General features: G+C 61.5%; 110 protein-coding genes, 1 tRNA gene and 1 pseudogene (2 of these 112 running past the window's edge). 43 read left to right on the top strand and 69 right to left on the bottom strand.

The features are described 5' to 3' along the window. Nucleotides 1-4 carry the beginning of a M24 family metallopeptidase gene (locus SR908_RS05395; protein ID WP_246919374.1) on the bottom strand. It extends 1274 nt beyond the left edge of the window, so 4 of the gene's 1278 nt are visible here — the first part of the coding sequence; it begins with the start codon at nucleotides 2-4; its stop codon lies beyond the left edge, outside the window. Between the two features lie 42 nt (nucleotides 5-46). After that, nucleotides 47-979: a HalD/BesD family halogenase gene (locus SR908_RS05390; RefSeq protein ID WP_246919377.1), complete on the bottom strand. Its 933-nt coding sequence runs from the start codon at nucleotides 977-979 to the stop codon at nucleotides 47-49. 121 nt (nucleotides 980-1100) lie between these two features. Between SR908_RS05390 and SR908_RS05385 the strand changes: the two genes are divergently transcribed. Further along, nucleotides 1101-1997 (top strand): LysR family transcriptional regulator, encoded by an 897-nt coding sequence (locus SR908_RS05385; RefSeq protein WP_246919380.1) that lies wholly within the window; start codon nucleotides 1101-1103, stop codon nucleotides 1995-1997. 62 nt (nucleotides 1998-2059) lie between these two features. On the opposite strand, the gene SR908_RS05380 is transcribed toward SR908_RS05385, so the two are convergent. The 12 genes from SR908_RS05380 to def form a co-directional block, all read right to left on the bottom strand. Further along, on the bottom strand, nucleotides 2060-2227 hold the full coding sequence (locus SR908_RS05380) for a hypothetical protein (RefSeq protein WP_246919383.1): 168 nt from the start codon (nucleotides 2225-2227) through the stop codon (nucleotides 2060-2062). A gap of 134 nt (nucleotides 2228-2361) precedes the next feature. Beyond that, entirely contained in the window at nucleotides 2362-2970 is a 609-nt protein-coding gene (locus tag SR908_RS05375) for a SagB/ThcOx family dehydrogenase (RefSeq protein ID WP_246919386.1), read from the bottom strand. 128 nt (nucleotides 2971-3098) lie between these two features. After that, a complete protein-coding gene (locus tag SR908_RS05370; RefSeq protein ID WP_246919388.1) occupies nucleotides 3099-4256 on the bottom strand; it encodes a GGDEF domain-containing protein in 1158 nt (385 codons plus the stop codon). A gap of 311 nt (nucleotides 4257-4567) precedes the next feature. Beyond that, a complete protein-coding gene (locus tag SR908_RS05365; protein WP_097022109.1) occupies nucleotides 4568-5782 on the bottom strand; it encodes a TraB/GumN family protein in 1215 nt (404 codons plus the stop codon). Between the two features lie 109 nt (nucleotides 5783-5891). Next, complete coding sequence (sstT, locus tag SR908_RS05360; protein WP_246919391.1) at nucleotides 5892-7103, bottom strand: serine/threonine transporter SstT; 1212 nt, start codon at nucleotides 7101-7103, stop codon at nucleotides 5892-5894. 204 nt (nucleotides 7104-7307) lie between these two features. Next, complete coding sequence (locus tag SR908_RS05355; RefSeq protein ID WP_246919395.1) at nucleotides 7308-8756, bottom strand: TrkH family potassium uptake protein; 1449 nt, start codon at nucleotides 8754-8756, stop codon at nucleotides 7308-7310. 46 nt (nucleotides 8757-8802) lie between these two features. Then, complete coding sequence (gene trkA / locus SR908_RS05350; RefSeq protein WP_246919398.1) at nucleotides 8803-10176, bottom strand: Trk system potassium transporter TrkA; 1374 nt, start codon at nucleotides 10174-10176, stop codon at nucleotides 8803-8805. Between the two features lie 100 nt (nucleotides 10177-10276). Further along, a complete protein-coding gene (locus SR908_RS05345) occupies nucleotides 10277-10483 on the bottom strand; it encodes a dodecin (RefSeq protein WP_097022105.1) in 207 nt (68 codons plus the stop codon). 35 nt (nucleotides 10484-10518) lie between these two features. Next, the gene (locus SR908_RS05340) at nucleotides 10519-11166 is read right to left on the bottom strand and encodes a nicotinamidase (protein WP_246919401.1); all 648 of its coding nucleotides are present in this window, start codon (nucleotides 11164-11166) and stop codon (nucleotides 10519-10521) included. An 83-nt stretch (nucleotides 11167-11249) separates the two neighbouring features. Beyond that, nucleotides 11250-12566, bottom strand: a complete 1317-nt coding sequence (gene rsmB / locus SR908_RS05335; RefSeq protein WP_246919404.1) for a 16S rRNA (cytosine(967)-C(5))-methyltransferase RsmB — start codon at nucleotides 12564-12566, stop codon at nucleotides 11250-11252. Beyond that, on the bottom strand, nucleotides 12563-13537 hold the full coding sequence (gene fmt / locus SR908_RS05330) for a methionyl-tRNA formyltransferase (RefSeq protein ID WP_246919406.1): 975 nt from the start codon (nucleotides 13535-13537) through the stop codon (nucleotides 12563-12565). The genes rsmB and fmt overlap by 4 nt, the downstream gene beginning before the upstream one ends. Before the next feature lie 100 nt (nucleotides 13538-13637). Next, a complete protein-coding gene (gene def / locus SR908_RS05325; RefSeq protein ID WP_246919409.1) occupies nucleotides 13638-14150 on the bottom strand; it encodes a peptide deformylase in 513 nt (170 codons plus the stop codon). A gap of 249 nt (nucleotides 14151-14399) precedes the next feature. Between def and SR908_RS05320 the strand changes: the two genes are divergently transcribed. The 5 genes from SR908_RS05320 (at nucleotide 14400) to aroE (ending at nucleotide 18961) form a co-directional block, all read left to right on the top strand. Beyond that, nucleotides 14400-15311: a peptidoglycan-binding protein gene (locus SR908_RS05320; RefSeq protein WP_246919412.1), complete on the top strand. Its 912-nt coding sequence runs from the start codon at nucleotides 14400-14402 to the stop codon at nucleotides 15309-15311. An 11-nt stretch (nucleotides 15312-15322) separates the two neighbouring features. Continuing rightward, nucleotides 15323-16462, top strand: a complete 1140-nt coding sequence (gene dprA, locus SR908_RS05315) for a DNA-processing protein DprA (protein ID WP_246919415.1) — start codon at nucleotides 15323-15325, stop codon at nucleotides 16460-16462. Between the two features lie 111 nt (nucleotides 16463-16573). After that, nucleotides 16574-17131 (top strand): Sua5/YciO/YrdC/YwlC family protein, encoded by a 558-nt coding sequence (locus SR908_RS05310; protein ID WP_246919418.1) that lies wholly within the window; start codon nucleotides 16574-16576, stop codon nucleotides 17129-17131. A gap of 82 nt (nucleotides 17132-17213) precedes the next feature. After that, nucleotides 17214-18134, top strand: coding sequence for an oxygen-dependent coproporphyrinogen oxidase (gene hemF / locus SR908_RS05305; protein ID WP_246919421.1), 921 nt, complete (start codon nucleotides 17214-17216; stop codon nucleotides 18132-18134). After that, on the top strand, nucleotides 18131-18961 hold the full coding sequence (gene aroE / locus SR908_RS05300) for a shikimate dehydrogenase (protein WP_246919424.1): 831 nt from the start codon (nucleotides 18131-18133) through the stop codon (nucleotides 18959-18961). The genes hemF and aroE overlap by 4 nt, the downstream gene beginning before the upstream one ends. 111 nt (nucleotides 18962-19072) lie before the next feature. Here aroE and SR908_RS05295 read toward each other — a convergent pair whose 3' ends face one another. After that, nucleotides 19073-19888, bottom strand: a complete 816-nt coding sequence (locus SR908_RS05295) for a M48 family metallopeptidase (protein ID WP_246919427.1) — start codon at nucleotides 19886-19888, stop codon at nucleotides 19073-19075. A gap of 123 nt (nucleotides 19889-20011) precedes the next feature. Between SR908_RS05295 and SR908_RS05290 the strand changes: the two genes are divergently transcribed. Continuing rightward, a complete protein-coding gene (locus tag SR908_RS05290; protein ID WP_246919430.1) occupies nucleotides 20012-20875 on the top strand; it encodes an ATP-binding protein in 864 nt (287 codons plus the stop codon). Nucleotides 20876-20925: 50 nt separating this feature from the next. Then, nucleotides 20926-22542, top strand: coding sequence for a diguanylate cyclase (locus SR908_RS05285; RefSeq protein ID WP_246919433.1), 1617 nt, complete (start codon nucleotides 20926-20928; stop codon nucleotides 22540-22542). Nucleotides 22543-22548: 6 nt separating this feature from the next. Here the strand turns inward: SR908_RS05285 and der are convergent, their stop codons facing one another. The 13 genes from der to SR908_RS05220 form a co-directional block, all read right to left on the bottom strand. Then, a complete protein-coding gene (der, locus tag SR908_RS05280; protein WP_097022094.1) occupies nucleotides 22549-23952 on the bottom strand; it encodes a ribosome biogenesis GTPase Der in 1404 nt (467 codons plus the stop codon). Nucleotides 23953-24142: 190 nt separating this feature from the next. Beyond that, nucleotides 24143-25306, bottom strand: a complete 1164-nt coding sequence (gene bamB / locus SR908_RS05275) for an outer membrane protein assembly factor BamB (protein ID WP_246919435.1) — start codon at nucleotides 25304-25306, stop codon at nucleotides 24143-24145. Continuing rightward, the gene (locus SR908_RS05270; protein ID WP_246919438.1) at nucleotides 25306-25965 is read right to left on the bottom strand and encodes a YfgM family protein; all 660 of its coding nucleotides are present in this window, start codon (nucleotides 25963-25965) and stop codon (nucleotides 25306-25308) included. Before SR908_RS05270 ends, bamB begins: the two co-directional genes overlap by 1 nt. A gap of 60 nt (nucleotides 25966-26025) precedes the next feature. After that, nucleotides 26026-27312: a histidine--tRNA ligase gene (gene hisS / locus SR908_RS05265; protein ID WP_246919441.1), complete on the bottom strand. Its 1287-nt coding sequence runs from the start codon at nucleotides 27310-27312 to the stop codon at nucleotides 26026-26028. Between the two features lie 40 nt (nucleotides 27313-27352). Beyond that, nucleotides 27353-28468 (bottom strand): flavodoxin-dependent (E)-4-hydroxy-3-methylbut-2-enyl-diphosphate synthase, encoded by a 1116-nt coding sequence (gene ispG / locus SR908_RS05260; RefSeq protein WP_246919444.1) that lies wholly within the window; start codon nucleotides 28466-28468, stop codon nucleotides 27353-27355. Between the two features lie 7 nt (nucleotides 28469-28475). Beyond that, nucleotides 28476-29558 carry a RodZ domain-containing protein gene (locus SR908_RS05255; protein WP_246919447.1) on the bottom strand — a complete coding sequence of 361 codons (1083 nt, stop codon included), beginning with the start codon at nucleotides 29556-29558 and terminating at the stop codon, nucleotides 28476-28478. A 41-nt stretch (nucleotides 29559-29599) separates the two neighbouring features. Next, a complete protein-coding gene (gene pilW, locus SR908_RS05250) occupies nucleotides 29600-30340 on the bottom strand; it encodes a type IV pilus biogenesis/stability protein PilW (RefSeq protein ID WP_246919450.1) in 741 nt (246 codons plus the stop codon). 104 nt (nucleotides 30341-30444) lie between these two features. Further along, nucleotides 30445-31572, bottom strand: coding sequence for a 23S rRNA (adenine(2503)-C(2))-methyltransferase RlmN (gene rlmN / locus SR908_RS05245; RefSeq protein WP_246919453.1), 1128 nt, complete (start codon nucleotides 31570-31572; stop codon nucleotides 30445-30447). Between the two features lie 60 nt (nucleotides 31573-31632). Beyond that, entirely contained in the window at nucleotides 31633-32058 is a 426-nt protein-coding gene (gene ndk / locus SR908_RS05240; protein WP_246919456.1) for a nucleoside-diphosphate kinase, read from the bottom strand. A 155-nt stretch (nucleotides 32059-32213) separates the two neighbouring features. Next, on the bottom strand, nucleotides 32214-32540 hold the full coding sequence (locus tag SR908_RS05235) for a HesB/IscA family protein (protein WP_075368321.1): 327 nt from the start codon (nucleotides 32538-32540) through the stop codon (nucleotides 32214-32216). 47 nt (nucleotides 32541-32587) lie between these two features. Continuing rightward, nucleotides 32588-33736, bottom strand: coding sequence for an aminotransferase class V-fold PLP-dependent enzyme (locus SR908_RS05230; protein WP_246919459.1), 1149 nt, complete (start codon nucleotides 33734-33736; stop codon nucleotides 32588-32590). 46 nt (nucleotides 33737-33782) lie between these two features. After that, complete coding sequence (iscR, locus tag SR908_RS05225; RefSeq protein WP_097022249.1) at nucleotides 33783-34265, bottom strand: Fe-S cluster assembly transcriptional regulator IscR; 483 nt, start codon at nucleotides 34263-34265, stop codon at nucleotides 33783-33785. Nucleotides 34266-34378: 113 nt separating this feature from the next. Beyond that, nucleotides 34379-35155 carry an RNA methyltransferase gene (locus SR908_RS05220; protein ID WP_246919462.1) on the bottom strand — a complete coding sequence of 259 codons (777 nt, stop codon included), beginning with the start codon at nucleotides 35153-35155 and terminating at the stop codon, nucleotides 34379-34381. A 133-nt stretch (nucleotides 35156-35288) separates the two neighbouring features. Between SR908_RS05220 and SR908_RS05215 the strand changes: the two genes are divergently transcribed. After that, a complete protein-coding gene (locus SR908_RS05215) occupies nucleotides 35289-36083 on the top strand; it encodes an inositol monophosphatase family protein (RefSeq protein ID WP_246919465.1) in 795 nt (264 codons plus the stop codon). Nucleotides 36084-36162: 79 nt separating this feature from the next. On the opposite strand, the gene SR908_RS05210 is transcribed toward SR908_RS05215, so the two are convergent. The 7 genes from SR908_RS05210 to speB all read right to left on the bottom strand — a co-directional run bounded on the left by SR908_RS05210 (nucleotide 36163) and on the right by speB (nucleotide 44605). After that, the gene (locus tag SR908_RS05210; protein ID WP_246919468.1) at nucleotides 36163-37611 is read right to left on the bottom strand and encodes an aldehyde dehydrogenase family protein; all 1449 of its coding nucleotides are present in this window, start codon (nucleotides 37609-37611) and stop codon (nucleotides 36163-36165) included. 10 nt (nucleotides 37612-37621) lie between these two features. Next, on the bottom strand, nucleotides 37622-38365 hold the full coding sequence (locus tag SR908_RS05205) for an MBL fold metallo-hydrolase (RefSeq protein ID WP_246919473.1): 744 nt from the start codon (nucleotides 38363-38365) through the stop codon (nucleotides 37622-37624). Continuing rightward, nucleotides 38362-39144, bottom strand: a complete 783-nt coding sequence (locus tag SR908_RS05200; protein WP_246920511.1) for a carbon-nitrogen hydrolase family protein — start codon at nucleotides 39142-39144, stop codon at nucleotides 38362-38364. The genes SR908_RS05205 and SR908_RS05200 overlap by 4 nt, the downstream gene beginning before the upstream one ends. Before the next feature lie 5 nt (nucleotides 39145-39149). Then, complete coding sequence (locus SR908_RS05195) at nucleotides 39150-40484, bottom strand: purine-cytosine permease family protein (RefSeq protein WP_246919476.1); 1335 nt, start codon at nucleotides 40482-40484, stop codon at nucleotides 39150-39152. Nucleotides 40485-40552: 68 nt separating this feature from the next. Further along, the gene (locus SR908_RS05190; protein WP_246919479.1) at nucleotides 40553-42190 is read right to left on the bottom strand and encodes a 5-guanidino-2-oxopentanoate decarboxylase; all 1638 of its coding nucleotides are present in this window, start codon (nucleotides 42188-42190) and stop codon (nucleotides 40553-40555) included. A 10-nt stretch (nucleotides 42191-42200) separates the two neighbouring features. Continuing rightward, nucleotides 42201-43592 (bottom strand): YjiH family protein, encoded by a 1392-nt coding sequence (locus SR908_RS05185; protein ID WP_246919482.1) that lies wholly within the window; start codon nucleotides 43590-43592, stop codon nucleotides 42201-42203. 50 nt (nucleotides 43593-43642) lie between these two features. Continuing rightward, a complete protein-coding gene (gene speB, locus SR908_RS05180) occupies nucleotides 43643-44605 on the bottom strand; it encodes an agmatinase (RefSeq protein WP_246919485.1) in 963 nt (320 codons plus the stop codon). A gap of 189 nt (nucleotides 44606-44794) precedes the next feature. On the opposite strand from speB, the gene SR908_RS05175 reads away from it, so the two are divergent. After that, nucleotides 44795-46213, top strand: a complete 1419-nt coding sequence (locus SR908_RS05175; RefSeq protein ID WP_246919488.1) for a sigma-54 interaction domain-containing protein — start codon at nucleotides 44795-44797, stop codon at nucleotides 46211-46213. Between the two features lie 88 nt (nucleotides 46214-46301). Here the strand turns inward: SR908_RS05175 and secF are convergent, their stop codons facing one another. From secF to queA, 5 genes are all read right to left on the bottom strand, one after another. Then, entirely contained in the window at nucleotides 46302-47213 is a 912-nt protein-coding gene (gene secF / locus SR908_RS05170) for a protein translocase subunit SecF (RefSeq protein WP_246919491.1), read from the bottom strand. Nucleotides 47214-47225: 12 nt separating this feature from the next. Then, the gene (secD, locus tag SR908_RS05165; RefSeq protein ID WP_246919494.1) at nucleotides 47226-49076 is read right to left on the bottom strand and encodes a protein translocase subunit SecD; all 1851 of its coding nucleotides are present in this window, start codon (nucleotides 49074-49076) and stop codon (nucleotides 47226-47228) included. Between the two features lie 100 nt (nucleotides 49077-49176). Further along, complete coding sequence (gene yajC, locus SR908_RS05160) at nucleotides 49177-49506, bottom strand: preprotein translocase subunit YajC (protein ID WP_246919496.1); 330 nt, start codon at nucleotides 49504-49506, stop codon at nucleotides 49177-49179. A 69-nt stretch (nucleotides 49507-49575) separates the two neighbouring features. Continuing rightward, a complete protein-coding gene (tgt, locus tag SR908_RS05155) occupies nucleotides 49576-50694 on the bottom strand; it encodes a tRNA guanosine(34) transglycosylase Tgt (protein WP_246920514.1) in 1119 nt (372 codons plus the stop codon). 10 nt (nucleotides 50695-50704) lie between these two features. After that, nucleotides 50705-51775 carry a tRNA preQ1(34) S-adenosylmethionine ribosyltransferase-isomerase QueA gene (queA, locus tag SR908_RS05150; RefSeq protein ID WP_246919499.1) on the bottom strand — a complete coding sequence of 357 codons (1071 nt, stop codon included), beginning with the start codon at nucleotides 51773-51775 and terminating at the stop codon, nucleotides 50705-50707. A 160-nt stretch (nucleotides 51776-51935) separates the two neighbouring features. On the opposite strand from queA, the gene SR908_RS05145 reads away from it, so the two are divergent. After that, nucleotides 51936-52022 (top strand) — tRNA-Leu (locus SR908_RS05145). A 201-nt stretch (nucleotides 52023-52223) separates the two neighbouring features. Here SR908_RS05145 and SR908_RS05140 read toward each other — a convergent pair. Beyond that, nucleotides 52224-52565, bottom strand: coding sequence for a hypothetical protein (locus tag SR908_RS05140; protein WP_246919501.1), 342 nt, complete (start codon nucleotides 52563-52565; stop codon nucleotides 52224-52226). A gap of 762 nt (nucleotides 52566-53327) precedes the next feature. Here SR908_RS05140 and SR908_RS05135 point away from each other — a divergent pair. The 6 genes from SR908_RS05135 (at nucleotide 53328) to SR908_RS05110 (ending at nucleotide 64377) form a co-directional block, all read left to right on the top strand. Beyond that, nucleotides 53328-53477 (top strand): hypothetical protein, encoded by a 150-nt coding sequence (locus tag SR908_RS05135; protein ID WP_246919504.1) that lies wholly within the window; start codon nucleotides 53328-53330, stop codon nucleotides 53475-53477. Nucleotides 53478-53683: 206 nt separating this feature from the next. Beyond that, nucleotides 53684-54679 carry a hypothetical protein gene (locus SR908_RS05130; RefSeq protein ID WP_246919507.1) on the top strand — a complete coding sequence of 332 codons (996 nt, stop codon included), beginning with the start codon at nucleotides 53684-53686 and terminating at the stop codon, nucleotides 54677-54679. Nucleotides 54680-55413: 734 nt separating this feature from the next. Beyond that, nucleotides 55414-58131, top strand: coding sequence for a DNA methyltransferase (locus SR908_RS05125; protein WP_246919509.1), 2718 nt, complete (start codon nucleotides 55414-55416; stop codon nucleotides 58129-58131). A 3-nt stretch (nucleotides 58132-58134) separates the two neighbouring features. Next, nucleotides 58135-60213: a DEAD/DEAH box helicase gene (locus SR908_RS05120; RefSeq protein WP_246919512.1), complete on the top strand. Its 2079-nt coding sequence runs from the start codon at nucleotides 58135-58137 to the stop codon at nucleotides 60211-60213. Further along, a complete protein-coding gene (locus tag SR908_RS05115) occupies nucleotides 60210-61541 on the top strand; it encodes a GIY-YIG nuclease family protein (RefSeq protein WP_246919514.1) in 1332 nt (443 codons plus the stop codon). Before SR908_RS05120 ends, SR908_RS05115 begins: the two co-directional genes overlap by 4 nt. 388 nt (nucleotides 61542-61929) lie before the next feature. Continuing rightward, on the top strand, nucleotides 61930-64377 hold the full coding sequence (locus SR908_RS05110) for a membrane-bound PQQ-dependent dehydrogenase, glucose/quinate/shikimate family (protein ID WP_246919517.1): 2448 nt from the start codon (nucleotides 61930-61932) through the stop codon (nucleotides 64375-64377). Nucleotides 64378-64432: 55 nt separating this feature from the next. Here SR908_RS05110 and SR908_RS05105 read toward each other — a convergent pair whose 3' ends face one another. Beyond that, nucleotides 64433-65194, bottom strand: coding sequence for an EAL domain-containing protein (locus SR908_RS05105; RefSeq protein WP_246919519.1), 762 nt, complete (start codon nucleotides 65192-65194; stop codon nucleotides 64433-64435). 199 nt (nucleotides 65195-65393) lie between these two features. Between SR908_RS05105 and SR908_RS05100 the strand changes: the two genes are divergently transcribed. Beyond that, a complete protein-coding gene (locus SR908_RS05100) occupies nucleotides 65394-65768 on the top strand; it encodes an MliC family protein (RefSeq protein ID WP_246919521.1) in 375 nt (124 codons plus the stop codon). Between the two features lie 51 nt (nucleotides 65769-65819). After that, nucleotides 65820-66428: a LysE family translocator gene (locus SR908_RS05095; RefSeq protein WP_246919524.1), complete on the top strand. Its 609-nt coding sequence runs from the start codon at nucleotides 65820-65822 to the stop codon at nucleotides 66426-66428. A gap of 20 nt (nucleotides 66429-66448) precedes the next feature. Here SR908_RS05095 and SR908_RS05090 read toward each other — a convergent pair whose 3' ends face one another. Both SR908_RS05090 and SR908_RS05085 read right to left on the bottom strand, forming a co-directional pair. Next, nucleotides 66449-68101 (bottom strand): acyl-CoA dehydrogenase family protein, encoded by a 1653-nt coding sequence (locus SR908_RS05090; protein WP_246919527.1) that lies wholly within the window; start codon nucleotides 68099-68101, stop codon nucleotides 66449-66451. An 88-nt stretch (nucleotides 68102-68189) separates the two neighbouring features. Next, entirely contained in the window at nucleotides 68190-68759 is a 570-nt protein-coding gene (locus tag SR908_RS05085; protein WP_246919530.1) for a TetR/AcrR family transcriptional regulator, read from the bottom strand. An 87-nt stretch (nucleotides 68760-68846) separates the two neighbouring features. Here SR908_RS05085 and SR908_RS05080 point away from each other — a divergent pair, with 87 nt between their 5' ends. The 3 genes from SR908_RS05080 (at nucleotide 68847) to SR908_RS05070 (ending at nucleotide 71318) form a co-directional block, all read left to right on the top strand. Beyond that, nucleotides 68847-70079, top strand: a complete 1233-nt coding sequence (locus SR908_RS05080) for an MFS transporter (RefSeq protein ID WP_246919533.1) — start codon at nucleotides 68847-68849, stop codon at nucleotides 70077-70079. Between the two features lie 121 nt (nucleotides 70080-70200). After that, nucleotides 70201-70758, top strand: a complete 558-nt coding sequence (locus SR908_RS05075; protein ID WP_246919536.1) for an NUDIX hydrolase — start codon at nucleotides 70201-70203, stop codon at nucleotides 70756-70758. 65 nt (nucleotides 70759-70823) lie between these two features. Then, the gene (locus SR908_RS05070) at nucleotides 70824-71318 is read left to right on the top strand and encodes a glutathione peroxidase (RefSeq protein ID WP_246919538.1); all 495 of its coding nucleotides are present in this window, start codon (nucleotides 70824-70826) and stop codon (nucleotides 71316-71318) included. A gap of 12 nt (nucleotides 71319-71330) precedes the next feature. Here the strand turns inward: SR908_RS05070 and SR908_RS05065 are convergent, their stop codons facing one another. After that, nucleotides 71331-71720 carry a DUF7079 family protein gene (locus SR908_RS05065; RefSeq protein WP_246919541.1) on the bottom strand — a complete coding sequence of 130 codons (390 nt, stop codon included), beginning with the start codon at nucleotides 71718-71720 and terminating at the stop codon, nucleotides 71331-71333. 184 nt (nucleotides 71721-71904) lie between these two features. Between SR908_RS05065 and fabV the strand changes: the two genes are divergently transcribed. The 3 genes from fabV to SR908_RS05050 are packed head-to-tail and all read left to right on the top strand — an operon-like array spanning nucleotide 71905 to nucleotide 74748. Continuing rightward, nucleotides 71905-73110 (top strand): enoyl-ACP reductase FabV, encoded by a 1206-nt coding sequence (gene fabV / locus SR908_RS05060; RefSeq protein WP_246919544.1) that lies wholly within the window; start codon nucleotides 71905-71907, stop codon nucleotides 73108-73110. Between the two features lie 5 nt (nucleotides 73111-73115). Continuing rightward, on the top strand, nucleotides 73116-73787 hold the full coding sequence (locus tag SR908_RS05055; RefSeq protein WP_246919547.1) for a DUF2959 family protein: 672 nt from the start codon (nucleotides 73116-73118) through the stop codon (nucleotides 73785-73787). After that, nucleotides 73774-74748 carry a GlxA family transcriptional regulator gene (locus SR908_RS05050; RefSeq protein WP_246919550.1) on the top strand — a complete coding sequence of 325 codons (975 nt, stop codon included), beginning with the start codon at nucleotides 73774-73776 and terminating at the stop codon, nucleotides 74746-74748. Before SR908_RS05055 ends, SR908_RS05050 begins: the two co-directional genes overlap by 14 nt. A gap of 159 nt (nucleotides 74749-74907) precedes the next feature. Here the strand turns inward: SR908_RS05050 and SR908_RS05045 are convergent, their stop codons facing one another. Then, nucleotides 74908-76353, bottom strand: coding sequence for a M48 family metalloprotease (locus SR908_RS05045; RefSeq protein WP_246919553.1), 1446 nt, complete (start codon nucleotides 76351-76353; stop codon nucleotides 74908-74910). A 143-nt stretch (nucleotides 76354-76496) separates the two neighbouring features. Between SR908_RS05045 and SR908_RS05040 the strand changes: the two genes are divergently transcribed. Next, nucleotides 76497-76748, top strand: coding sequence for a sulfurtransferase TusA family protein (locus tag SR908_RS05040; RefSeq protein WP_246919556.1), 252 nt, complete (start codon nucleotides 76497-76499; stop codon nucleotides 76746-76748). Continuing rightward, entirely contained in the window at nucleotides 76745-77836 is a 1092-nt protein-coding gene (locus tag SR908_RS05035) for an AI-2E family transporter (RefSeq protein WP_246919558.1), read from the top strand. Before SR908_RS05040 ends, SR908_RS05035 begins: the two co-directional genes overlap by 4 nt. Here the strand turns inward: SR908_RS05035 and SR908_RS05030 are convergent, their stop codons facing one another. After that, nucleotides 77837-78313, bottom strand: a complete 477-nt coding sequence (locus SR908_RS05030) for a peroxiredoxin (RefSeq protein WP_246919561.1) — start codon at nucleotides 78311-78313, stop codon at nucleotides 77837-77839. Nucleotides 78314-78572: 259 nt separating this feature from the next. On the opposite strand from SR908_RS05030, the gene dapA reads away from it, so the two are divergent. From dapA to purC, 4 genes are all read left to right on the top strand, one after another. Further along, complete coding sequence (gene dapA / locus SR908_RS05025; protein ID WP_246919564.1) at nucleotides 78573-79457, top strand: 4-hydroxy-tetrahydrodipicolinate synthase; 885 nt, start codon at nucleotides 78573-78575, stop codon at nucleotides 79455-79457. Between the two features lie 89 nt (nucleotides 79458-79546). Further along, nucleotides 79547-80497 carry an outer membrane protein assembly factor BamC gene (locus SR908_RS05020; RefSeq protein ID WP_246919567.1) on the top strand — a complete coding sequence of 317 codons (951 nt, stop codon included), beginning with the start codon at nucleotides 79547-79549 and terminating at the stop codon, nucleotides 80495-80497. Between the two features lie 13 nt (nucleotides 80498-80510). Beyond that, the gene (locus tag SR908_RS05015) at nucleotides 80511-81302 is read left to right on the top strand and encodes an MBL fold metallo-hydrolase (RefSeq protein WP_246919570.1); all 792 of its coding nucleotides are present in this window, start codon (nucleotides 80511-80513) and stop codon (nucleotides 81300-81302) included. A 124-nt stretch (nucleotides 81303-81426) separates the two neighbouring features. Next, on the top strand, nucleotides 81427-82137 hold the full coding sequence (gene purC / locus SR908_RS05010) for a phosphoribosylaminoimidazolesuccinocarboxamide synthase (protein ID WP_246919573.1): 711 nt from the start codon (nucleotides 81427-81429) through the stop codon (nucleotides 82135-82137). 56 nt (nucleotides 82138-82193) lie between these two features. On the opposite strand, the gene tsaA is transcribed toward purC, so the two are convergent. After that, the gene (gene tsaA / locus SR908_RS05005) at nucleotides 82194-82952 is read right to left on the bottom strand and encodes a tRNA (N6-threonylcarbamoyladenosine(37)-N6)-methyltransferase TrmO (RefSeq protein WP_246919577.1); all 759 of its coding nucleotides are present in this window, start codon (nucleotides 82950-82952) and stop codon (nucleotides 82194-82196) included. Nucleotides 82953-83098: 146 nt separating this feature from the next. Here tsaA and SR908_RS05000 point away from each other — a divergent pair, with 146 nt between their 5' ends. Beyond that, the gene (locus tag SR908_RS05000) at nucleotides 83099-83578 is read left to right on the top strand and encodes a GNAT family N-acetyltransferase (RefSeq protein ID WP_246919580.1); all 480 of its coding nucleotides are present in this window, start codon (nucleotides 83099-83101) and stop codon (nucleotides 83576-83578) included. A 6-nt stretch (nucleotides 83579-83584) separates the two neighbouring features. On the opposite strand, the gene SR908_RS04995 is transcribed toward SR908_RS05000, so the two are convergent. Further along, a complete protein-coding gene (locus SR908_RS04995; protein ID WP_246919582.1) occupies nucleotides 83585-84202 on the bottom strand; it encodes a class I SAM-dependent methyltransferase in 618 nt (205 codons plus the stop codon). 129 nt (nucleotides 84203-84331) lie between these two features. After that, nucleotides 84332-85126 (bottom strand): SDR family NAD(P)-dependent oxidoreductase, encoded by a 795-nt coding sequence (locus SR908_RS04990; RefSeq protein WP_246919586.1) that lies wholly within the window; start codon nucleotides 85124-85126, stop codon nucleotides 84332-84334. Nucleotides 85127-85345: 219 nt separating this feature from the next. Between SR908_RS04990 and SR908_RS04985 the strand changes: the two genes are divergently transcribed. The 5 genes from SR908_RS04985 to astB all read left to right on the top strand — a co-directional run bounded on the left by SR908_RS04985 (nucleotide 85346) and on the right by astB (nucleotide 91653). Further along, the gene (locus SR908_RS04985; protein ID WP_246919589.1) at nucleotides 85346-86560 is read left to right on the top strand and encodes an aspartate aminotransferase family protein; all 1215 of its coding nucleotides are present in this window, start codon (nucleotides 85346-85348) and stop codon (nucleotides 86558-86560) included. Between the two features lie 23 nt (nucleotides 86561-86583). Then, entirely contained in the window at nucleotides 86584-87648 is a 1065-nt protein-coding gene (locus SR908_RS04980) for an arginine N-succinyltransferase (RefSeq protein WP_246919592.1), read from the top strand. Further along, entirely contained in the window at nucleotides 87648-88664 is a 1017-nt protein-coding gene (astA, locus tag SR908_RS04975) for an arginine N-succinyltransferase (RefSeq protein ID WP_246919595.1), read from the top strand. Before SR908_RS04980 ends, astA begins: the two co-directional genes overlap by 1 nt. Before the next feature lie 158 nt (nucleotides 88665-88822). Next, nucleotides 88823-90292 (top strand): succinylglutamate-semialdehyde dehydrogenase, encoded by a 1470-nt coding sequence (gene astD, locus SR908_RS04970; protein ID WP_246919599.1) that lies wholly within the window; start codon nucleotides 88823-88825, stop codon nucleotides 90290-90292. Continuing rightward, nucleotides 90289-91653: an N-succinylarginine dihydrolase gene (gene astB / locus SR908_RS04965; protein WP_246919602.1), complete on the top strand. Its 1365-nt coding sequence runs from the start codon at nucleotides 90289-90291 to the stop codon at nucleotides 91651-91653. Before astD ends, astB begins: the two co-directional genes overlap by 4 nt. A 202-nt stretch (nucleotides 91654-91855) precedes the next feature. Here astB and SR908_RS04960 read toward each other — a convergent pair whose 3' ends face one another. From SR908_RS04960 to SR908_RS04925, 8 genes are all read right to left on the bottom strand, one after another. Beyond that, nucleotides 91856-92905 (bottom strand): SPFH domain-containing protein, encoded by a 1050-nt coding sequence (locus tag SR908_RS04960; RefSeq protein WP_246919605.1) that lies wholly within the window; start codon nucleotides 92903-92905, stop codon nucleotides 91856-91858. A 2-nt stretch (nucleotides 92906-92907) separates the two neighbouring features. Beyond that, a complete protein-coding gene (locus SR908_RS04955; RefSeq protein WP_246919608.1) occupies nucleotides 92908-93366 on the bottom strand; it encodes a nodulation efficiency, NfeD-like protein in 459 nt (152 codons plus the stop codon). A 111-nt stretch (nucleotides 93367-93477) separates the two neighbouring features. Further along, entirely contained in the window at nucleotides 93478-93819 is a 342-nt protein-coding gene (locus SR908_RS04950) for a HepT-like ribonuclease domain-containing protein (protein WP_075368261.1), read from the bottom strand. Next, nucleotides 93816-94106, bottom strand: coding sequence for a nucleotidyltransferase family protein (locus SR908_RS04945; protein WP_075368260.1), 291 nt, complete (start codon nucleotides 94104-94106; stop codon nucleotides 93816-93818). The genes SR908_RS04950 and SR908_RS04945 overlap by 4 nt, the downstream gene beginning before the upstream one ends. Before the next feature lie 106 nt (nucleotides 94107-94212). Beyond that, on the bottom strand, nucleotides 94213-95412 hold the full coding sequence (locus SR908_RS04940; protein ID WP_246919611.1) for a CynX/NimT family MFS transporter: 1200 nt from the start codon (nucleotides 95410-95412) through the stop codon (nucleotides 94213-94215). A 164-nt stretch (nucleotides 95413-95576) separates the two neighbouring features. Further along, nucleotides 95577-96161, bottom strand: coding sequence for an NAD(P)H-dependent oxidoreductase (locus tag SR908_RS04935; protein ID WP_246919614.1), 585 nt, complete (start codon nucleotides 96159-96161; stop codon nucleotides 95577-95579). A 144-nt stretch (nucleotides 96162-96305) separates the two neighbouring features. Next, complete coding sequence (locus SR908_RS04930) at nucleotides 96306-97181, bottom strand: LysR substrate-binding domain-containing protein (RefSeq protein WP_246919617.1); 876 nt, start codon at nucleotides 97179-97181, stop codon at nucleotides 96306-96308. A 57-nt stretch (nucleotides 97182-97238) separates the two neighbouring features. Beyond that, nucleotides 97239-97586 (bottom strand): putative quinol monooxygenase, encoded by a 348-nt coding sequence (locus tag SR908_RS04925; RefSeq protein WP_040242874.1) that lies wholly within the window; start codon nucleotides 97584-97586, stop codon nucleotides 97239-97241. Between the two features lie 499 nt (nucleotides 97587-98085). Between SR908_RS04925 and SR908_RS04920 the strand changes: the two genes are divergently transcribed. After that, nucleotides 98086-98937 (top strand): hypothetical protein, encoded by an 852-nt coding sequence (locus SR908_RS04920; RefSeq protein ID WP_246919620.1) that lies wholly within the window; start codon nucleotides 98086-98088, stop codon nucleotides 98935-98937. A 23-nt stretch (nucleotides 98938-98960) separates the two neighbouring features. On the opposite strand, the gene SR908_RS04915 is transcribed toward SR908_RS04920, so the two are convergent. Genes SR908_RS04915 through SR908_RS04905 form a run of 3 tightly spaced genes read right to left on the bottom strand, consistent with a single transcriptional unit; the run spans nucleotide 98961 to nucleotide 101407 of the window. Continuing rightward, on the bottom strand, nucleotides 98961-99515 hold the full coding sequence (locus SR908_RS04915) for a DUF924 family protein (protein ID WP_246919623.1): 555 nt from the start codon (nucleotides 99513-99515) through the stop codon (nucleotides 98961-98963). Between the two features lie 25 nt (nucleotides 99516-99540). After that, complete coding sequence (locus SR908_RS04910; protein ID WP_281504713.1) at nucleotides 99541-100041, bottom strand: methylated-DNA--[protein]-cysteine S-methyltransferase; 501 nt, start codon at nucleotides 100039-100041, stop codon at nucleotides 99541-99543. A 1-nt stretch (nucleotide 100042) separates the two neighbouring features. Further along, on the bottom strand, nucleotides 100043-101407 hold the full coding sequence (locus SR908_RS04905; RefSeq protein ID WP_322527387.1) for a DNA-3-methyladenine glycosylase 2 family protein: 1365 nt from the start codon (nucleotides 101405-101407) through the stop codon (nucleotides 100043-100045). Between the two features lie 145 nt (nucleotides 101408-101552). Here SR908_RS04905 and SR908_RS04900 point away from each other — a divergent pair, with 145 nt between their 5' ends. Continuing rightward, nucleotides 101553-102656 (top strand): AbrB family transcriptional regulator, encoded by a 1104-nt coding sequence (locus tag SR908_RS04900; protein ID WP_246919626.1) that lies wholly within the window; start codon nucleotides 101553-101555, stop codon nucleotides 102654-102656. Between the two features lie 73 nt (nucleotides 102657-102729). Here the strand turns inward: SR908_RS04900 and SR908_RS04895 are convergent, their stop codons facing one another. Next, on the bottom strand, nucleotides 102730-103497 hold the full coding sequence (locus SR908_RS04895; RefSeq protein ID WP_246919629.1) for an ABC transporter substrate-binding protein: 768 nt from the start codon (nucleotides 103495-103497) through the stop codon (nucleotides 102730-102732). Between the two features lie 207 nt (nucleotides 103498-103704). Between SR908_RS04895 and SR908_RS04890 the strand changes: the two genes are divergently transcribed. Both SR908_RS04890 and SR908_RS04885 read left to right on the top strand, forming a co-directional pair. Then, entirely contained in the window at nucleotides 103705-104016 is a 312-nt protein-coding gene (locus SR908_RS04890) for a BrnT family toxin (RefSeq protein ID WP_246919632.1), read from the top strand. After that, the gene (locus SR908_RS04885; RefSeq protein WP_075368248.1) at nucleotides 103991-104257 is read left to right on the top strand and encodes a BrnA antitoxin family protein; all 267 of its coding nucleotides are present in this window, start codon (nucleotides 103991-103993) and stop codon (nucleotides 104255-104257) included. The genes SR908_RS04890 and SR908_RS04885 overlap by 26 nt, the downstream gene beginning before the upstream one ends. 85 nt (nucleotides 104258-104342) lie before the next feature. Here the strand turns inward: SR908_RS04885 and SR908_RS04880 are convergent, their stop codons facing one another. After that, the gene (locus SR908_RS04880; protein WP_246919635.1) at nucleotides 104343-104654 is read right to left on the bottom strand and encodes a cupin domain-containing protein; all 312 of its coding nucleotides are present in this window, start codon (nucleotides 104652-104654) and stop codon (nucleotides 104343-104345) included. Between the two features lie 347 nt (nucleotides 104655-105001). On the opposite strand from SR908_RS04880, the pseudogene SR908_RS04875 reads away from it, so the two are divergent. Then, nucleotides 105002-105803: pseudogene (locus SR908_RS04875) on the top strand (IS5 family transposase). Nucleotides 105804-105850: 47 nt separating this feature from the next. Here SR908_RS04875 and SR908_RS04870 read toward each other — a convergent pair. The 4 genes from SR908_RS04870 to SR908_RS04855 all read right to left on the bottom strand — a co-directional run bounded on the left by SR908_RS04870 (nucleotide 105851) and on the right by SR908_RS04855 (nucleotide 109654). Next, a complete protein-coding gene (locus tag SR908_RS04870; RefSeq protein WP_246919637.1) occupies nucleotides 105851-106843 on the bottom strand; it encodes a DUF3644 domain-containing protein in 993 nt (330 codons plus the stop codon). 92 nt (nucleotides 106844-106935) lie between these two features. After that, entirely contained in the window at nucleotides 106936-107520 is a 585-nt protein-coding gene (locus tag SR908_RS04865; RefSeq protein WP_246919640.1) for a HEPN domain-containing protein, read from the bottom strand. Then, the gene (locus SR908_RS04860) at nucleotides 107517-108563 is read right to left on the bottom strand and encodes a DUF262 domain-containing protein (RefSeq protein WP_246919643.1); all 1047 of its coding nucleotides are present in this window, start codon (nucleotides 108561-108563) and stop codon (nucleotides 107517-107519) included. The genes SR908_RS04865 and SR908_RS04860 overlap by 4 nt, the downstream gene beginning before the upstream one ends. A 515-nt stretch (nucleotides 108564-109078) precedes the next feature. Continuing rightward, a complete protein-coding gene (locus tag SR908_RS04855; RefSeq protein WP_246919646.1) occupies nucleotides 109079-109654 on the bottom strand; it encodes a bactofilin family protein in 576 nt (191 codons plus the stop codon). 196 nt (nucleotides 109655-109850) lie between these two features. Between SR908_RS04855 and SR908_RS04850 the strand changes: the two genes are divergently transcribed. Further along, nucleotides 109851-110372 (top strand): bactofilin family protein, encoded by a 522-nt coding sequence (locus tag SR908_RS04850; protein ID WP_246919648.1) that lies wholly within the window; start codon nucleotides 109851-109853, stop codon nucleotides 110370-110372. A gap of 83 nt (nucleotides 110373-110455) precedes the next feature. On the opposite strand, the gene SR908_RS04845 is transcribed toward SR908_RS04850, so the two are convergent. Both SR908_RS04845 and SR908_RS04840 read right to left on the bottom strand, forming a co-directional pair. Further along, on the bottom strand, nucleotides 110456-111574 hold the full coding sequence (locus tag SR908_RS04845) for a succinylglutamate desuccinylase/aspartoacylase family protein (protein ID WP_246919651.1): 1119 nt from the start codon (nucleotides 111572-111574) through the stop codon (nucleotides 110456-110458). A 46-nt stretch (nucleotides 111575-111620) separates the two neighbouring features. Beyond that, on the bottom strand, nucleotides 111621-111969 hold the 3' end of the coding sequence (locus SR908_RS04840; RefSeq protein ID WP_246919654.1) for a transporter substrate-binding domain-containing protein. The gene runs 446 nt beyond the window's last position; only the last 349 of its 795 coding nucleotides appear in the window; its start codon lies beyond the right edge, outside the window — the gene reads right to left on this strand; it ends in the stop codon at nucleotides 111621-111623.

Below are 111969 nucleotides of genomic sequence, written 5' to 3'. Positions count from 1 at the left end.
TCATGGTCGTCGGTCCAGTCATTTAAGTTGAGCTAGGGCGTTTCGATCAGTCAAGCAGGCCGTCGGCGCGCTCCTCGCGGCGCTTTTCCGCTTCGATGTGCGCTTCCGAGACGCGTCCGTAGAGCTGGCGCGTGCGCTCCAGCCGACCCACCACGCCCGGCTGTTGCGAATAGGCGAAGATTGCCGTGTGGCGCTCTCGTTCACCGCTGACGCGTGTCACCCGATGCAGCGAGTAACGTCCCTTGAAGAGTTGCAGGTCGCCGGGACGAAGCAGCAACGTACGCGGCGTGGTCGTATCCTCGCCGCGAATCACCGCGCCGACGCCATCGTAGTTCTCGCCCGCCGGCGTACGGATGTTAGGGCAGTACTGGAACTCGCCGCCGCTGTCCGGTATGTCGGTCATCATCGTGACGATGTATTCGTTGGTGTCGTAGTGCCAGGGCTGCTCGGTGCCGGGCGGAAGAACGTTCTGCACCAGTCCGGCGAACGGGTCGGCATATTCATAGACCTCGTCCTCCTGCAGGCACTCGGCCACCAGGCGTTTCATCGCCGGCGAGACGTAGAGCTGTTGAATCACCGCGTCGGCGGGAATCATGTCACGTGTCACGAAGCCGCTGGTGCGCTCCATGAAATGCCGCCGGGGGTCATGCTCCGGAAGGCTTTCGTCGTCGCTGGTGAACCAAGCGTTGACGCGGCGGCTGGCATAATAGCTCTTGGCCGATAATTCACGCCCTTCCTGGCGAGCCTGCTCCAATGCCTCGGAGCGCAGGAAGCCACGCAGCACGGCGCAGCCCTCACGGTCCAGATCCTCGCGTACCCGGGCGATCTCGGCCTGAAGGCGCGGGTCGTCGACGTCATGCAGTGGGTAGCGGTCGGTGTCGACCAATTCGCTCAGGTCAGTGCGCTCGGCATCGGCGAGCCGGCGCTGGGTCGGCTTGGACTCGACGGCGGGGTCGATCGCGGCAGCGGTCGTCGGCATGGGAGGCCTCTCGATCAGCAAGGTGTCAGGTGACAGGACGTTGCCGCCGTGAAGGTTGGGCGGCCCGTCGATGTCCTCTATGCTGGACAGAACCCTCCCATCAGTAAAACGAGTCATTTCAATGGCAGCCATCGGGAATACCGATACCGCGCAATTGGCGGCGCTGGACAGCGACCTGCTGCTGGCCTTCGTCACCGTGGCCGATAGCGGTGGCTTCACCGCTGCGGCGCGCTATCTGCATAAGACCCAATCGACCATCAGCCTGCGTATCAGCACCCTCGAGTCGCGCCTCGATACGTTGCTGATCGAGCGTGGTAGCCGTCGGCTCACGTTGACCGGCGATGGCGAGACCTTTCTCGTCTACGCGCGGCGCCTGCTGCAGCTGCAACGCGAAGCGATCGCGGCGCTGGGGCGTTCGCAGCCGGTGACGCTGCGCTTCGGGCTCCCCGAGGACTACGCCGATACCTGGTTGCCGGCACTGCTCGAACGCTTCGGCGCTCGGCATCCCGAGGTCCACGTGCATATTCACTGCCGCATGTCGACGGAGCTGCTGGAGCAACTGGAGAAAGGATCGCTGGATGTCGTGCTGGCGGTGCAGCACGCCGCCGACAGTGGAGGGCGGCCCGTGGCCACGGGGGAGGTGGTTTGGGCGGCGCATCGGCGTTTCACGCTAGACGCCGGGCGGCCGATCCCGCTGGCGCTGTTTCCGGAGCAGTGCATTTACCGGCGCCGGGCGCTGGCCGCACTGGCCAATATCGGTCGTGACTGGCAGCTCGACTCCACCAGTCAGAGCCCGAGTGGTTTGCGCGTCATCGTCAATCAGGGCCAGACACTGACCGTGACCGACCGTCGCTCGCTACCCGAGAACTGGCGAGCGCTGGGGGAAAGCGATGGCCTGCCGCCGCTGCCCCCCGCTGTGATCGAAGTGCACCGTTCCCCGAGTCTGATGCATCCCGCCTTCGACGATTTCGTCGCGTTGATCAACGAAGTGCTGGAGGAGGGAGACGCGGCAGGGTGAAACGCTGCCGCTCTCGAACCTGAAGCAAATTCGCCACTGATCATTGATGCGAATACTGTACTTCAAGCGGGACGTTTCTCCAGCATCAACCAGCCTGCCAAGCCCACCATCGCCGAACCACTGACACCATCCAGCCAACGCTGCCTGCGCAGGCTGACGCTACCTTGGCCCAGCAGATGCCCGGCGCCAGCGTACACTAACGCACATCCGAACTCGATCAGGATATACACCAGCCCCGCCAGCATGATCGCGGGGTGATACCGACGCGGAAGCCATTGGAGAGCGCCAGCAGGCCACTACAGAATAATGGAACGCGGATATAGTCACTCCTTGGCAGAAAGCCGCCAGTGGCTCTTGGTGGCATTTATTCCGTCGATGCCCGATTTTGCGCCATGGCCGGCCAACCGAAGCACAGGTGGATTAGCGGCATTATAGGCGTTTCGAGGGCCAGTGCTGCTGCCGTAGCCTCGTCGCAGAAGCCGGCGACGAGCACGCTACCCAGCCCCTCGGCAGTTGCTTGCAACTGAATGTTCTGAGCTGCGGCGCCCGCTTCGATCCAGGCGTAGCGTTGGCCACGTGATCCGTAGGGCGGTTGATCGGCAAATGTTTGAGTCGCGGCCCCCATGTCGGCACAGATCGTGATAATGCCGGCAGCCTGACCGATCCAAGGTTGATCCTCGAGTGCAGCTTGCTGGAGTGCCTCTCGTACGTCGTGGTCGAGGTGCGTTTTCAGCATGCAGCTTTCGGGATCGAAGGTGTAGGTCGCCGCGTCCAGGTCGCGAATGCGCCCTGCTATTGCCAGCAGCTGAAGCGGATATAAAGCCCCCGCCGAAGGTACGCTACGTCTACTACTGGCATGAGTGATGCCTTGGGCAATCCCAAGCAGCCTGTCGAGGATTGCGCTAGGAACCGTCTGTGGGCTGAAATCACGACAGCTATAACGCGACCGGGCGAGTTGCTCGAGCGATGCCACATTTCTCTCCTTGGTTTGCATGGATTAGGCGATGTGCAGCTCTGCCCGAGGGTGATGCCGACAGTTCGGATCGTCCAAGACTAATAACCGAATATGTCGGATCGCTAGGTCAGGTCACATTTGCCGGCTCAGGCCTGCTCGGTCAGTTCCTGAAAGCATCCCTTGCCTTGCCGCTTGGCTTGGTAGAGGGATTGATCCGCCTGGGCGACCAGGCGCTCCAGACGGTCGCGATCCATGCCTCGCCAATCCTGACAATGCACGATCCCGATGCTCAGCCCTATTCCCGGATAAGTGCGCCCGATGTCGGCCGTGATATCGATGAGTCGTTGTGCAACGGTGCGACTTGCCTCTGGGCTGGTACCCGGTAGCAAGATCACGAATTCATCGCCACCCCAGCGTGCGAGGATGTCGTCACTTCTCAATGCCTCGCTCATTGCATTGGCAATGTCGCGAAGAAGCTCATCACCGGTCATGTGGCCGTAGGTGTCGTTAATGTGCTTGAAACCGTCGAGGTCCGAAAAGAGCAGGCTGACGGGAAGTGGCGCGCGCCCCGGCCCACGAATCGACAGGGCCTCGTGATACCACCCCTCTCGGTTGAACAGTTCGGTCAGCGGGTCGAGGTTTGCCCGTCGCTGGCTGTAATACTCGCCGAGCAGGGCTTGAATCGACAGGTCGTCGAGAGCACGAATTATTCTATACAGCCCCATCCAGAAGAAGGGGCCTTGCAGCACGAGTATCCAGAACCAGGGTTCGGGCTGGAAGGGGACCGCGAGCTTGAGGGGCAGATCCAGCAGTAGGACCTGCAGCATGGCATAGCGAGGTGTGCCATGAGAATAGCACGCGGCGAGGGAGGCGAAGGCGACCATTGCGGAAATGACCAAGACTTGCAGGACGGTATCGCCGCTGAGCATACAAAGCGCGGTGCCGAGCCCGGTCGTGGCACACCAGAGCAGGTTGACCAGGTAAATCTGATCGGTGGGGTTGGCGATGCCTTGGCGCCATTGTTGCCGGATCTGATAATGCAGTCCAACACGGTAAATCGTGAGCGTGAGGGTGGTTAGAAACCAGAGCCAGAATAACGGTGTTGGGTGACGATAGAGCCCGATGAGCGTGAGCAGGAGTGTCGAGAGCGTCCCGGACCACATGGTGGCTGTCTGAACATTGGGGCCCGAAATCAAGCGTCTTTGAATATTGAGGGGCAGGCGTTCGTTGCAGAGCAGCCAGCGAAAGAAGCGCCAGCTCGGAATGGAATACGCGTTGTGGTGCATGTAACGCTTGTCTGGCATACGGGCGGCCCTCATCGGTAAAACGTCCTTGCGTGGCGACGGGGCTATCGCATACTGCAAAACGTCGCCGATTTCGTTCTTAGGGCTGAGCGTGCCTGTGTTGCGTACGAGACTCCAATGATTTTATCGGCAAGGAATGCGGTTTTCGTAGGCCATGTCCGGATGGTGCCTACGTGTTCGTCTGAACCCATTCATGCGCTTGCCGGCGTGTCAGACGGAGCGGGGTGATTCATGGTGGATGACCGGCCGGCCATCGGCCGGTCGAAGTGCCCCGTGAACAGTGCTTGTTGGCAATGGGACGGAGTTGTCGCCTACCCGAACAATTGCCCGGCGATACGCAGCCCGGCGATCCAGGTGCCGGCGGCGGACCCCAGCGTGGCGAGCAGGAAGACCAGCAGCGTGCGGGCGACGCGGTTTTTCCACCAGCCGCGCGGTGCACTGACGTCGCGACGCAGGCGCGAGAAGTCACCCACGGTGGGACGACGTAGAGCCAGTTCGACGCCGGCGGCGACGAAGCCGGCGCCGATGGTGGGGTTGAGCGACGTCAGCGGCGCGGCGATGAAGGTCGCGATGATGGTCAGTGGATGGGCCAGCGCAATGGCGGTGCCCAGCGCCGAGAGTGCGCCGTTGATCAGGAACCATTCGCCGACCAATGACCAGCCGAGGCCGGTATCGCGGGAAAAGCCGATGGCGAAGCCGGTCAATACCAGCGCGACGATGACCCACGGCAGGGCTTTCCAAATCTTGGAGCGGGCCGGGGTGACTTCCAGTGAGCGTCGCTCCTCGTCGATGGCCTCGTCACTGGGCGGTTGCTGCCCCAGCGCTTGCAGGTGCTCGCCCAGGCCCTTCATGTGGCCGGCGCCGACGACCACCAGGATATGCCGTGGCGCTTTCCCGGCGACCTCCTCGCGTAGGCGAAGCGCCATGTAACGGTCGCGCTCGCGGATCAGCGGCGTGTACAGCGACTCCGACTGTTCGGCGAACTCGGCGAAGGTCGATTCGAGCACATCGCCTTCCTTGAGGCGCTCGATCTCCTCGCTGGAGACTTTCTTGCGCGAGACCACGCTGCCCAGCAGCCCTGAAATCAGGCTCATGCGCTGCCACCAGGGCACATTGTGATAGATGCGCTTGAGGGTCACGCCGATTTCACGATCGACGAGATACAACGGCAAGTCCGCGCGCTGGGTTTCCTTGATCGCCATCTGCATCTCGGCACCCGGCGTGACGCCGGACTGTTCGGCGACGCGTTGCTGAAAGGCGCCCAGCGCGAGGCTAGCGGCGACCATGCCAGCCTTGCCCTGACGCAGGACCTGGAAAAGGTCCATCTTGGCCATGGCGTTGGGCTGGGTGGCGCTCTGGTAGCGCGTGGGGCACAACTCGATGGCGACGGCGTCGAAGTCGCCGGAGCGGATCAACTCGCGGACCTCGTCGGCGCTGGCACGCGAGACGTGGGCGGTACCCAGGAGGGTGTAACGGGTCTCACCCTGATCGATGACCTGGCGAGGGCCGGCGGGAGTATCGGGCATGCGGCGTTTCGCTTCGGTGGCGGAAAAGCTCGATTATCCACGATGGCAGGGGGCGGGCCAAACTCGGCCCCGCTCGATGATGCTGCGAGCGGGGAGTCGAGCTTAGGAATCAGTGTTTGGCGCGGCACGCCGCGGCGGTAAACAACACGTCGGTTGACGAGTTCAGCGCGGTCTCCGTGGCGTCCTGCACGACGCTGATGACGAAGCCAATGGCGACGACCTGCATAGCCACGTCATTGGAAATGCCGAAGAGGCTGGCGGCCATCGGGATGAGCAGCAGGGACCCGCCGGCTACGCCGGAGACACCGCAGGCGGCGAGCGAGGCGACGATACACAGCAACAGTGCCGAGGCGAAGTCTACGCTGATCCCCAGGGTATGGGCGGCGGCCAGGGTGATGACCGAGATGGTGATGGCGGCGCCGGCCATGTTGATGGTTGCGCCTAGCGGGATCGAGATCGAATAGGTGTCGGCGTCCAGGTCGAGGCGCTCGCAAAGCTCCATGTTGACGGGAATGTTGGCGGCGCTGCTGCGTGTGAAGAACGCGGTGATGGCACTGCCACGTAGGCAGGCGAACACCAGTGGGTACGGGTTGCGCTGGGTGGTCAGGAACACGATCAAGGGGTTGGTGACCAGTGCCACGAACAGCATGCAGCCGACGATGACGGCGAGCAGATGGGCGTAGTCGAGCAGGGCATTCATACCCGTATCCGCGAGCGTGCCTGCGACCAGGCCGAAGATACCCAGCGGCGCGAAGCGGATAACCAAACGCACGATGTTGGAGACGGCATCGGAGAAGGCGTTGAGTACCCCGAGGGTCGTCTCCGAGGAGCCACGCAGCATCATGCCAAGCCCGATCGCCCACGCCAGAATACCCACGAAGTTGGCGTTCATCAGCGCGTGGATGGGGTTGTCCACGACATTGAGCAACAGATTGCGCAGGATCTCGGCGATGCCACCCGGCGGCTGGCCACTCGCCTGGGGAGCGTCGATGACCAGCGTGGTGGGAAGCGCGAAGCTGGCGACGACGGCCACCAAGGCAGCGCACAGGGTGCCGATCACGTACAGCAGCAGCACGCCGCGAATATGCGTGGGCTGGCCGCGCCGGTGATTGGCGATGGCCGCCATGACCAGCAGGAAGACCAGTACCGGCGCCACCGCTTTCAGGGCGGAGATGAACACCTCACCCAGAAGCGATATCGAGGCGGCGGCATCGGGCCAGACGGTGGCCACGACGATGCCGAGCACGATACCGATGACGATTTGCGGAATGAGCCCTAGGCGGGCCACCGCGCGAAAAGGGCTGGCAAGGCTGGCGGACATGACTCTCTCTCGAGGCTGAAAAATGGATGACGGCCCGTCGCGGCGGGTCGGGAAGCGCGCATGGTAGCATCGCCGCCGCCGCGACACTCGGGGAATCGGCCTCGAAAGCTTTGATCTTTAGTGGAAGAGGGAAGAGGCGATTGTTTTAAACAGCACGAAAATGCCGAAATAATGCCATTTAATGGTGAATCGTGTCGCGCTGGCTCAGCGTCGCCAGAACGCAGGCGTGAACAACACCAGGATGGTGAAGATCTCCAGGCGCCCGAACATCATGGCCATCACCAGGGTCCACTTGGCGAGATCAGGCATGTCGCCGTAATGCTCGGCCACACCACCCAGTCCCGGACCCAGGTTGTTGAGCGCCGAGCCCACCGCCGACCAGGCCGTCACCTGATCCAGCCCGGTGGCGAGTAAGATCATCAACATCAGCACGAAAAGCAGCATATAAGCGGAGAAGAAGCCCCACACGGCTTCGGCCACGCCGCTGGAAATACGCATCTTGCCGACTTTGACTGAAAACACCGCATTGGGGTGAATCAGGCGGTGAATCTCGCGCAGGCCCTGCTTGAGGATCAACAGGATGCGAATCACCTTCATGCCCCCGCCAGCGGAGCCCGAGCAGGCGCCGACGAAAGCGGCGATGAACAGCATGAATGGCAACACGCCCGGCCAGACGGTGAAGTCGGCGACACCGAAACCGGTAGTGGTGGCCACCGACACTACCTCGAACAAGCCGTGGCGCAGTCCCAGGGTGTCGTCGTAGGTGCCGCTCAACATGAGCGTGGCGATGGTGATGGTGATCAGCAGCGCCAGGAAGATCACGAAAAAACGGAATTCGGGGTCGAGCAAATAATGGCTCAGGCGCTTCTCGCGCCACACTGCGAAGTGCAGCCCGAAGCTCAGCGACGAGACGATCATGAAGAACACGCAAATCAGCTCGATGGTGGCGCTGTCGAAATAGCCGATGCTGGCGTCGTGGGTCGAAAAGCCACCGATGGCGACGGTCGAGAAGCTATGCCCGATGGCGTCGAACCAGCTCATGCCCGCCAGCCAATATGCCAGGAAACACGTCAGGGTCAGGGCGGCATAGATGTACCACAGGGCCTTGGCGGTTTCGGTGATACGTGGCGTCAGCTTGGAGTCCTTGAGCGGTCCCGGAATCTCGGTGCGGTAGAGCTGCATGCCACCGATGCCGAGTGTCGGCAGGATCGCCACTGCCAGCACCACGATCCCCATGCCGCCTAGCCACTGTAGTTGCTGGCGATAGAAGCGGATCGATTCGGGCAGCAGGTCGATGCCGGTGAGAATGGTGGCACCGGTGGTGGTGAGGCCGGAAAACGATTCGAACACGGCGTCGGTGAACGACAGCGAGGGATCCGCGGCGAGCATCAGCGGCAGCGAACCGAACAGCCCCAGTACGCTCCAGAACATCACGGTGATCAGAAAGCCATCGCGGGTACGCAGTTCGCGACGCGCATTGCGCGCAGGCCAGTACAGCAGCGCCCCGGTGATGAAAGTGATGCCCAGCCCGATGACGAAGGCGTCCCAGGTGGCGTCGTCGAAAATCAACGAAATCACCACCGGTGGTACCATGGTCAGGCTGAACAGCATGAGCAATAGCCCGACGATCCTCAGGATCACCAGAAAGCTCATGGCAGTCGCCTTGCCGAAACGGGGGGCGTGCGTGAGCGAATACTCATCAGAAGAACGTCAGCCCCACCTGGAAGAGGCGCTCGACATCGCGAATACGGCGCTTGTCGATGACGAAGAGAATCACGTGGTCACCGCTTTCCACCACGACATCGTCGTGGGCGATGATGACCTCTTTGCCGCGTACGATGGCGCCGATGGTAGTGCCGCTGGGCAAGTCGATCTCGTCGATGGTGCGTCCCACCACTTTGGAGGAACGCGAGTCGCCGTGGGCGATGGCCTCGATGGCCTCGGCGGCGCCGCGGCGCAGTGAGTGCACGTTAACGATGTCGCCGCGCCGCACATGGGTGAGCAAGCCGCCGATGGTGGCTTGTTGCGGCGAGATGGCGATATCGATCTCGCCGCCCTGAACGAGGTCTACATAGGCCGCGTTGTTGATCAGCGTCAAGACCTTCTTGGCACCCAGACGCTTGGCCAGCATCGACGACATGATGTTGACCTCGTCGTCGTTGGTGAGCGCGCAGAAGATGTCGCAATCCTCGATGTTCTCTTCCAGCAGCAGGCGCTTGCTGGTCGCGCTGCCGTGCAGCACCACGGTGCGGTCGAGACGCTCCGAGAGCACCGTGCAGCGCTCCAGCTCATGCTCGATGATTTTCACCTGGTGGTTGTGTTCGAGCGTCTCGGCGAGGCGTTCGCCGATGTTGCCGCCGCCCGCGATGATTACCCGACGGAAGTCACGATCGACCTTGCGCATCTCGCTCATCACTGCGCGGATGTCCTTGCGCGCAGCGATGAAGAACACCTCGTCGTCGGCCTCGATGACCGTGTCGCCACGCGGGATGAGTGCGCGATTGCGGCGATAGATCGCCGCCACGCGGGTGTCGACGTTGGGCATGTGGCGGCGCAAGAAGCCAAGCTCTTGGCCCACCAGTGGCCCGCCGTAGTAAGCCTTGACCGCCACCAGCTGGGCCAGGCTGCCGGCGAAGTCGAGTACCTGCAGGGCGCCAGGGTATTCGATCAGGCGGCGGATATGGTCGGTGACCACCTGCTCGGGACTGATCAATACATCGACGGGGATCGCGTCGTGGGAAAACAAGCCCTTGCGTGTCAGATAGGCGGTGGCGCGGACGCGGGCGATCTTGGTCGGAGTACGAAACAGCGTATGCGCGACCTGACAGGCGACCATGTTGACTTCGTCGGAGTTGGTCACCGCGATCAGCATGTCGGCATCCTCGCCGCCCGCCTGACGCAGCACCATGGGATAGGATGCCGTACCCACCACGGTACGGATGTCCAGACGGTTGTGCAGTTCGCGCAGGCGTTTGGTGTCGACATCGACGACGGTGATGTCGTTTTCTTCGCTGGCCAGGTGTTCGGCCAGTGTGCCGCCGACTTGGCCGGCGCCGAGGATGATGATCTTCATGCGAGAGAATCCGCGCTCAGTGACTGGCGCGTAGCATAAACCAGGCGGCGCCCCCAATGACAGGGGCGCCACGGCGGCGTGTCATGACGCCCGGTGGCATTCAATCGAGCGCTAGGCCGACCTTGAGCGTGACCTGCCAGTGGCCCACGCGTCCGTCCTCGAGGTGGCCGCGAGTGTCGGTGATCTCGAACCAGCGCATGCCGTGCAATGTCTCGCGGGCCTTTTCCAGGGCATTGTTCACGGCTTGCTCGATACCGTCCGGGGAGGAGCCGGTCAGCTCGATGTGTTTATAGACGTGATCGCTCATGGCGTTCTCCTTGCGCTTCAAGTGCGATGGGTGGCTCAAGCGCCGATGATCTCGACACCGAGCCGAGTGAGACGCTGCCGCGTGGCGGCGTCCGTGTCATGGGTAACTGGGCGCGTCAGCGGCCACAGAAAGCGTGTCTTGAAGCCCGCGGCGACGGCGTCCTCGGCGCTCCACAATACGCATACGTCACGCGCCAGACCGCAGAGATAGACGCTGTCGACGCCGCGTTCGCGTAGCCAGCCGGTCAACCCCGTGGTGGGGCGTGTGCCATCGGGCCCCAGGTTGTTGCGAAAGGCGCTGTAGGAATCGACGCGTGGGTCGCATCCCTTGCGCACGATCAGATCCACCGGTGCCCAGTCGAGCCCGGGATGCAGACGGGCGCCGGGCGTGTTCTGCACGCAGTGATCGGGCCACAGGGTCTGCGGCTCGCCGTATAGGTCGAGGGTATCGAAGGGCTGATAGCCCGCATGCTCGCTGGCGAAGGAGACGTGTCGTGCGGGATGCCAGTCTTGGGTCGCCACGACGTGCGCGAAACGTCGCTCGCCGAGCAACTGGCTCAGCCCCGGCAGGATGGCATCGCCATCGGCGCAGGCCAGCGCCCCGCCAGGCATGAAGTCGCCTTGCACGTCGACGACGAGCAGGGCGCAACGCGTATCGATGATCTCGAGGGCATCCTGCAACACGAGGGCTCCACACATGGGTGAGATACCCTCAGTATCGAAGCCGCGTACGCTGCTGGCAAGTCGGCAGCGGTGTACGCCGGCGGTTACGCCGTGGTCTTGCGCAAACGCGCGTAGAAGAAGCCATCGTGACCTTCGATGCGCGGCAGGAGCTGGCGCCCGGCGCCCGCGGGGCGGCCCCAGTCGACGTTGAGTTCGTCGGCGCTGGCATCCGGGGTGCGGGCAAGGAAGGCGGCGATCTGATCTACGTTCTCTTCGGGCATCACCGAGCAGGTGGCGTATAGCAGCGTGCCGCCGGGGGCTAGGGTCATCCAGAGCGTATCGAGCAGGCGGGCCTGTAGCGCAGCGAGCTCGCGGATATCGCTGGGACGACGCAGGCGCTTGATGTCCGGGTGGCGGCGAATGACACCGGTGCCTGAGCAGGGCGCGTCGAGCAGCACGGCGTCGAAAGGTTGTTCATCCCACCACTCGAGACGGCTGGCGTCGGCGGCCAATGTGGTAGCTTCGAGCCCGAGGCGCGTCAGGGTAGCGTCGACGCGGCCGAGCCGCTCGGCGTCGCTGTCCAGGGCGGTGAGTTCGAGATCGAAGGCTTCGAGCAGATGTGCGGTCTTGCCGCCGGGGGCGCTGCATGCATCCAGCACGCGAGCGCCGGGCGTCGTGGCCAGGGTTGGTTCGAGTAGTGGTGCGGTCAGCTGGGCGGCCTCGTCCTGCACGCTCACCGCGCCTTCACTGAAGCCGGGTAGGGCGCGCACGTCGCAGGCTTCCTGCAAGGTCACGCCATCCGGCGCGTACGGCGTAGGGTCGGCGGCCAGGCCGGCGTCCCGCAAGCGGGCCAAGTACGTTTCGCGATCTACGTGGCGACGATTGACGCGCAGGGTCATGGGGCCGGGCTGATTGTTGGCCTCGGCCAGTTCGCGCCAGTCGTCGGGCCAGGCCTCGCGCCAACGTGTGAGCATCCACTCGGGATGCAGCAGCGCGATGCTCGGGTCGCGGTCGACCTGCGCTTGAAGCGCCTGAGTATCGCGCTGAAAGCGGCGCAGGCAGCCATTGAGTACGCGCGTGGCCCAGCCCTTGCCCAGCGCACGAGCGGCCCCGGCGGTTTCGCCCACGGCGGCATGAGGGGGGACACGCATGTACAGGAGCTGATAGAGGCCGAGCAGCAACAGCGCCTGGATGTCCTGGTCGCGGCGCTTGAATGACTGGCGCAGCAGGATCTTGGACAGCGCCTCGAGGCGAGGCAGCGTACGGCAGACACCGAAGCACAGCGCCTTGGCCAGGCCGCGATCACGTCCTTCAACGCCAGCGGATTCCAAGGCGCTATCGAGGGCGTTCAATGACCCCTTGCCGTCGAGCACGGGGGCCAGGGCGGAGGCGCAGACGGCGCGAATATCCGGTGTACTCATGAGGTGGTCTCCTGACCCAGTAGCTGTCCCGGAGCAAAGCGCTCGCCACGGGCATTGAGCAGATCGCGCACCGCGAGCGGCTTGCCGCCGGGCAGTTGGGCGCGGGTGATGTGCAGCACCTGAGTGCCGTCGGGGCCGCAGGCGATGCGCAGGGCGTCCGGGGTGCTCTCCAGTAGCGTGCCGGGGGCCGCGGCGGTGCCGTTGTCGGGGGCTGGCTCGGCCAACCACAGGCGTAGTGGCTCGTCGGCGAGGCGTGTCCAGGCCACCGGCCAGGGGTTGAAGGCACGCACGCGGTCGGCGAGTTCGGCGGCAGGGCGTGTGAAATCGAGCTCGGCCTCGGCCTTGCTGAGCTTGGTGGCGTAGGTGACGCCCTCCGCCGGCTGTGGCGTCGCGGCCAGGCCCGTGTCCGACAGGGCGTCGAGCGCTTCGACGATGGCCTTTCCGCCCAACGTGGCAAGACGGTCGTGCAGCTCGCCGCTGGTGGTCGTCGCGGTGATCGGCGTGTCGCGCACCAGCAGCATGTCGCCGGTATCGAGGCCGGCGTCCATCTGCATGATGGTCACTCCGCTACGCGTGTCGCCGGCTTCGATGGCGCGCTGAATGGGCGCCGCGCCGCGCCAACGAGGCAACAGCGAGGCATGCACGTTGAGGCAGCCCAGGCGCGGGATATCGAGCACCGCTTGCGGCAGGATCAACCCATAGGCGACCACGACCAGCACGTCGGCGTTGCAGTCGGCGAGCGCCTGCCGAGCAGCGGCGTCCTTGAGCGTGGTCGGTTGATGGATGGGCAGGTCGTGGTCGAGCGCCAGTGCCTTGACCGGGCTGGGCTTGAGCTTGCGCCCGCGTCCCGCGCCACGGTCGGGCTGGGTATGCACCGAGACCACCTCGTGGCGGCTTTCGAGCAGTGCCGCGAGGCTGGCGGCGGCGAAATCGGGCGTGCCGGCGAATGCGACGCGCAGAGACTGGGACATCGGGCGGACTTCCGTAACGGCTTGCGGGACCTGGATGAATGCCACGGGCCGGCAAATGCCGGCCCGTTTGGCGAGTGCGAGGCGTGAGGGTGGCGTGGCCTCAGGCGTCCTGCATGGCCTTGTGGCGTTTCTGCATCTTTTTCATGATTCGGTCGCGCTTGAGCGGCGAGAGATAGTCGACGAACAGCGTGCCTTCGAGGTGATCGCACTCATGTTGGATGCAGTGGGCGAGCAGACCATCGGCCTCCAGCTCGTAAGGCGTGCCATCGCGATCCAGTGCCTTGAGCGATACCCGCAACGCACGCGGTACCTCGGCATAATGGTCGGGAATCGACAGGCAGCCCTCCTGCATGGGCTCGCGTTCCTCACCCAGCGGAGTGTATTCGGGATTGATCAGTACGCGGGGCTGTGAGCGATCGTCGCTGACATCCATGACGATGACACGGCGGTGCACATCGACCTGGGTCGCGGCCAGGCCGATGCCCTGGGCGTCGTACATGGTGTCGAGCATGTCGTCGACCAGCGTACGGATCTCGTCGTCGACGGTCTCGACAGGCGCTGCCTTGTTGCGCAGGCGTCCGTCGGGAAATTCGAGAATGGTCAGCTTGGCCATGGCGTTAAGAAAACCGTTATGCTGTCACGTGAAATTTGTCCGCTAGTGTAATGCGCCACCGGCAGGAACGGAACCGAAAGGGCGCCGATGCCGCCGATAGCGAACGGCTAGGCGGTGCGTCGCCAGCAGCGGTGAAGCAGGGCGACGGAACATGTGAAAAGTATAGCAGTGCGTCCTGACGCATGCCGAGGGTCGAGAGCCTCGGGCAGTGGCAGGTTGACGTGCCAGCACTCAGAAGAAGAGACGATCATGTGGGCAGGATATGGCGGGAGCGCTGCCGGGTGGTGGCGCAGCGGTATGCGAGTGGGACTCGGGTTGGCACTGGTCGCTATTGTCGGCTCGGTCTATGCCGCCGAGGAACGCGATGAAGCGCGTGAGGTCGTGCATCTGTCCCCACGTGTGCGTGAAGTGCCGCCGAGCGAGACGGCCCCCACCATCGAGCGCCAGACGGTGGCGCCCTTCCTGAACGAATATCGCCTCATCGACTCGCGGGCCACGCTGGATGATACGCCCTATGTCGTCGCGGGCGAGGAGGGACATCAACTGATCGGCAGTGGCGACCGGTTTTATGTCCGCGCAGGCGAGGAGGCCGCGCGCTCGCGTGCCGTGCGACGTGCCATCTATCGGCCTGGCTCGGTCTACCATGACCCGGAAAGCGACGAACTGCTGGGTATCGAGTTGCGCGCGGTGGGCGAGGCCCGCTGGGTGAGACGCGAAGGCGACCTGGATGTCTTCGAGGTGCGCAAGGCGCGTCAGGAAATACGCCCCGGCGATCGTCTGCTGCCGTATCGCGAAGAGCCCCTTTCTCTGACGTTTTCCCCTCATGTTCCAGACCGTGCCGTCGATGGCGAGATTCTGGGCGTGCCCGAAGGCGTGAACTATGTCGGCCGGCACACCATTGTGACGCTCGATCTGGGGCGCAGGAATGGCATTATGCCGGGGGCTGTGCTGGCCTTGGATGCCTCGCCGGCGCAGGTGAGCGATCCACTCGAAGGTGACACCTTGCATTTGGCGGGCGAGCCCGGCGGCATGGCGATGGTGTTCGAGAGCTTCGAGCGGGTCAGCTATGCGCTGGTCATGGAGGCCTCGCGGCCACTGGAAGTCGGCGATGGCGTGAGCACCCCCGAGCGGAGTGTGTTGACGTCATTGGAAGCACGGTGAGGAAGGTGCGCATGATGACAGCGAGAGAGTGGTGTGCCCTGGCGCATCTCCCCAAACTCGGCGCACGGCGTCTGGCGGTCATCCGCCGTGAACTGGCCGCGCAAGGCGTGGCTGATAACTGGCCCGACGCTTGGCTCACGGCGATGCCTGCCGGACCGCGCGACACGCTGAGGTACTGGCTCGAGCACCCCGCGAAGAGTCCTCTGGAGGCACCGGTCACGGTGGCCCTGGAATGGGAGGCGAGCCAGCCATCGCATCATCTCTTGTATCCCGGTCATCCGGCCTGGCCCGCCTTGCTCGATGAAATCGTCGATCCACCGGCGCTGCTATGGGCCAAGGGCGACCTGGGCGCCCTCGATCTGCCGGGCCTGGCCATGGTCGGCACGCGGCGTCCGACCCGTGAAGGCAGCGACAATGCGGCCTTCTTCGCCCGCGAACTCGTGGGTGCCGGATTCGGCATCGTCAGCGGCATGGCGCTGGGTGTCGATGGTGCGGCCCAGCGGGCGACGTTGGATGCGGGCGGACGTAGCATTGCGGTACTCGGCTGCGGCGTGGATGTGATTTATCCACCTCGCCATGCAGGCCTGTATCGTCGTCTGCTCGACGAAGGCGGCCTGCTGCTCTCCGAACATCCTGCCGAGACGCGCGCCCATGCGCGCTATTTCCCGCGCCGCAATCGCATCATCACCGGGCTATCGTTGGGCGTTTTGGTCGTCGAGGCGGCCGAGAAGAGCGGTTCGCTGGTCAGCGCGCGGCTGGCGATGGAGCAGAACCGCGAGGTCTTCGCGATTCCCGGCTCGCTGCACAACGTGCAGGCGCGTGGCAACCTGGGACTTATCCGCGACGGTGCTTCTCTGGTGTGCGGGCGCGACGATATTCTCGAGCAACTCGGCCATTGGCAGGCGCTGAACGCGGCGCCGCCCGAGTCCGACATTGCGATGCCAGCGGCGCGTGCAGAAGCACCGGCGCTCTCCGATGTGCCTCAGGATCCGTTACTGGCGCTGTTGGACAAGGCTCCCACGCCGCTGGATGTGCTCGTCGAGCGCAGCGAGCTGGATGTCGGCGGATGCCAGATGCGCCTGCTGGAGCTGGAGCTCGACGGCCAGGCGGCGCAGGTCAGTGGGGGGTGGGTTCGACGGACTACATGCTAGGCACGTTTTGGTGGTTGTCAGGTCGCCTGCGACAGCGTGGCGCGGCGTTTTCCTCCAGGTGCGTGATAAGATGGCTCTACCTTGTATCGCCGTGAAGCGACATCCTTCGCCATGTCAGAAACCTCCGACACTTTCAGTCACGCCGTGGCGGCCTTGCGCCGTGGCGCCATCGTGGCCTATCCCACCGAAGCGGTGTGGGGGCTGGGCTGTGATCCCGATGACGATGCCGCGCTGGCGCGGCTGATCGAACTCAAGCAACGCGATCCTGCCAAGGGGCTGATCCTGATCGCCGGGGCCGTGTCTCAACTGGCTCCCTGGCTGGAAGGGCTCGACGAGACGCAGCGTACGCGCCTGGCGGCCAGCCAAATGGTGCCCACAACCTGGCTGATACCTGACAACGGGCGGGCACGCCCGTTGTTGCGCGGTGAGCACGCCACCCTGGCGGTACGTGTCAGCGATCATCCCCTGGTACAAGCATTGTGCAACGCCTTCGGCGGTCCGCTGGTCTCGACCTCGGCCAATCGCGCCGGAGAGCCGCCTGCGATGAGCGCCGACGATATACGTGCGGCCTTCGGCGAGGCGGTGACGCTCGTCGATGGGGCGCTTGGCGGGTACGCGCGGCCGAGCACGATCCGTGATCTGGCAAGCGGCGAGGTACTGCGCGATTGAGGCGTGCCGGAGTGTGGCGCGCTCTTGCGCCATGGCCGAGCGCTACATGAGTCAAACCAACCGATAACCCGAGGAGCGTGACGTGGCACATCCCCATCTCGACAAGGTGAAGGAGTATCTACTCGACTTGCAGGAACGTCTCTGTGAAGGCTTGGCTGCCGAGGATGGCGCGGCCTTTCGAGAAGACAGCTGGACACGCGAGTCGGGCGGTGGCGGTCGCTCGCGGGTGATCGAGAACGGTCACGTGTTCGAGAAGGGTGGGGTCAATTTCTCGCATGTCTTCGGTGAACGCCTGCCGGCTTCGGCCTCGGCCGCGCGGCCCGAATTGGCCGGTCGTAGCTTCCATGCCGTGGGCGTGTCCTGGGTGCTGCATCCGCATAATCCGCATGTGCCCACCGCGCATGGTAACGTGCGCTTCTTCATCGCCGAAAAGGACGATGCCGATCCCGTCTGGTGGTTCGGCGGCGGTTTCGACCTGACGCCGTTCTACCCGGTGTTCGAGGATGTGGTTCACTGGCACCGCGTCGCCCGCGATACCTGCGCGCCGTTCGGCGATGATGTCTATCCGCGCTTCAAGCAGTGGTGCGACGACTATTTCACCCTTCATCATCGCGGCGAAACGCGCGGCGTCGGTGGGCTATTCTTCGACGATCTCAACGAGTGGGATTTCGAGCACTGCTTCGCGTTCCAGCAGGCGGTCGGCGATGCCTTCCTCGACGCCTATCTACCCATCGTGCGGCGGCGGCGCGAGACGCCCTACGGCGAGCGCGAACGCGATTTCCAGGCGTTCCGGCGCGGGCGTTACGTCGAGTTCAATCTGGTCTGGGATCGCGGCACCCTGTTCGGACTGCAAAGCGGTGGGCGCACCGAGTCGATCCTGATGTCGATGCCGCCGCTGGCGCAGTGGCAATATTGTTGGGAGCCCGAGCCGGGAAGCGACGAGGCGCGCCTGGGCGATGAATTCCTGCACCCACGCGAATGGCTCGAGGAGGCCGAGGCATGAGCGAGCGTTACTGTGTCTTCGGCAATCCCATCGCGCATTCGCGCTCACCGCGCATTCATGCGCTGTTCGCCGAGCAGTGTGGCCAGGCCATGACCTACGAGGCCATCGAGGCGCCGCGCGAGGACTTCGCTGGCGCCTGGCAGGCCTTCGTGGCGGCTGGCGGATGTGGCGCCAATGTCACCGTGCCGTTCAAGGAAGAGGCGTATCGCGTGGCGGACGTGCTCAGCCAGCGCGCGCGTAGAGCGGGAGCCGTCAATACGCTGGTACATGGCCGCGACGGGCGCACCTATGCCGATACCACCGATGGCGTGGGGCTGGTGCGTGATCTCGAGGCGCACGGCGTGACGCTCGACGATGCGCGCGTTCTCGTGCTCGGTGCGGGCGGCGCCGTGCGCGGCGTGCTCGATCCGTTGCTGGCGGCGGGGCCGCGGTCCCTGCATATTGCCAACCGTACGGCCGAGAAAGCCGTCAGCCTGGCCGCCGACTTTTATTCGCAAGAACGTGGGCAGCAACAGGCGTACGTGACGGGTGGCGGTTACGATGCCCTGGAAGGCCCTTTTGAGGTGGTCATCAACGGCACCAGCGCCTCATTGGGCGGCGAACTGCCGCCCTTGCCGGATACGCTATTGGCGCCTGACGGCGTGGCCTACGATATGATGTATGCCGCCGATCCGACTGTCTTTCTGCAATGGGCGAGCGCGCGTGGCGCGCGCACGATCGATGGTTTGGGCATGTTGGTCGAGCAGGCCGCTGAGTCGTTTTTCCTGTGGCGGCACGTGCGCCCTGACACTGGACCGGTACGCGATACGCTACGCCACGAGCTTTGACGTTCCGCAGGCACCTGAGGTCAGGCTCTGGTGTGGGAGCGAATTTATTCGCGATCAGAGGCCTGAACCAATCGGGAACAAGTTCCCTCCCACTGGCTTTTCAGAGGGCGATCAGCGTTGACAGTTGGGGCGCTTGCCGTTGGCCCGGGCCTGCTCGTAGAGCGGCTTGGCTTCATCGAGACGATCTTGCAAGCCTTGAATGCGTGACTGGTTGCTGGGGTGGGTGGAGAGCCATTCCGGGGGCGCACCCTGGCTTTGCGCGGCCATGTTCTGCCACAGCTCGATACTGGCGCTGGGATTGAAGCCGGCCTCGGCCATCAAGTCCAGGCCGAGCTTGTCGGCTTCTGACTCATGCTTGCGCGAGAAGGGCAGGATCACGCCGTATTGGGCGCCCGCGCCGAGGAGTCCCATGAGCTGCTCGCCGGTGGCACCTTCCAGTCCTGCGGCCGATTGCAGGATCGAGAGCCCGGTCTGCGTGGCGGCTTGCGTCGACACGCGCTCGTTGGCGTGATTCGCAAGAACGTGGGCCACCTCGTGACCGATGACGGCGGCCAGCTGGTCTTGGTTCTCGGTGATATCCAGCAGGCCGCTATTGACCCCAATGTAGCCTCCCGGCAGTGCGAAGGCATTGGCCGAGTCGTCCTCGAAGACTTTGACTTCCCATTCATCGGCCTGCGCATCGGCAGGTACCTCGGCGGTGATGGCCCCGGCTACGCACTGCACGTAGTCGTGCGTGGCGCCTCCGACCTCGGGCAATTCTTCCTGATACTGGGTGAAACTTTGCTGCCCCATCTGCTCGAGTTCATCGTTGGAAAACAGGGCCAACTGATTTCGCCCTAAGGGCGAAGTGCTGCAGGCGGCGAGCGTTAGGCCGACCATGGCGATGGCGAGCGGTGTACGTAGGCGAGACGGCAACGTCCTTTGCATGAGAATCTCCTGATGGGTTCTGGACCCGGCAACCAAACGGCTCCAAGATACCCTGATGCCCCGTAGGGTCAACCAGCGATATACGTGCGGGATTCTAGAATGAACGACGACAGGAGGAGAAGGATGGACGCCGATCTAGCGCAACGTCTGCACAAGGTGCTGGACCGGGTCGAGGCATGGTTGCCACCGGAACCCGCGGCTGTCGATTGGTCGCGTGATGTGGCGGCAATCTGGCAGCGTAACGCGCTGGGCGGCCAATTGATCCCGGTGGCTGCGCGCGATAGCGTCGGCATGGACGACCTGGTCGGCATCGAGCGCCAGAAGACGGCGCTTTTGAACAACACGCGCGCTTTCTTGCACGGACGCCCGGCGAATCATGCGCTGCTGTGGGGGGCACGCGGCAGCGGCAAGTCGTCGATGGTCAGAGCCTTGCTCAACACGCTGGCACCGGAAGGGTTGCGCCTGATTCAGGTCGACCGCCACGACCTGGTGGGTCTACCAGGGTTGGTGCAGCGACTGCGAGGCTCGACGCATCGCTTCATCGTATACTGCGATGATCTCTCTTTTGAAGGCCACGACGACGCCTATAAAGCGCTCAAGAGCGTGCTCGATGGTACCTTGACCGGCCCGCCCGAAAACGTGTTGTTGTATGCGACGTCCAACCGGCGCCACTTGTTGCCCGAGTCGCTCGGCGATAATCAGGACACTCGGTTGGTCGACGGCGAGCTCCATCATGGCGACGCGGTGGAGGAGCGCATCTCGCTCTCCGATCGCTTCGGGTTGTGGCTGGCCTTTCATCCCTTCAACCAGGACACCTACCTCGATGCGTGCCGGCATTGGGTACACTACCTGGGTGGGGATGACGCCTGGAGCGATGCGGCCCGCGAGGACGCGGTGCGTTTTGCCACCTTGCGTGGGGTGAGAAGCGGACGCGCCGCCTGGCAGTTTGCCTGCCAGTGGGTGGGCGCGATGCAAGAGGCGCAATAATCGTAATATTCAGTGCTGCGAGGCGGACTTAAGGTCAGGGAGAGGGCGATATGCAAGAGAGCGAACGCAGTCGGCGCCTCGAGGCATTACGCGTGCAATACGTCGAGAGACTGCATGACGACGTGCAGGCGATAATGGCGCAAGTCGAGGAAATGAGTGCCCGCGATAATGCCGCATCGGCGGTGGAACTGGAGGCAGTCTGCGAGGCCCTGCAACGTATCGCGGATTCCGCCGGTAGTTTCGGCTATGACGCCTTGAGCGAGACATGTGGCGAGGTGGCGTGCCAGGTTCGCCAGTGGCTCGATGGGGGCGTGCTGCCTGCCCCCTATACACTGGCGGCGCTGCAATCGCGTCTGCAAACCGGGGCGGAGCAACTGCCCCATCTCGACGACCTGTTTCCCGCACACGCCACGATGGTCCAGCGAGATACCGCGTCGGGGCGTGTTGCCTTGCTCGGTGACGAGCCACTAGGGCGACGCGCGCTGGGTGAGGCCTTGAGCGCGTTGGGATATGTGTGTCACGAGTATGCCATGCATGACGTCGAGGCTCTGGTGGCGTGGCAACCCGATGCAGTGCTGATCGACGAGCGTAGCGTTCCGCGTTCTCGTTGGAGTGCCTGGTGGAACGCCTGGCAGTCTCCGCCGCACCTGCTGATATTCGGCGATGAGGACGATTTTGCGGCGCGACTCGCGGCGATTCGCCATGGCGCGGCGGGTTATTTCGTATCGCCGCTGGATGCCTCGCTGATCGACAGATGCCTGGAGCGCCTGATTCTGCGCCCCACGCCGGAACCGCTGCGCGTGCTGATCGTCGATGACGATGTCGAACTGGCTGAACATTACCACTTGGTGCTGGACGGTGCGGGCATCGATTCATGGGTGGTCAATGTGCCGGCCGAGACCCTGGGCGCACTGCGCGATTATCGTCCCGACCTGGCCTTGGTGGACACGCGCTTGCCCATGTGCACAGGACGCGAGATGGCCCGCGTGATGCGTCTCGATGACGCTTGGCGTGACTTGCCCGTGGTGTATCTGGCGGCTGGCGATGATGTGCGTGAGCAGGCCCTGACGCGTAGCGGTGACGCTTTTCTTGGCAAGCCGGTCGATGACGATGCCCTGGTGGCTACGGTCTTGTCACACGCGCACCGAGTGCGTGGCTCGCGGCGCTGGGTGGCGCGCGATGGCCTGACCGGCGTGCTCACCTACGCGGCCTTGCAAGAGTTGTTGGAAGTCGAATTCGCCCGTGCGCAGCGTAGCGGTACGCCGACTAGTCTAGCGCTGATCGATATCGACCATGTGGGGGCACTGAATGCCCATCATGGGCATGCCAGCGGCGATTACGTGATCCGCCGCCTCGCGGAGCACTTGACGCAGCAGCTGCGTTTCATCGACCACGTGGGGCGTTATGCCGGTGGGGCGTTTTGTGTCGTGTTGCCGCACTGCAGTCCCGAGGACGCGCAACGCGCGATCGAACGCATACGCCTGCAGTTCCAATCGCAGACGCAAACGATCAACGACCGCGGCGATATCGGCGTGACGTTCTCTGCCGGGGTGGCGGGCCTGCATGATGCTGCCAGCGTCGAGGCGGGGCTCGACGCCATCGATCAAAGGCTCTACCGCGCCAAGCTGGCGGGGCGCAATCGCGTGCTCGGCAATGGCGACGAGTGACGCATCTCAGCGGCGCTTCTTGCGTGCCTCGCGCGTACGGTTCAGTTCGCGTTTCTTGGCCTTCTCGCGGTCGCTGGCGCCGGCATTCTCGTCGTAAGGGTTATCGCCCGAGCGGAACTCGAAGCGCATCGGTGTACCGCGTACCTTGAGCACCTTGCGGAAGGTGTTGATCAGATACCGCTTGTACGCCTCAGGCAGTGAGCCGGTCTGATTGCCGTGGACCACGATGATGGGCGGGTTGCTGCCGCCCTGGTGGGCCATGCGCAACTTGATGCGGCGACCGTGGACCAGCGGCGGCTGATGTTCGCTCACCGCATCCTGCAATAGGGTGGTCAGGCGATTGGTCGACCAGTGGCTGTTGGCCGAGTCGAACGCGCGCGTGATGGAGGGGTAGAGATCGCCTACCGCGGTGCCGTGCAGCGCGGAGATAAAGTGCATCTCGGCGTAATCGGCGAAGCCCAGGCGGCGCTTGACCTCCGTGCGCATCTTGTCCTTTGCCTCTTGCTCGAGGCCATCCCATTTGTTGACCGCCAGTATCAGCGCCCGCCCGCTGCTCAGGACATAGTCGAGCAGGTGCAGATCCTGGTCGACCAGGCCGCTGCGCGCGTCGAGCACCATGACCGCCACATGGCAGTCCTTGATGGCTTCGAGTGTCTTGATGATCGAGAACTTCTCGGTGGTTTCCTTGACGTTCTTGCGTCGCCGCACGCCGGCGGTGTCGACCAGCACATAGGGCTTTCCGCGTCGTTCGAAAGGGATCTCGATGGCATCGCGCGTGGTGCCGGCCTCATCGAAGACGATGACGCGTTCTTCGCCCAGCAGGCGGTTGACCAGCGTCGATTTGCCGACATTGGGACGACCGATGACTCCGATGCGAATGCCATTGCTGAGATCCGGCGGCGCGGCGTTGACCTCGCGTGGGGGAAAGGGCGCCAGCACCTCGTCGATCAAGGCGGTCACGTTGCGCCCATGCGCGGCGGCGATCGGGCGCGGATCGCCCAGGCCAAGCTGCCAGAAGTCCGCCGCCGCCGAGTGCTCTTCGAGCCCATCGGTCTTGTTGACCACCAGCCAGGTCTTTTTCTGATTGACGCGCAGGTGATTGGCGATGGCCTCGTCGGCGGCGGTGAGACCGCTACGCCCGTCGACCATGAACAGCACGATGTCGGCTTCGTCGATGGCCAGCAGCGACTGCTCGGCCATGGCGGCTTCGATGCCTTCTTCATTGCCGCTGATGCCGCCGGTGTCGATGACCGTGTAGGTTTTGTCGCCGAGCGCGCCGTTGCCGTACTTGCGGTCACGGGTCAGGCCGGCGAAGTCGGCGACCAGCGCGTCACGCGTGCGGGTCAGGCGATTGAAAAGGGTCGATTTGCCGACATTGGGTCGGCCTACCAGGGCGATGACAGGATTCATGTTGTCTCGTAAACCGGCGCACAAAAGCGTTGAGTGAGGCTGGACATGCGACGTAGTCGCTTCAAAGAGGACATGACGCAAGCGTCACGTTGTCGTGGCGTGATTCTAGCATTGCTGATCGGTAAGGGCCCACAAATGACGCGGGCACCTCGCGATGAGGTGCCCGCTAACAAGCTCAAGTACGACCCGCTCAATCGTCGCTTGCGTCGATATCGTAGGCTGCCAGTTCACCGTCGTTGGTAAGGGTGTAGATCCGTTGACCGTCGGCCAGCAACGGCAGGCTGATGCCATCGCCGCCGAGTTCCGTGCGACCCATGATTTCCCCATCGCTGGCGTTGAGCAGATGGACATACCCCTGATAGTCGCCTAGCGCCAGCTTGCCGTCGACAAAGGTGGGCGCGGTCAGGTCGCGACCTTCGAGGGCATCGGACTCCCACAGCACGCTGCCACTATCGACATCGAGGGCCAGGACATGGCTGGCTTCGTTGACGGTGAAGAGGTAGTTACCTACGCGCAGCGGGGTCAGATAGCTGGATTCGTCGCGCGACCAGATGACTTCGCCACTGGTGGCTTCCAGCGCCATGACGCGGCCGTTGTAGCTGGTCACGAACAGGCGACCGTCCTGAGACAGCACCGGCTGGCCGTCGAGATCGACCAGTTGCTCCACTTCGGTGCGGCCTTGCGGCACGGCGACGCGCATGTCCCACAGCGGTTGGCCACTGCGGTTGTCGAGCGTTACCAGACGGCCATTGGCAAAGCCGACGAACGAGACGGGCTCGATGACTCGTGGCGTGCCTGTGCCGCGCAGGGTCAGCGAAGGCTGGCTGCTGCTGTAGGTCCATTCTTCCTGCCCGGAGGTGCGATTCAGGGCGGTCACCGTGCCGTCGACACTCTGTACCACGACCAGGTTGCTGTTGACCTGGGGGGTGGCCAACACTTCGCTGGAGACCTTGGAGCGCCAGGCTTCGCTGCCGTCCTCGCGGTCGATGGCGACGACGGAACCGTTGCGCGTGCCGGCATATAAGCGCGCACCATCGCGGGACATGCCGCTGGAAAGTGGCGTGTCGAAGCGTACTTCCCATTGGGTGTCGCCGTTATCTGCGTCGAGCGCGCGCAACAGGCCGCTTTCGTCGGCGGCGTAGAGGGTGCCGTCGGCGAGTAGGGGCATCAAGGGATAACGTGCCCGCCCAAGGCCGTCGCCGACCGAGGTGGACCAACGCTCGTCGAGGGTCGCCGAGGCCGAGAAGTCCTTGAGTTCCTTGGGCGGATACTGCGGCTCGACGTCGCCAGCGCAGCCCACCAGCAAGGTAGACAAGGTGAGCGCGGCCGGTAACAGTAAGTGGTTCAATTTCATCAGCTGGCGTCCTCTACACCGAGATTGTCGAGCTTGAGCCGTACGCCGGAAAGCGGTTGATCTTGCTCTTCGGCGCGGGCGAGCGCGTCTTGATAGGCTTGACGCGCCTCATCGGGTTGGTCTAACGCGGCATGGGCATCGCCGCTGATCTCGGCGGCTTGCGCCTCGAGCGCGCTGGGAATATCGCCCTCGAGCGTGGTCAGGGCGCCCTCGGCGTTGTCTAGGGCGATCTGCACGCGAGCCAAGTTGAGGCGCGCGAGGCCACTGAGATAAGCATGTTCGCTGCCTTCGATGAAAGACGACAGTGTCTCGCGTGCGCCCTCCAAGTCATCGGCGTCGACAGCCAAACGGGCACGCATCAGCTCGGCAAGCTCGGCATAAAGGGTGCCACCGTGTTCGCTTTCCAGGCCATCGATCATGGTCGTCGCCTGTTCGCGTTGCTCGGCGCTCATCTGCGGTTGCTGCATCAGCATCGTGAGCTGTTGGTAGCGTTGTGACGCCGCTTCCGCTTGAGAGGCTTGGTAATCCTGCCAGGCGTTCCAGGCGAATACGCCAGCGCCGGCCAGCACGATGCCAGCGATAATCGCCTTGCCGTACTCTTTCCACCAGCGCTTGAGCGTCTCAAGCTGTTCATCTTCGCTCGTAATAAGCTCCGCCACGGGCGGTCTCCTTCAATGGCTGTTCGTACGAAACGGCGCTTCGTTCTTCAAGTCGGTTCTTCAAGCCTCCGCGAGAAGCGTCTTGAGACGCGCCGCGAGCGCATCGAGGGCAACGCTTTCTTGATCGCGGTCCTCACGCAGGAATTTGATCCCTACCTGACCGCTGGCCAGCTCATCCTCGCCGAGTAACAACGCCATGCGGGCACCGCTCTTGTCGGCTTTTTTGATCTGGCTTTTGAAGCTGCCGCCGCCGCAATGGAGCTGCAGGTGCATGCCGGGCAGAGCGCTACGCAGGCGTTCGCCCAGCAGCATCGCTTCGCGGCTGGCGGCATCGCCCATGGCCGTCAGATAGACGTCGGTGCGTGGCCGCGCGGCCTCGGGGATCAGGTCGAGCGTTTCGAGTAGCAGGATCAGTCGCTCGACGCCCATGGCAAACCCCACGCCAGGTGTGGGCTTGCCGCCGAGCTGTTCGACCAGGCCATCGTAGCGACCGCCGGCACATACCGTGCCCTGGCTGCCCAGCGCTTGGGTGGTCCACTCGAACACGGTTCGACTGTAATAGTCCAGCCCCCGCACCAGGCGCGGATTGATGACGTAGTCGATGCCGGCCGCCTCGAGCATGGTGGTCAGCTCGGCGAAGTGAACACGCGATTCTTCGTCGAGGTGATCCATCAAGCGCGGCGCGTCGGCGAGCATCGCCGCCATGTCGGGGTTCTTGGAGTCCAGGATACGCAGTGGGTTGGTGCTCAGGCGGCGCCGAGAATCCTCGTCGAGGACATCGGAATGCGCCTCGAAGTGGGCGACCAACGCATCGCGGTAGGCGGCACGGGCCTCGTTGGAGCCCAGCGAGTTGAGCTCCAATTGGACGTGGGGCATCAGGCCGAGCGCTTCCCATAGGCGGGCGCTGAGCAGGATCATCTCGACGTCGATGTCTGGCCCGTACATGCCATAGGCTTCCACACCGACCTGGTGGAACTGCCGATAGCGCCCCTTTTGTGGGCGCTCATGGCGGAACATCGGGCCTTGATACCATAGGCGCTGCGTCTGGTTGTAAAGCAGGCCGTTCTCCAGCGCCGCACGCACGCAGCTGGCGGTGCCTTCGGGCCTCAGCGTGAGGCTATCGCCGTTGCGATCATCGAAGGTATACATCTCCTTCTCGACGATATCGGTCACTTCGCCGATCGAGCGCTTGAACAGCGCCGTCTGCTCGATGATGGGCGTGCGGATTTCACTATACCCATAGCGCTGCATGAGATGCTGGATCTGGCGCTCGAAGTATTGCCAAACAGGCGACTGCTCCGGTAGCAGATCGTTCATGCCACGGATGGCCTGGATCTTGTTGCTCAATGCTGACTCCTGAACCGGTACGGGGCGCGCGAGTGGCGCTTTATGCCTCGCGAGCGATGGTATCGCGTTCGCGGGCCTCTTTTTCGCGGACCTTATCGCGGATCAGCGCTTCCAGATCGTCGACCAAGTGGTCGTTGCGAAGCTTGCTGGCCGGCTTGCCGTCGATATAAACGAGGTTGGCCGGGTCGCCGCCGGTGAGGCCGATATCGCTTTCCTTGGCCTCGCCGGGGCCATTGACCACGCAGCCGATGACCGAGACATCGAGCGGCGTCATGATGTCGTCGAGGCGCTCCTCGAGGGCGTTCATGGTGCCGATGACGTCGAAATTCTGGCGCGAGCAACTCGGGCAGGCGACGAAGTTGATGCCCTTGGAGCGCAGGCGCAGGCTCTTGAGCATGTCATAGCCGACCTTGATCTCTTCGACGGGATCGGCCGCCAGCGAGACGCGAATGGTGTCGCCGATGCCTTCCATCAGCAGCATGCCGAGTCCAATCGAGGACTTCACGGTTCCCGAACGCAAGCCGCCGGCTTCGGTGATGCCCAGATGCAGGGGCTGGTCGATGCGCTGCGCCAGCTGCCGGTACGCGGCCACTGCCATGAACACGTCGGAGGCCTTGACGCTGACCTTGAAATCCTGGAAATCGAGACGGTCGAGGTGCTCGATATGCCGCATGGCGGATTCGACCAGCGCTTCTGGCGTCGGTTCGCCGTATTTTTTCTGCAGATCCTTTTCCAGCGATCCGGCGTTGACGCCGATACGGATCGGAATACCGTGTTCGCGGGCGGCATCGACCACCGCGCGCACGCGGTCTTCGCGGCCGATATTGCCGGGGTTGATGCGCAGGCAGTCGACGCCCAGTTCGGCCACGCGCAGGGCGATCTTGTAGTCGAAGTGAATATCGGCCACCAGGGGTACCGCGACCTCGCGCTTGATCTGGCCGAAGGTCTCGGCGGCTTCCATGGTGGGCACCGAGACGCGCACGATGTCCGCGCCCGCGGCCTCGAGTTGGCGGATCTGTGCCACTGTGGCAGCGACGTCCAGGGTGTCGGTGTTGGTCATGCTTTGAACGGCGATGGGCGCGCCACCACCGACGGGGACGTTCCCGACATGAATCTGGCGGGACTGGCGCCGTTGAATCGGAGATTGCATATGCATGTGCGTATCACTCTCCCAAGGTGAAGCGGGCGACGTTGTTGCCGCCGGTATGCTGGCTCAGGTCGATATCCTCGTCCTGATAGCGGAGTTCGACGCCGGTGGCGTTGCCAATGGTCAGGCGAAACGGCGGCGTGCCTTCTAACTGGATATCGGTTCCGGGGTCTTGCAGCCCCGCCAACAGGCGTTGATCGTCGGCATCATAGATTTCGGTCCATGACTGGTCGTTGAAAGTCAGTGTCATGCTATTGGCGCTGTCAGCGCTTGCAACGTTGCTGGCGCCATCGCTGCCGCCGCCCTGCGTGGCGGATTCGGTATCTACCGAGGGCTCGCTAGCGGCGATATTCGCGCCCTGTGCGTCGACATCGTCGCCGTTGGTAGTGTCATCGCTCGAGGTGTCATCAGCGCTCGCGTCGTCGCCATCGACCAGCCCCAAGCTATCATTTTCGTCGGGTAGTGGCGGCAGGTTGTCCTGCTCGCTCGCATTGCCTTGTTCGCCCGTGGCAGCCTGCGATGCGACACCGTCGCGTTGTGCATCGTCGCTGGGGGGGGCGTCGTTTGCCATGGCCTCGCTCCCCACGTTCCCCGCACTGCCCTCGGTGGCGTTACCGCCATCCGCACTTTCCATGGCGGCGGGTTCATCGCCGAGGCCGAAGAACTCGTTGCCTTCACGACTCTGCCACCACATCAGCGTCAAGCCGATCAGGCCCACGATGATGAGTAGCGTGACCAACTTGAAGACCCAAGCGCCGATCCGTGAGGGCGGTTGCGAGCGATACGATGGCGGTGTGACTTTGCGGTCGAGATCGTCACGGCCATGCAGGGCATCGTAGTCTTGCGCCACACGCGTGTCGTCGAGCCCCAGCAACTTGGCGTAGGCACGTAGATAACCCCGCCGATAGGTGGCGATGGGAACCTGATCGTAGCGGTCTTCTTCCAGACCGGTGACCACGGCCGGCCGGAGGTTGAGCTGCTCGGCGACTTCTTCCAGCGACAGCCCCTGCCGCTCGCGCTCGCGCCTCAGCCGAGTGCCCGGAGGTTCGTGACCCTCGGTGGGAGCGGGGGAAACGTGTTGTTCGTGAGTGTCGCTCATACCAGAGCATCCTTCTCGAATTCGTGTGGTCGGATCATGCCTCAGGAATCGTCATGCTGCTGATGATAAAAGGCCGCGGCTTTTTCGTCGCCCCGTGCGCGAGCAATCTCGCTCGCCAATTCGAGACTTTCTGGATCCGCCTCGGCCAAGGTAAAGAAACGCTGCAAGCGTTCCCAGGCACGTTCATCATGACCCTGCGTATGGTCGAGTCTCGCCAGCAAGAGCAGGCTTTGCGCATCGCGTGAATCGGATGCGATGGCCTGTTCCAGCGGACGTCGCGCGGCATCGAGATCGCCTTGCTCGAACCGGCATCGGCCCAGATTGGCAAGCAATTGGGCGCGATTATTATACGTGGTGTCTTGTGCTGCTTGCTGCAGTTGCGTACAGGCGGCGTCGAGCTTGCCCTCATCGTACAGAAATGCAGCGTAGTTGTTGCGCGCGCGAGTATAATCGCCGTCGGCATCCAGCGCACGTTCGAAGTATTCCTCGGCGAGTGCTGGCTCGTCCTGACGTTGATAGAGAAGCGCCATGTTTTCCAGCGCCCGTGGGTCGTCGGGACCCAGTTCCAAGGCGTGTTCCAGCGCATCGCGGGCGCGCGTCAAGTTATCGCGTTTGAGATAGGCCAACCCCAGCTCGGTATATGCCGACACCGCTTGACCGTTGTCCGGCGATGCGTAGGGGGAGTTGCTTTCGACCTGGACGGCACAACCGCTCAATAGCCAGACGAGCGACATCGCGGCACTCAACGAGCGGATCGAAGGTGGACGATGGCGGCGCGTCATGGAGCCCTCTCGAAACAATGGCGTCAATCGGTGCGATGAGACGGTATTCGTCGTCTGGAAGTGTCCCATCAAAGCGCTGCACCTTAGTGAAGTCAAGGCGAGGCTCAATCAGCGTCGATTTGAATGGACTGTATGTAACGCTCATGGCGCTTGGTACGGTCCTTGACGCGTCCCACCAGCTGGCCGCAGGCGGCATCGATATCATCGCCGCGCGTCATGCGGACAGGAGCGGTATGGCCCAGTTCTTCGAGCCATTGCTGAAAGCGCATGACCTGATTGCGTGAGGGCTTCTCGTAGCCCGAGTGCGGGAACGGATTGAAGGGAATCAGATTGATCTTGCACGGCAGGTCCCCGAGCAGCGTCGCCAGCTCCTGGGCATGGCGTTGCTGATCGTTGACGTCCTTCATCAGCGTGTACTCGATGGTCAGCATGCGCGTGTCATCGCATTTATCGAGATAGCGACGGCAGGAATCGAGCAGCGTGGCGATGTTGTACTTGCGATTCAGCGGGACCAGTTCGTTGCGCAGCTCGTCGTTGGCAGCATGCAGCGAAATCGCCAGACTCACGTCGAGCTCGTCGCCGAGCTTGTCGATCATCGGTACCACGCCGGAGGTGGAGAGCGTGACGCGGCGCTTGGAAAGGCCGTAACCGTTGTCGTCGAGCATGAGCTTCATGGCCGGCACGACGGCATTGTAGTTCATCAGCGGCTCGCCCATGCCCATCATCACCACATTGGTGACCGGGCGGTTGGTCGTGTCTCGCCGCGCGCCGAAGCTATTGCTGGCCACCCACACCTGACCGATGACCTCGGCGCTGGTGAGATTGCGCTGAAAGCCTTGCTTGCCTGTGGAGCAGAAGCTGCAATCCAACGAGCAGCCCACCTGAGACGACACGCAGAGCGTGCGGCGTTTGCCACCCTCGGCGGGAATCAGCACGGTTTCCACGTAACTGCCGTCCTCCACTTCGAGGACCCACTTGCGAGTGCCATCTTGCGAGGCGCCTTCGTAGACCACGCGTGGACCACGTACTTCAGCAATTTCCTCGAGGCGCGTGCGCAGCGCCTTCGAGAGATTGGTCATCGACTCGAAGTCGTCGCAGCCTTCGTGGTGAATCCACTTCATCACCTGGGCGGCGCGAAATTTCTTCTCGCCCAATGAGACGAAGAAGGTTTCCATCTCCTCGCGCGTAAGGCCGAGAAGGTTGGTACGGGGCGTGACGGTATCGAGGGTCATGGTGGGTCGTACGCTCGGTGGATGGCGGTGCGAGGGCCTTGAGGCCCCCGCGGGAAGCGATCAGCGTGCGCAGATCTCTTCGCTGCCGAAGAAGTAAGCGATCTCGCGCTCGGCGGATTCCGGCGAATCGGAACCGTGCACGGCGTTGGCGTCGATGGACTGCGCGAAGTCGGCGCGGATGGTGCCGGCCTCGGCTTCCTTGGGATTGGTAGCGCCCATCAGGTCACGGTTGGTGGCGATGGCATTGTCGCCTTCCAGTACCTGCACGACCACCGGGCCGGAGGTCATGAAGCCCACCAGATCGCCGAAGAAGGAACGTTCCTTGTGCTCAGCGTAGAAGCCTTCGGCCTGCGCCTGGGAAAGCTGCAGCATCTTGGCGGCGACGATCTTGAGGCCCGCCTTTTCGAAGCGGCTTTCGATCTCGCCAATGACGTTCTTGGCGACGGCGTCGGGTTTGATGATGGACAGGGTGCGTTCGTTGGCCATGAGGTCAATGTCTCCGTGACTGAAATCGAGGGTCTTGATCGATACGCCAACGCGCCGCTCGAGGCGACGCGTTGCATGAAACTCGACGGATGTCGAAAAAAGCGCGCCATTGTAGCGTGTCGCTGGACGTGGCGCACGCCCGGCGGGTGACGCCTTTAGACGCTAAAGCTTTCTCCGCAGCCGCATTCGTCGGTGGCGTTGGGGTTGTTGAAGCGAAAATAACGGTTAAGCCCTTCGTTGACGTAGTCCACCTCGGTGCCGTCGAGCATGGTCAAGGCCTCCTTGTCGACGAGCACCTTGACGCCATGATCCTCGAAGGGCACGTCGTTGGCGCCCACCTCGTCGGCGATGTCGAGCACGTAACTGTAGCCGGAGCAGCCGCTGGGCTTGATCGCCACGCGCAGGCCGAGGCCATTGCCGCGTTCGGCGAGCACATGCTGGATCTGATCGGCGGCAGCGGAACTGATACTGATGTTAGCCATGTTGACCTCCTTGCTTGGGTCGCGACGCACGGTGCGGCGACCTCGAATCATTGGCGTAGGGCGCCGAGTGCGTGTCTGAGCTCGGCGCTTGCGGTGTCGATGTCCGCCTCGGTAGTGAAGCGGCCGAAGCTGAAGCGAATAGACGCCAAGGCGCGAATGCGATCGGTGCCGATGGCCTTCAATACATAGGATGGCTCGACACTGGCTGAGTTGCACGCCGAACCGGTCGATACCGCCAGCGCGCGCAGCGCCATCAGTAGCGATTCACCGTCGACGTCGTCGAACGCCAGGTTGGCGATCATGGGGACCGAGACGTCGAGCTTCGTATTGCAGTGCACGCCTTCGCATGCCGCGAGACCGTCGAGAAAGCGCTGACGCATGGCCAGACCATGGGCGTGATCGGCTTCGCGCTCGTCACTCGCCAGCGCGAAGGCTTCGCCCATGCCCGCGATCTGATGCGTGGGCAGCGTGCCCGAGCGCATGCCGCGTTCGTGACCGCCGCCATGGATCAGCGCGTCGATGCGAATGTCGGGGCTGCGGCGTACATAGAGCGCGCCGACGCCCTTGGGGCCGTAGGTCTTGTGCGCCGACATCGACATCAGGTCGATGCCCATGGCGTTGACATCGAGTGCGATCTTGCCGGTGGCCTGGGCGGCATCGACATGGAAGACCGCGCCAGCGGCGTGGACGACCTCGGCCAGTGCCGCCAACTCGTGGATGCTGCCCAACTCATTGTTGACGGCCATCAGCGAGACCAGAACGGTATCCTCGCGCATGGCGTCGTTGAGCTGTGTCGGCGTCACGCGGCCATCCGCGCCGGGCGTCAACCAGGTCACGTCGAAACCTTCGTCCTCGAGCGCGAGAGCGGTATCGACGACGGCCTTATGCTCGATACGCGAGGTGATCAGGTGTCGGCCGCGTGCCCGGTTGGCGCGCATGAAGCCGATCAACGCGAGGTTATCGGCCTCGGTAGCGCCGCTGGTCCAGACGATCTCTCGTGGATCGGCGGCGATCAAATCGGCGACTTGGCGGCGTGCGCTTTCCACCGCTTGTTCGGCCAGCCATCCCGGCATGTGGCTACGCGAAGCGGGATTGGCGTAGACGCCATCGAGTGTCAGGTGCCGCGCCATCACCTCTGCGACGCGTGGGTCGACAGGGGTGGTGGCGGCATAGTCAAGATACACAGGTGAGGTCATGACGGCTCGTATCGATGATGGCGCTGGCGCCTAATGCTCCGCACGGTCATTGCGGCGCAATGCTGATGGTATCGGTGCTGATCGTCTCTGACGCGACGCGCTGCTGACGAGCGGCGATATCGCGGACTTCCTGGCGTTCTACCAGCTCGGCGAGCGTGATGGCGTCGAGGAAGCCATGAATCTTGTCCGACAGATCGCACCACAAATGATGCGTCAGGCAGGTATCGCCCTGCTGGCAGTCCGAGAGCCCCTGGCAGCGCGTCGCGTCCACTGACTCATCCACCGCGCCGATGACCGAAGCTACCGAAATGGCGCTGGATTCATGCGCTAGTAAATAGCCGCCGCCCGGGCCACGAACGCTATTGACCAGTTTGGCACGCTTGAGCCGCGCGAACAGCTGTTCCAGATAGGACAGCGAGATCGTCTGACGTTTTGAAATGTCGGCGAGGCTGATGGGGCCGGCATCGGCATGCAGCGCCAAATCCAGCATCGCGGTGACGGCATAGCGTCCCTTGGTCGTCAAGCGCATAAGTCGAAGTGATCGGGCGTCGGTGATGAAGCGATTGACCAGGCAGGACATGCAATTCATATGGAATGCTTGCCTGAAACGTGTCCGTATTATGGGAAAACCCAGTAACGCGGTCAACCATTCCCGTCGTGGTCCTCCCGGCGGGCCAATGCCCGGCTTTGCTTGTTCACGGCCCCGAGGATGCCGCGCAAGATGTTCATTTCCATGCTGTCGATGTGACTACGCATGAAGAGTCGGCGCAGACGCGCCATCAGCTGACGCGGGTTGTCGGGGTCGTGAAAGTCGATCTCGATCAGCGTCCGCTCGAGATGGTCGAAGAAGCGCTCCAGGTCGTCATGGCTGGCGGGCGGGTTGTCCCATTCGACTCCGAACGGCGTGTCCGGGGCATCGTCCGCACCCAGCGCCGCTATTCGACATTCATAGGCCAGCACCTGGACCGCAGCGGCCAGATTGAGCGAGCTGAAGTCGGGATTGGTGGGAATGTGTACGTGGGCATGGCAGCGCTGCAGCTCGCCGTTGGTCATGCCGCTGTCCTCCCGCCCAAACACCAGCGCGGCCTGAGCGGACTCGGGCGCGCACTCGCCGGGGAGGCGTTCGCCCAGCGCGCGCGGGGTGAGCATGGGCCAGGGCAGATGGCGTACGCGGGCGCTGGCACCGACCACGAAGGTGCAGTCTCCGACAGCCTCTTCGAGCGTGGCATACACCTTGGCATTACTCACCAGGGCATCGGCACCTGACGCACGGGCATGGGATTCGGAGCCGTAAACCTCGCAGCGTGGCGCGACGAGGGCAAGATCGGCAAGGCCCATGTTATGCATGGCGCGGGCGGTACCGCCGATGTTGCCAGGGTGGCTGGTGCCGATGAGAACGATACGCAGTTTGTCGAGCATGATGTTAGGGCGCGCGGCTGAGAAACGAACGGCGAGTCTATCATGGCTTGAGGCCGCGAAACTTCCCGTTGTGGGCGCCTTCTGCTAGGATGCGCGACGTTCTTTAACAGTTTCCGAGATTCAGGCCCGTATCATGCATCCCATGGTTCAATTCGCACTGCGCGCCGCGCGTAGTGCCGCCGAGCAGTTCGTGCGTGCTCGCGACCGCATCGAAGTTGCGCGTGGCGACCGGCAGCTCGATCAGCTGCTGGAAGATACCGCGCGTAACGCAGAAACGCTCATCGACGCGCAGTTTCGTCGCAGTTATCCCCAGCATGGCCTTTCCGGCCGGTATACGACGTACCGTGACGGCGAAGGCGAGAGCGCCGATTTCCATTGGCGTATCGAGCCGTTCCACGGCTACTCCAACCTGGCCGTGGCATCGCCCAATTTTGCCATTTCCATTATCTGTCTGGTCAAAGGCAAGCCCGAACATGCGGTGATTGTCTGCCCCTTCAGCGACGACGAGTATCTCGTCAGCCGTGGGCGTGGCGCGCAGCTCAACGGTCGCCGCATCCGCGTGCCGAGCCACATCAACGTCGAAGGCGCGCGCGTCGCCGTCGGCTTGCCGGAGACCTGGCTGCGCACACGCCATCTGCCCGTCTACTTGACCCTGACCCAGGCGCTGGGGCCTCAGGTCGAGAGCTTCCTCAGCACGGGGAGCGGCCTCCTGGATCTCGCACAGCTGGCCGCCGGCCGTGCCGATGCCGCCTTCGTGCTGGGACTAGAAGAGCAGGATCAAATGGTCGGCAGCCTCCTCCTCAAGGAGGCTGGCGCACTGCTGGGGGGGCCGGACGGTAGCCCCACGGTCAGTATCGAACAGAATCTCATGGCCGCTACGCCGCGCCTTTACAAGACACTGGTACAGCAGCTCAAGCCACGGATGTAGTTCCGTTGACTGGGCCGCACGAAATACCCCGCCGACATCGCGTTCGGCGGGGTATTTTTCGTTGTGAAGCTCGTTTCGGTCAGTCCGCCGGGCCAATCAGGTGCTTGACCTCGAGGTAGGCGGCCAGTCCCCAGGGACCGAGCTCGCGGCCGATGCCGCTGCGCCCGAAGCCGCCCCAACTGGCTTCGGGCATGACGATCTGCTCGCTGTTGAACCAGATGTTGCCGGCACGTAGCGCGCGGCCTACACGCTTGGCGCGCTGCGGGTCACCACTGATGACCGTGGCGGCCAGGCCAAACTCGCTGTCGTTGGCCAGGGCGATGGCATCGTCATCGGAGGCGGCGCTGCGCGCGCACAGCACCGGGCCGAAAATCTCCTCGCACCACAGGCGGCTCTCGGTGGGCACGTCGCGATACAGCGTCGGGGCGATGAAATAGCCCTGTGACGGCAACTGGCGATGACGCCCGTCGCGCACCACATTCAGGCCTTCGCGCTCGGCGACGGCCAGGTAGTCACGGACTCGATCGCGCTGACGCTGGCTGGTCATTGGGCCCATGTCGGTGTCCTCGCCCAGCGGGTCGCCCAGGCGTATGGCGTCGATGCGCGTGGTCAGCGCCTCGTAAAGCGCCTCGGCCAGGGTCTCGTGCACGATCAGCCGCGAGGTCGCCGAGCAAATTTGCCCGCTGTTGAAATAGATGCCGGCCATGACCCAGTCGGCGGCCTGTTCGACCTCGGCATCCTCGAGTACCAGGATCGGCGACTTGCCGCCGAGTTCCAGCGACACGCCGCGGCTCCCCTCGGCGGCGGCCTGCATGACGCGCTCGCCCACGGCGTTGCTGCCGGTGAACGACAACTTGTCGATGCCGCGATGATGCGTCAGCGGTATGCCGATGCCGTCGCCATCGCCATGCAGCAGGTTGAGCACGCCTGGCGGCAACGCGATCTCCAGGGCGATCTCGGCGAGGGCCTGTTCCGGCAGCGGCGTGACCTCGGAGGGCTTGAAGACCACCGTGCAGCCCGCCGCCAAGGCCGGCGCGATCTTCCAGGCGCTGGTCACCAGCGGGAAGTTCCACGGCGTGATCAGGCCGATCACCCCGGCGGGATCTTCGTAGCAGTGGGCGTCGACGCCCTCGATGTCGTGGGTGATGCGGCGTCCCTGACGCGCTTCCAGGTCGCCGGCCTGGCGTGCGTAGTAGCGATAGCAGGCGATGGCGTCGTCGAGGTCGATGCCGGCCTCGGCGAGCGCCTTGCCGTTGTTGGTCGCGGACAGCTCCATCAGGGCTTCGCGGCGTGCCGTCAGGGCGTCGGCCAGCGCATTCAGATAGGCGCCGCGACGTTCGCCGCCCAGGGCATGCCATCCGGGCAGCGCACGGCGTGCCGCCTCGACGGCCGCCTCGACGTCGCGGGCATCGCCGGCCGTGACCTCGGCGATCTGGCGCTCATGATACGGGTCCATTACCGCCAGGCGTCGAGTGCCGTGACTCGCGACCCAGCGGTTATCGATGAATTGGTGATCGAGTGCTTGCATGGAGGCTCCTTCAGAGGGCGTGGTCGCGCAGCCAGTCATCGATCATGGCGTGCAGGCGTGCCCCGGAAAAACTGGGAAAATGACCGCCGTGAACGACGCGCGCGGGCAATTCGCGCAGACGGCGCATGCTGGCGGCGTAATCGCGGGCGCTACTGTGATAGACATCCTCGATCAGTGGCCCGTCGTAGATGAGATCGCCAGAGATCAGGATACCGCTGGCGGCCTCCCAGAGTGCGATGCCGCCGGGGGAGTGCCCCGGCGTATGGATGACCTCGAACCGGCGGTCGCCGAGGTCGATGATCTCGCCGTCCTCGAGCGTGGCGATACGCGTCGGCGGGGCGATACGGTAGCGGTGATGCTCGAAGGGGGCCGGCGGCAGGGCATCGAACATCGCATCGTCGAGAAAGGCGTCGGCCAGGGTGCGCGCGTTGTCCGGATCGGCCAGGATATCGGCCTCGGCGGCGTGTACATGGCAGCAGTCGAACTCGTGCGCGCTACCGATATGATCGAAGTGGGTGTGGCTCGCCACCGCGATCAGGTCGCGTTCGCTGAGCAGCGGGACCTGCCGGCGCAGCGGCACGGCACCCAGGCCGAAGTCCACCAGCAAGTCTCTCTCGCGGCCCCGCACGTGCCAGATATTGCAGCGGTAGAACGGCTTGATGGCGGGCTCGTCGATCCGCGTGATCCCGTCATCGAGCGACGTGGTGCGGTACCAGCTCGCGGCATCGCCCCGAGGAAGCGCAAAACGGCTCATGCGATTGTCTCCGGCATCGGCCTGAGGTCCTGGAGATAGTCCTGGTGGGCGCGGCTTGCGTCGATGCGGCTCAGGTCGATGTCGACCACCAGGCTGCCCGCTGCGTCACCGAGGCGCCCCAGAACCTCGCCATCCGGTCCCGCTATCAGGCTGTTGCCGCAATAATGCAGTTCGGCTTCCTCGCCGGCCCGGTTGATGCAGGCAACGAAGCATTGGTTGTCGAGAGCCCGGGCCCGGATCTGCAGCGCCTGGCGTTCGGCATTGGGCACCATGTTGGCGGTGGGCGAGAGGATGACCTGAGCCCCCTGAGTGGCGAGCGCCCTGGCTATCTCGGGAAACTCGTTGTCATAGCAGATCATCAGCCCGAGGCGGCCGAGTCGCGTCTCCACCACGCAGCAGTCCTCGCCCGCGGTGAAGAAGGCATGTTCGCGATCCCACAGCTGACGCTTGTGGTAGGTGGCGATACGCTCGCCCCTGTCGTCGATCAGCACGGCGGAATTGGTCAGGCGTCCGTCGGCTTGCCGCTCGGCCAGGCCGAAGAGCAGGAACAGCTCGTGCTCGGCGGCGAGCTCGGCGACCCGCTGGGCGATCGGGCCGCCCACCGGTTCGGCGAGTTCCTCCAGTCGCTCGAAGATGTTGTAACCGCTCAGGGCGAGCTCGGGGAGGACCAGCAGGTCCGCACCGGCCGCCGCTGCCTGCCGGCACTGGTGCGCAAGAGACGCCAGGTTGGCGGTCACGTCGCCGCACACGGGGTCGGTTTGCGCCAGCATCAGTCTCATCGGTGTCACTCTCCTGCGGTCTGTGAAGCGTTCGTGCGGGACTTGGTCAACAGCATGGCGCCGAGCCAGTAGAGGCCGCCGGTGATGACGAAGACCGGCAGCGAGGCGCCGAAGGCTAGCGGCGCGACCAGCGACCAGTAGGCGGCCAGCCCGGCGCCGATCACGTAGGCGCCGATGGCCACCGGCGCGGTGGGGCGTCCCAGCTGGTGACGTGCCTTGAGCAGTTCGGGGCTGTAGCCCTCGCGACCGACCAGGTAGTAATCGACGATGATCACCGAGAAGGCCGGGATAAACAGCGCGCCTATCAATAGCAGAAAGTTCTGGAACTGGTCCAGGATGCCGGGAATCAGGGCGCCGAAGACGGTCACGACCCCGATGATCAGCGCCGGTTTCCAGAAGGCCATGCCGGGCGACACGTTCATGCAGGACAGGGTGGCGCTGTAGACGGCCATGACATTGGTGGTCATCACGGAGAAGAAGATGACCAGAGCCGCGGGCAGGCCGAAGCCGAAACCGGAGAGCAGCCGGGTCGGATCGTAGGTCTGCTCCATGCCGTTCATGACCGACAGCCCGGAAACGGCGGCACCCAGCCCCATGGCGATCATGGCGGCCATTACGTAGCCAAGGTAGGTGCCCCAGATGGCGATGGTGCCGCTCTTGCAGTTGCGGTTGTAATCCGCCGAGGACGAGATCCAGGAGAAGGCGGTGGCGATGACGATGTCGAAGGCGATGCCCAGGGTGATGCCGTTACGCGCCTCGACCGGCATGTCCAGCAGGGTCGAGACATCGTAGTGGAGGTTCAACTGGTAGAGCACCACGGCGGCCAGCGCCACCATGGCCATCGCCGCCCAGCGTTCGACCCGCTCGATGCCCAGGTGGCCACGCAGCACGATGAGGACCACCACGGTCTCGCAGAGGATGGTCATCAAGGGCAGGTTGGAGTAACCGGTGGTCACCTGGATGGCGTAGTCGAGACTCATGCCCGCGAGCAGGGCCTGGATCCAGCTCCAGGCGATCAGTACGCCCATGTTGACCAGCGAGATCAGCCGGCTGCCGAGCGGACCGTACGCGCGCCGGGTCAACGCCATGGAAGGCAGGCCGGTGCGCTGGCCCATCAGTCCGACCAACAGGAGCGGAATAGCGCCGATCAACGAGCCGATCAGCACGCTGCCCATGGCGGTCGTGAAGGGCAGGTCGGGCACCAGGAGCATGCCGGTGAGGATGGTGGTGACCACGACGTTGGCGCCGAGCCACAGGGCGACAGTTCCGAACGCCCCGAGGCTCTTGTGCTGGTGGTCGTCGAGGGTGTCCTGACCGAGCAGACGATGGAAGAAAGCCATGGTGTTGTCCTTGTAGTGTTTTGGAAAACCGTTGTTTCCGAGACGGCTCTCGGGCCGCGGTTGGCGCCTCAGTCGAGTGCCGCCTGCCAGCGTTCGGCGTCGATCTCGATCAACGTCGGCGAGGTGCGCGAGACCTTGCTGAGCGCGAGATCCAGCGCGATGGGCGACTCGACCCGATGCGAGGCGAGGCCGAACCCGTCGGCCAGGCACTGGAAGTCGGGCGGCGTGGGGTCGACGCCGACGCGAGCGACGCCATGCGCATCCATGTAGCGGCGGATTTCCTCATAGCCGCTGTTGTTCCAGAGCACCACGACGACCGGCAGGCCTTCGTCGACGGCCGTGGCCAGCTCACTCAGAGTGAACATCGCGCCGCCGTCGCCGACCAGGGCCACGACCGGGGTGCCGGGTGCGGCGAGCTGGGCGCCCAGCGCCGCCGGCAAGCCGTACCCCAGAGTTCCGTAACCGGTCGAGGCGTTGAAGTAGCGCCGCGGCGCCGCGCGTTCGACGAGATGGTTGCCGGCATAGACCGGGGCGGTGGAGTCGCCGACGAGAATCGCTTCCGGCAGTGCCTTGTCGAGGGCCGTGTAAAGCGGCACGAAGGGCGCCATGTCGGTGCGTGTCGGGAGGGCCAGCGCCTCGTGTATGGCGCGCACGCGGGCGGCGGCCTGGCGTGAGAGCGGCGCGGGGAAATGCGCGACCAGTGCCTCCAGCGCGGCCTGGGCATCGCTGACCAGCCCCAGGGCCGTCGCCTGATTGCGCACCAGCTGCTCGGCCTCCAGGTCGATGCGAATGACGCGACCGGTCAACGTGAAGCCGTCGTCGAACACCACGTCGTAATCGGTTTCCCCCAGCTCCGTGCCCACGGCGAGAATGACGTCGGCCTCGCGTGCCAGGGCGCGTACCTCGGGCCAGGTGGCGTTGGCGCCCAGGTCGAGCGGATGCTCGCGACCGAGCACGCCCTTGGCATTGATCGTGGTCACGGTCGGGGCGTCGAGACGCTCGACCAGAGTTCGTGCCGACTTCGAAGCATCCGCGCAGCCCCCACCCAGCAGCACCAGTGGCGCTTGCGCCTGACGTAGCCATTCGGCCGCCAGGGCAATGCCCTCTGGATGCGCGGCGGGACGGTATAGCCGCGCTGGGGAGGTGGGTTCGGGAAGGATGATAGGCGCCTCGAAGAGATCGATGGGGATCTCGATGTGCACCGGCCCGGGCCGCGCGGACTGGAACACCGCGAAGGCGCGGGCGAGCACCTCCGGCAAGGCGCTCGGGTCGAGCAGGGTGTGGCTGAAACGGCTGACGCCCGCCAGCACGTTCTGCTGGCTGGGCAGCTCGTGCAGGCGCCCTTGGCCGCGACCCAGGGTGTCGCGACGGTTGACGCTGGAAATCACCAGCATGGGTACCGAGTCGGCGAGTGCCTGGCCCATGGCGGTGGCGATATTGGTCATGCCCGGCCCGGTGATGATGAAGCAGACCCCGGGCTTGCCACTGGCGCGGGCGTAGCCGTCCGCCATGAAGCCCGCGCCCTGCTCGTGGCGCGGTGTGACATGGCGCAGGCCACCCGCTTCCAGGCCGCGATAGAGCGGCACGGTATGCACGCCGGGAATCCCGAAGACGGTATCCACGGCGTAGCGGTCACGCAGTAGCCGGACCAGTGCCTCGGCACAGCTGACATGACGGGAGGACGACGCGCGTGTCTCGTGTGTCATGGAGCGCTCCTTAAGCGACCAGCCAGTGGCCCATCACGACGATGATCGGCAGGGTGATGGCGGTGCGCAGCAGGAAAATGACCACCAGCTCCCAGAGCTTGAGCGGGATCTTGGACTTGAGTAGCAAGGCGCCGATTTCCGACATGTAGATCAACTGCGTCAGCGACAGGCAGGCGATCACGAAGCGGGTCAGCTCGCTTTCGATGTCGCTGGCCAGCACGGCGGGCAGGAACATGTCGGCGAAGCCCACCAGAGTCGCGGGGGCGGCCGCGGCCGCTTCGGGGACGCGCATCCACTCGAGTACCGGCACCATGGGGTAGGACAGCCAGGTGAACAGCGGCGTGAACTCGGCCAGGATCAAGGCCACGGTACCGATGGCGATGACCAGCGGCAGCAGGCCGAAGAAGATATCGGCCACGTTCAGCAGGGCATGCCGCACCAGCTGGCGCGGGCCGGGGGCCTTGTCGGCACGTGCGACGGCCATGCCCAGGCTGTAACGAAACAGGCTCTGCGAGCCGCTATGTTCCTCGACGAGGCGGCAACCCACCGGTTCGTAGTAGGTGTCCGGCTTACGCGAGAGCGGTGGCAGGCGGGGCACGATCACGGCCGCTACCAGGCCCGCGACCACTACGGTGAGGTAGAAGGGGATGAAGAGGTGGTTGATGCCGATGAAGCTGGTCACCAGCAGCGCGAAGGCAATTGAGACGATGGAGAAGTTCGTCGCGATGACCGAGGCTTCGCGGCGATTGTAGAAGCCGCGTTCGTATTGCTGGGTGGTGATCAGCACGCCCACGGTGCCGGAGCCCATCCACGAGGCAGTGGCGTCGATGGCGCTGCGGCCGGGGAGCCCGAAGATCTTGCGAAATGGCACCCGTACCAGGCTGCCGATGAACTCCATGAACCCGAAGTCGACCAGAAACGGCAGTAGAATGGCGGCGAAGAAGAAGAACGTCAGCAGCACGGGGGCCAGATCGTTGAGCATGACACCGCCGGTAAAGGAGGCGGTCACGAACTCAGGACCGATCTGGAAATAGGTCATCAGCGCGAATAGCGCCCCCAGCGCGCGCATCAGGGTCCATAGCGGCGCCACGTCGAACAGCTCGTTGAGGGTACCCTCGCGGGACCAGCTCGGTTTGACGGCCTTGACGTAAAGCGTCAGCAGTACCGAAGTGCAGAGCACCAGCGTGGCGATGGCGGGCAAGGCGTCGCCGAGCCAGGCCTGAAGGCCGTCGGCGAGCATGCCCATGCCGATATTGATGGTGTCCCCCGTCGAGAAGGGCACCAGGAACATGCCGGCGCCGATCAGCGAGGGAATCAGGAACTTGAGAAGACCGCGCAGGATCAGCCGCGTGTTATCGGGGTCACCGCCGCCAGCGGCGGTGGAATCGGGGGATGCAGACATAGATGTCACCACTTGTTGTTGTATGGCCCCCCGGTATCGGGGGCATGGGCTCAGCGGCGTTTGACGCCGGGGAGCACGCAGAGCATTTCGTAGAGCAGGGTGGCGCCCATCAACGCGGTGTTGCCGCTGGCGTCATAGGGCGGGGCAACCTCGACCAGGTCGCCGCCGACCACGTTGAGGCCCTGGGCACCGCGGACGATCTCGAGCCCTTGTGGCATGGTCAGGCCAGCGGCCTCGACGGTGCCGGTGCCGGGCGCCACCGAGGGATCGAGTCCATCGATGTCGAACGAGATATACACCGGGCCATCGCCCATCTGTTCGCGCACCTCGGCCATCAAGGGTTCCAGCGACTTGTGCCAGCATTGCTCGGCGGTCACGACACGGAAGCCTTGCTCGCGGCACCAGTCGAAGTCATCGGCGGCGTAGCCGGTACCTCGCAGGCCGATCTGCACCACGCGCTGGCTGTCCAGCAAGCCTTCCTCCTGGGCGCGGCGGAACGGACAGCCGTGCGCCACTTCTTCGCCGAACATGTGCTCGTTGATATCGGCGTGGGCGTCGATATGGATCAAGCCGACGGGGCCATGCTTGCGGGCCATGGCGCGCAGGATCGGCCAGGTCAGGGTATGGTCACCGCCGAGGGTCAAAGGCACGGCGTCGTGTGAGAGCAGTTCGTGATAGTAATTCTCGATGATGCCGACGCTTTTCTTGAGGTCGAAGGTGTTGATCGGTACATCACCGATATCGGCGACTTGCAGGCTATCGAACGGGGCGGCGCGGGTGGCCATGTTGTAGGGGCGCAGCATGCGCGATTCATCGCGAATCTGGCGTGGCCCCAGGCGTGTGCCGGGCCGATTCGAAGTGCCGATGTCCATGGGGATGCCCACGAAGGCGGCGTCGAGCCCTTTGGCGTTTGCCTGCATGGGCAGGCGCATCATGCTGGCAGGGCCGCCGAAGCGTGGCATGTCGTTGCCACCTAGCGGTTGGTTGAAACGCGGGGTGTCGTGCTCGCTCATGCATTTCTCCTGGCAGTCACGCGGATTGTTATAGCGCTTTCCTCACCCTCTAGTTCAGCATGAAACGTGCCAACTCTCGTTAACGAAAAATCAATGGGTTAGCGTTACCGGTGATTCAAAAATGCATTGTTTTCACCGTATGGGTGATCCACTATTGAATTGCAATGCAAAAATGAATCGAGAGACGGCATGCCCGACAATGATATCGAGGTCCAAACCCTCAAGGCGCTGGTGCATACCGGGCACGACCATGTGTTCATCGTCGATGCCGACGATGGCCATGTGTTGGATGTCAGCCCCGGCAGCGCCGCCGTGTACGGCATGAGTCGCGAGTCGTTGTGCGCGACCACGGTGCACGAGCTGGAGGCGCGAGGCGTGTTGTCCCCGTCGGTATCGATGGAGGTGATACGTACCGGCCAACCGGCCCAGGTCATGCAACGTACCGGGACGGGGCGGCAGGTGATCGCCGAGGCGCATCCGGTCTATGCGGCGGGCAAGTTGGTACGCGTCATCAGCCGCTCCATGGACATGACCGATCTGCGCCTGCTGCAAGATGAATATGCGCTTCTCCAGCGGCGTTTCAACGAGCACCTCAAGCGGGGCGGTAGCCCGGCATCGGGCGATACGTTGGAGTTGGAGTCGCTGGAGGTGCGTTGCCAGGTCATGCACGAGGTGGCGCAGCTTATCAAGCGGGTGGCGCCGACCGATGCCACGGTACTGATGCTCGGCGAATCGGGGGTCGGCAAGACCGCCTTCGCGCGCCAACTGCATCGCTGGAGCCAGCGGTGCGATGATGCCTTCGTGGACGTCAATTGCGCGGCAATCCCTGAATCGCTGTTCGAATCCGAGATGTTCGGCTATCAACCCGGTGCGTTCAGCGGTGCCGCTCGGATGGGCAAGGCCGGGCTCCTGGAGCAGGCCCACAAGGGCACGTTGTTTCTCGACGAGATCGGCGAGCTGCCCCTGGCCATGCAGAGCAAGCTGTTGAAGGTGATTCAGGACGGTTACCTGACACGGCTGGGCGATACGCGCTCGCGGCGTGTCGATTTCCGCCTGGTGGTTGCCACCAACCAGGACCTCGCGCGCTGCGTGGAGGAGGGACGCTTCCGCCTCGATCTTTACTATCGGCTCAATGTGATTCCCGTCACGTTGCCGCCCTTACGCGAGCGTCGCGAGGATATCCCCGGCCTCGCCGAGCGCCAGCTTGCTCGACTTAACGAGCGTTACGGCATGGAGAAGGTTTTGCACCCGAGGGTCTGGCCGGAGCTGATGGGCGGCGATTGGCAGGGGAATGTGCGCGAGCTGGAAAACTGGCTCGAACGCGCCTGGTTATCCGCCGAAGGCGGCGTCATCGGCGCGCCAATGGAGGAAAATGACGTGACGCCGACGCGCGTGAGCAAAACGGCAAGTGGCGAGAGCCCTCTAGCGACGCTGGAAGAAGGGCGTTCCCTGCGTGAGACGCTGGAGGCCGTCGAGGCCGAGATCCTCGGTGAGTTGGCGGTGCGGGTATCGAGCACCTATGCCATGGCCGAACGGCTGGGTATCAGTCAGCCCAGCGTGGTGCGCAAGCTACGCCGCCATGGGTTGAAGATCGCATCGCGCGACTAGTTTCGCAACGCAATACAAGCCCCAACGCAATACGCCTCCCCGGAGGGAGGCGTATCAGGTCTCGAGCGAGCGGCAAGGCCGACGAGTCCTAAGGCAGTTCTTCTTCCTCGTCGTCGTTTTCCTTCTTCGATGGAATCAGGTCCTGGCGCTGCAGTTTGATGGCCAGCAACAACGCGGCAGCCACATATACCGACGAGAAAGTCCCCGCGACGACGCCCAGTATCAAGGCGATCGAGAAGTTGTGGATCATGTCCCCGCCGAGGAAGAACAATGCCAGAAGTACCAGCAATGTGGTCCCCGACGTCGCCATGGTGCGCGCCAGGGTCTGGTTGATCGACTCGTTGAATATCTGCGCCATATCGTCGATTTGCGACTTGCGAATATTCTCGCGTATTCGGTCGTAGACGATGATGGTGTCGTTGAGCGAGTAACCGATCACCGCCAAGATGGCGGCCAGCACCGTCAAATCGAAGTCCAGCCCGAACAGCGCGAAGATGCCGAGTATGATCACCACGTCATGCCCGAGGGAGATCAGGGCGCCGAGCGCGAACTTGTACTGGAAGCGGAACGCCACGTACACCATCACCACCGCCAGGGCCAGTAGCATGCCCATGCCGCTCTGATCGCGCAGTTGATCGCCGACCTGCGCGCCGACGAACTCGGCGCGGACCAGGTCTACTGAATTCGCCTCGCTGTCCAGAATATCCACGACGCGTTGTCCGACATCGTTGTCGAACGTCTGCTGCAGGCGCACGAGGATGTCATTGGAGGTGCCGAAGGTTTGCACCTGGGCATCCTCGAAACCCTCGTCGCCTAATTTACTGCGTAGGTCGTCGAGGGCTGGAGCTTGCTCATAACGGACTTCCACCAGCGTACCGCCGGTGAAGTCCAGGCCCAGATTGAGGCCTTTGAACGCCAGGGCACCGATCGCAATGACCGCGAGCAGCACGGAAACGGCGAAGGCTATGCGGCGTTTGCCCATGAAGTCTAACTGTCGCATCGCTCGCTCTCCTCAGATCCAGATTTTCTTCAGCGGGCGCCCGCCGATGGTGAGGTTGATAAGGGCACGTGAGACCAGGATGGCGGTAAACATCGAGGTCAGAATGCCCAGCGACAGCGTGACGGCGAAGCCTTTGACCGGCCCGGTGCCGATCGAGAACAGGATGACCGCCACCAGCAGGGTCGTGATGTTGGCGTCGACGATCGAGGTGAAGGCGCGCTCGAAGCCGGCATGTATGGCTTGCTGGGCCGGCATCTTGGCTTTGATCTCTTCACGTATTCGTTCGAATATCAAGACGTTGGCGTCCACCGCCATGCCCAGCGTCAACACGATGCCGGCGATCCCAGGGAGCGTCAGAGTGGCGCCGAGCATCGACATTGCGGCGACCAGCAGCACCAGGTTTAGCCCCAGCGAGATGTTGGCGACCACGCCGAAGGCCTTGTAGCGCACCAGCATGAACAGCACCACGAGCAACAGGCCGAGTTCTACAGAGAGAATGCCCTGGTTGATGTTCTGAGCGCCCAGGCTGGGCCCGATGGTGCGCTCTTGGGCGAAGTAGATGGGGGCTGCCAGTGAGCCGGAGCGCAGCAGCAAGGCCAGGTCTGCCGCCTCGCTCGAGGAGTCGAGACCGGTGATGCGGAAGCGATTGCTCAAGGCGCTTTGTATGGTCGCCAAGCTGATGATACCGCGCTCGGTATAGGCCTCGCGCTTTTCGACCTCTTCACCGTCTTCCATCACCGTGTATGTACGAGTCTTGTGCTCGATGAAGACGACCGCCATGTTGCGCCCGATATTGGAACGCGTGGCGCGGCTCATCATCGAGCCACCGGTACCATCGAGGTTGATGTTGACCTGCGGGCGGTTGTTTTGATCGAAGCTGCGGCTGGCGCTAGAGACATGATCGCCGGTGACGATGACATCACGCATCAACTCTGCGGTGCGGTTCTCGTTGTTGCGGAAATGGAAGGTTTCGACCTCGCGCTCGGGTGTGTCCGGACGGGCTTCCAGGCGGAACTCCAGGTTGGCCGTAGACCCCACGATGCGTTTGGCGGCGGCGGTGTCCTGCACGCCGGGCAGCTCGACGACGATGCGGCTGGGGCCCTGGCGCTGCACCAGTGGCTCCGAGACGCCCAACTCGTTGACGCGGTTGCGGATCGTCGTCAGGTTCTGATTGACGGCATAGTCCTGCAACGCCTGTACGGCCTGTTCGGTGAAGGTCATTGTCAGGGCCGCACCGCTACTGCTGTCTTCGTTCTCATAGTCGAAGTCAGGGAACTGGTCGGCGATCAAGTCGCGCGCAGCGTTGCGATCGTCCTCACTGGCGAACTGGAACGTAATCGTACGGTCGCCGATCTCGGTATCACGATAACGGATCCGTTCGTCACGCAGGATGTCGCGGACGGCGCTGGCATTCGCTTCCAGGCGTTGCTGAACGGCGGCGTCCATGTCGACTTGCAGCAGAAAGTGCACTCCGCCCTGGAGGTCGAGGCCGAGCTTCATGGGGGTGGCGGAAAGGCTGGCCAACCAGTCGGGTGTCGAATCGGCGAGGTTGAGCGCCACGGTGTAGGCGTCGCCCAAGCGGTCGTCGAGTATGTCACGGGCAGCGATTTGCTGATCGGCCTCGTCGAGGCGAATCAGTGCACTGTTGCCGTCCAGCTCGCTTTGCTTGATGTCGATGCCTTCGTCCTCGAGCGCTTGGGTCAAGCGGTCGAGACGCTCTTGATCGAGTGCGGTGCCGCTGGCGGTACTGCTGATCTGAACGGCGGGGTCGGCGGGGTAAAGATTGGGTAACGCGTAGATGACGCCGACGAGAAGTACGATGAGTATCAGCAGATACTTCCACAGGGGATAACGGTTGAGCATGGAAGCCCTGTCCTTGTTGCTGACGCAGAAGACAACCACCGACCATAGAGCATGGCCGGTGGCGTTGAGGAGGGGCGGTTTCGCGCCTCCTGATAGGAGATCAGATGGACTTCAGGGTGCCCTTGGGCAATACCGCGGCGACGGAGTTCTTCTGAACGTTCACCTCGGTGCCTTCGGCGATTTCCAAGCTGATGAAATCGTCGCCGACTTTAGTGACACGCCCCATCAGGCCGCCGCCGATGACGATCTCATCGCCCTTGGCCAGGTTGCTGATCAGTTGTTTGTGCTGCTTCGCACGCTTGGACTGCGGGCGCCATAACAGAAAGTAGAAGATCAGCACGAAGCCGACTAGCATGACGATCTGGGCAATGCCGCCGCCCGCGGGGGAAGCATCCTGCGCGTGAGCTGCGGGAATGAAAAACTCCAGCATGGATTGTTATCTCCGGATGGTAGTTGGGGGTGAACCTGGACCCGAGAGCGTATCCCGGTTGGTCTTCGATCACGCTGACAGCGGCGGCACCGGCATGCCGCGCCGTGCGTAGAAGTCCTCGACAAAGGCAGTCAATGTACCCGCTTCAATGGCAGTGCGCAAACCAGCCATGACGCGCTGGTAATAGCGTAGATTGTGCACGGTATTGAGCATCGCGCCGAGCATTTCGCCACAACGGTCCAGGTGGTGCAGATAGCTGCGCGTGAAGTGCTGGCACGTATGACAATCGCAATCCGCTTCGAGTGCCTGCGTGGAGTGGCGATGCTGGGCGTTACGAATCTTGACGGTGCCATCCGCAGTGAAGAGATGGCCATTGCGCGCGTTGCGCGTGGGCATCACGCAGTCGAACATATCCACCCCGCGCCGCACGCCTTCGACCAGGTCCTCCGGCTTGCCGACACCCATTAGGTAGCGCGGCTTGTCATCCGGCATCCAGCCTGGCAAATAGTCGAGTACCTTGAGCATCTCTTCCTTGGGTTCACCCACCGATAAACCACCGATGGCGAGCCCGTCGAAGCCGATGTCCATAAGCCCCTTCAGGGAGCGCTCGCGAAGCTCGGGATACATGCCGCCCTGAATGATGCCGAACAGTGCCGAGGGCGAGTCGCCGTGCGCGATGCGCGAGCGCTCGGCCCAACGCAGCGACATCTCCATCGAGCGCTTGGCCTCTGCCTCGGTGGCCGGGTAGGGCGTGCATTCATCGAAGATCATCACGATGTCCGAGCCCAGCGAGCGCTGCACGGCCATCGATTCCTCGGGGCCCATGAAGACCTTGGCGCCATCCACGGGGGAGCGGAAATGCACGCCTTCCTCGGTGATCTTGCGCATGTCGCCCAGCGAGAAGACCTGGAAGCCGCCCGAGTCGGTGAGGATCGGCTTGTCCCATTGAGCGAAGTCATGCAGGTCGCCGTGCGTCTCGATGACTTCGGTGCCAGGGCGCAGCCATAGATGAAAGGTGTTGCCGAGAATGATCTCGGCGCCGATGTCCTTCACCGACTGGGGCGTCATGCCCTTGACCGTACCGTAGGTGCCGACGGGCATGAAGGCAGGCGTTTCTACGCTGCCGCGAGGGAAGCTCAAACGGCCGCGTCGTGCCATGCCGTCTTCGGCGAGGCGCTCGAAACGCATGAATCTTTCGTTACGCATGGGAAGTCTCGGGAAAGGGGTGTGACGTCTCAGCCCGGCTGAGCAACATGGCATCGCCATAACTGAAGAAGGCGTAGCGCTCGGCGACGGCTTCGCGGTAGGCATGCATCACCTGGTGATAGCCGGCGAATGCCGAGACCAGCATCAATAGGGTCGACTCGGGCAAGTGGAAGTTGGTGATCAGCGCATCGACGCAGCGCCATGCGTAACCGGGATAGATGAAGATATCGGTATCGCCACGGTAAGGCGCGATGCGGCCGTCGTCGCAGCCTTGGCTGGCGGTTTCCAGGCAGCGCACGCTGGTCGTGCCTACGGCGATGACGCGCTTGCCACGTGCCCGCGTGGCCTCGACCTGGCGACAGAGTGTCTCGTCGACTTCCAGCCATTCGCTATGCATATGGTGCTCGCGAATATCGTCCACACGGACTGGCTGGAAGGTACCCGCGCCCACATGCAGGGTGACATAGCCCATCTCCACACCACGCTCGCGCAGCGCTGCCATCAGCGCCTCGTCGAAATGCAGGCCGGCGGTGGGCGCCGCCACCGCGCCCTCACGTCGGGCGTAGACGGTCTGATAGCGCTCGCGATCGTCGAGCTCGTCCTCGCGGTCGATATAAGGCGGTAACGGCATGTGGCCGTGATTCTCGAGCAATTCGATCATCGGCGTCTCGCCCAGAAAACGCAGCTCGAACAAGGCCTCATGACGCTCCTCGACCACCGCGTGGATGTCGCCTTCGAAAATCAGCTCGGTGCCGGGCTTGGGCGCCTTGCTGGCGCGCAGATGCGCCAGGCCCCGGTGCGCATCCAGCGGGCGTTCGAGGAGCATCTCCACGCGCCCGCCGCTGGCTTTTTGCCCGAATAGCCGCGCGGGGATCACGCGGGTGTCGTTGAACACCAGCAGATCGCCGGGCTCGAGGTGCGTCAGCAGATCGGTGAAACGGCGGTGCTGGACCTCGCCGCTCTCATCGTCCAGGCAAAGCAGACGGCAATCGCTGCGCGTCTCGGACGGGTAACGAGCGATCAGCTCATCGGGGAGATCGAAATGGAAATCGGCGCGCTGCATGGCGTTGGAGAGAACGACCTGGAATCAGAAAAACTGAAGTTGAAGATGAGGCACGCACGGCGTGCGCTCGACGAAGGCGGCCTATGATAATCGAGACAGGCGACGAAGTCAGGCCCAATGATTGACGTCGCCAATCTGCTCCGTATAATACGTCTCCGCTGCCCGGGTGGCGAAATTGGTAGACGCAGGGGATTCAAAATCCCCCGGTGGCGACACCGTGTCGGTTCGAGTCCGACCCCGGGCACCAAAAAAATCAAGTACTTAGCATTCCCCTCCCCCGCTTGGTTTTGCCTGCTTTTCCTCAAGTGTCAACGAAGTGTCAACCGAGATTCGCGTGCCGAATTTGTGTAACCGTGCGCTGCACTTGGCATAGCTTCGCGAAGGCTTTGGCACCACTGGAGCATGAAGCTATGGCTTGCTTTTGCCTGATAGTTGGCAAAGGCAAAGGCTAGGCTTTCCTCAAGACTTCATCGCTGATGCCACTAGGTGCGTACTTAGCAACATACTTGCAGAATCCGCATCGATAGGTAGAGCTGTTACGAGACATCAATGAATACCGGCCTTCTTCCCTGCAAAGAGGGCATATAGAGTGGGGCGGCTCGTCTGGAGTAACAAAATCTTCCTTGAGTGATAGAACCCAATCACCCTGAGGTGTCTCTTCCTTACGATACCGATCAAACCGGGCTTCCTTCTCCAGGGCCTGTTGCAGCCGCTGGTTCTCCTCGATCAGTTGCTGATACTGATGCTGCATCTCGAACAAACCGGACTGCGCTGTGGTCAGCTTGTCCATTATGTCACTCACTGCTGCATTGAGCTGAGCACGGTCGTTTACGTCCTTGGCCGAACGCGCTAGGTCAAGCGCTCCCTTAACGGCTGTTACTGACGCTCCGATCTCCATACCTATACCCCTACTTGGTTAAAATAGCCCCGCTGGCTTTTCATCCACATCCCAGTTGAAGATCAGCACCTCTCGGGCCTCTTGGCCCTTGCCGCCGCCGACGGTGTAGCGGATGTCAGTGGTTTCGATGTGGTAGCCGGCGAAGATCTGGCGGATGTCGGGATGGTTGTTGAGACTGATGATGGCCTTGACCTTGAGCTTGCCCAGGATCTCCCTCGTATTGCTCTATGCCAAATCCGACGCCATAGCCCTCAGTTTGCCAGTAAGGTGGGTCCATGTAGAACATCGTGTGTGTCCGGTCGTAGCGGCGGATGCATTCCTGCCATGACAGGTACTCGATGTAGGTGCTGGCCAGACGCAGATGAGCCGTCGAGAGCGTTTCCTCCAGGCAGGCGGTCGCCTGGCCTTGCTTGTACGTGTTTGTATTTTAGTAGTATTTTACGGAACAGAAGTGCATGGCGTGCTCGTGGTGAAGCAGGTGCTAGCGGTGTTTCCCCACTACACGATGTGGCTGATGCACAATAAGGAATTGAAGACGCAGGCCATATAAGCCCCACCATAGAGGAAAAGCGCAAAGAACTTAAGCAAACGGGAACGGACACCGAATAGTCAAGTAGGTTGTGGGTAAATGGTAGTCGTAGAGGGGAGGGGGAAATGCACGATCTAGCATTAGAAAGCTTTAAAAAATTAACTCATCATGCTTATTGGCTGGTTGGGCTTTTCTTTGTCTTAAGCATCGGCTGGATTTGGTTGGAAGAGAAAATCATTTCTTCTATTAAGAAAAAGCCTGGCAATAATAAATAGCCACTCAATATGCGAAAAATCGATAGGTAGGGCCAGGGTGGCGCATGAATGAGCGGGCTATTCTTTTTATGCTTATAGTTTTATGAAAAGGCTGGAACAATCGTTGTGGTGTCTTCTTTGTTAAATTAAAGTTTTACGCAGGTTGGCATTTGAGGGCATAAAGTTAGGGCGTGGCTTATGGGTTTTAAGCTCTTGTAAGGTGGTTGATGGAGGCTTTATTGTTTATTATAGATGTTGTGAATATTGTAACAGAAAAATTAAATGGGTTGTTGGGGAGTGTGTCTTTTGTTAGTGCGCTTTTGGGTGCAGGAGCTGTTTACTCAAAAGTGGTGTTTGACAGATCAAAAACCATATCAGAGATGCGTGAAAGGTGGGGAGCTGAGTTAAGAAGCGAGCTATCTGTTTTTTCTGGGGCTCTTAGAGAATATTATTATAATCAAAGAAAGTTGGTAGTAAAAGAAGAAGATTCAGAGAAAAGAGAAGAAAGAGTAAGGGAAGCCCTTGAAAGGGCTAATTATAGCTTAAGCAAAGTGCTCATCATGCTGCCTAATAAAGATGGTAATGATAAAATCATTGTGCCGGGCAGTGTTTTAAAAAAAACAGGCGAGGATCAGGAGAAGTGGGGAAGTAATGAAGCGAATGCTGGAGGTGGGAATGGTAGAGATATACGTTATAAGAAAGAGGGTGAGGGTAGATGGGTATATTTATTTAGAAAGTTGAGAGAAATTTCCCCTGATATTAAAAGGAAGGCTTACAAAAAATGGGGGCGCCTACATAAAGATGAAGCACGCGATTTGGTTATCCGAAGAGGGCGGTATCTGGTAAGCAGGTGCTATAAAGGTGAGTCGGATGATGACTTGGTGGCGGAGATTAATGATTTTAACCAAATAATAGCTTGTTATCTAGAGAAGGAGTGGGAGAGAATAAAGTCGGGAGAGCCCGGAGAAAAGCAAATGAAATCTATGGTGATACCAGTCATAGCATTTTTCGTTTGCTTCGCATTCGTTTCCGCGGTTCAAAAAGAGTATGTTTGGAATAAAGAAATAGAGAGTCTGTTTGATTCTCACAGTGTTGAGAGTTTAGAAAGTAGTCTGGAGAGAGTTAAAAAAAGCGAAAGGTATGATGTTACTCCAGGGCCTGCTGTAAACGCCCGTCAGAATGAGCGGGAAAGTGAGGGTCCTGGGAGCCAGGTAAAAGATTGATATGGCGGTAACGTAGTCCAGTTAAGGGGTGCAGAGTGAGGTGATTATATTTTCATTGATTCCAGAATATCTGGCTTTTGAGTGACCACAAAGTGTCCACACCGAAGACCGACAAAGGCGCTCACAGTCAAAAATTCCTTATGTGACTGCCTGCTTTGCCGGGCGGCGACGATTTAGTGTTCGTTGCTGTGGATATTTCAAAATTTCTCGGTGGTGACACCGACTGGTTCGAGTCCGACCCCGACCCCGACCCCGGGAACCATGTGATCCAAAGGGGTATAGGTCAGCATCAGCTCTAAGGTGTGGCATTTAGGCGATCTACTTACAAGGTCTGAATTATAAAGCCTACCTGACCCGCAGTCGCCATCAGACAAACTGGTATGCGCGGATCGTCATCCCCATGACCTTCAACATGACTATGGGTAAGGCTCGAAATCCGAGAAACGCTTGCAACATCCTGCAAGGCCATGGCTTGCCGGCGGGCAGCCAGCCTGTAGCTGATATACCTGGAAGTATTCGAGTCCTTGCGGAACGGGCTACCAGTCGACAAGGCCGCCCCTGATTGGAGAACCTTGGCCCTTTTCTCTCGCCGTCCTTGGTGATGGGTTCTGAGAGAGTCAATGACACTGTCCCTGCAGCTTAGTAGGCTTAGCGCCATAACGAACTATTGGCTCCTGCTGGAGCCCGCACGCAGGGAGTAGCACCCTAATATGGCCTTCGACCAGACCTACTGCATGGATACCCTGACCGCTGCCACACGGCCCAAAGCCGACAGCGGTGAGTTCATCTACGCCTTCCTCGACGCCTACGATTTTCCCAAGGCCACTCTCACCCAGATCCGCAATGGTGGGCAGCGCAACGTCGCCAGTCGAAAGGACGAGGGGCATGTCGCGCTGAAAAAGTGGCTTTACTACATGCCGGTGCGCCAGGGCGAGAGCATCCACGAGGCGCTGCAGGTGCTGGCCGACGAGGATGAACCTGCCCGGCACAAGTGCCGCTTTTTGGTAGTGACGGACTTCCGTGAGATGACGGCGCTGGATACCAAAACCGATGAGCGCCTGGAGGTCGGGTTTGGCGAACTGGCGACCCAATACCTATTTTTCGCTCCGATGGCGGGTCTGGAGCGCACCAAGCACTTTGAGGAAGCGTCTGCTGACCTGAAGGCGGCAGCAAAGATGGGGCGGTTGTTCGACCGTCTTAAGGAGGTCAACGAATTCAGCACGCCAGAGCAGTTGCACGCGCTCAACGTTTTCCTGACCCGTCTGCTGTTTTGCTACTTCGCCGAAGACACCGGCATCTTCCCCAAGAACGCCTTCACCAAGGTCATCACCGAGGCCAGCGGTGAGAACGGGGAGGACTTGCCTGACCTGCTTACCCAGCTGTTCCGGGTAATGAACCAGCCAGAGGATGAGCGTCCGGCTGACTTAGCCGCTCACGTTGCCCAATTCCCCTACGTCAACGGCGGCCTGTTCCGTGACGACCTCCCTGTGCCCGAGATTCGTGGCACGGGACGGCGGATGATGATTGAGTGCGGCCGACTCGCTTGGGAGGCGGTGAATCCCGACATCTTCGGTTCGATGTTCCAGGCGGTCGTGGACGAAGAAAGTCGCGACTCCATGGGTCAGCACTACACCTCCGTACCCAACATCATGAAGGTGATCCGCCCCCTGTTTCTCGATAAGCTTTATGCGGAGCTGCACAAGGACAGGGGCAACCGCAAGAAACTGGAGGCGCTGCTGGAAAGGCTGTCGCACATAAAGGTATTCGACCCCGCCATGGGCTCGGGCAACTTCCTGATCATAGCCTACAAAGAGCTGCGGCGGTTGGAGATGTCAGTTTTCCGTGCGATGCAGGATGTCGGTGAGCAAAAGCAGAATGAACTCTTCATGAGCGGCATTAGGCTTAGTCAGTTCTATGGCATCGAGATCGATGATTTTGCGTATGAAGTGGCGCAGTTATCTCTGTGGTTGGCAGAGCACCAGATGAACATGCTGTTCGCCAAAGAGTTCGGCCATGCAGAGCCGCTACTACCGTTGAAGGATGCAGCACAGCTGGTGGCGGGTAATAGTCTTCAATTGAATTGGCTCGATGTTTGCTGGAATGGCGAAGGACAGGAGGTTTATATTTGCGGCAATCCACCTTTTCATGGCACAGCTGGGAGAAACGTTGAGCAGGCTCGCGATATGAAGCGAGTGTTTGGAAAAAAGGCCCTTGGGTATTTGGACTATGTCGCTTGCTGGTTTCAGAAAGGGACAGATTACTTGCAGCCCGGTGGTGAAGCCGCTTTTGTATCAACCAACTCCCTCTGCCAGGGGCAGCAGGTTGCTACTCTGTGGCCGGGAATCTTAAATTCAGGTATTGAAATATCCTTTGCCTATCAGACATTCCCGTGGAGCAATAGTGCTCAAAGCAATGCAGGCGTCCACGTTGTGATCATTGGACTGAGCACGCACCCAACACAAAAGCGGCTCTACCAGCGTGTTTCGGGTGAGTGGCGAATGAAGATTGTCAAAAATATCAGTCCGTATCTTGTAGAGGGTGGCAATACCATTGTGTCCAGTCGCAATCGATCTCTAGTTCCGGCCTTGCCAATGGTTCGTGGCAATCAGCCTACAGATGGCGGCAACTTGATCCTGTCCGAGTCAGAAAAAGATCAACTGCTCGACCGTGAGCAGCGTTTGGTACCTTGGATCAAGCCCTTGATAGGTGCTCAGGAGTTCTTGAAGGGTGATTGTCGCTGGTGTCTGTGGCTAGTTGGGGCCCCCGAGGAGGTGCTGAATATCCCAGAGGTGAGGTCTCGACTCGATGCGGTTCGTGCCCTTCGGATCAAGGCTGGCCATGCCGCTGCTCTTCAGGGCGCTAAGAGGCCCCATCAATTTCTTCAGGTCGCACAGCCTGAGGAGGGTAGCTATATCTTGGTCCCAGCTTTTACTTCGGAAAGAAGGCCATATGTTCCGCTGGGATTCATGGAGTCTGACGTGATTTCCAATAACAAGAATTACATTATCCCGGATGGAGGTCTCTATGAATTTTCAGTCTTGTCATCAATCATGCATCTTGACTGGATGCGACTTGTTTGCGGACGACTTGAAAGTCGTTATGGATACTCATCTAGAATAGTCTACAACACCTTCCCGTGGCCTGAGGTATCTGAGCGAGATCGCCAAGAGATCGAGAAACTCGGTCGCGCCATAATCCTTGCCCGTGCCGCCCATCCCGACAAGACGATGACTCAGCTCTACGATCCCGACAAGATGCCCGACAATCTCTTGGAAACCCACCAAGCATTGGATCGTGCCGTGGAAAAACTCTACCGGGATCGACCTTTCCGTGATACTGCCGAGCGCCAAGAGTATCTGCTGGCCCGCTACGAGGCGTTAATCGAAGCCGAGAAGGCGTCAAAGCCAAGTCGAACCAAGAAATCTCGTAACGCTGTCACCAAGGAGGGCTAAGGCATGGCGGAACTGATCAAGATTGAGTATGCCCAGACCGGCAAGAGCGCAAGTAGTGATGGGTTGGGGATGCGCGAGATGCAGGCGCGAGCCTACGAGAAGCGTGACAGTCAGTATCTGCTGCTTAAGGCGCCGCCGGCCTCTGGCAAGTCCAGGGCGCTGATGTTCCTAGCCCTTCATAAACTCAACCACTTAGGGCTGCGTAAGGCCATCGTGGCGGTGCCGGAGATGTCCATTGGGGCCTCGTTCAAGGGTACCGACCTTACATCATACGGTTTTGACTGGGACTGGCACATCGAGGATCGCAACGACCTGTGCCGGGCAGGCAATGACAGCGGCAAGGTGGATGCCTTCTGCCGCTTCATGGCCGATCCCCACGACCGGATCCTAGTCTGCACTCATGCCACGCTGCGCTATGCCTTTGCCAAGTTGAAATCCTCAGACTTCGACGACTGCCTGGTGGCTATCGATGAGTTCCACCATGTCTCTGCCGAGGAGGGCAATAGGCTAGGAGGGCTCATCGATGATCTGATGCATGGCTCCAACGCGCACATCGTCGCCATGACCGGCAGCTACTTTCGTGGAGACGCTGCCCCGATCTTGCTGCCCGACGATGAAGCCCGCTTCGACAAGGTGACCTACACCTATTACGAGCAACTCAACGGCTATCGCTATCTGAAGTCGCTGGGTATCGGCTATCACTTCTATCAGGGACGTTACCTCGATGCGATCCGCGAGGTGCTGGACCCGGCCAAGAAGACCATCGTTCACATCCCTAACGTCAACAGTGGCGAGAGCACCAAGGACAAATATGGTGAAGTTGATCATATCCTCGATGCGCTGGGTGATGTTGAGGTGCAGGACAGCCGCACCGGCATTGTCACCGTGCGTCATCCCACCGGTAAGCTGCTGAAGGTCGCCGATCTCGTAACCGACACCCCTATTCGCCGCGACGTGCAGGAATACCTGCGTCAGGTCACCAAGCCCGAGGACGTCGACGTCATCATCGCCCTGGGCATGGCCAAGGAGGGCTTCGACTGGCCCTTCTGCGAGCATGTGCTGACCATCGGTTACCGCAACTCGATGACCGAGATCGTTCAGATCATTGGGCGGGCTACCCGCGACAGTGAGAGCAAGACACACGCGCAGTTCACCAACCTGATCGCCCAGCCCGATGCCGACGACGATGATGTGAAGGTCAGCGTCAATAACCTACTCAAGGCGATCACTGTCTCGCTATTGATGGAGCAGGTGCTGGCACCCAGCGTGTCATTCAAGCCGCGCTCGCGCATGCGGCCGGGCGAGGAGGCCGAGCCGGGCACTGTGATCATCGACGATACACAGGCGCCGGTCTCTGACAAAGTGATGGGTATCCTGGATTCTGGTGGTCAGGAAGACATCATCTCGGCCCTGCTTCAAAAGCCCGAAGTGGCCGCCGCTGCGGTGACGGAAACCACTGAGCCTGAGATTATCAATGAAGTGGAACTGCCGAAGGTCATCGAGCGGCTGCACCCTGACCTAGATGAGAGCGAGCGAGAGGTGCTGCGCGAGACCGTTCTCACCACCATGGGAGCTCGATCCACGGGTGGGCTGTTGAGCGAGGACGAGCTGCCTGAGGGGGCCGAGATCCATGAGCCTGGCCAAGTCTATGATGTCGAGGATGGCGTGCCTGTCGACCCTGGTGCTGCCCCGGATGGGCGCGATCTTGATGGTGAAGCTGATGACGGTGAGCCGAAGGGCAACCGCCAGTTCATCAAGATCGGTGAGAAGTTCGTCAACATCGAGCACCTTAACGTTGATCTCATCAACCAGATCAATCCCTTCCAGGGCGCCTACGAGATTCTGTCCAAGGCGCTGACCGCTCCGGTGCTAAAGACCATTCAGGACACCGTGATCGGTAACCGCACGCAGATGACCGAGGAGGAGGCAGTAGTGCTATGGCCCAAAATCGTTGCCTTCACCAAGGAAAGGGGCCACCCGCCCTCAGTGCACAGCGATGACCACATGGAGGTCCGCTATGCCGAGGCCCTGGCTTACATCCAGCAGAAGAAACGGGAGAAGATGCAGGGGGCGTCAGCATGATTCGGACGCGTCGAGAGCCACCCAAGCGGCGTACGCTGGATGACATCTTTGCCACACCCGATGAATTAGGGCTATTGAACGTGGCACCGTCCAAGTCGTCTGCGCCGAGTGCCGACCAGCGGCTAGTGGCGACCCTTCAGGGCATCGAAATATTCGTGACCGCGCATGGGCGCGAACCACGGGAAGATGCGAAAGGCCTCAACGAAGCCACACTAGCCGTCCAACTAGCCGCTCTGAGAAATGATCCCGCCAAAGCAGAAGGCTTGGCTGATAGGGACACACTCGGCCTGCTGGAGGTCTCAGCGGACAATTCTGAGGACACCGCCTGTCATGACCGGCCTGCTAAGAACTCTGGAGCGTCGCGGGGGGCCGGCAGTGCCACATTGGAAGCCACCCCATCCAAGCCGGAGAAAGTGGCTGTTTCACCGGATAGTGTTACTTCGCTGGATGACATCTGGGAAAGCGACACTCTCGGCCTGCTGAGTGGCGATGACGAGAGTGTCGAGTCGATCTTCGACCTGACGCACGTGCCCGAGAGCAGTGAACGAGAAATGCCAGAAGAGATTGCCCATCGTGCCCACTGCGATGATTTCTACCGCTTCGAGAGCCTTTTCGATCAGGTGCGTGAAGAGCTGCGTGAAGGTGATGCAGAGACAGTGCCATTCCAGATGGAGTCGCAGATCGAGGAGGGCGACATGTTCGTCCTCAACGGCATGCTATGTATCGCCGATCAGGTTGGGGAGGAGAGCGTCGGCGCTGGACGAAAGTTCAACCCGCGTCTCCGAGTCGTCTTCGACAACGGCACCGAGTCCAACCTGTTGCTGCGCTCGCTTGCTCGAGCACTCTACAAGGATGAGACGGGGCGTCGTATTCTCCGGCGTGACAACACCTTCGATGTCATGCAGGGCATTACGCATCATGACAAGCGTACCGGGTTGATCTACATCCTGCGCTCACTGAGCCAGGACCCGGCACTGCGCGGCATTCGAAACCTCTACAAGATCGGTTACACCGAGAAAGAGCTAGACCAACGTCTCGCCGGGGCTGAACGTCAACAGACCTACCTGGAAGCGCCTGTGCAGGTCGCCACGTCGTTTGAGTGTTACAACCTCGACCCGCGTCGCTTCGAGCGTCTGGTTCACGCTATGCTTTATCACCAGCGGGTCAATGTGTTGCTGCACAGCCGAGATGGCAGTACCTACCGGCCCCGCGAGTGGTTCGACGTCGAGTTGGATACGGCGAGAGATATTGTGTGGCGGATTGTGGATGGCTCGATAACGCAGTATCGGATGGATAATACTACGGGCCGACTTGTTGGAAAGCGCTAAGCGAAACTCATCGAAGGGGGTTTTATTTATATAAAAATCAAGTGCTTGGCATTCCCCCCCTTCCTCGCTTGGTTTTACCTGCTTTCCCTCAAGGGTAAACGTTTTGTCCACGGCGATGGCGGTCGGGCCGTATTTCACCGTTTCCTTTTTCTTGATATCCGCTCCCTCTGTGTGGCGTGCGCTGGTCTCCATGGTCGGAGATGGCGTTGCTGTGCGCTCAAATATCAGAATATCTTTCATTAAGCAATAATGTAGAGACGACGATGATCCTCTATCCTGAGGGCGAGCCATCAAGGTGGCAGGGCGCATCGATAACGTGCCTCAAGCCGCGTGGCGTGTCGCTTTTACCGGCGATGCAAGGGATCACGGTCATTCAAGGAGAAACGTTTTGGCTACTAATACATCTTCCCACAGGGCTGGTGGCTTGTTCGCCAAGCTGGTGGGTATCATCGTTGCGCTCGCCGGCCTAGCGCTTGGCGGCGGCGGGCTTTATCTAGCGTCACTGGGCGGTTCCTGGTATTACGCGATCGCGGGCATTCTGATGCTCGTCTCCGGCGTTCAGTTGCTGCGTGGTCGTGTTTCCGGTGCCTGGCTTTATGGTGTGGTGTTCATCGGCACGCTGATCTGGGCCGCTTGGGAGTCCGGGTTGAATTACTGGCGCTGGATTCCGCGTCTCGATGTCGTGTTGATCCTGGCTATTCCGGTCGCGCTGGTCATGCCGAGTCTCCGGGACGGGCCCTCGCGCAAGGCGAGTTTCTCGGTGGCGGGCGTGTTGTGCCTGGGCCTGATCGTCGCCGGGGCATTGGCGTTCGTGCCGCGTGGTTATCAGCATTTCGGGGATGTACCACAAGTCGCCGAGGATTCATTGGCGACCGATGTCGGCGATGCCCAGCCGGCGGACACGCCCGCTGACGAAGACTGGGTCGCCTACGGGCGCGACAGCGCTGCGACACGCTATTCGCCTCTCGATCAGGTCACGCCGGAGAACGTCGGCGATCTCGAGGTCGCATGGCAATACCGTACCGGGGACCTGCTCGATCATCGCTGGGGCGCTGAGACCACGCCGCTCAAGGTCGGTGACGATGTGTTTCTGTGCACCTCGCGCAACATCCTGATCTCGCTCGATGCCGATAGTGGCGAAGAGAACTGGCGCTACGATCCACAGGTATCCGAGGATGCCATCCCTTATACCGCCGCCTGCCGTGGCGTCACGTATTATGAAGTGCCGGATGACCGTCTCGACGATCTGGCCAATGGCGGTGATGGCGATTCGCAGAGCTGCCGCGCCCGCATCATTTCCGGCACGCTCGATGGCCGCATGCTCGAAGTCGATGCCGCTACCGGTGAGCCGTGCACTGGCTTCGGTGACGATGGCCAGGTCGATATCAAGAAGAACATGGGCGAGACGCCGGACGGTTACGTCTCCATCAATTCCGCACCGGTGGTGGTGCGCGATGTGGTCGTCACCGGTCACCAGGTGCTCGATGGCCAGCGTCGTTATCCGCCCTCCGGCGTCATCAAGGGTTTCGATGCCGTGACTGGCGAGCTCGAATGGGCCTGGGACGCGGGGCGTCCCGAGCAGAGCGAACCGCTCAGCGGTGACGAAACGTATGTGCGTGGCTCTCCCAATATGTGGACGACTGCCGCCGGCGATAGCCAGCTCGGTCTGGTCTATCTGCCGATGGCCAATAGTGCCGCCGATTACTGGAGCAGTTCGCGCACACCGGAAGAGAACGAGTGGGCCAGCTCGATGGTGGCGCTCAATGTCGAGACCGGGTTGCCTGAGTGGCACTTCCAGACTGCGCACAAGGATGTCTGGGATTACGACCCCGGTTCGCAGCCGACATTGATCGATTTCCCCACCGATGACGGGGAGGTGCCGGCATTGGTGATGCCCACCAAACAGGGTGAGATCTACGTCTTCAACCGTGAAACAGGTGAATTGCTGGGCGGTGGCGCCGAGGAGCGTCCGGTTCCGCAGGGTGGCGCCGAACCAGAGGAGCGGAGCAAGACCCAACCCTTCTCGAACTATGCCACGCTGCGTCAGCCTGACATCAACGAGAAGGACATGTGGGGCATGTCGCCTTTTGATCAGCTTTTCTGCCGTATCCAGTACCAGCAAGCCAGCTGGAAGGGCATGTACACGCCGCCCACCGCCGACCAGCCGTGGATTCAGTACACCGGCTATAACGGGGGCTCCGACTGGGGCAGTGTCTCCATCGACCCGCAGCGTGGCGTGATGATCGCCAACTACAATGACATGCCCAACTACAATGAGCTAGTGCCCCGTGAGGTGGCCGATGCCAAGGGCTGGAAGCCTCGCGAGGAGCTCGATAGCGACAGCGGCGGCGCCGAAGGCGCGGGCGACCCGCAGGCCAACACGCCTTACGCGATCAACGTCAACGCCGGCTGGCGCGTGCCCTATACCGGTATGCTGTGCAAGCAGCCCCCGTATGGCCATATCCGCGCTATCGATCTGGCCAGCGGCGATACATTGTGGGACCGCCCGTTGGGTACGGCGCGCGCCAATGGCCCGTGGGGAATTCGTTCCGGCTTGCCCATCGATATCGGCACACCCAATAACGGCGGTTCGGTGGTCACGGCCGGAGGCCTGATCTTCATCGCTGCGGCGACCGATGACCTGATCCGCGCGATCGACATCGAGAGCGGCGAGACCGTGTGGCAAGCGCCGTTGCCGGCGGGTGGCCAGGCCAATCCGGTGGTCTACGAGGCGAATGGTCGTCAGTATCTGGTGATCGTTGCCACCGGGCACCATTTCATGGAAACGCCCAGCGGTGACTACGTGATCGCCTATGCGCTGCCCGAGGACGTCTGACGGCGCAGGCTAGCGAAGTAGAACGCGACCCCGGCAAGCGCCGGGGTCGTTTTGCTTAGGAGTCAGTAAAGACCGAGACCGGGGGCAGTGCTTCGAAGGCGGGACGAGCATAATAAAAGCCTTGGTGCTGCACGATGCCGGCTTCTTCATGGAGCCAGCGGGCTTCGTCCCGGCACTCGATGCCTTCGGCGACCGTTTCGATGTCGAGCTGGGTGGCGATGTCGACCACTGACTTGAGCAAAATCTGGCGCCGCGTGTCGCGGTGGCAGTCCATCACCAGAGCACGATCGATCTTGAGCTTGTCCGGGCGCAAGTCGGCCAGCAGGTCTAGATTGGCGTGACCCTTGCCAAAGTCGTCCAGGGCGGTGGTGAAGCCCATTTGGCGATAAGTGTCGATGATATTGCGCAGGTGGGCGCGGTCGGTGACGCTTTCGGTCTCGGTGATCTCGAACACGAGGCGCTCGGCGGGCCATCCGACCCTCTCTGAGATCTCTAGTGTTGCTTGTATGCAGGCCTCGGGTTCATAGACGGCGTTGGGCAGGAAGTTGATCGAGAGCGCGCTTGGCATCTCGAGCTGGGCGGCCAGTTCGATGGCCTTGACGCGGCAGGCCTGATCGAAGCGATACAACAGCATGTCCGAGACCTGGGACAGGACCTGATAGGCCGACTCGCCATTGATGCCGCGTACCAGGGCTTCGTGGGTGACGATGCGTTGCGTCGCGACATCGACGATGGGCTGGAACGCCATGCTGAACTCGAACGGCAACGGGCCTTCGCAACGCTGGCAATGATGGTCGGTTCGCGCGCAATTCGACATGCCTGACCTCCGTGTGATGGGCTGAGAGTACCGCCATGATACCCAGTGAATATTCTGATGCGTGTTGGGCGTGGCACGCGTCGTTTAAGATAAGATGTCTGCAACAGTATTGTACGATCATAAATTAGGTGCGATATGCCTTTGAGAACGTCGCGCCGTATCGTACTTCCATCATGATGTTTCTGGATAAGGAGTTCCGATGAAATCTGTCAGTCTTACCCTGTTGGCGCTAGCGACCTTGATGACGGGGTGCGCCATGCAAGGTGGCGATGGTGATCGCGCTGATCAGCATACCCAGATTTACCAGTGTGAGGGAGAGACGTCGCTGTCGGTGACCTATTTCCAATATGGCGCCGACACCGACCGTGCCATGTTGAGTTACGGTCACGATTCCATTCCCATGCACCAAATTGCCTCGGGCTCCGGCGCGCGCTATGCAAGCGACGACGAACAGCTTGCCTACGTCTGGCACACCAAAGGCGACAACGGCATGTTGTATCGCGAGAACGACGAGGGTGAACGCAACGTCATCGAGCGCGACTGCCAAGGTCGCATGAAGGACGCCGACCGCTAAGTTGAGCGCTTATTTTAAGTTGCACGCTCATTTCATGACGGGGCCTGTGCGATGTCATTGAGTTTGTGGCTGTCGCTAGCGGCCATCTGCGCGATGGGAGCGATGTCGCCGGGGCCGAGCCTGGCGATGGTGTTGCGCCATACGCTGGGTGGCGGGCGCATGCCGGGCGTCGTCGCGGGTGTTTGCCATGCGGTGGGCGTGGGCTTCTATGCGGCGCTGACCGTGTGGGGTTTGGGCGCAGTCATCGTGCATCAGCCAGTGTTGTTCCAGGCCATCACCTGGGGCGGGGCGGCGTATCTGGCCTGGCTTGGCGTGAAGGCGTTGCGCGCTGGTCGGGGCGGCGCCCTGGAGGCAGGCGGCGTGGCAAGCGGGCCTGGCGTGGCTGCGCGGGACGGCGTACTGGTGGCGTTGGCCAATCCCAAGCTGATTCTCTTCTTCGTAGCCTTGTTGAGCCAGTTCGTGAGTGCCGATATGGGGGCGGGGGCCAAGGCGTTGATCGTGGCGACTGCGTCGCTGATCGACGCTGGCTGGTACGTGCTGGTGGCGTTGGCGCTCTCGCATTCATCGGTTTTGCCCTGGCTTCAGGCGCGGGCGCACTGGATCAACCGAATGACGGGCGTCTTGCTGCTGGGCCTGGCGTTGCGCATCGTCATCGGTTGATGGAGCCGTGGAAGCTGCGATCAGGGCGCGATTCGCTCAAGAATGGCGTCCAGTGGTGCGTGTGATGGCAAGACGCCGAATAGCGGTGACGCCTCCTCGCCCAGGCGCGCTGCGCAGAAGGTCTCGCCGACGGCGGCGGGGGCATGACGCAACAGCAGCGCGGCTTGCAGACATTGCGCGAGGCGCTGGGTCAGCCAGCGTGCCTGCGCTTCCAGCACGTCCGGCGTGGCCTTGAGGCGTCGTTCGAGGACCTCGAGCGCCCGGTCAAAATCGGGATGCGCGCCGCGTGCCAGGGCGAGTTCCTGGCGTAGGGCGGCGATGCTTTCCGGGTGGCGGGCCAACACGCGCATCACGTCCAGGCACATGACATTGCCCGAGCCTTCCCAGATCGAATTCACCGGCGCCTCGCGGTAAAGCCGCGCGAGCGGCGCCTCCTCGACGTAGCCGATACCGCCGAGACATTCCATGGCTTCGGCCATGAACGCCGAGCTGCGCTTGTTGTGCCAGAACTTGGCCAGCGCGGGCAGCAGCCGTGCCAGGGCGCGTTCGTGATCATCGTTGGTGGCGCCGTCGAAGGCGCGGGCCGTGCGCAGGCATAAGGCCAGGCTGGCCTCGGTTTCCAGCGCTAAGTCGGCGATCACCCGGCGCATCAAGGGCTGGTCGGCGAGGCGTCTGCCGAACGCTTCACGGCCCTGGACGTGGCGCCAGGCTTCAAGCGTTGCCTGGCGCATCATGCCGGCGGGTGCAGTGGCGGCATCGAGCCGCGTCTGCTGGACCATCTCGAGAATGGTGGCGACGCCGCGCCCTGGCTCGCCGATAGGGTGCGCCCAGGCATCGGCATACTCGATTTCCGCAGAGGCGTTGGCGCGGTTGCCGCACTTGTCCTTGAGGCGCTGCAGCTGAATGCCATTGCGTTCGCCATCGGGGCGAAAGCGTGGCACCAGGAAGCAACCGAGGCCGGCGTCGTCTTGTGCGAGGGTCAGGAAGGCATCCGACATCGGGGCGCTGCAGAACCACTTGTGGCCGGTGAGGCGCACGCTGCCATCCGGCTGGCGTGTCGCGTGGGTGGTGTTGCGGCGCACGTCGCTGCCGCCTTGTTTCTCGGTCATCGCCATGCCGAAGGTTGCCGCGCGCTTGGCGTTGGCGGGCAGGGCGCGAGGGTCGTAGTCGTTTGCCCGCAGGCGCGGTCCCCAGGTCTCGAGTATGGCGTTGTCGTGGCGTAGCACAGGGTAGGCGGCGTGGGTCATGGTGATCGGGCAGCAGAATCCCGGCTCGACCTGGGTCAAGAGATACAGCGCGGCGATATGCGCTTGATGACCGCCGTTGCCTTCATGTTCCCAGGCCACCGCCTGCCAGCCGCCATCGCAGGCGAGATGCATCAATCGATGATAGGCCTCGGTGTAGTGCACTTCGTCGAGCCTACGCCCGTGCCGGTCGAACAAACGTAGCTCGGGAGGATGGCGATTGGCCTCGTCGGCGATGGCTTGCCAGGTATCACGCCCGGCCTCGCGGGCGAGTGGGGCAAGGCGCGTCGCGACCCAAGCCGGGGCTTCGCGGGCCAGAGTCTCACGCAGGGCGATGTCCTCTGCCAGGAGGTCATGGTCGCCACCGAGCAACGGCTGGTTGGTGACCTCGTGCGTGGCGAGATGAGTGCGAGCGGCATGATCGGCCATGGAAGCGACTCCTGAAGACGGCAAGGGGATGCGTCGTGCTTCGAGCATGGCCAGACGTGGTACCGGGGTCAATGCGACCCTGGTGGGGTTAGTCGGGCGAGTCGACGCTTGGCAGCGTCTGCGCGATCCAGCGACTGAGGCGCGCGGGCGTCGCCGTATCGAGGTCGTAGAGTAGCCGGTACGTCATCGGCGCGATCACGCCGTCCATCAAGTCCTCGACCGATGGCGTGGCTTCGCCGCGCTTCACGGCACGTTCACGCAAGCACGCCATGATCGTTTCACTGTAAAGGTAGCAGCGTTCACGTCGTTCACGTTCGGCGCTGGCCATGATATCGCTGAGCATGCACTGGCCGGGTAGCGAGGTCATCTCGTCGAGATATTGCTCGCCCCAAGCCTGTAGGTCGCCCGCCAAGGAACCGGTCTGCGGCGGTTCGTCGTCGGGGCGCAGGCGCTCGAGGGACACGTCTGCCAGCAGCTCGGCAAGATTCCCCCAGCGACGATAGATCGTCGACGGCGTCACGCCGGCCTTGTTCGCGATCTGGGGCACGCTGAGTTCTTCGCGGGATTTGGTGATCTGCAGCTCGCGGACCGCGTGATGCACGGCTTCTTGCACCCGCGCGCTGCGTCCCCCGGGACGAACGGCTTCTTTGATGGCCATGGTCACCTAACGCAAAATATTTGCTTTATGAGCCTGCTAAGTTCAGACTGCGACTAAAGCATAATCTTAGCATTAATGGACTTCATCATGACACCGCCTTCATCTACGGGTACGACGGATGCTTACCCGGCGCCGCGCCTCGGGCAACTGACGTATTACGCCATCCTGATGATCACCTTCCTGGCGGCATCCAGCGCTCCGACGCCGCTTTATCGCCTCTATCAAACGACGTGGCACTTCTCGGCAACGATGCTCACACTGGTGTTTGCCAGCTACGTGTTCGCCTTGCTGGTGGCGCTACTGGTGTCCGGATCGTTGTCGGATCATATCGGCCGGCGGCCAGTGGTGGCGGGTGCGATCGTGGGCGAAATCCTATCGCTGGGAGTGTTCTTCTGGGCCGATAGCCTGGCGTGGCTCATGCTGGCGCGTATTCTGCAGGGCATCGCCACCGGTGTCGTGACCAGCGCGCTGGCGGCGGCCATGCTCGATAGCGACCACCAGCGTGGACCCGTCATGGCGAGTATCGCGCCGCTCTTCGGTATGGGCATCGGCGCCCTGATTGCGGGCATCTTGGTAACGTATGCGCCCGCACCGCTGCATCTGGTGTACGCGTTCTTGGCCGTGGCGCTGATGGTCCAAGGCCTGCTGCTAGGGCGCATCCGTGAAAGCGTGACGCCGCGCCCGGGCGCATGGGCCTCGTTGCGGCCACGTGCCTATATACCGCCGCCTGTCCGGGGGCCGCTGATGCGCGTGGTGTCGGCGGTGATCTCGTCCTGGGCGCTAGGCGGCTTCTCGCTGTCGCTGGGGCCTACGCTGGTGGAGACCGTCAGCGGTATCCATAACCCGCTGATCGGTTGTCTGATTACGTTCCTGCTGCCCTGCGTGGGTGCCATCAGTGTGTTGACGCTGCGGGCCAAGCCTCCTCGTGTGGCCGTGCTGATCGGTACGGGCTGCTTGATCGTCGGCATGAGCGTGCTCTTGTTAGGTGTGTATTGGCGCAGCGTGGCGGTGCTGTTGAGCGGCACAGCCTTTGCGGGGATCGGCTTCGGCGCGGCGTTCATGGGCGCCATGCGTACGGTGATGCCTTTGGCACCGCCCACCGAGCGCTCGGCGTTGATGGCGGCGTTCTACGTCATTTGCTATTTGTCTGCCAGCCTTTTGGCCATGGTCGGCGGCGTGGCGACACAGCACATGGGGCTGCTGCCGACGACATACGTGTATGGCGGTGTCGTGGCGGCGTTGTCGCTCGCCGCCTTCATCGGTGCGCTGACGCAGCGCACGACGCCACGACGTTGCCAAGCCTGCGATAGCCCCGCTTGAGGTGTGCCTCCACGCGTCTGGGGTAGGCCTTTTACATGTTCATTAGTGTATTCGACATGACGCGATGCCCGGCCTCTGGCATGCTGAGTTCTTTCCGCATCGACACGTCACAGGACACACCATGGTCACGCTGTCGTCTTCCGCAACACCAGGGGCGCTACCCGAGCCGGTCATCAAGGATGAGCGCATCCAACTGGTCGATGCTCACAATCGCCCCTGCGGCAGCGCCTCGCGTCGGCTGATGCGGCGCTTTCGCTTCTGGCACCGCGCGACGTACGTGTTCGTGCGCAATGGTCGAGGCGAGCTATGCGTGCAGCGCCGCACACTGACCAAAGAAGTTTTCCCCGGCTATCATGATTTGGCCACCGGTGGCGTGGTCGGTGCGGGAGAAGCGGAGCATGTCGCCGCGCGTCGTGAGCTGGCCGAAGAGCTCGGCATCGAGGGCGTGTCGTTGACGCCGTGTTTCACGTTTCGTTATACCGATGGCGGTAACTTCATTCATGGCAGTGCCTTCTTGGCCGATTACGATGGGCCGCTGGTCCTGCAGGCGGATGAAGTCGCCGACGCCACCTGGTTGACGGTGGAGGCCGCGCTGGCTTTGGAAGACGCCACGCCGGATAGTCGCGTCGCGCTGGAGCGCATGCTCGCCCAAGGCTGGTTGATGGCACGCGACGATTGAAGCCCTGCCGCAGGCGGACGACAATGAAGAGGTATCCCCGACGATGAACGCAATGCGCGACTGCCATGACGCTATATAGCCAGGATTGCCATACCAACCGGATGGAGCCCTTCAATCTGCGCGCACTGCGCGGGCAAGTGCTGTTGATCGTCAATGTCGCCAGCCGCTGCGGTTATACGCCGCAACTCAAGGAGCTCGAGTGGCTGTATCGCCGTTATCACGATCAGGGCTTTACCGTGCTGGCGTTTCCCTGCAATCAGTTCGGTCGTCAGACACCGGAGTCGGCGGAGGGATTCGGCGACTTCTGCATGCGTGAATATCGGGTCAGTTTTCCGGTGATGGAAAAGGTTCACGTCAACGGGCGCGATGCCCATCCGCTGTTCGTGTTGCTGCGCCGCCAGGCGCCGGGCGTGCTGGGTAGCACCCCCATCAAGTGGAACTTCACCAAGTTCCTGGTGGGCCGCGATGGCCATGTGATCCGGCGTTTCGCACCGCGCGTCTCGCCGCGCAGCATGGCGGCGGATATCGAGCGGGCACTGGACATTCCGTTCTCGGCATGACGCTCGTATGACTCATGGCGAGGTTGCATGCAGACGTTCGATCAAGATGTCGAAGCGCGGCCGGCTCATCATCGTGGTCAATCCGGAAAACAGCAGCCAGAAGCCCTTGCGCCAGCCATGTAGACGACGCGTGTGGCGTGCCAGGTCGAGCAGCAGGCGGTCCTCGTCGAAGGCGCGCCACTCACCGGCCACCGACATCTGGCGACGCGACATGACCGGCGCCATCTCCAGCCGATAGATCATTTCCAATTCCTGAGGCGTATGGCCTTGCGTCTCGACCACCTCGAGCATGCGGCTATATTCACGTTCCCGAGGCTCGCGCTCGAGCCAGAGCGGCGAGAGCGCGAGCCATAGGGCGCCACGGCGTTCCAGTAGGTTTTCAAGCTCGTTGGGATCTTGCATGTTTTGGGCCTTCGCTGTGAGGGGGCATCTTCGGCCACTCGTCCATGACGAGCAAGGGGGTGCGGACATGGACGCCATCACCCGCTAGAATGCCCCACAATAAAGAAACCGCGCATTGGCGCGCGTTTCCCCGTGGCGGTTGCGACCGCGATCAACGAATGACGTCAGCAAAGAGGTTTCCTCTGTGATCATCAAACCCAAGGTTCGTGGCTTCATCTGCACTACGACGCATCCCAAGGGCTGCGAGCGCAATGTCGCCGAACAGATTGCCACCACACGTGCGAATATTGTGCAAAGCGAACAGGAGAACGGCCCGAAGAAGGTGTTGGTGATCGGCGCTTCCAGCGGTTACGGCTTGGCCGCGCGTGTCACCGCGGCCTTCGGTTACGGGGCGTCGACCCTCGGGGTTTTCTACGAGAAGCCGGGCACCGAGAAGAAGCCGGGCACGGCGGGGTGGTACAACTCGGCAGCGTTTGACAAGTTCGCCAAGGAAGAAGGCCTTTACAGCAAGGCGATCAATGGCGATGCCTTCTCGCACGAGGCGCGCACCAAAGCCATCGACTTGATCAAGCAGGACCTGGGTCAGATCGATCTGGTGGTGTACTCGCTGGCCTCGCCGGTACGCAAGATGCCCGATAGCGGCGAACTCAAGCGTTCCGCCCTCAAGCCCATCGGCGAGACCTATACCGCCACGGCCATCGATACCAACAAGGATGCCATCACCGAGGCCTCCGTAGAGCCGGCCAGCGAGCAGGAAATCGCCGATACCATCACCGTCATGGGCGGCGAGGACTGGGAGCTTTGGATCGACGCGCTGGACGAGGCAGGCGTGTTGGCGCCGGGCGCGCGCAGCGTGGCGTTCAGCTACATCGGCACCGAGATCACCTGGCCGATCTACTGGCATGGCGCGCTGGGCAAGGCCAAGGAAGACCTGGACCGCGCCGCCGGCGAAATCGACGCGCGTCTGTCCAAGGAAGGGGGCAGTGCCAATGTGGCGGTGCTCAAGTCGGTGGTGACTCAGGCCAGCGCAGCGATCCCGGTGATGCCTCTTTATATCTCGATGGTCTACAAGATCATGAAAGAGAAGGGCCTGCACGAGGGCACCATCGATCAGCTCAATCGCCTGTATGCCGAGCGTCTCTATTCATCTCAAGAGCAGGATACCGACGAAGCGGGCCGCCTGCGTCTCGACGACTGGGAGCTACGCGACGACGTGCAACAGCCGTGCAAGAAGCTATGGTCGCAAGTGACCACCGACAATCTCTTCACGCTGACCGATTACGCCGGTTACAAGCACGACTTTCTCAAGTTGTTCGGCTTTGAGCGTGAGGATGTCGATTACGAGGCGGACGTCGACCCCGTAGCGGAGTTCGACGTCGTGCAGCTGTGATCGCCGTGTCCGAGCGCTTGTCCCGCACGTTGCGCTGGGGAATGTGTGTCGTGTTGCTGGGCCTGCTCGTCGGGTGTCAGAGCTCGCCGTATTACGCGTCCATGGAGCGTCTTGGCGTGTCGCGTGGCGAGGTTCTGGCGGAGCGCGTCGACGCCGCCCGGCAGGCCCAGCAACGTGCCCGAGAGGCACTGGACAGTGCCTTGTCGCGTCTGGATTTGGCGCTTTCCGCCTCGCCGAGTACCTTCTCGCGTGAGCGCGAGGCATTGACGCACGCGCTTGAGGAAAGCGACGACGCGCAGCGCGATCTGGCCTGGCGGCTCGATGACGCCGATGAGGCGGCCGAGGCAGTCTTCACCGAATGGCGCGAGGAGCTCGACGACTACCACGATGATCGCTATCGCGAACTCAGCGAGCGGCAATTGGCCGAGTCCCGAGAACGCTATGAAGACATTCGCCAGGCGCTTGCCACTTCGCGCGAGCAGATGCGGCCGCTGACGGAGACGCTCAACGATACCGCGCTGCTGCTCGAGCACGAGGAAAAGGCTCGCGACCTGGCCTCGCTGGGTGATCGGATGCCTGATATGCGCGACGCGCTGGACGAGCTCGCCACGCGTGCCGCGCATATCGACCGCGAGACGGACGCGCTGGTGGAGGCGTTGCTCGATGTCAGGGAGTGAAGAGCGCCGCGAGGCACCCCGCCAGGTGGGTTTTTTGCTGTTGCCGGGGTTTTCGCTGCTGGCGCAGGCCTGCGCCATGGAGCCGTTGCACGTCGCTAACTTGCTGGCCGAGCGTCGACTCTATGTGCCACGGACCTTTGGGCTCGATGGGCGTGCGGTGAAAAGCGCCGCAGAGTTGGCGTTGACGCCGGAAAGCGTGGCGGGCAGCGATGTCCAACATCTGGACATGCTCATGGTGTGCGGCGTGAGCCCGTCGCCAGCGAGCGAATCCCCGGACTTGCATGGCTGGCTGCAACGGCTGGCTTCACGCGGGGTCATGCTGGGCGGCATCGCCGGCGGCACTCAGGTGCTGGCTCGCGCTGGCGTACTGGAGGGCTATCGAGTCACGCTGCACGTCGCCGGGGCCGATGCATTCACGCGGGACTTTCCCGGCGTGCATGTCTCGCATCAATTGTTCGAGATCGACCGTGATCGCTTGACCTGCGGGGGCGGCACGGCGGCGATGGACATGATGATGACGCTGATTGCGCAGCAGCATGGCGCGCGGCTGGCTGAGCGTGTCTCCGAGCATTTCGTCTGCGAGCGTATCCGCATGGCGGATGAGCCTCAGCATGTACCGTTGCGCGCGCGTCTCTCGCACGCCCCGCAGAGCCTGGTCGACGCGGTGACGCTGATGGAGTCGAACATCGAGGAGCCGTTGACTACCCACGAGCTGGCGGAACACCTGGGGATTTCCCGGCGGCAGCTGGAGCGGTTGTTCAAGAAGTATCTGCAGGCGGTGCCCAGTCGTTACTACCTGGAGCTGCGGCTTCAGAAGGCCCGCCAGTTGTTGCGCGACAGTGAACAGGCGGTCGGCGACATTGCCTTGTCCACGGGGTTTTCCTCCGGGGCGCATTTCTCCACGGCGTACCGTAACCATTTCGGCATCAGCCCGCGCGATGAACGCATACCGCGTCATTGACGGCAGTTTTCAGAGCTTAGGCTTTGTACGAAAAGTCGGCGAGCGATGGCCAGACAAGGCAAAAATCAGCGAAAAGGCGGAGTTTACGGGGTGTAAATGAGTACTTTGAGCTGATTTTTAACGCCGTATGGCCGAGCACAGGCAGTTTTCGTACAAAGCCTAGAAGTTCTGGAGCGTTTGCCGATACCCCAAATACGCCTTGCGGCGCTCAACTAAGCGGCTGGCCATGGCGAAGTCGCCCTGATTGCGTGCCGTCTCTTCGGCGATGTCGAGCTGTTTGATGGCGCGGTCGATATGACCGGTCAGCTGCAATTGCTCGGCGCGGGCGAGCATACCCCACAGGTTGCGGTCGCTGCGCCCGGCGGCCTCGGCGAGCAGAGAGAAGACTTGCGGATCCTCGGGATATTGATCGCTCATGCGGCGCAAGATGTCGTATGCCTGGCGTGGGTCTTGCTGCAGCAGGACCTCTGCCTCGATGAGCTGCGCCGGGCGGTAGTCCGGTTGCAAACGCAGGATCCGCCGGGCGCGGCTCAATGCCACATCGCGCTGGCCGGCGTCGAACGCCACCTGAGCTGCGCTGGCCGGCAGCATCGAGAGATCCGGCTGCGCCGCGCTTAACTGGTCGATCGTGTCGAGTGCCTGTGCAGTATGACCGTTGTGGGCATCGATCAGCGCTTGCAGGTAGCGTATCGCGGCGTCAGGAGGGTCGTCCTGACGTAGCTGGGTCATGGCCTGGCCGGGATTGTCGCGGTTGAGTGAGAGCAGGGCGCGGGCGCGAATCAGGCCGAAGGCCGTGCTGTCGTGCGGTTCGGACGCGGGCATTTGGTCGGCGCGGGCCTGGGTGTCGGCGATGCGGGCTTCGGTGACCGGGTGTGTGAGCAGGAATTCCGGCGGATTGCCGCCCTGTAGGCTGGCCAGGCGTTGCATGGCGCGGAAGAGTTCGGGCATGGCCTGCGGGTCGAAGCCGGCATCGGCCAGCGCCTCCAGCCCGATACGGTCGGCTTCCTGCTCGAAACGCCGGGAGTAGGCGAGCTGATCCTGAATGAAGGCCGCTTGCGAGCCGACCATGGTAGCCAGCCCCGCATCGCCTGCGCCGCCCGCCGCGAGAACCATGCCGACCAGCATGGCACCCATGGTGGGGAGCTGTGTCTCTTCCACGCGCTGCATGCGGCGTGCGAAATGATGCTGTGACAGATGGCCGAGCTCGTGGGCGATCACCGAGGCCAGGGCATCCTCGCTCTCGGTGAAGGTGAACAGGCCGCTGTTGACCCCGATCACGCCTCCGGGCACGGCGAAGGCATTGAGAAGTCGGCTGTCGACCAGGGTGATGACAGTGTCGTCGTGGACCCCGGCATACGGTAATAGGCGCGCCACCAGGCCATGGATGTAATCTTGCGCGATGGGGTCTTGCCACTCGTCGGTCTGGGCGCGGAACTGACGTAGCCAGGCGCGCCCCAGGCGATGTTCCTCACCGCTCGAGACGGTAGCACTCGAGCCACCCAGCTCGGGAAGCCCGTAATCGTTTTGTGCCAGGGCATTCGGCGCGAAGGCGCAAAATGTCAGGGCGAGACATAGGGCAGGAAGCAGCGTCCAGCGACGTGGCATGGGCATCCTCTTGAATGGCGCGACGGGGCGGAGAGGCCGACGGCATGGTGCACGCCATGCTACCGTTGTCTTCGACATTGAACTGACTGGCAAAGTGCCTTTAAATCGTTGCGTTTTCAACTACCGAACCGCTGGGGGCGCAGATGGCGTTGCAACCCGATCAAATGCTCGACGCACGTGGCCTGCATTGTCCGTTGCCGCTACTCAAGGCCAAGCAGGCCCTGTCGACGCTCGAGGTGGGCGCGTTGCTCGAGGTTCAGGCGACTGATGTGGGCTCGTGGCAGGACTTCGAGACCTTTGCCGCGCAAGGGACGCACCGGCTCGAGGCGCGTGAAGAAAGGGACGGCGTCTACTTTTATTGGCTGCGCAAGGGCGAACGAGGAAGCACAGCATGACGATGAAAGGCCTCTTCAAGGGGTGGGTTGAACGCTATTTCTCGGATGAGGAAGCGGTCGTCTTGCTCATCGTGCTGGTGCTGGGCTTTGCCGCTGTCATCTGGCTGGGCCGGATGCTGGCGCCGTTCTTCACCGCCCTGGTGCTGGCCTTTCTCCTGGAAGGCGTGGTCGCGTGGCTAGAACGGCGCGGCTTGCCACGCTTGCTGTCGGTACTGGTCGTGTTCCTGATCTTTCTGGGTGCATTATTGGCGCTGGCCCTGGTGATCATGCCGTTGGTCTGGAACCAGATGGTGGAGCTGGTGCATGAGGCGCCGCGCATGTTCGCCAGTGGCCAGGCATGGCTGGATACCTTGCAGTCGCATTATCCGACCTTGATCACCCCTGATCAGATCGAACGGTGGATCGCCACCGCCGGGCGCGAGGCGACTCAGCTCGGTCAGCGGGCGTTGACGCTGTCGCTGGCGTCGTTGGGCAATCTCTTGGGGGTGATCGTCTATCTGGTATTGGTGCCGATCCTGGTGTTCTTCCTGCTCAAGGACCGCGAGCGCCTGACGCTGTTTCTGCTGTCCCTGCTACCCAAGAAGCGTGTCCTGATGACGCGCATCTGGCATGAGATGGACGATCAGATCGCCAACTACATTCGCGGCAAGGCGATCGAGATCCTGATCGTGGGCGTGGTGGCCTTCGTTACCTTCTGGATGTTCGGGTTGCCTTACTCTACCTTGCTGGCACTGATCGTCGGCTTGTCGGTGCTGGTGCCGTACATCGGTGCGGCGGTGGCGACCTTGCCAGTGGCGGCCGTCGCGGGTTTCCACTTCGGCATCGGCGATCAGCTCGCCTACGTCCTGCTGGCCTATGCCGTTATTCAGGCGCTGGATGGCAACGTGCTGGTGCCGATCCTGTTTTCCGAGGCGGTCAACCTGCATCCGGTGTCGATTATCCTGGCGGTGCTGTTCTTCGGCGGTATCTGGGGCTTTTGGGGTGTATTCTTTGCGATTCCGCTGGCGACCTTGATCAAAGCGCTGGTGTATGCCTGGCCGCGCGGTGTGCGCGACCCAGGCCTGCGGTCTCCTCCGGCGGAACAGTGATCAGGAGGCTGTGTTGAGTTCGCGGGCGGCGTCGAGCACTTCCTCGACGTGGCCCTTGACCTTCACCTTGCGCCATTCGCGCGCCAGCTTGCCGTCAGTGTCGATCAGGAAGGTGCTGCGCTCTATCCCCAGGTGCTCTTTGCCGTAGAGTTTCTTGAGTTTGATGACATCGAAGAGTTGGCATACTGCCTCGTCCTTGTCGGAAATCAGCTCGAAATTGAACCCTTGCTTGGCCTTGAAGTTCTCATGGGCACGCAGCCCGTCTCGCGAGACACCGAGAATGACGGTATTGACGGCCTCGAAGTCGGCCTTATGGTCGCGGAAGTCGCCCCCTTCGGTGGTGCAGCCCGGAGTACTATCCTTGGGATAGAAATAGATCACGACCTGCTGGCCACGGTATTCGGATAGTGTGATTTGGGTATCGCCCGTTGCCGGGGCGCTGAAATCGGGTACATGCTGGCCGATGCTGACGCTCATGAAGGTTCCTCGAATGCTGACGTGAAAGATGTCGTTGCCTGAACGTGGGCGGTTAAGATTACATTGCAGTCAGGCGCGCGTGTCAAAGCACGCCGCTTCTGTACAGGATGAAGCTGGCTGAGTACCATTTGGCGTTGATCGACATCATGACAGGAAAGGCCGGTCCGGCGCTTGGAACGCCCGGTTGGCGATACGCGCATTTTTATCGCCCGCGCATGCCGGTGGCACGCTGGCCCGATTCACAGGAGAGCACTGCAGGATGATCACAGGCAGCATCGTCGCTTTGGCGACACCGATGAAGGTCAGTGGCGATATCGACTGGGAGGCGCTGCGTCGCCTGGTGGGATTCCATCTCGACAACGGCACCGATGCCATCGTCGCGGCGGGCACCACCGGTGAGCCGACCACCATGTCGTTCGCCGAACATTTCGACGTCATTCGCTGCGTCGTCGAGGAAGTCGACGGCCGCGTTCCGGTGATCGCCGGTACCGGCGCCAACGCGACGTCGGAAGCGGTCGAGCTGGCGCGTTATGCGCGCGAAGTAGGCGCGGACCTCTGCTTGTCGGTGGCCCCTTACTACAACAAGCCCACGCAGGAAGGGCTTTACCAGCATTTCAAGGCTGTCGCCGAGGGTGGAGGATTGCCGGTCATTCTCTACAACGTGCCCGGTCGCACCTGCTCGGATATCTACAACGAGACCGTGTTCCGTCTTGCAGAGATCGAGAACATCGTCGGACTCAAGGACGCCACCGGCAATCTCGAGCGCGCCGAGGAGTTGGTCGATCGTCTCAAGAATACCAACTTCGCGCTTTATTCCGGTGACGATCCCACGGCGTGCGACTTCATGTTGATGGGCGGTCACGGCGATATTTCGGTATGCGCCAATGTCGCGCCGCGCGCCATGCACGAGTTGTGCGAGGCCGCCGTTGCCGGCGATACCGAACGAGCGCATCAGATCAATTCACGCCTCATGTCGCTGCACACCGCGCTGGGTGTCGAAGCCAATCCGATTCCGGTGAAGTGGGCGCTCAACCGCATGGGGCTCGCGGAGCAGGGTATCCGCCTGCCGATGACGTGGCTCTCTGACAAGTACCACTCCACGGTGAGTGAAGCCCTGCAGCTCGCTGGCGTGACCGAAGGCTGACCAACCGTCGAGAGGCGTCGAGGACCCGGACGTTTATCGGCGTTAGCGGCACTCCTCGAGGCTGATCAACGCATAAAGAAGGTGTATGCATGAAACCCGTCCTTAAATGGATGCCGCTGATCATCGGCGCCACTCTGATCGTAAGTGGCTGTAGCCGTTCCGGTTTTTATTACGACCGAAACACTGAATACGCCGATGCCGAGATGGTCGAGCCAGTGACGTTGCCGGATTCGCGCGACTCGTCACGGTACCAGAACGCCATGCCGGTGCCCGATGCCGAGAGCGATTTCGCGGCCACGGACGAAGACTTCGACGTGCCACGCCCACGCCCGCTGGCCTCTAGCCAGGAAGCCGAGGCGGCATTCGTCGAATCCCGCGAGGCCGGCGACGAACGTTGGTTGGTCGTCAATGCCGCGCCGGGCGGTGTCTGGCCGATGTTGCAGGGATTCGCGTCCGCGCAGGGCGCCAGTGTCGAAGATGCCGATGTTGATGCGGGGCGTCTCGAGACCGGCCTGGGAACGTTGAGTGTTCGTCAGGGGCTGCGTGACGGCTCCAGCGAAGTGCGCTGCGAAGGCAGCGGCAACGAAGCCCAGTGCCTGGCCGCGCTGCAGCGCTACCTGAACGACAACGTCGGTGACCAGGAAGGCGTTTCTCTGGCGGCACAACCGCTGGCGAGCGATGAGCGCGTACACTTGTCGAATCACGATGGTGAATGGCAGCTCGAGCTGGCGCTGAATCTTGAACGTGCCTGGCCGGAACTGCGCTATCAGTTGGAGAACAACTTCGAGGACGAACGGGGCGCCTTGGTCGACCAGAACCGTAGCGCCGGTCAGTTCGTGATCGACTACACCGCCCGCGATGACGATTCCGGCTGGTTCGACTGGTTCGGCGGCGACGAAGCGACCCAGCGCTATCGCCTCGATGTCAGCGCCAATACCCGCGATACCACGCAGGTGAACGTCAGCGGCGAAGATGGCGGCCCGGTGGATTCGGGCGCTGCCCGTGAAGTGCTCAACGCCGTGGCGGCGACCTTGCGCTGAGATGCCGGACGGCATGACAGATCAGCCTCAGGCGTCGTCGGCCCTACGTTTCGCCTCGTTGGGTAGTGGCAGCAAGGGCAACGCCACGCTGGTCAGCGACGGTGAAACCTATGTGCTGGTGGATTGCGGTTTCGGCATGCGCGAGGCGGAACGCCGTCTCGCGCAGTTCGGCCTCCACCCTCGCCAGCTCGACGCCGTGCTTCTGACGCATGAGCACGGCGATCACATTCGGGGCGTGGGGCCCCTGGCGCGGCGTTACGCGATACCGGTCTACTTGACCGCGGGCACCTGGCTATCAGGGCGCTTGGGTGAGGTGCCGCACCATGAGTGGGTGGTGCCTCAGTCACGCTTCGCGATCAAGGGGCTGGAGATCGAGCCGGTGACGGTGCCGCACGATGCCCGCGAGCCAGTGCAGTTTCGGTTCCGCGCGCACGGTCGCCATCTGGGCGTACTCACCGACCTCGGCCATCCCAGTGAACACGTCATCGATGCGTTCCGGGGGTGCGATGCGTTGATTCTCGAGTGCAATCACGACCGCCACATGCTCGATGTGGGCCCCTACCCACGCAACCTCAAGCGGCGGGTCGGCGGCCACTGGGGGCATCTGGCCAATGTCCAGGCCGCCGAGCTTTTGACGCGGCTGGGGCTGGATCGCCTGCAGCGTATCGTGTGTTCGCATATCTCGGAGGAGAACAATCGCCCCGAACTGGCGCTGGAGGCGCTGACGCCGTTGTTGTCCGGCGATGAATCGCGGTTGTTGGTATCGGCGCAGGAACACGGCTTCGCCTGGCAGAGCATCGCTTGAGTCGAGGTCGCGCGTCGTTGGCAGTGTAGCGACGCCTTGAATAGCCTTTGAAAACGTCGCGGGTCCTGCGATCCGCGCTCAGACAAGAGCCAGACGGCCCCGCGTGGGCCATTGTGGAGACCCCATGGAAAAACGTGACGAGCTGTACGCGGGCAAGGCCAAGTCCGTCTACCGCACTGACGATCCGCAGCGTTTGATCCTGCACTTCCGCGACGATACCAGCGCCTTCGACGGCAAGAAGACGGAGTCGCTGGCGCGCAAGGGCATGGTCAACAATAAGTTCAATGCCTTCATCATGGAAAAGCTCCAGGCTGCGGGCATTCCGACGCATTTCGAGACGCTGCTCTCCGACGACGAGTGCGTGGTCAAAAACCTCGAGATGCTGCCCGTCGAGTGCGTGGTACGTAATGTTGCCGCGGGTGGGCTGGTACGCCGTCTCGGCGTCGAGGAAGGCCAGGCGTTGACGCCGCCGACCTTTGAGTTGTTCCTCAAGGACGACGCCAATGGCGACCCGATGATCAACGAGTCGCTGGCCGAGACGTTCGGCTGGGCGACGCCTGAGCAACTGGCGACCATGAAAGCGCTGACCTTTCAGGTCAACGACGTCCTCAAGCAGTTGTTTCTCGACGGTGACATGCTGCTGGTCGATTACAAGCTCGAGTTCGGCCTGTTCGACGGCCAGGTGACCCTGGGCGACGAGTTTTCGCCGGATGGCTGCCGCCTGTGGGACGCCAACACCCGCGAGAAGATGGACAAGGATCGGTTCCGCCAGGGGCTGGGCGGCGTCATCGAAGCCTATGAAGAAGTCGGGCGGCGCATCGGCATAACCTTCTGATTGCCGCGCGTTTTCGATCTATTCCAGCGGGGCGCCTGTAGGCGCCCCGCTGTCGTTCATGGGGGAGAAGATGTTACGACGATGTCTTCCACATGCATTGCGTCGATGCCGTCGTACGCACTCGGGTGGCAGCGTACGTCCACGTCGCGCAGACGCACGCCATAGCGGCGCTCGGACGTGTTCCGTGCGTTCTTGTGGTACGCGGGACGCGGGTCCTGGGCCAACACCTGGCGTATCAGGTCGCGTAGCGAATCGCTGTCGTCGCGCGCTAACAGCGCCGTCTCGGCGGCGGCCGAGAACGTCACCGGCAGCGACGGCGGTGGCGCGGGGGCGAAACCACTGCGTGCCTCAGGGAGCGCTTCAGCCCAGGCCAGGTACGGCTTGATGTCGAGCACGGGCGTGCCGTCGACGAGGTCGTGCCCGCGTAGGTGCAGTGTCACGCCGTGGTGCGTGTCGACCTTGACCAGCTCGACCAGCGACAGCCCCAGACGATTGGGGCGATGTGTGCTGCGTGTGGCGAAGACGCCGTGTTTGGCATTGCCACCCAGGCGTGGTGGACGCACCAGCGGTGTCCAGCGCGTAGGGCTTTGGTGGAAGACGAAGGTCAGCCAGAGATGGCTGAAGGCCTCCAGGCCGCGCACGGTGAGCGGATCGTCGAACGGCGGCGAGAGCGTCAGCGTCGCCCGCGAAGCGCTGGCCAGCCCCGGTTGGCGCGGAATGCCGAATTTGTCCGGGTAGTCGCTGGCGATATGTCCGATGGGCGTGAGCGTGAAAGCTGCCGACGCCTCGGAAGGGGGGAAGTCGCAATCGGTCATCTTGGTATTATGCCCAATGCCGGTCTATGCGGCGAGACATGCTGGCGTGGCATGCAGGCCTTGTGTAGGCTGCGCGGTGCCCATCACCATGGTGGCTTGGGCGCTCGCGGAGCGTCCACCAGGCATGCCATTTCCAGGAGGCAACGGTGATCGAACGAATCGTCTATCGCGAGGCAATGCCGCGTGATGCCGCCGACCAGGCGGAAGTGTTTCACCATGCCGTGATGCAGGGCGCCGCCGGTTATTACACGCTGGCGCAACGCGAGGCATGGGTCGTGGCCCTGCCGCGCGATGCCGAGGCCTGGGCGGCGCGCCAGGTGCTCTATCCCACACTGGTAGCGGTCTGCGACGGGCGCTGTGTGGGGTTCTGCGAGCTCGACCCCGACGCCGGGCGTATCGAGACACTTTATGTGTGGCCTTCGCTGGCTAAGCGGGGCGTGGGGAGTCGCTTGCTGGAGCACGCCGAGGGCGAGATGCGTCAGCGCGGCGTGACGTGCATGCGAATCGAGGCCAGCCTGGTGCTGGCGGATGCCTTGATGCGTCGCGATTGGGCGCATCAGGGTGAGGATTGGGTGGCGCGAGGCGGCGAGCATTTGCCGCGCGTCAGGCTCAGCAAGTCGCTCTAGCGCGGGTTACGCCTTGCGTGCCAGCAACGCACGAAACAGCGAGCCCATCATCACCGGTGTGTCGCGCTCGATGACAAAACCGGCACCTTCCAGCAGAGGCCGCGCCTGACGCGTGATGTCGGTAGCTATAAAGGAAGTCACCACATTGACCAGTCGCCTGCCCCAGCCGGCGGGGTGGGCATCGCTCTGGAACTTGTCCATCACGCACAATTGGCCGTCTTCTCCCAACACGCGGTGCGCCTCGCTCAGCCCGGCCTCGGGGTCGGGCATGACGGCGATGATCAAGTGCATTACTACCACGTCGAAATGCGCATCAGGATAGGCCAGTCGCGCGGCATCCATCGTCGCGGCGGTGACGTCCAGTCCGTGGCGCTCGGCACGTGCCTCGAGACGCGCGATCATCAACGGCGCGATATCGATGGCGTGCACTTCGATATCGCGCGGCAAGCAGGTCAGGTCGAGTCCCGTGCCGGCGCCTACCAGCAGAACGCGCTGACCTTGGCGCCAATGCACGGCCTCCAGCGCGAGGCGGCGCGCGCGTCGGAACGCCCGCGCGGCCACCAGGTCGTAGACCGGTGCGTATAGCGAATAGCGTAGACGGTTCCAGGCGGTCGTGTTGAGCATGACATGGCGCTCCGGCAAGGGGATAACGCCGTCTTAGCACGTTGCCAGCGGGGCGTCCACGTGGCGTTGCAGCAAGGCAGACGTGAGGCCCGGCGTCGTGCCGGACCCTGCCATGTCATACGGTGGCGTTCAGGCCATGCTGTCGACGATGCCACCCTCCACGCGCAAGGGCGCGCCGGTGGTGGCGCTGGCTTGCGGTGACGCCGCGTAGACGCTCATATTGGCGACTTCCTCGGGAGTGGCGAGACGGCCGATGATCGAGCTGGGGCGGTTCTCCTTGACGAAACGCGCCTCCATTTCCTCCTGGGACACGCCTTCCTGCTCGGCCAGTTGGGCGATCATGTCGACCACGCCTTCGGAGCGCGTCGGCCCCGGCAGTACCGCGTTGACGGTCACGCCGGTCCCCGCCAGTACCTTGGCCAGACCGCGCGAAATCGACTGCACGGCGGACTTGGTCATGCCGTAGTGGACCATCTCGGAGGGGATGTTCAGCGCCGATTCGCTGGACAGGAACTGGATACGGCCCCAACCGCGTGACTTCATTCCCTGGGCGTAATGACGCGATAGCCGCACGCCGCTCATCACATTGACCTGAAAGAACTGCTCCCAGGTCTCGTCGTCGGTTTCGAAGAAATCCTGCGGCCCGAAGATCCCCACGTTGTTGATCAGAATATCGGTGTCCGGGCGTGCGTCGATCAGCGCCTGGCAGCCTTCGGCGCTGCCCAGATCGGCGGCGACGCCGGAGATATTGGCTCCCGAGACCGCGGCTTTTAGATCGCTCACTGCCGCGTCTACGCGTGTCTGGGTGCGTCCGGTCAAGGTGACTGCGGCACCGGCCTCGGCCAGCCCCTGGGCGATGGCGAAGCCGATGCCGGCGGTGGAACCGGTGACAATGGCGGACTTGCCGCTGAGATCGATCTGCATGGTGCGTCTCCTTGTAGCGCCTCGTGTGTCCGATGTGGCTCTTCGCGTCGTGATGACGCGACCATGAGCCTGCAAACAAGTTAGTCGGGGCGTAGACGCCAAATCTCAACCTCTTTTCATAATTCGTCGTCACATCGCTGAAAGACCCGGTGCCGCCCATCCTCGTATACTCAATGCCAACCTACCGTATTCGTTGACCCACCCAGGAGGACCGACACGATGTCCCAGTCACCGACCCGCGACGATTTCGACCGCTACATGGTGCCCAACTATTCCCCGCAGCGGACGATTCCGGTGCGCGGCGAGGGCAGCCGTCTGTGGGACCAGGACGGGCGTGAATACATCGATTTCGCCGGCGGGATCGCGGTCAACGCACTGGGGCATTGTCATCCTGCGCTGGTCTCGGCGCTCAAGACTCAGGCCGACAAGGTGTGGCACCTCTCCAATGTCTACACCAATGAACCGGCGCTGGCCTTGGCCAAGTCGCTCGTCGAGCGGTCCTTCGCCGACAAGGCGTATTTCTGTTCATCCGGTGGTGAGGCCAACGAGGCAGCCTTCAAGCTGGCCCGTCGCTGGGCGTACGACACGCACGGCGCGCAAAAGGACAAGATCATCTCTTTCCGCCAGTCGTTCCACGGCCGGACGTTGTTCACGGTTAGTGTCGGCGGGCAGCCCAAGTATTCCGAAGGCTTTGGGCCTATCCCTGGGCGTATCGAGCATGCCGTGTACAACGACCTCGACAGCGTACGCGCGCTGATCGACGACGAGACCTGTGCCGTGGTGGTCGAGCCTATGCAGGGCGAAGGCGGCGTAGTCCCCGCCGACCCTGACTTCCTGAGCGGCCTGCGCACGCTATGCGACGAGCATCAGGCGCTACTGGTGTTCGACGAAGTGCAATCGGGCGTGGGCCGCAGCGGGCATCTCTATGCGTACATGCACTACGGCGTGACGCCCGACATCCTGACCAGTGCCAAGGCACTGGGTGGCGGTTTCCCGGTTGGCGCCATGCTGACCACCGATCGTGTGGCACCATCGCTGGCGGTAGGCACTCATGGTTCCACTTATGGTGGCAACCCGTTGGCCTGCGCGGTGGCCCTGGCGGCGGTGGAAACCATTGATACCCCCGAGGTGCTGGAAGGCGTCATGCATCGCCATGCGTTGTTCAAGGAGCACCTCGAGGCGATCAACCGCGAGTACGGCATCTTCAAGGAAGTACGCGGCCTGGGGCTGTTGCTCGGGGCTGAAATGGCGCCGGCGTATGAAGGGCGTGCCAAGGAGATCCTGCCGCTGGCCATGGAAGAAGGGCTGATGGCGCTGGTCGCCGGCCCCAACGTGCTGCGCATGGCGCCGTCGCTGGTGATCTCCGACGCGGAAGTACGTGAAGGGATGGCCCGCCTGGAACGCGCCGTGGCGCGACTCGTGCAGGACGCATGAACCCGCAACCGAGAGACATTGCCATGCTTGTCGTTCGCCCCGTTCAACCCCGCGACTTGCCGGCACTGGAGCGCCTGGCGGGCAGTGCCACGCCGCGCCTGACCAATCTGCCGGCGCATCGCGACCGCCTTGAGGAGCGTATCGCGCGCTCGACGCGGGCCCTGGCGCGCGAGGTCGATTTTCCCGACGACGAGGCCTATACCTTCGTGCTCGAGGATCTCGAGCTTGGCGAGGTAGTGGGGACCGCCAGCATTCGTGCCCAGGCGGGCGCCATGGATGCGTATTACACCTATCGTCAGGAAACCCTGATCCACGCCTCGCAGCAGCTCAACGTGCGCCGCGAGGTGCAGACTCTGTCGCTGTCGCACGAGACCTCGGAGACCACGCTGCTGTGCGCGCTGTCGCTGGACGCCCGTTACAAAGGCACCAGCGCCGAGAGCCTGTTGCGGCGCGCGCGGTTGATGTTCATCGCGCAGTATCCGGAGCGCTTCGCATCGATTCTGGCGGTGGCCTTCCCGGGCTATCTCGATGCCGAGGGCGAGTCGCCGTTCTGGAACAGCGTCGGGCGGCACTTCTTCGCGCGTGGATTTCAGGAGATCAACCTGCTGGCCGGGGTACGCTCGAAGAGCTTCATCGCCGAGGTGATGCCGCAATTCCCGCTCTATCTGCCCTTGCTCACGCCTCAGGCGCGTGCCGCCATCGGCCGCGAGCATCCCGATCACGAGGGAGCCCTCGAAGAGATGCTCGGCGAAGGCTTCGTGCGCTCACGGCATGTGGATATCTTCGATGGCGGACCGGTGGTGCGTGGCGAGCGCGACCGTCTGCAGAGCGTGTCCCAAGCCAGTTGGCATCCGGTGCGCTTGCGTCCTGGCAACGTGCTGCCGGATGCCGAACCGGCGTTGATTGCCAATCAGCAGCTAGGCGGCTTTCGCTGCCTGGTGGCGCGCTATGCGCTGTCGCCCACTGGGCAGTTGATGCTCACGCCTGAACATGCCGAGTTGCTGGGGGTCGAGGAAGGTCGCGCGGTCCTGGCTGCGCCATTGGCGTTGCCCACCGTCCTGGATGAGTTCGACGAGGGAGAAACCTGATGCGCATTCGGCCCATCGAACGCCGTGACATCGGCGATCTGCAAGCCCTGGCTTGGCAGACCGGCGTGGGGTTCACCTCGCTGCCCGACAATCGCGACTTCCTCGCCGCCAAGATCGAACATGCGGTCAGTGCCTTCGAGGAACGCAGCGCCATCGACGATCGGCTGTATTTCTTCGTGCTCGAAGACGATACCAATGGCGAATTGGCTGGATGCTGCGCCATCGAGGCCCAGGTCGGCCGTGAAGTGCCGTTCTACAACTATCGCCTGGGCACGCTGGCGCATTCGTCGGTGCAGCTCGACCTGCACCGCACCATCGATACGCTGTTTCTCAGCTCCGATCATACCGGCGACGCCGAAGTCTGCTCGCTGTATCTGCGCCCCGAATACCGGTGCGATCGTAACGGCGCCTTGCTGTCCAAGGCGCGCTGGTTGTTCATCGCCGAGTTTCGCGATCGCTTCCCCGACAAGGTGCTCGCCGAGATGCGCGGGCGCTTCGACGAGAACGGAACCAGTGCGTTCTGGGAGTGCCTGGGCAGCCACTTCTTTCCCATGAATTTCAACGAAGCCGACCGTCTCACCGGCCTCGGGCAGAAGAGCTTCATCGGCGAGCTGATGCCCAAGTTCCCGATCTACACGCCGTTTCTTTCCGAAGAAGCGCGGGCCTGCATCGGCGCCGTTCACGAGCACACCCGCCCGGCGCTGGAAATGCTCAAGAAGGAAGGGCTGCGCTGGGAAGGCTACATCGACATCTTCGATGGCGGCCCCACGGTGGAGGCCTATATCGACGATGTACGCGCGGTACGCGACTCGGCTTCCTATCCCGTAGAGATCGTGGACGAGGCCGCCAGCGTTGAACGCCCGACCTGGTTGGTGGCGACGAGTAGTATTAGCGACTTCCGGGCCGCCTGGATCGGCCGCGGGCCCAGCGCAGACGGCGTGCTCACATTGACCGTGGATGAAGCCCGGCGTCTCGGCATCGCTGCGGGTGACCGCTTGCGCCTGCTCGAGACGTAACTCGGCTGCGCCGGGCGTGAGAAGTCATAAGCTGTCAGCGACGGGCATCGGGCTTCGGGAAAAGGATGGCGAACTTTCAGCGTGGCCGAATACTGTTTTTCGTAGCTCGTAGCTCGTAGCTCGTAGCTCGTAGCTTACAAATGAATCAGGAGCGAACTATGCACGCCAAGCAGCAATTGCTGATCGACGGCGCTTGGGTCGAGGGTGACGCAGCGCGTTTCGATAAGACTGACCCCGTCTCCGGCGAGACGCTATGGAGCGCCAGCGCGGCCAGTGCGGCCCAAGTCGAAGCGGCGGTAGCCAGTGCACGGCGGGCGTTCCCTGCCTGGGCGCGTCACAGCTTCGAGGAACGTCAGGCCGTGGTCGAGCGTTTCCGCGAGCGTCTGGAAGCCAATCGTGAGGCGCTGGCGACGAGCATTGCACATGAAACCGGAAAGCCGCTCTGGGAAGCGCGTACCGAGATCGGTGCGATGATCGGCAAGGTCGCCATCTCGATTACCGCTTATCACGAGCGCACCGGCGAACGTTCGCGGGATGTCGGTGGCAGTCGCGCGGTGCTGCGCCACCGCCCGCACGGCGTGCTGGCGGTGTACGGCCCTTACAACTTTCCCGGACACCTGCCCAACGGGCACATCGTCCCGGCACTGCTGGCCGGCAACGCGGTGGTCTTCAAGCCCAGCGAGCAGACGCCGATGACCGCCGATCTGACGCTGCAATGCTGGCTCGAAGCGGGCCTGCCCGCTGGCGTGATCAATCTGGTGCAGGGCGCGGCCGAGGTCGGCCAGACGCTGGCCGGAAGCGCCGACATCGACGGTCTGCTGTTCACCGGCAGTGCCAAGGTCGGCGGGCTTCTGCATCGCCAGTTCGGCGGTCAGGTCGACAAGATCCTGGCGTTGGAACTGGGCGGCAACAATCCGCTGGTGGTCAAGGACGTGCCGGACCAGGAGGCGGCAGTATTGTCGATCTTGCAGTCGGCGTTCGCCTCCGGCGGCCAGCGTTGCACCTGTGCGCGTCGCTTGATCGTGCCTCACGGCGCGGCGGGCGATGCGCTGCTCGACGCCTTGGTGCGTGCCATTGGTGCGCTGCGCGTGGCGGGGCCGTTCAGCGAGCCTGCGCCGTTTTATGCCGGGTTGGCCAGTGTCGAGGCAGCGGATGGCCTGCTGGCCGCCCAGGATGATTTCGTCGCACGCGGCGGCCGGGTATTGAGCAGCATGCGCCGCCTGGAAGAGGGCACCAGCCTGTTATCCCCGGGGCTGATCGACGTCACCGGCTGCGAGGTGCCCGACGAGGAGCACTTCGGGCCGTTGCTCAAGGTACATCGTTACCATGATTGGGACGAAGCCATCGCCCTGGCCAACGATACCCGTTATGGCCTGTCTGCGGGCTTGATCGGCGGTGAGCAGGCCGACTGGGACGACTTCCTGCTGCGTATCCGTGCTGGCATCGTCAACTGGAACCGCCAGACCACCGGCGCCTCCAGCGACGCGCCCTTCGGCGGCATCGGCGACAGCGGCAACCACCGTCCCAGCGCCTATTATGCCGCCGATTACTGCGCCTATCCGGTAGCTTCGATGGAGACCGAAACGCTCAGTCTCCCCGATACTCTGCCGCCGGGGGTGGTGCTATGAGCGAGGAAGTACGCGAGGTCAATTTCGACGGCCTGGTGGGGCCGACCCACAACTATGCCGGGCTGGCGCATGGCAACGTGGCCTCGATGCGCCACGGTGGGCTGACCGCCAATCCGCGTGAGGCGGCGTTGCAAGGGCTCGACAAGATGAAGTCGTTGATGGAGGCCGGCTACGCGCAGGGCGTGTTGCCGCCTCAGCAGCGCCCCGATTTGGGCGCGCTGCGCGATCTCGGCTTCACCGGTGACGATGCCAGCGTGTTGGCGCGAGCGGCGCAGGAGGCACCGCAGCTGCTGCGTGCGGTGTGCTCGGCCTCATCGATGTGGACCGCCAACGCGGCGACCGTGACACCGAGTGCGGATGCCTCGGATGGCCGCGTTCATTTCACCGCCGCGAACCTGCAATCCAGCTTTCATCGCTATCTCGAACCGCGCACTACCGCGCGCGTGCTGGCGGCGATGTTCCACGACCCAGCGCACTTCGCTCATCATCCGGTATTGCCGGCGACGCCCGCCTTCTCCGACGAGGGTGCGGCCAATCACACCCGGCTGTGCGCTGGGTCTGGAGATAATGGTCATGGCGAGCCTGGCGTGCATCTGTTCGTCTACGGGCGCCAGGCGTTCGGTGGCCAACACGGCCCCACGCGTTATCCCGCACGCCAGACGCTGGAGGCCAGTCAAGCGATTGCTCGGCAGCATGGCTTGAGCGACGCACAGACCGTGTTCGCTCAGCAAAACCCCGACGCCATCGACGCCGGTGTCTTCCATAACGACGTCATCGCCGTCGGCAACGGCCCGGTGCTGCTCTATCACGACATGGCGTTTCGGGATGAGGAGGCCACGCTGGAGGCGCTGCGCGCCCGGATGTCGACGCCACTGATCCCGGTGCGGGTACCGAGCGAGGCGGTCAGCCTCGAGGATGCGGTGTCGACGTATCTATTCAACTCGCAGTTACTCTCCAACCCCGACGGCAGCATGACACTGGTCGTGCCCGGCGAGTGTCAGGAGAACGAAACCGTGTGGCGCACGATTCAGGACCTGCTGCTGGCGGGGTACAACCCGATCAGCGAGGTACTGGTCAAGGACGTCAAGCAGAGCATGCGCAACGGCGGTGGTCCGGCGTGCCTTCGCCTGCGGGTCGCGCTCTCGTCAGCCGAACGTCAGGCGCTGGGTGGCCGCGTATTGCTCGACGAAGCCCTGCATGGCGACCTGACGGCCTGGGTCGAGCGGCATTATCGTGATCGACTAGCGCCCGAGGATCTCGCCGACCCGCAACTCGCCCAGGAATCGCTGACCGCCCTTGACGAACTGACGCAGCTACTGGGTATCGGCGCGGTATATCCGTTTCAGTTGGGAGGAGGCTAGGCGTAACGGGGGAAATTTTTATTAGTGGGAGCGAATTTATTCGCGATTGAGAGTAACTGAGTTCAATCGGGAACAAGTTCCCTCCCACTGAGGTGCTAGTGTGCTTTTAGCGCCGCATATTGATACGCATGGAGATGTATCGTAATCCGCGCACGCGTCGTGACCGTCATGAGTCGGCGGCTGGATGTCTCCACGGCCTGAGTCAGCTACTGCTAGCAGCGCCGCCGACCATGCCGTTGCGCAGGTCAGTTCCATCCTGGCGGTTCTTGACGTGCTGGCTCACGACATCTTCCGGTGAGCCGGCCATTTCTCGGAACATGCCCATGGAGCCCAGCAAGGCGGAAGATTCGTAAGGCACGAACACGCGTTCACCTTCCTGGGCCATGGTGGGTAGCGCCTTGATGTAGCTCTGGCCGAGCAGATAGCCCACGACGGTACGCTTGTCGTCCTCACTGTCGCCGATGGCATTGAGCACCAGTTTTATGGACTCCTGTTCGCCCTCGGCACGCAGAATGGCGGATTGCTTGTCGCCTTCGGCATTGAGGATCGATGACTCACGCTGGCCCTGGGCCATTGCGATGGCGGCGGATTTCTCGCCCTCGGCTTCGGTTACCGTCGCGCGCCGCTTACGCTCGGCCGCCATCTGTAGACGCATGGCACCCTCGACTTCCTCGGGCATGGCGATGTCCTGCACCTCGACGCGAGAGATCTTGACGCCCCACTTGGAAGCGGGTTCTTCCATGGCGGATTGGATCGCGTTGTTGACCTCGGCACGAGATTCGAAAAGCTTGTCCAGCTCCATCTTGCCCACTACCGAACGCAGCGTGGTCTTGGCCAGGACCTCGACGGCTTGACTCATGTTGGCGACTTCATAGACAGCGCGCTTGGGGTCGATGATCTGGTAGTAGAGGGCGCCGTTGATGGTGACCGTCACGTTATCGGTGGTCACCACCGGCTGACCGGGAAAATCCATCACCGTCTCGCGGCGATCGATGCGGGTCTCGTCGGTGGCGATCGGGTAGTACTCTTCACCCTGTTTGCGGTAGCGGATCATGCTGATGGCGCGGGGCTGCTCGATGAACGGAATGATGATGTTGATGCCGCTCTCGAGAAGCCGGTTGAACGAGCCCAATCGCTCGATCACCATCACCTCGGACTGTCGAACGATCACCAGCCCTTTGACGATGATCACAATGCCGATTGCAACGACGATCAGGCTGAGAATTAGCCCCGGTGTTAGAAATGAATCCATGCTTACTGCTCCTGTGGCGATGCTAGCGTGACGATGGCGGTGGTGCCATCGAAGCGCTGGAAAACGACTCGGCTGTTTAAAGACAGTTCGGTCGTGTTGGACTCGGCAACTCTCAATCGATAAAAATCGCCGTTGATCTTGATGCCGGTCGCGCCATCGAAATCGCGCTTGAGCGTATGATATTCATTGCCTTTCTCGACGCCCGTGCCGGTCGTTCCGTAGGCGACGCCATGGGGCGAGAACCAGGGGCGGATCACTTTGATGGTCAGTGGCAACAGCAGGCCGGCGAAGACGCCCAGCCCCAGCAGTTGCCAAGCGAGGCTGACACCGAGCCAGGCCAAGAGTGCCGTCAGCGCCGCCGCGACGGCCAGGGCGAGCAGCACTAGTGCGCCTGAGGTTAGCTCCGCAAGGCCCAAAAGCAGAGCGATGGCCAGCCAGGTGTAGGTAATGTTCCAGTCCAAGGGCATTCCTCGAGAACGGTAGTGAAATGAAGCCTTTAATGGGTAGAATCGTTCAGGAAGCTCGATGCCATATCGCCGCTTGTGACAAGAAGGCATCGACGATCTGGTAGTTCAAGACTCCGACCTTTTTTCGAGCATGTCCTCGAGGCACTCCTCAAGAGGATGCAAGTGCTGGTCCATAACCTTGATAACCGTTAAAGGGTCGATGTTGCCCAGATAGTTATGCACCAGAATATTGCGGAAGCCGCTAATTTCTCGCCAAGGTATCTGTGGGTATTCCTGCTTTAAATCATCGGGCAGCATTTGTGTGGCTTCGGATAATGTCTGCAGGTTTCGCAGTGCTGCGTCGTACAGGATTTCGTCGCACGCAAGGTCACCGCGTGATTGGATACGCCGCAGCTTGGCAATGTTATCGAGGATATGCTGAGCATAGGATTGCCAAGGCTTGTTCATAGTTCTACCGCCTCGTTCAGTATCTGCTGGCGGAAATGACGGTTCAGTTCATGCTCGGGCACAAGGTCGACCCGGCGCCCGACCAAGGCCGCCAAGCGTTCCGCCAAAGGCAGGCGCTGGGTGAACAGATCGTATCCCGGCGGAAAGTCGACGAGAAAGTCGACATCACTTTCCGGCTTTTCCTGCTTGCGGGCGACCGACCCGAACACCCGGATTCGGCGAGCCCCGTACTGACGGGCCATGTTATCGATGGCTGCCTTCTGATGATGTAGGTCCTCAAGTAACATGGCGCCTCCTAAGGGCTAACTACCGTGTCCCGTATAATCGGTGCCTTTCTTCTTGCAGAGCAAGTATAGGCTGCTATAGACGCAAATTAGTCACAAGAGTAACGAGTCAACCCTCGCGCACCGTGACCAGTTTGGGCCGGCCGATCATTACCCCGGCGACGGTCTGCACGCTGAGCAGTCCCATCAGCAGCCACAGCGAGAGTCGCCAATCGCCGGTGACGCCGTGCAAGGCGCCGAATACCAGCGGGCCACCGGCGGCCATGAGGTAACCCAGGCTCTGAGCCATGCCGGAGAGCATGGCGGCGTGGTTGGCGCGCCGCGTGCGCATCACGATCATGGTCAACGCGAAACTGAAGCAGCCGCCTTGGCCGGCGCCGAGCAGGATCGCCCATAGCGTCGGCGACGCCGTGGGCGCTAGCCATAAGCCTACCAGTCCCAGCGCGATCAACGTGCAAAGTCCCAGTACCAGCAGGCTGTGGTGATGCAGCCGGGCGGCGAGGCGCGCGATCACGTAGCTGGCGGGAATGGTGGTCAAATTGATGATCGATAGCATGCCACCCGCGGCGGCGCTGGGAACCCCGGCGGCGGAGGCCACGGCGGGAACCCAGGTCTGCAAGGTGTAGAAGCCCAGCGACTGCATGCCCATGAACAGCGTCAGGGTCCAGGCGGTGCGGCTCTTGAACAGCCGCGTGATGCGTGTCGATTGGCCGTCGTCGCTCGCCTTGGGCCGCCGCCAAGCTAGCCATATCCAGAGTGCCGCCGTGGCCACGCCAATGCCCGCCCACATCAAGATGGGCACCGACCAGGAACCGCTGAGATTCATCAACGGCACGGCGGTCCCCGCGCCCAGGGTCGCGCCGATCCCCATTACCACGGTGTAGAGCCCCATGGTCTGACCGATGCGCTCGGGGCGGTCGCGTTTGACCAGGCTGGGCATGAAGACGTTGCCGAAGGCGATGCCCAGACCGGCGAAGAACGTCCCGAGGAGCATCACCGGCAGGCTTTCGATGCCACGCAGCAGCCCGCCGAGCGCGATGGCCGCGAGTGCCAGGGCGATGGCGCGGTCCAGCCCCAGGCGTGCGGCGACCCCGGGTGCCAGCGGCGAGAGCACGCCGAAGCACAAGATCATGCCGGTGGTGAACAGGCTGGCGACGCCGGCACCGATGGCCAGTGTCTGCATGATCGATTCCAGTACCGGTCCCACCACCACGATGGGGGCGCGCAAATTGATGGCCGCCAGCGCGAAGGCGACGAGCCATAATGCAGTGGGCAGGGGAGCGGCTGGGGAAGCGGAACGCGCGGACATGGACAAAGCCTTCCTCTCGAACGGGCGCGCTATCTTAGCATCTCGTTGAAAAGCTTGCCGTGCGTCGAAAGGTGCAAAGCCAGAGGGCGAGGCAGGTCACGCGCGGGCCGGCGCCTTGAGGCGCCGGCCCGGCGTAGGCTTTAGCGTTCAGGCGTTGGCTTCGTTCAACTGATGGAAAAATGTTCGCGTAGATGTGCGCGATAGGCGTCGGTATGGCCTTCGATGTCGGGTGCCTTGATGACGTCGTTGGCGATATAAGTCGGCATGGCGTCCAGGCCAATGAATTCCTGCGATTTATGGAACGGGAAGTAGACGCCGTCGACGCCCTGGCCCTCGAAGAAATTGCCGGGCTCGTCGAATGCCTCGACGGGCGCGTTCCAGGTCAGCGAGAGCATGTAACGCCGCCCCTGCAGCAACCCGCCGCTGCCGTACTGAAGGCTGGGGTCCTTGCGCGAGCGTCCGTCGCTGGCATAGAGCGATCCGTGGCCGGCGGTGAAGACTTCGTCGATATAGCGCTTGACCGTCCACGGTGTACCCATCCACCAGCCAGGCATCTGGTAGACGATGACATCGGCCCACAGGAATTTCTCGACTTCAGCGTCGGTATCGTAGCCGTCGTCGACACGGGTCTCGCGGATCTCGTGGCCCATTTCGGCGAGTTCGCCGCGTGCCACGTCGTGCAGGGTGTCGTTATAACGGCCGCCGGAATGCGCGAAGGCCTTGGCGCCGTTAATCAGCAGAATCTTCATGGTGTCGTTTCCACTTGGTGTACATGTGAATGCAAAAGGTGGGGCAGTCTGCAGAGTCGCGGCCTTGCGATAAAGGCGCCTAATTGCAAAACATTCTTGCGATAAACGCAAAAGATGTCACGCACATGTGACAGAGTGGTGGCATCAGAGGGTCAGGCGGTCGACGAAGAAGTCCAGGAAGGCATTGATGCGGCCGTGGAGTGCCGTATTGCGGTAGTAGACCGCTTGAATGGGTTCGTGGCGCTCGTGGGTGGCGTCGTCGAGAACTACCGTCAAACGCCCGGCCTGGCAGGCGCCGCGTGTCAGGAAATCCGCCAGGCAGGCGATGCCCACGTCAGCCTCGGCCATTTGCAGCAACGCTTCGCCGCTGCTCGAGGCGAGAGTGGGCTGGATGGTGCGGCCGTCGCCGATGGGCCAGCGGTTGAGCTGGGTCAGATGCGTGAAGCCCAGCAGCACGTGATGCGCCAGGTCCTCGACATGGCGCGGCGTGCCGTAGCGTTCCAGGTAGGCGGGACTCGCCACCAGGCGACGCCGGCTATGACCGAGCGGTCGAGCATGCAGGGTGGAGTCTTCCAGGCGTCCGATGCGAATGGCGACATCGGTGCGTTGCTCGATCAGGTCGATGTTGGTCTCGTGGGTGGTCAGTTCCAGGCGCACCTTGGGATAGGCGGCATGGAATTCGGCGAGGTGGGGCACGATCTGGTGCAGCAGAAACGGCGTGGCGGCGTCGACGCGCAGGCGTCCGGCCGGCTCGCGACGACGCACGGTGAGCGCTTCCTCGGCGGTTTCCAAGGTACCCAGCGCTTGGCGAGCCTGGGCGATGAACGCCTCGCCTTCCTCGGTGATGTCCAAGCGTCGCGTGGTGCGGTGCACGAGGGTCGTCTCGAGCCGCTTCTCCAGGCGCGAGACGGCCCGCGAGAGCCGCGCGGTGCTGGTGCTCAGACGCTCGGCGGCGGCGGTGAAGCCACCAGCATCGACCACGGCGAGTAGCGCTTCCAGATCGTCCCAGCGGCTTTTCATGATGCCTCGCGAGGTGCGGGGGTAATGGCGGGGACGATCATCCGTCGGTGCGGCGCGTTATAGCTTGGGCGCGTCGAAATCGGCCGGCTCATCGGTATACACGCAGACGTTGGCGTCTTCGACATCGCCATCCTCGGCTTCGACGTATTCGGCGAAGAAGGCTTGCACTTCGCGGCGCTGGCAGTGGGCTTCGAAGGAGGCGCGGTCGGCCCAGATCTCATGGAAAACGATGGGGTAGCTGGTGCCATCGGCGAACGGGTTGTCGATCTTACGGGTCACGGTGTACTGGATGCAGGCGTCTTCGCGATGGGCGTTGGGTTCGAGTGCCTGCAGCGCCTGGAAGACGCTTTCTTCCTTGCCGGGCTTGGGCTTGAACTGGGCAGTGCAATAGATCTTGCTGGACATGGGCGACCTCTTGAATGCATGCGAATGAACGCGAAGACGATACCATCTCGGTACCTGGTATCGGTAGCATCGGCTCATGTCTCGGGACGCCGGGCCGCTTGGCTTGCCGTCTAATCCAAAGGTGTATTGAGCGCGGCGACGGAATCGCTTATCAAGGAGACTCGAGCCACCGTCATGCGAGGTCGTCCCATGCGCGTCATGAAACCCGATACCCTGCGCCACGCGCTCATCGTCGCCTTGATGGGTTCCGCCACCTTGTTGGTCTCGGCGTTGAGCTACCAACTGCTGATCTGATGACGATGGCGCTCGGGCCACCGAGCGGTTACGCTCTATCGGAAAAATGCCTGCGCTCACCCATACGGCGTTAAAAATCGACTCAAAATGCTCATTTACCCTGTGTAAACTCCGCTTTTTCGCCAATTTTTGCCTTGTCTGGCCATCGCTCGCCGATTTTTCAGACAGAGCTTAGGGTCTGGGCATTGTCCCGGGAGCTTTCGTCATGTCGCTGTCTTCTCGCATGCCGCCTTCTCGCATGCCCCATTGCCGCTGGGCGGTGGCGGCGTTATTGATCTTGGCGCTGGTGTCGTGGCTTGGCGTCACGCACGACGTAGCGTTGTCCACGCTGGATGACGCTCTCGCCACGGCGTTCAAGAGCTTTGCCTTGGCCAAGGCGCTCAATGCGGCCATTTCGGTGATGCAGAGCGTCACTGCCGATGCCATGGTTTTCCAGGTACAGTTTGGCCAGGCGCTGGACCCCGCCAATGACCTCGTCGAGCGTTTTTCGTGGATCATGTTTGCCTCCACGGCCTCGCTGGCCATGCAGAAAGTCTTGATCCAGATGGCCAGTCACGCGGTCATCAAGGCGCTTTTCTCGTTAAGCTGCCTGTTGCTGGCGGTGTCGCTCGTCTGGGGGCGTGGTGTTTGGCGCGAATGGGCCCGTCGGGCGTTCTTGCTGATGGCGTTCCTACGTTTCGCGGTTCTCATCGCGGCGCTGGCCAGCACTTGGATGGGCGATGCGCTGATTGGCGACCAACGTGAGGGGCTTTATACGGCGTTGGACCAAGATCGCGCCGTGTTCCAGGACGTCGCCGAGACGCAGGCCGGCATTCGTGAAGAAGACGACGGCGTGTGGCAACAGCTCAAGGATAAATGGGAAAGTGCCGTGGGCCATCCGGTGCGCGACCTGCTGACACGTCTGGATAGCATGACCGAGAACGTGGTGGCCTTGTCGGCGGTGTTCATCGTCCAGACGATTCTATTCCCCCTCGGTTTTCTCTATTTGAGTTGGCGCCTGCTCGGCACGCTGACCGCCCCGTTGGCGGGGCGTTATCCCGTTGCTCGCGGCGCCTGATCGCACGTACAGCGTCATCAGTCTTAAAAGGACGATCCTGGCTGGCGTAAGAAGTCGCGTTCTTCCGGCGTCGATTCCCGGCCTAGAATCGCATTGCGATGCGGATACCGGCCGAAGCGCTCGATAATCGCCCAATGACGCTGCTCGAAGTCCAGATTGCGCTCCAGGCCCGGCTGATCGAAAAGCCGCAGGGCTTCCTGGTGAATCAGGGGCGACTCGCTGTGCATGTACGGCATGTAGACGAACGCTCGCTGTTCCGGCGGCAGTTCCTGGTCGCCCCCTTGAGCGACCAGATGCTGGGCGAGGCTCAGCGCTAGCGTGTCCTGAGCGAAGGCCAGGGCCTGATCGCGGTAGATATTGCGCGAGAACTGATCCAGCAGCAGTATTTCCGCCAAGGCGCCGCGACTACTTTGCCGCCAAGCATAAAGCTCGCAGCGACACGCTGCGCCGTACAGTGCCCCGAAGCGTTCGGCGAGCGCCTGGTCGAACGCCGGGTCCTTGCTGAACCACTGTTTGGGGCCCGCCTCCACGAACCAAAAATCCAGCACTTGCCTTGCCTGCTCAACATCTTGCGTCATGGCGCACCTCCGTTGATTGATGCGATTAACGTGTTGAATGGTGTTTGATGTGCGTGCGCTCGAGCTCGAGTAGCCAGGCCTTGCGCTCGATCCCGCCAGCATAGCCGGTGAGCGTACCATCACGCCCGATCACGCGGTGACAAGGCACGACGATGGGCAGCGGGTTGCGTCCGTTGGCGGCGCCGACCGCGCGCATCGCCTTGAGGTTGTCGATGTCTCGGGCGATCTCCGCGTAGCTGCGCGTCTCCCCGAACGGAATGCGTGACAATGCCGCCCATACGCGTTGCTGAAAGGGCGTGCCTTGCGGGTCGAGAGGCACGTCGAAGTCGTGCAATTCTCCCTTGAGGTAGGCGCTTAACTGCTCGCGGCAGGTCTCGGTGAGCGGCGAGGGCGCTGCCGGTGTCTCGGCACTGTCGACGAAGGCGATCTCGCGAATCCCGTGCTCGCTGGCGAGGATGCGTAGCGTGCCCAGCGGCGAGGTCGGTTCGGGCGTGACGTAATCGATGGCGTAGGCGGAAGATGCCATATCAGCGACTCCAGAGTTGCAGGGTGAGATAACTGCGCCACGGCGCGGCAAGATCCGGCTCGATCGCGTCCAGAGACGTCAGGGCCCTCTTGACGCCCAGGTCGCCGCCGAGCCAGATATCGGGATGGCTGGTGCCGCGCAAGGCGGCGTAATCGGCACTCCAGGAGCCGATGCCTTTGAGTGTGGTCCAGCAGCGAGGGTCGTCGTCGAGCCGCTGCTCGCATGCGGCGTGCGCCAGGCCACGCAGACAGTCGCGGCGCGCCTGGGGCATGCGCAGAAACGTGAGATCGCTGGCGGCGACCTGCGCAGCCGTGGGGAAGTGGCGCCCGCCCTCGGCGGTGGGTTCGCCGAGCGCCTCGACCAGACGAGTCGTATGCCCGCGCGCCGCCGAGATCGAGACCTGCTGGCCGAGAACCGCGCGAATACCGGCCTCAAAAGGACTCCACAGGCCGGGTAAGCGCAGGCCCTCGACGAGGGAAAACGTCTCCGGGAGCATCTTTTGCAGTTGGGCCTCGATCAGAGCCGTGTCGGCGTCCAGGTCGAGCACACGGCGGATGTTGCGTACCACCGGCGAGAGTGCCCCTAGGTCGTCGAGATTCAGCGTGACACGAAAACAATGCTGGTCGGGCATGTGCTCGGCCGTGAAGTGGCCGCGTGCCGCCCCCCACTGAATGTAACGACCGTAGCGATGCGCGTCTCCCCATTCCAGTGTGTCGATCCGCCGTACGGCGAGGAAGTCACGCAGCCATTCCCAGGCGTAAGGCGGGCGATAAGCCAGCGTCAGTGAGAGGTTCTCGCTGGGAAGCCGGGGCGTGCGCCGCAACTCGCGCGGTGCGTGTCCCACTTGGCGACGGAACGCATCGTTGAAGCGACGCAGGCTGGTGAAGCCGCTGGCGTAGGCGATATCGGCCACCGGCAGCGCGCTCTGGTGCAGCAACTGCTTGGCGAACAGGCACTGGCGATGCAGGGCGTAGGCCTTGGGCGAGACGCCCAGGTGCTGCTTGAAAAGCAGACGCAGGTAGCGCTCGCCGATGCCGAGGCGGTCGCACAGCGCGCCCAGCGAGGCTTGGCTCAGGGCGCCTTCATCGATCAGCCGCAAGGCGCGGCGTAGCGTGGTGTGATTGCCATGCCAGGCGGGCGATTCCGGGGCGCTGTCCGGGCGGCAGCGCAGACAAGGGCGAAACCCCGCCTGGGCGGCGCTTACAGCGCTGGGGAAATAACGCACATTGTCATCACGCGGCGGCCGGGCAGGGCAGATCGGGCGGCAGTAGATACCGGTCGTAGTCACGCCGACGAAGAAGCGCCCATCGAAGCGAGCATCCCGCGATAAACGGGCCACGCGGCAGCGGTCGGGATCGAGCAGCATGATGGGGATTCCTCGAAGCGGCAACGCTACCAGTGTAACGCGCTGACGGCACCGGACTCGCCGGATTCGGCAGTGATATACGCGGCGGCGGTCTCGCGGAAAACCCTTAGCTTGCTATAATGCCTCTCTTTTGTGGAGCATCTCTTTGGCCCCTTCCCCGACTCCTGCGCCTTCTCGACCGTCGTCTCCCCGCATGCACCGTGCCGGGCTGTGGTTGGCTCTGTTCGTGGCGTGCTGCGTGGCGAGTGGCGTGCTCAATTACTGGCACATGCCGGCGGGTGGTTTTATCGGTCCGATGCTGGTGGGCATCGCCTTCGGTATCGGCGGCAGCGGTCTGCGCCTGCCGAGACGCTGCTTCAAGTTAGGGCAGGGCACGGTCGGCGTCTTGATCGCGCATGCCATGACGATGAGCGTGCTGATGACGATCCTCGATGGCTGGCTGGTGATGCTGCTGGCCACGGCCATTACCCTGCTGCTCAGCCTGCTGGTGGGGATCGTGCTGGTGCGTTACGGCGGGCTTCCTGGCAGCACCGCGGCCTGGGGGACCACGCCGGGCGCGGCGGCGGCAATGGTGGCGATGGCCGAAGAGCGCGAAGATACCGACCCGCGTATCGTGGCGGCGATGCAATACGTGCGGGTGGTGTGCGTGGTGCTCGTGGGTGCCCTGGTGAGCCATTGGCTGGGCGTGAGCGATACGCCGTCGCGTAGCGGGGGCGGATTTCCTGACAACTTGGCCGGAACGGTTGATCTGGCGATCACCTTGGCGGTCATTGTCGGCGGGGTCTGGCTGTGTGATCGCCGCTTGCCCGCGGGTGCCTTGCTGGGGCCGATGCTCATCGGCACAGTGCTGCATCTCGCCGGTTGGGCGACGCTGTCGATGCCCGCGCCCTTGCTGATGCTGGCTTACGGCTTCATCGGTGTCTATGTGGGGCTGCGTTTCGACCGCGACGCGCTGGCGACCGTGGCTCGCTCGTTGGGCAAGATGGTCATGGCGTCGATAGTGCTGATTGGGCTATGTGCGCTTTCCGCGCTATTGATGGTGGGGCTCATGGACACGAGCTTCATCACCGCCTACCTGGCGACCAGCCCTGGCGGACTCGACTCGATGACCATCATCGCCATCGACACGCATGCCGATTTGGGTCTCGTGGTGGCGCTACAGACATTGCGGCTCTTCACGGTGGTGCTAATAGGGCCTGCCATGGCGCGCTTCATTGCGCGTTTCGCCCCATCCGCGAATACGTCCTGAGCGTTTGCCGTAACGCAAAGGGGCGGCCCGTAGGCCGCCCCCATGGCGTGGCGTTGGTTGTCTCGACGCCGCCTTACTTGGCCGCTTCAGCGAAATACTTGTTGTAGATCTCCTGATAGGTGCCGTTGTCCTTCAGGGTCGCCAGCGCCTCGTTGAACTGGTCCGCCAGTTCCTGATCGCGTTTGCGGAATGCAATGCCGAAGCCTTCACCGAAGTACTTCTTGGGCTCGGTGATCATCTCGCCAACGACTTTATAACTGCCTTCCTCGCTATCCAGCAGGGTGGACTTACCGACCGGGAAGTCCAGGAACGCAATGTCGACACGACCGGCGTCCATGTCGAGGACGAGATCGTCGGCGGTGGAGTAACGGCTGATTTCGGCCGCGTCGCCGAACATATCGGTGACGTAGTTATCCTGCAACGTGCCGCGCTGAACCCCGATGGTCTTGCCTTCGAGCGTTTGCTTGGCCGGGAAGTCGATACCGCTGTCTTGCGGTGCGAACCACGCGGAGGGCGGCTGGAAGTACGGGTCGGAGAAGAGCACGGTCCCCTTGCGTTCTTCGTTGATGGTCATCGAGGACATGATCGCGTCGTACTTACGCGCCATCAGGCCCGGAATGATGCCGTCCCACGCCTGCACGACCCACTCGCACTTCCTGTCGATCTCTTCACAGATGGCGTTGCCGAGCTCGATGTCGAAGCCGGTGAGTTCACCGTCGGCTGTGCGGTATTCCATCGGCTCGTAAGGCACATCGACACCGATACGCAAGGTGTCCTGAGCGAAGGCGCTGCCAGCCAGCAAGGCGCTACCGAGAAGGGTGATGGTCAGCAATTTTTTCATGGAAAGCTCTCTACGGAATTTGCAGTGTGTTGTTATGGAGCCGCCTCGTGAGCAGCCCTGAGTTTCGCGTCTAGCAGCATAGCGAAGCACCGCCGCCATGCCTAGCGTCGCGTGGCTTGGCGAAGGGCGTATGCAATGGGAAAGACTGTGAGGTCTGCACTGGTTGGCATGTGTTGACGCCTCTGTATATGTTGATAATATACTTCTATGATCAATTGGGTAAAAGTTACTGGCTTTGACTGGGATGAGGGTAACGCCCGGAAAAATGCGGAGAAGCATGGCGTTAGCCAGGCCGAAGCGGAAGCAATTTTCTTCAATGAGCCGCTTCTAGTGCTGGAAGACTCCAAGCACAGCCAGGCCGAGGCCCGTTTCCATGCCCTTGGTGAAACAGATGATGAGCGGCTGCTCCACATCACGTTCACACTCAGGAAGGACGATACGCTGATTCGGGTAATTTCGGCCCGAGACATGCACCGCACAGAGAGGGGTGTTTATGAGCAAGCTAAAAAAGATGCCTGAGTTCAAAACCGAAGCGGAAGAACAGGAGTTCTGGGAAACCCACGATTCCTCCGATTACCTGGACTGGAGCCAGGCGAAACAAGCGTCTTTTCCAAAATTGAAGCCCTCAACCAAGACGATTTCACTCCGCTTGCCCGAGACGCTGCTTGATCGAATCAAAATCGAAGCTAACAAGCGAGATATGCCCTATCAATCCTTGATAAAGGCTTGGCTTGCGGATGACGTGAACGGCAGTCGTTAGGGCTGAGGTATTAATGATCACAGCATGCGCGGCTTTGCAGTGAGAGCGAAGCCGCAACAGAAAGAGTGGCGATTGTAACTATTTGTTACACACTACCTTCATTTTCAACTACCAATACCCTAGCCTCGCCGATTGGATGAGCGACATGCTCAGTTCCGACTGTAGCGAAGAAAATATCACCGACTTGCAAGACAACGGATTCTTCTGTGCCGCTCTTTCTATAGTACATTTCTACTTGACCATCAAGAACGACAAACACCTCTTCACCATCATTGATGTGCCACTTGTAAGGTTGGTCTGTCCAATGTAAGCGGGTTGTGATGCCACTCATATTGGCGATATTTTTCGCACCCCAAGCATGATCTGCCTTGAACCCTTTGCTTCTGATTACTTCCACATCTTATCTCCATTGGTGGTGAGAAAAACTGCTATTAAACGCATAGAAAAACTATGCTACGAAAATGTCTGCAAGGTACGTTTCCTACAGAGCCGTTTTCCTCTTTTTCCGCCGCTTGTGAAATGGCATTTCTACAGGTGCAATTTCCATTATTCTTGGCTATATCTTTTTTTAGTCGTGCTCTAACGGCAAAGCTCAGTTACCATCGGAGCAGTCAAAGGCTGCGGAGCGAACCCGAAGCGCGCCAGCGCTTTGGGCGGTGGAAGTCCAGGAGTTATCGATGCGTGTCCACTAAGAGCACGTTTCAAAACCTTGAAAACAGGCTCCCTCGTTTATAGCTTGGGAGCATGACTTCGAAGATTGTCTCCGACGAGTTATGGGCCATCGTTGAGCCCCTGTTGCCGGACCCCAAAATGGATTCTCGCGGCGGCAGGCCTCCGATATCCAACCGCGCCGCCTTGACCGGCATTATCTTCGTCCTTCGCTCGGGCATCCCTTGGCGCATGCTGCCGCAGGAATGGGATGCGGTTCAGGCGTGACCTGCTGGCGTCGATTGCGGGATTGGCAGCAGGCCGGTGTGTGGGATCAACTGCATCAGACTCTCTTGCAACAACTACATGGTGCCGACCGCCTCGATTGGTCACGGGCCTGTATGGACAGCGCCACCCTGTCAGCCAAAAAGGGGGATCGGCCATCGGCCCAAACCCGACGGATCGGGGGCGGCCGGGCACCAAACGACACCTTTTGACGGATCGTCGAGGGACACCTTTGGCGGTTCTTCTCTCCGGCGCCAACATGAATGACAGCGTGCCTCTGGCCGCACTGCTCGATCATGTCCCCTTGGTTCAAGGGCCAAGAGGACGGCCACGCCGTCGCCCTCGCAAGCTGCACGCCGATAAGGCCTATGATCATCGTCGTTGTCGCCGATCATGTCGTAGGCGGAACATTCAGCCTCGCATTGCCCGGCGAGGCGTGGAAGACAGCCGACGTTTCGGGCGTCACCGCTGGGTGGTCGAGCGTACTTTCTCATGGTTGAGTGGCTTCAGACGGCTAGTCACACGCTACGAGCGCCGAGCTGATATCCACTATGCACTGACCCTGATCGGATGCTCGCTGATCTGTTTTAACCGACTGCAAGACAGGTTTTGAAACGCGCTCTAAACCGGGATAAGTCTATGGCCCACTGCAGCGATTCGTTAGCTGGAGCGCTTATAATATCGATCGAACTCTTTGAGTATATTGGAATTGTATAACGTTTTCTTACCACCTTTCGGGTTTTTCGGGTTCAAATAACGATGATGGGCGAACTTTGTATCGTCTTCCAAAGATTTCCGCAGGTCGTGATACATCTGGTTTATTTTGAAGTCGGTATACCGCTTGCTGAGCCTTGTCGTAAGAATGTTATAGTCCCAAGGATATTTGTCGATTATTTCTTCCTCTTTTAGCTGAATCTCTGGCGCGTCATTGTCATCCGTAACTTGGACTGGCATTGCCCCAGTGCTTTTCCCCTTTTGAAATTGCACATCGATTTTTAGAGTAAGATTATACTCCGTCGGCTCATCACCATCGTCGTACTGCGACTCAACGGACCGCAGATAAGATATAACCTTTTTCTCTGCAGAATTAAGGGCGGTTCCCTTAGCGATATTAAAGTCTCGAAAGAAAGAAATTGGCATGAGATAAAAGTTATAGCCGGCCAGCACATTCCCGAACCACGACTGAACCAAGTGGAGATAATTCTGTAACGCGGCGGTGCCGAGTTCTTGCACCTTAAGAGCCAGTGCCAAGTCATCATTAACGAAATGTATGGCATTATCCCGGACTTCAGTTAACGCTATAAGATTGTCTTCAACAGCCTTGTCTATCTGCACGCCGTATTCTTGAATAATTGTTCGGCAGCACTCGAAGAGGCCAATCGACACCGGATTCCCTGAACGATTAGTTTTGCGGTGTTTGTTCTTTGATCGCTTACCGCTTTTAAGCGTTTTATATTCCATGCGGTAAAGAGCTGCTGATTTGTTGCCCGCTAGATTTAATAGCTTCGCTTTCAGAAGCAGCTCCCAAGAATTTACACAGAGCACTGAAAACGTTTCTTCGCGATACTTGAAGTCTGGCTTATTGTAGATCTCAATCGCAGAAAGCATCGCGGCGATTGATTTTTCCAGCATTAGGCGAGATCGGGACTTCATTCTTACTCCAAGCAGCTAACGCCTGCATAATGAACCGGTTTGTGGAGCGGTAGCGGAACAAAGCGGTTCCGTTGATGAATTTGTTATACAAGTTATTCTCTGGTACACATCAAATCTAATATTGACTCCATATAACTTGAAACCACATCTACAAAGTGGCAGAGGTCATTAAAGGATATGTCCATAGCTTCGTCATTATGATGTATTATATTGTTTCTTTTTGTCACTATCGCAGAAACCGCATCCTTGCTGTTGTTGAAATCATCACTTTTTTTAAGCTCAACACCCAAATAGCGAAACATATTTATTGTTTTGTGAGGATTCCCTGAAAGTTGATCGGAGATTTTCTTTTTGTCCGGGCTTACATCCAAGTCTTCAAAGCTCATATCTTTATTCTTTATTTCGCCATTCAAGAGCCATCGCACATAATTCTGGGGTATTTTTGCACTTTTAACTCTGTCGCTAATATCTTGAGAACAAATTAGCGCTACGTCTTGAAGATAAGCTTCCAAGTAGGTGCATATGCTTATCAGGTACGATTTTACAAAATAGTTAACGTTATTCAAAAATAAAGGGTCTGCTTCGTCAGAGATAACTCGAAGTTCTGATTCTCGGACGATTACTTTTAAGTCCGACAACAACCCTCTATACTGTTGGAATATCTCTTCGTACTTCATGCGACTGCTTTCTCTAACAGTTCTGACCAGAGCTCACGGCGTCTAATAATCGATGACTTATTTTGAAGGCCTCCTGAGAGCGTTCTCCTAAAATCCTCAGATCTGCAGAGCTCTTCGTAAGCATTACGTATGTTTTCAGCTTTATTTTCGACAACATCTCTATTCAACAGACCGGCTGTAGGCATCAACAAGTCATAGTGCACCAACCCTTTTCGTCGTTTTTTTGCAGCTGGATTTGTAAAAACGTCGTCCCCGAAAACGAGTTCACAATTGGAAAGGGCATGCTGGAATACTTTGCGTTGCTCATCAACCCATTGATCGCTATTCTCAGAGTTCTCTTCCATATAGTCATCAAGAAATTTTCTTAAGCTTCCTTCGAAGGTTTCTAACTCTATATCGTCTTTGAAGGCTAAGAATCGCAACACCTGTTCTTCTGGTTCTCTGCTATCTTTTACTTTTTCAGAACTCTCAGCCAAGCCAAATCTTTCTATCAATGGTGTCTGAGAAAGCTCACCCAGAAGTTTGTCGAGGCTGCCAGGATATACTGCGTGTCGTATTTCTTGATCGGAAAGTTTAACTGCACCTTGGTTTAGCCTGGAAAATATTTCCCTAACAAGATATCTAGGGTTCTCTTTTCTTAATACGATGCACCTTATGGTTGTCGATTCCAATTCTGCCTGGAAATCTCCAATTTCAGAAAACCGTTTCCCTTCAAGTTCCTTAAAGGCTGTGAGGCCTTCTAAAGCAAATTCATCGTTTAGATAGCGCTGAATTGTTGTTAAACGCTGAACTCCATCGATCACGAAATGCTTACCGCCTTCGTCTTCTGCAAAGTAGCAGGAGGGTAGAGGTATTCTCATTAAACATGATTCTATAAACCTAGAAGCTCGTACCCAGCCTTCTTTATCCCATTTATACTTTCGCTGAAATTCCGGATCCAGAACGAGCTTGGGAGGGTTAGTATTTATCCTTGCTACAAGAGTCTCAAACGGATAGTCAATCGGATACAGATTTAGTGTTTTTACATTATTGGCATCTTCCATTTTCTATCAAACTCCTAGTTTTCTGAGTTTTTATAACAGGTGTTAGCTAGCGCGCTCGTTTTGCCACTTGAACGAGCGCGCGCGTTTTATACATCTTATCTAGCCTGCAGTTTTGCATCTAACCCATTGATTTTAAATGATGCTAAAATAATTCGGCGCGTTATGCAAAATTCGCGTGCCTGCTGCTTTTGACGGTTTCCGTCACGCTTGGGGCGTCGGGTACGGTCATCAGACACGCTACCGCCAAGGCCACTGCATATCGTGTTGATGCGGTAGTCCCGTGCGTATCGGTTATTTGTCGAGCCGTCTAAGCGACCTTAGAGATTCATGCTAGGCGGGATGGGGGCTGTCAGCAAAGCGGATAAGGCGTCACTTATCGATGCAGTTCGTAGCTTGGTAAGGGCGTGTTGTTATCGATGGGCGAGGGGGGGGGGGTGAGTGCTGGCTTACTTGCAAAACAACGGGCAGCGTGGGCTACCCGTTGTTGGTGGCGATTGCTGCGCGGAGGTAAATGTTCAAGGTTTATCCTCGTGATATATGTCTTCCTCAGTGGACGGCGTTGTCTCGTCGGCTTCATCAAAATCATCCACCGCGTCTTCCTGGTCCTGGGCGTGATGAGGCGTCGACTTGTCGACCTCTCCTTCAAATGCAGAGAGCAGGACTTCGTTCTCGGCGTCCATATCGATGCTGCCCTGAAAGACGGCGCCGTCTTCCAGCACCAGGCAAGGGGTGATGATGGTCCCAACGATATATGCCGTATGATGGATAGAAATCTTGTGAGAGGCGATCAGTCGGCCTTCGACATGCCCTGCTACGTGTAGCGTTTGGGCATAGATATCCCCTTCCACACGGCCGGCATTGCCGATGCTGACCATGTTGTGCTTGAACTCTACAGTGCCCGTTACTTGGCCATCGATAACCAGTTCTTCCTCACCGATGACGTTACCTGTAATGCTGGTTTGGGCGCCGATGATAGCGGATCGCCCGGTCTTGTCTCGTGGCACGTCTGCTTGGGCGGTACTTTTGGGTGAGGCGGGAGGCGACACCGTATGGTCGGCAGGAACACTGTCGGGTTTGTGCTTGCTGAACATAGGGGTAGGTCCGAGTCGGGTAAGTAAAAACGACGGTATCAGGAAATGTTGCCTTGTCGGCTTGAGATCAAAAGGATGAGTAGCTGACGAAAAGACCTGTTAGTCGTGTTTTCTCAGTGTGTAGAAACCTGCCTATACTTGCGCATTCTATGCTGGTCAAGGGGCAATTATGGGGGGCGGGGATGTATTTTTCGTCTTGAGCTTGATAGCGCTCATCATCATTGTGTTGGACGGCAAGAGGCGTATCAAAAATCGTGCCTCCACAGCCCAGCCGTCTTCCTGGCGTCTGCAACAGCGACAATGCCCTCCCTCCACAGAAGCCCCCAACCTACCGAATCAGCCGCAAAATCCAGCCAAGGTTGATTTACCGACATTCCCACCGACAGAGACCACCCAAGGTTTGCCCGCGTCCGGCGGAAGCCTGATTGGTTCGACGCTGCGTATCGACGGTGATGTGAGTGCTCATGAAGCGCTGGTCATCAGTGGCGCCATCGTAGGCCATGTCACGGCCTGGGAGCACTCTGTCATGATCAACGAAGCGGGTAGCGTATCTCCGCGTGTCGAGGCGCGTACGATTTGCGTTGCCGGCAGTGTCACCGGCCAGCTCGTGGCCACGGATCAAGCCATCGTGCTCTCCAGTGCACATGTAAGCGGCAGCATTGACGCAAAACGCCTGAAATGTGAAAGCGGGGCCTGGCTACAATCGAGTGTTAAATGATGCTCTATCTGTAACCGCACCTTTTTGCCGTCGCTACTTTTGCTGTTGCTGTCTTGCTTTTACATTCGAGGGTCAGCCCTATTTCAAGGCGCGAGCAGGTAGCCGCTGCGGTGTGCGTGGTGGCCGGCGACGTCGGCGACGATCATGCCGGCGGTGGCCATGCGGCGCTGGGTGCGGGCGTAGAACATGCCGTCTTGCTCGGCGCACACGGGGTGTACGGCGTCGCTGATGGGGTCGATGATCTCGGCGATCAGGTCGCCGCTTTTGACTTCTTCCCCCGGCGTGCGGTGGAAGACCACGACGCCGCCCGCGGGGGCGCGCAGGAAGTCCATGGCGGCGAGCTCGGTGGCGGGATACGGCAGTGCCGGCAGGGGCGGTGCCTCGCCGTCGATCAGGGCGTGGTAACGCATCCAGTCGAGAATCGCCTCGGCATCGCGTTCGGCGATGTCGCGGGCGACATCCTGTTGGCCGCGTAGCTCGAGCGTGATCGATTGGCTGCCGTAGGGGATCGGATAGCGGTCGCCGAAGCGCTCGCGCAGTTGCTCCCAGACCAGGGTGAAGCACTCGTCGAACGAGCCGCCGCCGGAGTCGGTGGCGAGCATGCTGGCCTTGGCGCCGAAATAACGCGCCAGGGGCTCGAAGTCGGGCCATGCCGCCGGGGTGGTGTAGAGGTGCTCGACGGCGTTGAAATCGCAGTGCAGGTCGAGAATGAAATCCGCGTCGCAGGCCAGGCGTTGCTGCGTCAGGTGCAGAGACTCGTAGGCCGTGGTGGCCGGCTGTTCATCGAGGGCGGCGATGAAGCGCCGACGTATTTCGGCCCGGTTGTGTTCGGCATCCTGCGTCAGCGCGCTTTCCAGCCCTTCGGCGATGCGCTCGGTGACATCGCGATAGCCCCGGTTGAAGTTGCTGACGCTCTCGAAATCGTAGCGCCCCAGTGGGATGTCCATCAGTTGCTGATCGAGCCCGATAGGGTTGGCGACCGGTACCACGATGACGTGCGCCTTGAGCTGTCCGGCTTCTTCCAGTGCTTTCAGGCGCTGCTTGAGTGTCCAGGCGACCAGCATGCCGGGGAGTTCATCGGCATGCAGCGAGCCTTGAATGTAGACACGCTTTTCCGCCTCGGCGGACCCGAAGTGAAAACTCTCCAGGTTGCGCTGAGTGCCGGGGACGGGGCTAAGCAAAGGGTGGGTATGGTGCTGCATGGGGTGTCCTCGTGAATGCCGGCGGCGTTTTGCCGCCGGCAAACGGTCATTTTTCGCCGACGGGCAGCGATAGGTCGTAGTCGAAGTATTGCTTCATCAGCTTTTCGTAGGTGCCGTCGGCATAGACGTCACGAATGGCCTGATTGAATTTCTCCGCGAGTTCCCGGTCGCGCTTGCGAAACGCCATGGCAGCGCCTTTGCCGAAGATCGAGACGGGCTTCTTGATGCTCTCGCCGATCTTCTTGAATTCGCTGTCGTCATCCTTGAAGTGGAAGGTATCCACGGCGAGGGGATAGTCCTCGAAGGACAAGTCCAGGCGGCCAGAGACCAGGTCATTGGCGACGTCCTGGGAGGATGAATAGCGGCGGATATCGAGGGTGTCGCCGTACATTTGC

This window comes from Chromohalobacter canadensis (genome assembly GCF_034479555.1).
GTDB classification, from domain to species: domain Bacteria; phylum Pseudomonadota; class Gammaproteobacteria; order Pseudomonadales; family Halomonadaceae; genus Chromohalobacter; species Chromohalobacter canadensis.
The sequence above is the reverse complement of the archived record's forward strand: the minus strand, read 5'-3'. Positions and strand labels throughout refer to the sequence as shown.

Bases quoted from the DNA above. Each gene is read 5' to 3' on its own strand.
- SR908_RS05075 (WP_246919536.1), top strand. From the start codon at position 70,201: ATGGTCACGCTGTCGTCTTCCGCAACACCAGGGGCGCTACCCGAGCCG.
- pilW (WP_246919450.1), bottom strand. From the start codon at position 30,340: ATGACGCGCCGCCATCGTCCACCTTCGATCCGCTCGTTGAGTGCCGCG.
- SR908_RS05390 (WP_246919377.1), bottom strand. From the start codon at position 979: ATGCCGACGACCGCTGCCGCGATCGACCCCGCCGTCGAGTCCAAGCCG.
- SR908_RS04980 (WP_246919592.1), top strand. From the start codon at position 86,584: ATGCTTGTCGTTCGCCCCGTTCAACCCCGCGACTTGCCGGCACTGGAG.
- secD (WP_246919494.1), bottom strand. From the start codon at position 49,076: ATGCTCAACCGTTATCCCCTGTGGAAGTATCTGCTGATACTCATCGTA.
- SR908_RS05175 (WP_246919488.1), top strand. From the start codon at position 44,795: ATGCCCGACAATGATATCGAGGTCCAAACCCTCAAGGCGCTGGTGCAT.
- SR908_RS05080 (WP_246919533.1), top strand. From the start codon at position 68,847: ATGACACCGCCTTCATCTACGGGTACGACGGATGCTTACCCGGCGCCG.
- rlmN (WP_246919453.1), bottom strand. From the start codon at position 31,572: ATGACCCTCGATACCGTCACGCCCCGTACCAACCTTCTCGGCCTTACG.
- speB (WP_246919485.1), bottom strand. From the start codon at position 44,605: ATGAGCGAGCACGACACCCCGCGTTTCAACCAACCGCTAGGTGGCAAC.
- SR908_RS04940 (WP_246919611.1), bottom strand. From the start codon at position 95,412: ATGTCCGCGCGTTCCGCTTCCCCAGCCGCTCCCCTGCCCACTGCATTA.
- SR908_RS05095 (WP_246919524.1), top strand. From the start codon at position 65,820: ATGTCATTGAGTTTGTGGCTGTCGCTAGCGGCCATCTGCGCGATGGGA.
- SR908_RS05185 (WP_246919482.1), bottom strand. From the start codon at position 43,592: ATGTCTGCATCCCCCGATTCCACCGCCGCTGGCGGCGGTGACCCCGAT.
- astA (WP_246919595.1), top strand. From the start codon at position 87,648: ATGCGCATTCGGCCCATCGAACGCCGTGACATCGGCGATCTGCAAGCC.
- ndk (WP_246919456.1), bottom strand. From the start codon at position 32,058: ATGGCCAACGAACGCACCCTGTCCATCATCAAACCCGACGCCGTCGCC.
- SR908_RS04845 (WP_246919651.1), bottom strand. From the start codon at position 111,574: ATGCAGCACCATACCCACCCTTTGCTTAGCCCCGTCCCCGGCACTCAG.
- SR908_RS05210 (WP_246919468.1), bottom strand. From the start codon at position 37,611: ATGCAAGCACTCGATCACCAATTCATCGATAACCGCTGGGTCGCGAGT.
- SR908_RS05105 (WP_246919519.1), bottom strand. From the start codon at position 65,194: ATGTCGAATTGCGCGCGAACCGACCATCATTGCCAGCGTTGCGAAGGC.
- SR908_RS04870 (WP_246919637.1), bottom strand. From the start codon at position 106,843: ATGAAGTCCCGATCTCGCCTAATGCTGGAAAAATCAATCGCCGCGATG.
- SR908_RS05320 (WP_246919412.1), top strand. From the start codon at position 14,400: ATGTGGGCAGGATATGGCGGGAGCGCTGCCGGGTGGTGGCGCAGCGGT.
- SR908_RS05030 (WP_246919561.1), bottom strand. From the start codon at position 78,313: ATGAGCGTCAGCATCGGCCAGCATGTACCCGATTTCAGCGCCCCGGCA.
- SR908_RS05215 (WP_246919465.1), top strand. From the start codon at position 35,289: ATGCATCCCATGGTTCAATTCGCACTGCGCGCCGCGCGTAGTGCCGCC.
- dprA (WP_246919415.1), top strand. From the start codon at position 15,323: ATGATGACAGCGAGAGAGTGGTGTGCCCTGGCGCATCTCCCCAAACTC.
- SR908_RS04950 (WP_075368261.1), bottom strand. From the start codon at position 93,819: ATGAACAAGCCTTGGCAATCCTATGCTCAGCATATCCTCGATAACATT.
- trkA (WP_246919398.1), bottom strand. From the start codon at position 10,176: ATGAAGATCATCATCCTCGGCGCCGGCCAAGTCGGCGGCACACTGGCC.
- SR908_RS04905 (WP_322527387.1), bottom strand. From the start codon at position 101,407: ATGCTGCTCGATCCCGACCGCTGCCGCGTGGCCCGTTTATCGCGGGAT.
- SR908_RS05290 (WP_246919430.1), top strand. From the start codon at position 20,012: ATGGACGCCGATCTAGCGCAACGTCTGCACAAGGTGCTGGACCGGGTC.
- SR908_RS04990 (WP_246919586.1), bottom strand. From the start codon at position 85,126: ATGCAGATCGATCTCAGCGGCAAGTCCGCCATTGTCACCGGTTCCACC.
- SR908_RS05220 (WP_246919462.1), bottom strand. From the start codon at position 35,155: ATGCTCGACAAACTGCGTATCGTTCTCATCGGCACCAGCCACCCTGGC.
- SR908_RS05040 (WP_246919556.1), top strand. From the start codon at position 76,497: ATGGCGTTGCAACCCGATCAAATGCTCGACGCACGTGGCCTGCATTGT.
- SR908_RS05310 (WP_246919418.1), top strand. From the start codon at position 16,574: ATGTCAGAAACCTCCGACACTTTCAGTCACGCCGTGGCGGCCTTGCGC.
- SR908_RS04865 (WP_246919640.1), bottom strand. From the start codon at position 107,520: ATGAAGTACGAAGAGATATTCCAACAGTATAGAGGGTTGTTGTCGGAC.
- SR908_RS05295 (WP_246919427.1), bottom strand. From the start codon at position 19,888: ATGCAAAGGACGTTGCCGTCTCGCCTACGTACACCGCTCGCCATCGCC.
- SR908_RS05125 (WP_246919509.1), top strand. From the start codon at position 55,414: ATGGATACCCTGACCGCTGCCACACGGCCCAAAGCCGACAGCGGTGAG.
- SR908_RS04890 (WP_246919632.1), top strand. From the start codon at position 103,705: ATGATCAATTGGGTAAAAGTTACTGGCTTTGACTGGGATGAGGGTAAC.
- astD (WP_246919599.1), top strand. From the start codon at position 88,823: ATGCACGCCAAGCAGCAATTGCTGATCGACGGCGCTTGGGTCGAGGGT.
- SR908_RS05230 (WP_246919459.1), bottom strand. From the start codon at position 33,736: ATGACCTCACCTGTGTATCTTGACTATGCCGCCACCACCCCTGTCGAC.
- SR908_RS04930 (WP_246919617.1), bottom strand. From the start codon at position 97,181: ATGAAAAGCCGCTGGGACGATCTGGAAGCGCTACTCGCCGTGGTCGAT.
- SR908_RS04925 (WP_040242874.1), bottom strand. From the start codon at position 97,586: ATGTCCAGCAAGATCTATTGCACTGCCCAGTTCAAGCCCAAGCCCGGC.
- SR908_RS04920 (WP_246919620.1), top strand. From the start codon at position 98,086: ATGTCGCTGTCTTCTCGCATGCCGCCTTCTCGCATGCCCCATTGCCGC.
- SR908_RS04935 (WP_246919614.1), bottom strand. From the start codon at position 96,161: ATGAAGATTCTGCTGATTAACGGCGCCAAGGCCTTCGCGCATTCCGGC.
- SR908_RS05345 (WP_097022105.1), bottom strand. From the start codon at position 10,483: ATGAGCGATCACGTCTATAAACACATCGAGCTGACCGGCTCCTCCCCG.
- SR908_RS04995 (WP_246919582.1), bottom strand. From the start codon at position 84,202: ATGCTCAACACGACCGCCTGGAACCGTCTACGCTATTCGCTATACGCA.
- queA (WP_246919499.1), bottom strand. From the start codon at position 51,775: ATGCAGCGCGCCGATTTCCATTTCGATCTCCCCGATGAGCTGATCGCT.
- SR908_RS05065 (WP_246919541.1), bottom strand. From the start codon at position 71,720: ATGCAAGATCCCAACGAGCTTGAAAACCTACTGGAACGCCGTGGCGCC.
- SR908_RS05385 (WP_246919380.1), top strand. From the start codon at position 1,101: ATGGCAGCCATCGGGAATACCGATACCGCGCAATTGGCGGCGCTGGAC.
- SR908_RS04860 (WP_246919643.1), bottom strand. From the start codon at position 108,563: ATGGAAGATGCCAATAATGTAAAAACACTAAATCTGTATCCGATTGAC.
- SR908_RS04960 (WP_246919605.1), bottom strand. From the start codon at position 92,905: ATGGATTCATTTCTAACACCGGGGCTAATTCTCAGCCTGATCGTCGTT.
- SR908_RS05085 (WP_246919530.1), bottom strand. From the start codon at position 68,759: ATGGCCATCAAAGAAGCCGTTCGTCCCGGGGGACGCAGCGCGCGGGTG.
- SR908_RS05100 (WP_246919521.1), top strand. From the start codon at position 65,394: ATGAAATCTGTCAGTCTTACCCTGTTGGCGCTAGCGACCTTGATGACG.
- SR908_RS05115 (WP_246919514.1), top strand. From the start codon at position 60,210: ATGATTCGGACGCGTCGAGAGCCACCCAAGCGGCGTACGCTGGATGAC.
- SR908_RS05355 (WP_246919395.1), bottom strand. From the start codon at position 8,756: ATGAGCTTTCTGGTGATCCTGAGGATCGTCGGGCTATTGCTCATGCTG.
- SR908_RS05195 (WP_246919476.1), bottom strand. From the start codon at position 40,484: ATGGCTTTCTTCCATCGTCTGCTCGGTCAGGACACCCTCGACGACCAC.
- secF (WP_246919491.1), bottom strand. From the start codon at position 47,213: ATGCGACAGTTAGACTTCATGGGCAAACGCCGCATAGCCTTCGCCGTT.
- der (WP_097022094.1), bottom strand. From the start codon at position 23,952: ATGAATCCTGTCATCGCCCTGGTAGGCCGACCCAATGTCGGCAAATCG.
- sstT (WP_246919391.1), bottom strand. From the start codon at position 7,103: ATGTCCGCCAGCCTTGCCAGCCCTTTTCGCGCGGTGGCCCGCCTAGGG.
- aroE (WP_246919424.1), top strand. From the start codon at position 18,131: ATGAGCGAGCGTTACTGTGTCTTCGGCAATCCCATCGCGCATTCGCGC.
- SR908_RS05205 (WP_246919473.1), bottom strand. From the start codon at position 38,365: ATGAGCCGTTTTGCGCTTCCTCGGGGCGATGCCGCGAGCTGGTACCGC.
- SR908_RS05050 (WP_246919550.1), top strand. From the start codon at position 73,774: ATGTCAGGGAGTGAAGAGCGCCGCGAGGCACCCCGCCAGGTGGGTTTT.
- SR908_RS05235 (WP_075368321.1), bottom strand. From the start codon at position 32,540: ATGGCTAACATCAGTATCAGTTCCGCTGCCGCCGATCAGATCCAGCAT.
- SR908_RS04985 (WP_246919589.1), top strand. From the start codon at position 85,346: ATGTCCCAGTCACCGACCCGCGACGATTTCGACCGCTACATGGTGCCC.
- SR908_RS05370 (WP_246919388.1), bottom strand. From the start codon at position 4,256: ATGCCAGACAAGCGTTACATGCACCACAACGCGTATTCCATTCCGAGC.
- SR908_RS05070 (WP_246919538.1), top strand. From the start codon at position 70,824: ATGACGCTATATAGCCAGGATTGCCATACCAACCGGATGGAGCCCTTC.
- rsmB (WP_246919404.1), bottom strand. From the start codon at position 12,566: ATGAGTACACCGGATATTCGCGCCGTCTGCGCCTCCGCCCTGGCCCCC.
- SR908_RS04895 (WP_246919629.1), bottom strand. From the start codon at position 103,497: ATGAAAAAATTGCTGACCATCACCCTTCTCGGTAGCGCCTTGCTGGCT.
- SR908_RS05130 (WP_246919507.1), top strand. From the start codon at position 53,684: ATGGAGGCTTTATTGTTTATTATAGATGTTGTGAATATTGTAACAGAA.
- SR908_RS04915 (WP_246919623.1), bottom strand. From the start codon at position 99,515: ATGACGCAAGATGTTGAGCAGGCAAGGCAAGTGCTGGATTTTTGGTTC.
- SR908_RS05200 (WP_246920511.1), bottom strand. From the start codon at position 39,144: ATGAGACTGATGCTGGCGCAAACCGACCCCGTGTGCGGCGACGTGACC.
- bamB (WP_246919435.1), bottom strand. From the start codon at position 25,306: ATGAAATTGAACCACTTACTGTTACCGGCCGCGCTCACCTTGTCTACC.
- purC (WP_246919573.1), top strand. From the start codon at position 81,427: ATGGAAAAACGTGACGAGCTGTACGCGGGCAAGGCCAAGTCCGTCTAC.
- SR908_RS04885 (WP_075368248.1), top strand. From the start codon at position 103,991: ATGAGCAAGCTAAAAAAGATGCCTGAGTTCAAAACCGAAGCGGAAGAA.
- def (WP_246919409.1), bottom strand. From the start codon at position 14,150: ATGGCCAAGCTGACCATTCTCGAATTTCCCGACGGACGCCTGCGCAAC.
- SR908_RS05365 (WP_097022109.1), bottom strand. From the start codon at position 5,782: ATGCCCGATACTCCCGCCGGCCCTCGCCAGGTCATCGATCAGGGTGAG.
- SR908_RS04945 (WP_075368260.1), bottom strand. From the start codon at position 94,106: ATGTTACTTGAGGACCTACATCATCAGAAGGCAGCCATCGATAACATG.
- SR908_RS05020 (WP_246919567.1), top strand. From the start codon at position 79,547: ATGAAACCCGTCCTTAAATGGATGCCGCTGATCATCGGCGCCACTCTG.
- tsaA (WP_246919577.1), bottom strand. From the start codon at position 82,952: ATGACCGATTGCGACTTCCCCCCTTCCGAGGCGTCGGCAGCTTTCACG.
- fmt (WP_246919406.1), bottom strand. From the start codon at position 13,537: ATGTCCCAGTCTCTGCGCGTCGCATTCGCCGGCACGCCCGATTTCGCC.
- SR908_RS05120 (WP_246919512.1), top strand. From the start codon at position 58,135: ATGGCGGAACTGATCAAGATTGAGTATGCCCAGACCGGCAAGAGCGCA.
- tgt (WP_246920514.1), bottom strand. From the start codon at position 50,694: ATGCGTTTCGAGCGCCTCGCCGAAGACGGCATGGCACGACGCGGCCGT.
- yajC (WP_246919496.1), bottom strand. From the start codon at position 49,506: ATGCTGGAGTTTTTCATTCCCGCAGCTCACGCGCAGGATGCTTCCCCC.
- SR908_RS05035 (WP_246919558.1), top strand. From the start codon at position 76,745: ATGACGATGAAAGGCCTCTTCAAGGGGTGGGTTGAACGCTATTTCTCG.
- SR908_RS05255 (WP_246919447.1), bottom strand. From the start codon at position 29,558: ATGAGCGACACTCACGAACAACACGTTTCCCCCGCTCCCACCGAGGGT.
- SR908_RS05090 (WP_246919527.1), bottom strand. From the start codon at position 68,101: ATGGCCGATCATGCCGCTCGCACTCATCTCGCCACGCACGAGGTCACC.
- SR908_RS05190 (WP_246919479.1), bottom strand. From the start codon at position 42,190: ATGACACACGAGACACGCGCGTCGTCCTCCCGTCATGTCAGCTGTGCC.
- astB (WP_246919602.1), top strand. From the start codon at position 90,289: ATGAGCGAGGAAGTACGCGAGGTCAATTTCGACGGCCTGGTGGGGCCG.
- SR908_RS05045 (WP_246919553.1), bottom strand. From the start codon at position 76,353: ATGCCACGTCGCTGGACGCTGCTTCCTGCCCTATGTCTCGCCCTGACA.
- SR908_RS04910 (WP_281504713.1), bottom strand. From the start codon at position 100,041: ATGGCATCTTCCGCCTACGCCATCGATTACGTCACGCCCGAACCGACC.
- ispG (WP_246919444.1), bottom strand. From the start codon at position 28,468: ATGCATATGCAATCTCCGATTCAACGGCGCCAGTCCCGCCAGATTCAT.
- iscR (WP_097022249.1), bottom strand. From the start codon at position 34,265: ATGCGCTTGACGACCAAGGGACGCTATGCCGTCACCGCGATGCTGGAT.
- SR908_RS05285 (WP_246919433.1), top strand. From the start codon at position 20,926: ATGCAAGAGAGCGAACGCAGTCGGCGCCTCGAGGCATTACGCGTGCAA.
- SR908_RS05015 (WP_246919570.1), top strand. From the start codon at position 80,511: ATGACAGATCAGCCTCAGGCGTCGTCGGCCCTACGTTTCGCCTCGTTG.
- SR908_RS05140 (WP_246919501.1), bottom strand. From the start codon at position 52,565: ATGGACAAGCTGACCACAGCGCAGTCCGGTTTGTTCGAGATGCAGCAT.
- dapA (WP_246919564.1), top strand. From the start codon at position 78,573: ATGATCACAGGCAGCATCGTCGCTTTGGCGACACCGATGAAGGTCAGT.
- SR908_RS04855 (WP_246919646.1), bottom strand. From the start codon at position 109,654: ATGTTCAGCAAGCACAAACCCGACAGTGTTCCTGCCGACCATACGGTG.
- SR908_RS05135 (WP_246919504.1), top strand. From the start codon at position 53,328: ATGCACGATCTAGCATTAGAAAGCTTTAAAAAATTAACTCATCATGCT.